The sequence below is a fragment of the Actinoplanes awajinensis subsp. mycoplanecinus genome, assembly GCF_001509495.1.
Classification (GTDB): Bacteria; Actinomycetota; Actinomycetes; order Mycobacteriales; family Micromonosporaceae; genus Actinoplanes; species Actinoplanes palleronii.
On sequence record NZ_LLZH01000280.1, the window covers coordinates 1 to 100,614 of the forward strand.

The 100,614-nt window shown below is 71.1% G+C and carries 95 protein-coding genes, 2 tRNA genes and 5 pseudogenes; 34 read left to right on the top strand and 68 right to left on the bottom strand.

What is annotated here, in order from left to right; genetic code table 11:
- The 9 genes and pseudogenes from ADL15_RS53320 to ADL15_RS28215 all read right to left on the bottom strand — a co-directional run.
- Positions 1-134: pseudogene (locus ADL15_RS53320) on the bottom strand (sulfate adenylyltransferase); the annotation flags it as partial.
- A pseudogene (gene cysD, locus ADL15_RS28180) lies at positions 134-1,032 on the bottom strand (sulfate adenylyltransferase subunit CysD). The pseudogenes ADL15_RS53320 and cysD, both read right to left, overlap by 1 nt.
- An 80-nt stretch (positions 1,033-1,112) precedes the next feature.
- A complete protein-coding gene (locus ADL15_RS28185) occupies positions 1,113-2,003 on the bottom strand; it encodes a 3'(2'),5'-bisphosphate nucleotidase CysQ (RefSeq protein ID WP_067697503.1) in 891 nt (296 codons plus the stop codon).
- A 60-nt stretch (positions 2,004-2,063) separates the two neighbouring features.
- Positions 2,064-3,860 (bottom strand): sugar transferase, encoded by a 1,797-nt coding sequence (locus tag ADL15_RS28190; RefSeq protein ID WP_067697505.1) that lies wholly within the window; start codon positions 3,858-3,860, stop codon positions 2,064-2,066.
- 135 nt (positions 3,861-3,995) lie between these two features.
- Entirely contained in the window at positions 3,996-4,598 is a 603-nt protein-coding gene (gene pth, locus ADL15_RS28195; protein WP_067697507.1) for an aminoacyl-tRNA hydrolase, read from the bottom strand.
- 94 nt (positions 4,599-4,692) lie between these two features.
- A complete protein-coding gene (locus ADL15_RS28200; RefSeq protein WP_067697509.1) occupies positions 4,693-5,322 on the bottom strand; it encodes a 50S ribosomal protein L25/general stress protein Ctc in 630 nt (209 codons plus the stop codon).
- Positions 5,323-5,707: 385 nt separating this feature from the next.
- Positions 5,708-6,688, bottom strand: a complete 981-nt coding sequence (locus tag ADL15_RS28205; RefSeq protein ID WP_067697511.1) for a ribose-phosphate diphosphokinase — start codon at positions 6,686-6,688, stop codon at positions 5,708-5,710.
- A 114-nt stretch (positions 6,689-6,802) separates the two neighbouring features.
- A complete protein-coding gene (gene glmU, locus ADL15_RS28210; RefSeq protein WP_067697662.1) occupies positions 6,803-8,245 on the bottom strand; it encodes a bifunctional UDP-N-acetylglucosamine diphosphorylase/glucosamine-1-phosphate N-acetyltransferase GlmU in 1,443 nt (480 codons plus the stop codon).
- Between the two features lie 76 nt (positions 8,246-8,321).
- A tRNA-Gln gene (locus ADL15_RS28215) sits at positions 8,322-8,392 on the bottom strand.
- 174 nt (positions 8,393-8,566) lie between these two features.
- Between ADL15_RS28215 and ADL15_RS28220 the strand changes: the two genes are divergently transcribed.
- A complete protein-coding gene (locus ADL15_RS28220; RefSeq protein WP_157441658.1) occupies positions 8,567-9,169 on the top strand; it encodes a TetR/AcrR family transcriptional regulator in 603 nt (200 codons plus the stop codon).
- A gap of 58 nt (positions 9,170-9,227) precedes the next feature.
- Here ADL15_RS28220 and ADL15_RS28225 read toward each other — a convergent pair whose 3' ends face one another.
- From ADL15_RS28225 to ADL15_RS28250, 6 genes are all read right to left on the bottom strand, one after another.
- Positions 9,228-9,689 (bottom strand): DUF4383 domain-containing protein, encoded by a 462-nt coding sequence (locus ADL15_RS28225; protein WP_067697664.1) that lies wholly within the window; start codon positions 9,687-9,689, stop codon positions 9,228-9,230.
- 79 nt (positions 9,690-9,768) lie between these two features.
- The gene (locus ADL15_RS28230; protein ID WP_067697515.1) at positions 9,769-11,571 is read right to left on the bottom strand and encodes an ABC-F family ATP-binding cassette domain-containing protein; all 1,803 of its coding nucleotides are present in this window, start codon (positions 11,569-11,571) and stop codon (positions 9,769-9,771) included.
- Positions 11,572-11,578: 7 nt separating this feature from the next.
- The gene (locus ADL15_RS28235; RefSeq protein ID WP_067697517.1) at positions 11,579-12,526 is read right to left on the bottom strand and encodes a 4-(cytidine 5'-diphospho)-2-C-methyl-D-erythritol kinase; all 948 of its coding nucleotides are present in this window, start codon (positions 12,524-12,526) and stop codon (positions 11,579-11,581) included.
- Positions 12,523-13,098, bottom strand: coding sequence for a Uma2 family endonuclease (locus ADL15_RS28240; protein WP_198171054.1), 576 nt, complete (start codon positions 13,096-13,098; stop codon positions 12,523-12,525). Before ADL15_RS28240 ends, ADL15_RS28235 begins: the two co-directional genes overlap by 4 nt.
- The gene (gene rsmA / locus ADL15_RS28245) at positions 13,095-13,982 is read right to left on the bottom strand and encodes a 16S rRNA (adenine(1518)-N(6)/adenine(1519)-N(6))-dimethyltransferase RsmA (protein ID WP_067697518.1); all 888 of its coding nucleotides are present in this window, start codon (positions 13,980-13,982) and stop codon (positions 13,095-13,097) included. The genes ADL15_RS28240 and rsmA overlap by 4 nt, the downstream gene beginning before the upstream one ends.
- A gap of 76 nt (positions 13,983-14,058) precedes the next feature.
- On the bottom strand, positions 14,059-14,976 hold the full coding sequence (locus tag ADL15_RS28250; protein WP_067697520.1) for a TatD family hydrolase: 918 nt from the start codon (positions 14,974-14,976) through the stop codon (positions 14,059-14,061).
- A gap of 69 nt (positions 14,977-15,045) precedes the next feature.
- Here ADL15_RS28250 and ADL15_RS28255 point away from each other — a divergent pair, with 69 nt between their 5' ends.
- A complete protein-coding gene (locus ADL15_RS28255) occupies positions 15,046-16,080 on the top strand; it encodes a hypothetical protein (RefSeq protein WP_067697522.1) in 1,035 nt (344 codons plus the stop codon).
- 58 nt (positions 16,081-16,138) lie between these two features.
- On the opposite strand, the gene ADL15_RS28260 is transcribed toward ADL15_RS28255, so the two are convergent.
- Both ADL15_RS28260 and metG read right to left on the bottom strand, forming a co-directional pair.
- Entirely contained in the window at positions 16,139-17,431 is a 1,293-nt protein-coding gene (locus ADL15_RS28260) for a hypothetical protein (RefSeq protein ID WP_067697524.1), read from the bottom strand.
- Positions 17,432-17,709: 278 nt separating this feature from the next.
- Positions 17,710-19,512, bottom strand: a complete 1,803-nt coding sequence (gene metG / locus ADL15_RS28265) for a methionine--tRNA ligase (RefSeq protein WP_067697526.1) — start codon at positions 19,510-19,512, stop codon at positions 17,710-17,712.
- A 120-nt stretch (positions 19,513-19,632) separates the two neighbouring features.
- Here metG and ADL15_RS28270 point away from each other — a divergent pair, with 120 nt between their 5' ends.
- On the top strand, positions 19,633-20,685 hold the full coding sequence (locus ADL15_RS28270; protein ID WP_067697528.1) for a hypothetical protein: 1,053 nt from the start codon (positions 19,633-19,635) through the stop codon (positions 20,683-20,685).
- On the opposite strand, the gene rsmI is transcribed toward ADL15_RS28270, so the two are convergent.
- A complete protein-coding gene (gene rsmI, locus ADL15_RS28275) occupies positions 20,679-21,533 on the bottom strand; it encodes a 16S rRNA (cytidine(1402)-2'-O)-methyltransferase (RefSeq protein WP_067697530.1) in 855 nt (284 codons plus the stop codon). The genes ADL15_RS28270 and rsmI overlap by 7 nt on opposite strands.
- Before the next feature lie 60 nt (positions 21,534-21,593).
- On the opposite strand from rsmI, the pseudogene ADL15_RS28280 reads away from it, so the two are divergent.
- From ADL15_RS28280 to ADL15_RS28290, 3 genes and pseudogenes are all read left to right on the top strand, one after another.
- Positions 21,594-23,175, top strand: a pseudogene (locus ADL15_RS28280) (dolichyl-phosphate-mannose--protein mannosyltransferase).
- Between the two features lie 515 nt (positions 23,176-23,690).
- Entirely contained in the window at positions 23,691-24,419 is a 729-nt protein-coding gene (locus ADL15_RS28285; RefSeq protein WP_067697532.1) for a hypothetical protein, read from the top strand.
- Positions 24,420-24,484: 65 nt separating this feature from the next.
- On the top strand, positions 24,485-26,836 hold the full coding sequence (locus ADL15_RS28290; protein WP_198171059.1) for a bifunctional polysaccharide deacetylase/glycosyltransferase family 2 protein: 2,352 nt from the start codon (positions 24,485-24,487) through the stop codon (positions 26,834-26,836).
- A gap of 140 nt (positions 26,837-26,976) precedes the next feature.
- On the opposite strand, the gene ADL15_RS28295 is transcribed toward ADL15_RS28290, so the two are convergent.
- Positions 26,977-28,221 carry a GAF domain-containing sensor histidine kinase gene (locus tag ADL15_RS28295; RefSeq protein WP_067697535.1) on the bottom strand — a complete coding sequence of 415 codons (1,245 nt, stop codon included), beginning with the start codon at positions 28,219-28,221 and terminating at the stop codon, positions 26,977-26,979.
- A 165-nt stretch (positions 28,222-28,386) separates the two neighbouring features.
- On the opposite strand from ADL15_RS28295, the gene ADL15_RS28300 reads away from it, so the two are divergent.
- Positions 28,387-28,893 carry a DUF2199 domain-containing protein gene (locus tag ADL15_RS28300; protein ID WP_083971841.1) on the top strand — a complete coding sequence of 169 codons (507 nt, stop codon included), beginning with the start codon at positions 28,387-28,389 and terminating at the stop codon, positions 28,891-28,893.
- A gap of 249 nt (positions 28,894-29,142) precedes the next feature.
- On the opposite strand, the gene ADL15_RS28305 is transcribed toward ADL15_RS28300, so the two are convergent.
- From ADL15_RS28305 to ADL15_RS28330, 6 genes are all read right to left on the bottom strand, one after another.
- Positions 29,143-29,216, bottom strand: a tRNA-Ala gene (locus ADL15_RS28305).
- Positions 29,217-29,555: 339 nt separating this feature from the next.
- Positions 29,556-30,311: a divisome protein SepX/GlpR gene (gene sepX / locus ADL15_RS28310; RefSeq protein WP_198171055.1), complete on the bottom strand. Its 756-nt coding sequence runs from the start codon at positions 30,309-30,311 to the stop codon at positions 29,556-29,558.
- A gap of 145 nt (positions 30,312-30,456) precedes the next feature.
- Positions 30,457-31,092: a GNAT family N-acetyltransferase gene (locus ADL15_RS28315; RefSeq protein WP_067697538.1), complete on the bottom strand. Its 636-nt coding sequence runs from the start codon at positions 31,090-31,092 to the stop codon at positions 30,457-30,459.
- The gene (locus tag ADL15_RS28320) at positions 31,093-32,403 is read right to left on the bottom strand and encodes a molybdopterin molybdotransferase MoeA (protein ID WP_067697540.1); all 1,311 of its coding nucleotides are present in this window, start codon (positions 32,401-32,403) and stop codon (positions 31,093-31,095) included.
- On the bottom strand, positions 32,400-33,311 hold the full coding sequence (locus tag ADL15_RS28325) for a UTP--glucose-1-phosphate uridylyltransferase (RefSeq protein WP_067697542.1): 912 nt from the start codon (positions 33,309-33,311) through the stop codon (positions 32,400-32,402). Before ADL15_RS28325 ends, ADL15_RS28320 begins: the two co-directional genes overlap by 4 nt.
- Positions 33,312-33,356: 45 nt before the next feature.
- Positions 33,357-35,384, bottom strand: coding sequence for a GGDEF domain-containing protein (locus tag ADL15_RS28330; protein ID WP_067697544.1), 2,028 nt, complete (start codon positions 35,382-35,384; stop codon positions 33,357-33,359).
- An 82-nt stretch (positions 35,385-35,466) separates the two neighbouring features.
- Between ADL15_RS28330 and ADL15_RS28335 the strand changes: the two genes are divergently transcribed.
- Both ADL15_RS28335 and ADL15_RS56550 read left to right on the top strand, forming a co-directional pair.
- Positions 35,467-36,081, top strand: coding sequence for a 5-formyltetrahydrofolate cyclo-ligase (locus tag ADL15_RS28335; protein WP_067697545.1), 615 nt, complete (start codon positions 35,467-35,469; stop codon positions 36,079-36,081).
- A 202-nt stretch (positions 36,082-36,283) separates the two neighbouring features.
- Positions 36,284-36,424, top strand: a pseudogene (locus ADL15_RS56550) (FmdB family zinc ribbon protein); the annotation flags it as partial.
- 14 nt (positions 36,425-36,438) lie between these two features.
- Here the strand turns inward: ADL15_RS56550 and ADL15_RS55695 are convergent.
- Positions 36,439-36,663 (bottom strand): hypothetical protein, encoded by a 225-nt coding sequence (locus tag ADL15_RS55695; RefSeq protein WP_067697547.1) that lies wholly within the window; start codon positions 36,661-36,663, stop codon positions 36,439-36,441.
- A 448-nt stretch (positions 36,664-37,111) separates the two neighbouring features.
- Between ADL15_RS55695 and ADL15_RS28345 the strand changes: the two genes are divergently transcribed.
- The gene (locus ADL15_RS28345) at positions 37,112-37,714 is read left to right on the top strand and encodes a hypothetical protein (protein ID WP_067697549.1); all 603 of its coding nucleotides are present in this window, start codon (positions 37,112-37,114) and stop codon (positions 37,712-37,714) included.
- A gap of 244 nt (positions 37,715-37,958) precedes the next feature.
- Here ADL15_RS28345 and ADL15_RS28350 read toward each other — a convergent pair whose 3' ends face one another.
- A complete protein-coding gene (locus tag ADL15_RS28350) occupies positions 37,959-38,138 on the bottom strand; it encodes a hypothetical protein (protein WP_067697551.1) in 180 nt (59 codons plus the stop codon).
- 64 nt (positions 38,139-38,202) lie between these two features.
- On the opposite strand from ADL15_RS28350, the gene ADL15_RS28355 reads away from it, so the two are divergent.
- The gene (locus ADL15_RS28355) at positions 38,203-38,535 is read left to right on the top strand and encodes a translation initiation factor 2 (RefSeq protein WP_232344387.1); all 333 of its coding nucleotides are present in this window, start codon (positions 38,203-38,205) and stop codon (positions 38,533-38,535) included.
- A gap of 52 nt (positions 38,536-38,587) precedes the next feature.
- On the opposite strand, the gene ADL15_RS28360 is transcribed toward ADL15_RS28355, so the two are convergent.
- Entirely contained in the window at positions 38,588-39,055 is a 468-nt protein-coding gene (locus tag ADL15_RS28360) for a DUF2231 domain-containing protein (RefSeq protein ID WP_067697554.1), read from the bottom strand.
- Positions 39,056-39,200: 145 nt separating this feature from the next.
- Between ADL15_RS28360 and ADL15_RS28365 the strand changes: the two genes are divergently transcribed.
- Positions 39,201-39,632: a Fur family transcriptional regulator gene (locus tag ADL15_RS28365; RefSeq protein ID WP_067697556.1), complete on the top strand. Its 432-nt coding sequence runs from the start codon at positions 39,201-39,203 to the stop codon at positions 39,630-39,632.
- 25 nt (positions 39,633-39,657) lie between these two features.
- Here ADL15_RS28365 and ADL15_RS28370 read toward each other — a convergent pair whose 3' ends face one another.
- The 7 genes from ADL15_RS28370 to ADL15_RS28395 form a co-directional block, all read right to left on the bottom strand.
- Positions 39,658-40,488: a RecB family exonuclease gene (locus ADL15_RS28370; protein WP_083971853.1), complete on the bottom strand. Its 831-nt coding sequence runs from the start codon at positions 40,486-40,488 to the stop codon at positions 39,658-39,660.
- Between the two features lie 90 nt (positions 40,489-40,578).
- Positions 40,579-41,196 (bottom strand): MarC family protein, encoded by a 618-nt coding sequence (locus ADL15_RS28375; RefSeq protein ID WP_067697560.1) that lies wholly within the window; start codon positions 41,194-41,196, stop codon positions 40,579-40,581.
- A 51-nt stretch (positions 41,197-41,247) separates the two neighbouring features.
- Positions 41,248-42,102 (bottom strand): PHP domain-containing protein, encoded by an 855-nt coding sequence (locus ADL15_RS28380; RefSeq protein WP_067697670.1) that lies wholly within the window; start codon positions 42,100-42,102, stop codon positions 41,248-41,250.
- On the bottom strand, positions 42,099-42,914 hold the full coding sequence (locus tag ADL15_RS28385) for a PH domain-containing protein (RefSeq protein ID WP_067697562.1): 816 nt from the start codon (positions 42,912-42,914) through the stop codon (positions 42,099-42,101). The genes ADL15_RS28380 and ADL15_RS28385 overlap by 4 nt, the downstream gene beginning before the upstream one ends.
- Before the next feature lie 9 nt (positions 42,915-42,923).
- Entirely contained in the window at positions 42,924-43,082 is a 159-nt protein-coding gene (locus ADL15_RS54495) for a hypothetical protein (RefSeq protein ID WP_198171056.1), read from the bottom strand.
- Positions 43,083-43,218: 136 nt separating this feature from the next.
- Positions 43,219-43,896, bottom strand: coding sequence for a DUF6758 family protein (locus ADL15_RS28390; protein ID WP_307872015.1), 678 nt, complete (start codon positions 43,894-43,896; stop codon positions 43,219-43,221).
- Between the two features lie 60 nt (positions 43,897-43,956).
- Complete coding sequence (locus ADL15_RS28395; RefSeq protein WP_067697566.1) at positions 43,957-44,589, bottom strand: TrmH family RNA methyltransferase; 633 nt, start codon at positions 44,587-44,589, stop codon at positions 43,957-43,959.
- Between the two features lie 495 nt (positions 44,590-45,084).
- Here ADL15_RS28395 and trxA point away from each other — a divergent pair, with 495 nt between their 5' ends.
- From trxA to ADL15_RS28410, 3 genes are all read left to right on the top strand, one after another.
- A complete protein-coding gene (trxA, locus tag ADL15_RS28400; protein ID WP_067697567.1) occupies positions 45,085-45,510 on the top strand; it encodes a thioredoxin in 426 nt (141 codons plus the stop codon).
- A gap of 131 nt (positions 45,511-45,641) precedes the next feature.
- Complete coding sequence (locus ADL15_RS28405; protein ID WP_067697569.1) at positions 45,642-47,591, top strand: intein-containing Rv2578c family radical SAM protein; 1,950 nt, start codon at positions 45,642-45,644, stop codon at positions 47,589-47,591.
- 29 nt (positions 47,592-47,620) lie between these two features.
- Positions 47,621-48,028 carry a CoA-binding protein gene (locus ADL15_RS28410; RefSeq protein ID WP_067697571.1) on the top strand — a complete coding sequence of 136 codons (408 nt, stop codon included), beginning with the start codon at positions 47,621-47,623 and terminating at the stop codon, positions 48,026-48,028.
- 79 nt (positions 48,029-48,107) lie between these two features.
- On the opposite strand, the gene ADL15_RS28415 is transcribed toward ADL15_RS28410, so the two are convergent.
- The 3 genes from ADL15_RS28415 to ADL15_RS28425 form a co-directional block, all read right to left on the bottom strand.
- Positions 48,108-49,043 carry an SDR family NAD(P)-dependent oxidoreductase gene (locus ADL15_RS28415; protein ID WP_067697572.1) on the bottom strand — a complete coding sequence of 312 codons (936 nt, stop codon included), beginning with the start codon at positions 49,041-49,043 and terminating at the stop codon, positions 48,108-48,110.
- 134 nt (positions 49,044-49,177) lie between these two features.
- The gene (locus ADL15_RS28420; protein ID WP_067697574.1) at positions 49,178-49,822 is read right to left on the bottom strand and encodes a hypothetical protein; all 645 of its coding nucleotides are present in this window, start codon (positions 49,820-49,822) and stop codon (positions 49,178-49,180) included.
- A gap of 154 nt (positions 49,823-49,976) precedes the next feature.
- A complete protein-coding gene (locus ADL15_RS28425) occupies positions 49,977-50,915 on the bottom strand; it encodes a DMT family transporter (protein ID WP_067697576.1) in 939 nt (312 codons plus the stop codon).
- A gap of 134 nt (positions 50,916-51,049) precedes the next feature.
- Here ADL15_RS28425 and ADL15_RS28430 point away from each other — a divergent pair, with 134 nt between their 5' ends.
- Together ADL15_RS28430 and ADL15_RS28435 are read left to right on the top strand one after the other, a co-directional pair.
- Positions 51,050-51,748: an HAD family hydrolase gene (locus ADL15_RS28430; RefSeq protein WP_067697577.1), complete on the top strand. Its 699-nt coding sequence runs from the start codon at positions 51,050-51,052 to the stop codon at positions 51,746-51,748.
- Between the two features lie 164 nt (positions 51,749-51,912).
- Positions 51,913-52,404 carry a hypothetical protein gene (locus ADL15_RS28435; protein ID WP_198171057.1) on the top strand — a complete coding sequence of 164 codons (492 nt, stop codon included), beginning with the start codon at positions 51,913-51,915 and terminating at the stop codon, positions 52,402-52,404.
- A gap of 30 nt (positions 52,405-52,434) precedes the next feature.
- Here ADL15_RS28435 and ADL15_RS28440 read toward each other — a convergent pair whose 3' ends face one another.
- Positions 52,435-53,310 carry a PhzF family phenazine biosynthesis protein gene (locus ADL15_RS28440; RefSeq protein WP_067697581.1) on the bottom strand — a complete coding sequence of 292 codons (876 nt, stop codon included), beginning with the start codon at positions 53,308-53,310 and terminating at the stop codon, positions 52,435-52,437.
- Between the two features lie 27 nt (positions 53,311-53,337).
- Between ADL15_RS28440 and ADL15_RS28445 the strand changes: the two genes are divergently transcribed.
- From ADL15_RS28445 to ADL15_RS28455, 3 genes are read left to right on the top strand one after another with little or no spacing between them, the layout of a single operon-like run.
- Positions 53,338-54,621, top strand: coding sequence for a magnesium transporter MgtE N-terminal domain-containing protein (locus tag ADL15_RS28445; RefSeq protein ID WP_067697583.1), 1,284 nt, complete (start codon positions 53,338-53,340; stop codon positions 54,619-54,621).
- Positions 54,618-55,142, top strand: a complete 525-nt coding sequence (locus tag ADL15_RS28450; protein ID WP_067697585.1) for a DUF1003 domain-containing protein — start codon at positions 54,618-54,620, stop codon at positions 55,140-55,142. The genes ADL15_RS28445 and ADL15_RS28450 overlap by 4 nt, the downstream gene beginning before the upstream one ends.
- A gap of 45 nt (positions 55,143-55,187) precedes the next feature.
- Positions 55,188-56,330 carry an Mrp/NBP35 family ATP-binding protein gene (locus ADL15_RS28455; protein ID WP_067697672.1) on the top strand — a complete coding sequence of 381 codons (1,143 nt, stop codon included), beginning with the start codon at positions 55,188-55,190 and terminating at the stop codon, positions 56,328-56,330.
- Between the two features lie 28 nt (positions 56,331-56,358).
- On the opposite strand, the gene ADL15_RS28460 is transcribed toward ADL15_RS28455, so the two are convergent.
- Positions 56,359-56,793, bottom strand: coding sequence for a Sec-independent protein translocase family protein (locus tag ADL15_RS28460; protein ID WP_067697587.1), 435 nt, complete (start codon positions 56,791-56,793; stop codon positions 56,359-56,361).
- Positions 56,794-56,865: 72 nt separating this feature from the next.
- Complete coding sequence (locus ADL15_RS28465) at positions 56,866-58,134, bottom strand: S1C family serine protease (protein ID WP_067697589.1); 1,269 nt, start codon at positions 58,132-58,134, stop codon at positions 56,866-56,868.
- Positions 58,135-58,387: 253 nt separating this feature from the next.
- On the opposite strand from ADL15_RS28465, the gene ADL15_RS28470 reads away from it, so the two are divergent.
- A complete protein-coding gene (locus ADL15_RS28470; protein WP_067697591.1) occupies positions 58,388-58,996 on the top strand; it encodes an O-methyltransferase in 609 nt (202 codons plus the stop codon).
- Here ADL15_RS28470 and ADL15_RS28475 read toward each other — a convergent pair.
- Together ADL15_RS28475 and ADL15_RS51830 are read right to left on the bottom strand one after the other, a co-directional pair.
- Positions 58,973-60,394, bottom strand: coding sequence for a leucyl aminopeptidase family protein (locus ADL15_RS28475; RefSeq protein ID WP_067697593.1), 1,422 nt, complete (start codon positions 60,392-60,394; stop codon positions 58,973-58,975). The genes ADL15_RS28470 and ADL15_RS28475 overlap by 24 nt on opposite strands.
- A 77-nt stretch (positions 60,395-60,471) precedes the next feature.
- Positions 60,472-60,639, bottom strand: coding sequence for a DUF3117 domain-containing protein (locus ADL15_RS51830; protein ID WP_014694782.1), 168 nt, complete (start codon positions 60,637-60,639; stop codon positions 60,472-60,474).
- Positions 60,640-60,912: 273 nt separating this feature from the next.
- On the opposite strand from ADL15_RS51830, the gene ADL15_RS28480 reads away from it, so the two are divergent.
- Complete coding sequence (locus ADL15_RS28480; RefSeq protein ID WP_067697595.1) at positions 60,913-61,698, top strand: PaaX family transcriptional regulator; 786 nt, start codon at positions 60,913-60,915, stop codon at positions 61,696-61,698.
- 27 nt (positions 61,699-61,725) lie between these two features.
- Complete coding sequence (locus ADL15_RS28485; RefSeq protein WP_067697597.1) at positions 61,726-62,514, top strand: enoyl-CoA hydratase-related protein; 789 nt, start codon at positions 61,726-61,728, stop codon at positions 62,512-62,514.
- Here the strand turns inward: ADL15_RS28485 and ADL15_RS28490 are convergent.
- Genes ADL15_RS28490 through ndhC form a run of 5 tightly spaced genes read right to left on the bottom strand, consistent with a single transcriptional unit; the run spans position 62,511 to position 65,055 of the window.
- Positions 62,511-63,023: a hypothetical protein gene (locus ADL15_RS28490; RefSeq protein WP_067697599.1), complete on the bottom strand. Its 513-nt coding sequence runs from the start codon at positions 63,021-63,023 to the stop codon at positions 62,511-62,513. The genes ADL15_RS28485 and ADL15_RS28490 overlap by 4 nt on opposite strands.
- 4 nt (positions 63,024-63,027) lie before the next feature.
- Entirely contained in the window at positions 63,028-63,606 is a 579-nt protein-coding gene (locus ADL15_RS28495) for a DNA-3-methyladenine glycosylase I (RefSeq protein ID WP_067697601.1), read from the bottom strand.
- On the bottom strand, positions 63,603-64,091 hold the full coding sequence (locus ADL15_RS28500) for an SRPBCC family protein (RefSeq protein WP_067697603.1): 489 nt from the start codon (positions 64,089-64,091) through the stop codon (positions 63,603-63,605). Before ADL15_RS28500 ends, ADL15_RS28495 begins: the two co-directional genes overlap by 4 nt.
- Positions 64,088-64,624, bottom strand: coding sequence for a DivIVA domain-containing protein (locus ADL15_RS28505; RefSeq protein WP_232344390.1), 537 nt, complete (start codon positions 64,622-64,624; stop codon positions 64,088-64,090). The genes ADL15_RS28500 and ADL15_RS28505 overlap by 4 nt, the downstream gene beginning before the upstream one ends.
- 53 nt (positions 64,625-64,677) lie before the next feature.
- A complete protein-coding gene (ndhC, locus tag ADL15_RS28510; protein ID WP_067697605.1) occupies positions 64,678-65,055 on the bottom strand; it encodes an NADH-quinone oxidoreductase subunit A in 378 nt (125 codons plus the stop codon).
- 175 nt (positions 65,056-65,230) lie between these two features.
- Between ndhC and ADL15_RS28515 the strand changes: the two genes are divergently transcribed.
- Entirely contained in the window at positions 65,231-67,084 is a 1,854-nt protein-coding gene (locus ADL15_RS28515; protein WP_067697607.1) for a 2-oxoacid:acceptor oxidoreductase subunit alpha, read from the top strand.
- A complete protein-coding gene (locus tag ADL15_RS28520; RefSeq protein ID WP_067697609.1) occupies positions 67,077-68,117 on the top strand; it encodes a 2-oxoacid:ferredoxin oxidoreductase subunit beta in 1,041 nt (346 codons plus the stop codon). Before ADL15_RS28515 ends, ADL15_RS28520 begins: the two co-directional genes overlap by 8 nt.
- 180 nt (positions 68,118-68,297) lie before the next feature.
- Here ADL15_RS28520 and ADL15_RS28525 read toward each other — a convergent pair whose 3' ends face one another.
- The 3 genes from ADL15_RS28525 to ADL15_RS51835 form a co-directional block, all read right to left on the bottom strand.
- On the bottom strand, positions 68,298-69,314 hold the full coding sequence (locus ADL15_RS28525; protein ID WP_067697611.1) for a potassium channel family protein: 1,017 nt from the start codon (positions 69,312-69,314) through the stop codon (positions 68,298-68,300).
- Between the two features lie 108 nt (positions 69,315-69,422).
- A complete protein-coding gene (locus tag ADL15_RS28530; RefSeq protein ID WP_232344391.1) occupies positions 69,423-72,002 on the bottom strand; it encodes an adenylate/guanylate cyclase domain-containing protein in 2,580 nt (859 codons plus the stop codon).
- Between the two features lie 523 nt (positions 72,003-72,525).
- The gene (locus tag ADL15_RS51835; protein ID WP_083971847.1) at positions 72,526-72,741 is read right to left on the bottom strand and encodes an FmdB family zinc ribbon protein; all 216 of its coding nucleotides are present in this window, start codon (positions 72,739-72,741) and stop codon (positions 72,526-72,528) included.
- Positions 72,742-72,820: 79 nt separating this feature from the next.
- Between ADL15_RS51835 and ADL15_RS28535 the strand changes: the two genes are divergently transcribed.
- Complete coding sequence (locus ADL15_RS28535; protein ID WP_157441656.1) at positions 72,821-74,224, top strand: murein transglycosylase; 1,404 nt, start codon at positions 72,821-72,823, stop codon at positions 74,222-74,224.
- Positions 74,225-74,331: 107 nt separating this feature from the next.
- Positions 74,332-75,348 carry a GNAT family N-acetyltransferase gene (locus ADL15_RS28540; protein ID WP_067697615.1) on the top strand — a complete coding sequence of 339 codons (1,017 nt, stop codon included), beginning with the start codon at positions 74,332-74,334 and terminating at the stop codon, positions 75,346-75,348.
- 128 nt (positions 75,349-75,476) lie between these two features.
- On the opposite strand, the gene hemB is transcribed toward ADL15_RS28540, so the two are convergent.
- The 8 genes from hemB to ADL15_RS28580 form a co-directional block, all read right to left on the bottom strand.
- Positions 75,477-76,466 carry a porphobilinogen synthase gene (gene hemB / locus ADL15_RS28545; protein ID WP_067697617.1) on the bottom strand — a complete coding sequence of 330 codons (990 nt, stop codon included), beginning with the start codon at positions 76,464-76,466 and terminating at the stop codon, positions 75,477-75,479.
- A gap of 57 nt (positions 76,467-76,523) precedes the next feature.
- A complete protein-coding gene (locus tag ADL15_RS28550) occupies positions 76,524-78,110 on the bottom strand; it encodes a bifunctional uroporphyrinogen-III C-methyltransferase/uroporphyrinogen-III synthase (protein WP_067697618.1) in 1,587 nt (528 codons plus the stop codon).
- Positions 78,107-79,069, bottom strand: coding sequence for a hydroxymethylbilane synthase (gene hemC, locus ADL15_RS28555; RefSeq protein WP_067697620.1), 963 nt, complete (start codon positions 79,067-79,069; stop codon positions 78,107-78,109). The genes ADL15_RS28550 and hemC overlap by 4 nt, the downstream gene beginning before the upstream one ends.
- Positions 79,066-80,379 carry a glutamyl-tRNA reductase gene (locus ADL15_RS28560; protein ID WP_067697622.1) on the bottom strand — a complete coding sequence of 438 codons (1,314 nt, stop codon included), beginning with the start codon at positions 80,377-80,379 and terminating at the stop codon, positions 79,066-79,068. Before ADL15_RS28560 ends, hemC begins: the two co-directional genes overlap by 4 nt.
- Positions 80,376-81,107, bottom strand: a complete 732-nt coding sequence (locus ADL15_RS28565; protein ID WP_067697628.1) for a redox-sensing transcriptional repressor Rex — start codon at positions 81,105-81,107, stop codon at positions 80,376-80,378. The genes ADL15_RS28560 and ADL15_RS28565 overlap by 4 nt, the downstream gene beginning before the upstream one ends.
- 232 nt (positions 81,108-81,339) lie before the next feature.
- The gene (locus ADL15_RS28570; protein WP_067697629.1) at positions 81,340-81,981 is read right to left on the bottom strand and encodes an HAD family hydrolase; all 642 of its coding nucleotides are present in this window, start codon (positions 81,979-81,981) and stop codon (positions 81,340-81,342) included.
- 11 nt (positions 81,982-81,992) lie between these two features.
- Positions 81,993-82,241 carry a glutaredoxin family protein gene (locus ADL15_RS28575; protein WP_067697632.1) on the bottom strand — a complete coding sequence of 83 codons (249 nt, stop codon included), beginning with the start codon at positions 82,239-82,241 and terminating at the stop codon, positions 81,993-81,995.
- Positions 82,238-83,737 carry an AMP-binding protein gene (locus ADL15_RS28580; RefSeq protein WP_067697676.1) on the bottom strand — a complete coding sequence of 500 codons (1,500 nt, stop codon included), beginning with the start codon at positions 83,735-83,737 and terminating at the stop codon, positions 82,238-82,240. Before ADL15_RS28580 ends, ADL15_RS28575 begins: the two co-directional genes overlap by 4 nt.
- 434 nt (positions 83,738-84,171) lie before the next feature.
- On the opposite strand from ADL15_RS28580, the gene ADL15_RS28585 reads away from it, so the two are divergent.
- Both ADL15_RS28585 and ADL15_RS28590 read left to right on the top strand, forming a co-directional pair.
- Positions 84,172-85,068 (top strand): ECF subfamily RNA polymerase sigma factor, BldN family, encoded by an 897-nt coding sequence (locus tag ADL15_RS28585; protein WP_083971854.1) that lies wholly within the window; start codon positions 84,172-84,174, stop codon positions 85,066-85,068.
- 133 nt (positions 85,069-85,201) lie between these two features.
- Positions 85,202-86,098 (top strand): annotated as a pseudogene (locus tag ADL15_RS28590) (DUF5667 domain-containing protein); the annotation flags it as partial.
- 421 nt (positions 86,099-86,519) lie between these two features.
- On the opposite strand, the gene ADL15_RS28595 reads toward ADL15_RS28590, so the two are convergent.
- The 5 genes from ADL15_RS28595 to ADL15_RS28610 all read right to left on the bottom strand — a co-directional run bounded on the left by ADL15_RS28595 (position 86,520) and on the right by ADL15_RS28610 (position 90,333).
- Complete coding sequence (locus ADL15_RS28595; protein WP_198171058.1) at positions 86,520-87,533, bottom strand: lysophospholipid acyltransferase family protein; 1,014 nt, start codon at positions 87,531-87,533, stop codon at positions 86,520-86,522.
- A gap of 6 nt (positions 87,534-87,539) precedes the next feature.
- Positions 87,540-88,625: an NAD-dependent epimerase/dehydratase family protein gene (locus ADL15_RS28600; protein WP_067697638.1), complete on the bottom strand. Its 1,086-nt coding sequence runs from the start codon at positions 88,623-88,625 to the stop codon at positions 87,540-87,542.
- A gap of 85 nt (positions 88,626-88,710) precedes the next feature.
- Positions 88,711-88,812 carry a 30S ribosomal protein bS22 gene (locus ADL15_RS51840; RefSeq protein WP_007465623.1) on the bottom strand — a complete coding sequence of 34 codons (102 nt, stop codon included), beginning with the start codon at positions 88,810-88,812 and terminating at the stop codon, positions 88,711-88,713.
- Positions 88,813-89,006: 194 nt separating this feature from the next.
- Complete coding sequence (locus ADL15_RS28605; RefSeq protein WP_067697641.1) at positions 89,007-89,219, bottom strand: helix-turn-helix domain-containing protein; 213 nt, start codon at positions 89,217-89,219, stop codon at positions 89,007-89,009.
- Positions 89,220-89,412: 193 nt separating this feature from the next.
- Positions 89,413-90,333, bottom strand: a complete 921-nt coding sequence (locus ADL15_RS28610; RefSeq protein WP_067697643.1) for a proline dehydrogenase family protein — start codon at positions 90,331-90,333, stop codon at positions 89,413-89,415.
- Between the two features lie 89 nt (positions 90,334-90,422).
- On the opposite strand from ADL15_RS28610, the gene ADL15_RS28615 reads away from it, so the two are divergent.
- Positions 90,423-90,968 carry a CGNR zinc finger domain-containing protein gene (locus tag ADL15_RS28615; RefSeq protein ID WP_067697645.1) on the top strand — a complete coding sequence of 182 codons (546 nt, stop codon included), beginning with the start codon at positions 90,423-90,425 and terminating at the stop codon, positions 90,966-90,968.
- Positions 90,969-91,127: 159 nt separating this feature from the next.
- On the opposite strand, the gene ADL15_RS28620 is transcribed toward ADL15_RS28615, so the two are convergent.
- The gene (locus tag ADL15_RS28620) at positions 91,128-91,937 is read right to left on the bottom strand and encodes a sugar phosphate isomerase/epimerase family protein (protein WP_067697648.1); all 810 of its coding nucleotides are present in this window, start codon (positions 91,935-91,937) and stop codon (positions 91,128-91,130) included.
- 126 nt (positions 91,938-92,063) lie between these two features.
- Here ADL15_RS28620 and ADL15_RS28625 point away from each other — a divergent pair, with 126 nt between their 5' ends.
- A complete protein-coding gene (locus ADL15_RS28625; protein ID WP_067697650.1) occupies positions 92,064-92,903 on the top strand; it encodes a hypothetical protein in 840 nt (279 codons plus the stop codon).
- An 830-nt stretch (positions 92,904-93,733) separates the two neighbouring features.
- Here the strand turns inward: ADL15_RS28625 and ADL15_RS28630 are convergent.
- A complete protein-coding gene (locus ADL15_RS28630) occupies positions 93,734-94,417 on the bottom strand; it encodes a response regulator transcription factor (RefSeq protein WP_067697652.1) in 684 nt (227 codons plus the stop codon).
- Between the two features lie 29 nt (positions 94,418-94,446).
- Positions 94,447-95,733: a sensor histidine kinase gene (locus tag ADL15_RS28635; RefSeq protein ID WP_067697654.1), complete on the bottom strand. Its 1,287-nt coding sequence runs from the start codon at positions 95,731-95,733 to the stop codon at positions 94,447-94,449.
- A 202-nt stretch (positions 95,734-95,935) separates the two neighbouring features.
- On the opposite strand from ADL15_RS28635, the gene phoU reads away from it, so the two are divergent.
- A complete protein-coding gene (gene phoU / locus ADL15_RS28640; protein ID WP_067697656.1) occupies positions 95,936-96,592 on the top strand; it encodes a phosphate signaling complex protein PhoU in 657 nt (218 codons plus the stop codon).
- Between the two features lie 74 nt (positions 96,593-96,666).
- Here the strand turns inward: phoU and ADL15_RS28645 are convergent, their stop codons facing one another.
- Positions 96,667-97,413, bottom strand: coding sequence for a phosphoglyceromutase (locus ADL15_RS28645; protein WP_067697682.1), 747 nt, complete (start codon positions 97,411-97,413; stop codon positions 96,667-96,669).
- 115 nt (positions 97,414-97,528) lie between these two features.
- Here ADL15_RS28645 and ADL15_RS28650 point away from each other — a divergent pair, with 115 nt between their 5' ends.
- A complete protein-coding gene (locus ADL15_RS28650; RefSeq protein WP_067697658.1) occupies positions 97,529-98,875 on the top strand; it encodes an MDR family MFS transporter in 1,347 nt (448 codons plus the stop codon).
- A 67-nt stretch (positions 98,876-98,942) separates the two neighbouring features.
- Positions 98,943-100,154, top strand: a complete 1,212-nt coding sequence (locus tag ADL15_RS28655; RefSeq protein WP_067697660.1) for an MFS transporter — start codon at positions 98,943-98,945, stop codon at positions 100,152-100,154.
- The last annotated feature ends 460 nt before the right edge of the window (positions 100,155-100,614 follow it).

Consider the following 100,614-nt stretch of genomic DNA (forward strand, 5'->3'; position numbering starts at 1 on the left):
ATCGTCTTCGTGTCGAACAACAACCGCCCGATGAGCGTCGACTTACCGTCGTCGACACTGCCCGCCGTCGCGAACCGCAACAGATCCATGTTCCGCGCGACAGCGGCGTCCGGCTCCAGAATCGCCTGGCTCATCAGAAGTAACCCTCTCGCTTACGGTCTTCCATCGCGGCCTCGCTGACCCGGTCGTCGCCGCGGGTCGCGCCCCGCTCGGTGATCCGGGTGGCAGCCACCTCGTCGATCACCTTGTCGACCGTGTCGGCCTCGGAGAGCACCGCGGCGGTCTGCGACGCGTCGCCGACGGTGCGGTACCGCACCCGGCGCACCTGCGAGGTCTCGCCGTCGCGCAGCTTGATGAACTCGTTGACCGCGTAGTACATCCCGTCGCGCTCGACCACCTCGCGGTCGTGCGCGTAGTAGATGCTCGGCAGCGGCACCTGCTCCTTGGCGATGTAGTGCCAGATGTCCAGCTCGGTCCAGTTGGAGAGCGGGAACACCCGGATCGACTCGCCCGGGTGGTGCCGGCCGTTGTAGAGCCCCCAGAGCTCGGGGCGCTGGTTCTTCGGGTCCCACTGGCCGAACTCGTCGCGGAAGCTGAACATCCGCTCCTTGGCCCGGGCCTTCTCCTCGTCGCGGCGGGCGCCGCCGAAGAGCGCGTCTCCACCGCGGCGAGCAGCACCGGGGTCTGGATCCGGTTGCGGGTGCCGTCCGGCAGCTCGCGCACCAGGCCGGTGTCGATCGCCTCCTGCACGCTGGCGACCACCAGGTTCAGCCCCAGCGTGGCGACCCGGTGATCCCGGTACTCCAGCACCTCGGCGAAGTTGTGCCCGGTGTCCACGTGCATCACCGGGAACGGCACCTTGCCGGGCGCGAACGCCTTCTCCGCGAGGCGGAGCATGACGATCGAGTCCTTGCCGCCGGAGAAGAGCAGCACGGGGCGCTCGAACTCGGCCATTACCTCCCGCATGACGAAGATGCTCTCCGCTTCGAGTGCATCCAGATGCGAGACGCGATAGTCCTTCGTCTGGCTCATGGGATCAGTCCCCAGACCTTTCAGGTGTCGGCGGCCGAGCTGAGCTCATCCTGCGATTTTCCACGGTCGTTGCCGAGGGGTCATTCTGTCGGAAGATGCCTGCTGATCGCAGCAAGCAACCGAGGAGCGAGATCTTTGCGACAGACGACCAGGTCAGGCAGCTTCGGATCGGCCCGGTTGTAGCTCAGCGGGGACCCGTCGATCCGGGACGCGTGCAGGCCGGTGGCCAACGCCACAGCGACCGGGGCGGCCGAGTCCCATTCGTACTGGCCGCCGGCGTGCACGTAGGCGTCCGCCTCGCCGTTGATCACCGCGGCGATCTTCACGCCGGCCGAGCCCATCGGCACCAGCTCGGCGCCCAGGTCCTCGGCGAGCGCGGTGACGAACGCGGGCGGGCGGGTCCGGCTGGCGGCGATCCGGATCGCCCCGCCGGTCGCCGACTCCAGCGGCAGCGGCGGATAGGCCGGCGGGTGGTCGGTGGCCAGCGTGGAGTGCTGGGCCGGCATCGCCACCGCGCCCGCGGACAGACAGGCCTGGTTCGTCGAATCGGCGGTCCAGAGCGCCACGTGCACCGCCCAGTCGGGGCGGCCCTCCTCGGAGAACTCCCGGGTGCCGTCCAGCGGGTCGACGATCCAGACCCGGGACGCGCTCAACCGGTCCGGCCGGACCACCTCCGCATCGCCCTCGCTCCAGGCCACCCGGGCGTGCTCGTCCTCCTCGGACAGCACCGCGTCGGCCGGCCGCCAGCGGGCCAGCTCGGCGCGGATCAGGTCGTGCGCGGCCTTGTCGCCGGCCACCTTGAGGGCCTTGCCGTCGGCGTGGCCCATCGCGGCCCGGACCCGGAGCAGCTCCTGCCCGGCCCGGTCGGCGAGCCAGCGGGCGAACGCGGCGTCGATCACCGGTGGTGCGCCACCGTCGGCGCCGTCCCGCTGCACGGCCACGCGCGCGGACGCCTTCGTCTGCTCGCCCATCGTCTCGCTCCTGTCGTCGAACCGCCCCGCTCGCCGCCGGTGAGCGGACTGAGGGCTCTATTAATACGCTCCCGACGAGCGCACCACTGCAGTCATGGTCCTCAGCAGGATGACGAGATCCAAACTGAGCGACCAGTTCTCGACATAGCGCAAGTCCAACCGAACCGCTTCTTCCCAGGACAAGTCAGACCTTCCGGAGACCTGCCACAGACCGGTCATCCCGGGCTTGACGGCCAGCCGGCGGCGGACGTCATCCGCGTACGCGGCGACCTCCGTCGGCAGCGGCGGACGCGGCCCGACCAGGGACATCCGCCCGGAGAGCACGTTCAGCAGCTGCGGGAGCTCGTCCAGCGAGAACCGGCGCAACCACTGACCGACCGGGGTGATCCGCGGGTCATCGCGGATCTTGAAGAGCACACCGTCGTGCTCGTTCAGGTGCCTCAACTCGGTCAACCGGGCCTCGGCGTCGACATACATGCTGCGGAATTTGAAGATCCGGAACATCTGCCCGTCGCGTCCCACCCGCACCTGGCGAAAGAGTACCGGGCCGCGGGACGTCAGCCGCACGCAGAGCGCCACCCCCAGCAGCACCGGGGCGAACAGCATCAGCAGCACCAGCGCGCCGACCCGATCGACGAGGTCCTTCACCAGTCGCGAGCCGCCGTGCAGCCGCGGGTGCTCGACGTGCAGCATCGGCAGCCCGTCGAACGGCCGGATCGTGGTCCGCGCCCCGGCGACGTCGATCAGCGTGCTGGCGACCACCAGGTCCACCTCGTCGCGCTCCAGCCGCCAGGCGAGCCGGCGCACCATCGCACCGTCCAGTTCGGGACAGCTCAGCACCACCACGGTGTCCGCGTCGGCCTGCTCCACCGCCGAGGCCACGTCCTCGAACGTGCCGTAGACCGGCAGGTCCAGCGGGCCGCCGCGCACGCCGACACCGTCCGCGTCCGGCGGCAGGCAGGCTCCGACCACCTCGAGGCCGTGATAGCGCTCCCGGCGCAGCTGACGGGTGATCCCGATGACCGACAACTCGTGTCCGACCACGATCACCCGGCGCAGCGCCTCGCCCCGGGCCCGGGCCAGGTGCAGCCGCTTGCGCAGCGCGAACCGCAGCACCAGCACCCCGACGACCGCGGACGGCAGCGCGGCCAGGACATAGGACCGGGCCAGGTCGAGATCGAGGGCGTACGACAGCAGCGCCACCCCGGCGATCAGCCCCACCCCGCCCCGGATCACCCGCTGGTACTCGTCGCTCCCGACGAACAGGTAGCGCCGCTCGTACGCCCGGGACACCGCCAGCACCGCCAGCAGCACCACCGGCAGCAGCGCGGACAGCAGCATGTACGCCCGGTTGTAGAGGGTCACCTCGTCGCCGAAACGCAGCCCGAACCCGGCCGCGCCGGCACCGGTCCCGGCCGCGAGATCCGCGAGCACCAGGGTCCGTACGTACCGGGTCTCCCACCGCTGCCGCCGCGACATCGCCGCGTGCCGGCCCCGGGCCCGGACGAACGGCCGGGTCGCCGGGCGTGCCGCCGCGGACCGGTTCGGCGCCGGCGACCAGTGCCGCTCACCGGCGTTGTTGCGGGCCGGATCGGCCACGCCGCGCACCGCGTGCGGCGGCCCGTTCTCCGCCCGCCGCGCCTCGGCACCGGCCGGCGCCGGGCTCACCGGCACGACCGGCACCGGGATCCGGTTGTTCCGGCCCGAGGCGGTACGCAGCGGGCGCTGCGGACCGTGGTTGGCCGGCGGATGATTGGCCGGTACGAAACCCTGCGGCGGCTCCACCGGGGTCACCGGCAGAGTCACCGTGGGTTCGGTAGACGCGTCCGTCCGGTTCTCGGACACGTCTTGCGACATTCCACGACCCCCGTCACGTCGGCGGCGCATCGAAAGCGTGCGCCTGTGGTGACCAACGGACGGACGGCTGCGGCGTCACGGTATGGCTAGGCGGACAAATCGACCCAACCGGTCACGCCATTCCGACCCGGACCATCAACTTCCGTGGTATTTGTTCTGCGCCCACTCGACACCCTCGAGCACGATCGCCTCCACCACGTCGGCGGCCCGGTCCACCAGGAAGTCCAGCTCCTTGCGCTCGGCCGAGGAGAAGTCGGAGAGCACGTAGTCAGCCGGATCCTGTCGTCCCGGGGGCCGGCCGACGCCGAAGCGCACCCGCGCGTAGTCCTTGCTCGCCAGCGACTTCGACATCGAGCGCAGCCCGTTGTGGCCGCCCTCACCGCCGCCGCTCTTCGCCCGGACCTGGCCGAACGGCACATCCAGCTCATCATGCACCGCAATCACATGCGCCACGGGCACTTTGAAGAACTGCGCCAGCGACACCACCGGCGCCCCGGACAGGTTCATGAACGTCAGCGGCTTGACCAGCACCAGCTTCGGCCCACCACTGTGCTGACCTACCCCGACGAGACGGCCCTCGCCGGCCTCGGCCTGGGCCCGCTTGGCCCGGCCCAGCTTCGTCCCGATCCGGGACGCCAGCAGATCGGCCACCATGAAGCCCACGTTGTGCCGGTTGCCGGCGTACTCCCGGCCCGGATTGCCCAGACCCACCACCAGCCACGGCGACTCGTCGCTCACCCTCAAGCCCTTCCGGATACACAACAGGGAAAGTGCCGGTCGGCACTTTCCCTGATGATCGATTTACCGCGTTACCGCGACGCAAGCGCCGAGATTACTCCGCAGTGGTGGCCGCGGCAGCAGAAGCCTCGGCGGACTCGCCCGCAGCGGCCTCGTCCTCAGCGGCGGTGGTGGTGCTCTGCGCGGCGTTGATGTACGCCAGCACGTGGTCGGCCTCGACCGCGAGCTCGACACCCTCCGGGAGCTTCAGGTCGCCGGCGGTCACCGTGGAGCCGGCTTCCTTGCCCTCCAGCGACGCCTCGATCTCGGACGGCAGGTTCAGCGCGTCGGCGATCACGGCGACCGTGGTGAACTCGTGCGTGATCAGGGTGTTCTTCGCAGCCTCGCCGGTCAGCGACACCGGGACGTCGACCTGGATCTTCTCGCCCTTCTTGACGATCAGAAGGTCGATGTGCTCGTAGGTGTCCTTGATCGGGTCACGCTGGATCGCCTTCGGCAGCGCCAGGGTGGCGGCCGCGTTGCCGACGATGTCGATGGTGAAAATCTGGTTCAGGCCGCCCTTACGGATGGCGGCGGCGAACTCGCGGGCCGGCAGCGCGATGTGCTGCGGCGCCTCGCCGTGCCCGTACAGCACGGCGGGCACGAGACCGGCCCGGCGCGTGCGGCGGGCACCACCCTTGCCGAACTCGGTGCGGGGCTCTGCGCTGATCTTTACCTCGGACACGGGGAAACTCCTGAAACTCTGGGATCGGGCTGCGTCTAAGCTGCGGCTGCGGTATTCCGGCAGTGCTTCGGTAGTGCTCGCCGACGACGCCTAAGCCGTCGCCGGCGCTGCCGGGCAAGGGGGCGCGCTGGGCACAGGCCCGGAGCACCGCGTCGATCACGGAGCCTCGAGCGGACTGCGAACCTCAGCAGACCGCGGGGCACCCTCGCCGTGGCAACCCCTCTACCCTACCTGCTGTCGGCCGGCGGACAGCAGCGGGTCCCGCCGGAACACGGCGTCCGCGAAAAATCCACCCGGGAGAAGACCAGGGGCGGGCACATCGGAAACACGCGAGAGCGCCCGCCACCGGCCACAGCCGACGGCGGACGCCCTCACCCCTCGTGATTTAGCTCAAGCCACCGAACAGGGTGGTCACCGATCCGTCGTCGAACACCTCACGGATCGCGCGCGCCAGCAGCGGCGCGATGGACAACACAGTGATCTTGTCGAGCTGCTTCTCCGGTGCCAGCGGCAACGTGTTCGTCACCACCAGCTCCGAGATCCGGCTGTTCTTCAGCCGCTCGGTCGCCGGGTCGGACAGCAGCGCGTGCGTCGACGCCACGATCACGTCCGCGGCGCCCTCGTCGAACAGGATGTCCGCGGCCTTCGCGATCGTCCCGCCGGTGTCGATCATGTCGTCGACGATCAGGCAGACCCGGCCCTCGACGTCGCCGACCACCCGGTTCGCCACCACCTGGTTCGGCTTCATCGGGTCACGCGTCTTGTGGATGAACGCCAGCGGGCACCCGCCCAGCCGGTCCGTCCACCGCTCGGCCACCCGCACCCGGCCGGAGTCCGGCGCGACCACGGTCATCGGCCGGCCGGCGAACTTGCGCTCGACGTACTCGGCCAGGATGTCCATCGCGAACAGGTGGTCCACCGGACCGTCGAAGAAGCCCTGGATCTGCGCGGTGTGCAGGTCGACCGTGAGGATCCGGTTCGCGCCCGCCGTCTTCAGCAGGTCCGCCACCAGCCGGGCCGAGATCGGCTCCCGGCCGCGGTGCTTCTTGTCCTGACGCGAGTACGGGTAGAACGGCAGCACCACGGTGATCCGCTTGGCCGACCCCCGCTTCAGCGCGTCCACCATGATCAGCGTTTCCATGACCCAGCGGTTCACCCCTTCGGTGACCGACTGGACCACGAACGCGTCGGAGCCCCGGACCGATTCTTTGAACCGGACGAAGATCTCACCGTTGGCGAACTCGTACGAGTCCGACGGGGTCGGTGCCACGCCGAGCACCTGACCGATCTCGTCAGCCAACTCGGGGAACCCCCGGCCGGTGAAGAGCATCAAACTCTTACGGTTCTCCGCGACGATGCTGCCCATCGGCTCGCTGCTCCCGTTGAATTAGGGGGTGTTGGGTTCGAGTGAAGTATCCCTGCCGGACACGTAACCGCCATGTTTCCGGGGCACTACGTGGGATGCCTCACCCCCGCTGGATCAGTCCTGCTCAGGGGTGATAATCCGGGCCCGGTCGGCGGCCTCGGCGGACACCGTCCCCGGTCGCTTCAACGCCACCCAGCCCTCGACGTTGCGCTGTTGCGCCCGCGTCACCCCGAGATTGCCCGCAGGAACATCCTTCACCACCGCGGAGCCCGCCGCCACGTAAGCGCCCGGCCCGATCTCGACCGGCGCGATCAGCACCGAGTCCGACCCGACGAAGGCCGCCTCGCCGACCACGGTCCGGCTCTTCTTCACGCCGTCGTAGTTCGCGAAGATCGTGCCGGCGCCGATGTTGGCCTTCGCGCCGATCTGCGCGTCACCCACGTACGACAGGTGCGGCACCTTCGCACCCTCGCCCAGCTCGGCGTTCTTGGTCTCGACGAACCCGCCGACCTTCGCCTTGCGGGCCAGCGTCGTCCCCGGGCGCAGGTAGGAGAACGGGCCCACCGTCGCGTCCGGGCCGATCACCGCACCGATCGCATGGGTACGCAGGACCGTCGCGCCCTCGGCCACCGACGTGTCGACGAGCGTGGAATCCGGCCCGATCACGGCGCCGGTGGCCACCGACGAGGTGCCGGAGATCTGACAGTTCTGATCCACCACCGCGTCCGGCTCCAGCGTCGCGGTCACGTCGATCCACGTGGTCGCCGGGTCGAGCAGCAGCACGCCGGCGCGCATCCAGCCGTCGTTCACCCGGTCGCGCATCAGCACCCGCAGCCGGGACAGCTCGGCGCGGTCGTTGCAGCCCAGCGTCTCGTACGCGAACTCGGCGATCTCGATCGCCACCGGCTGGCCCTGACCGGCCAGGATCGCGAAGACGTCGGTCAGATATTCCTCGCCCTGCGCGTTGTCGGTGGACAGCTTGCCCAGCGCCTCGCGCAGCAGCGCCGCGTCGAACGCGTAGATCCCCGAGTTGATCTCCCGAATCGCCAACTGCTCGGCCGACGCGTCCTTCGCCTCGACGATCCGCTCCAGGTTGCCCCCGGCGTCCCGGACGATCCGGCCCAGCCCGCCCGGCTCGGCCACCTCCGCGCTCAGCACGGTGGCCGCCGCGCCGGCCCGCTCGTGCGTGGCCAGCAGCGCCTCGACCGTCTCCGGGCGCAGCAACGGCACGTCACCGCTGAGCACCACCACGGTCCCGGTCAGCTCGGGCGCGGCGTCCAGGGCGATCCGCACCGCGTGGCCGGTGCCGTTCTGCTCGGCCTGCAGCACCGGCGTCGCGTCCGGCGCGACCTCGGACAGGAACGCGCCGACCTGGTCGGCCTTGTGCCCGACCACGACCAGGGTGCGGTCGGTCTTGATCGCCGCGGAGACGGCCAGCACGTGGCCGAGCAGGGTGCGGCCCAGCAGGGGCTGCAGAACCTTGGGCGTCGCGGACTTCATCCGCTTGCCCTCACCGGCGGCGAGGACGACGACGGTACGACTGGGGGCCTGGCTCACGCGGAACTCCAAGTTCGCAGTAGGCAATTGTCGGCAGACGATGCAGCCGAGCACGGCCCGGCCGCAGTGTGAAAAGCTCCCGGAGGAGGACTCGAACCCCCATAAACGGCACCAAAAGCCGTGGTCCTGCCATTAGACGATCCGGGACTGATTCCGGCATTTCCCTCGGGCCATGCCTACCGTGTCACATGATAGCGGGCGGCCGTCGATCTTCACTCGGGGCTGCGCGGGCGGGTCTCCTGGCAGGATGGCCCGGTGACCGAGGCGACAGATCCACCGCGTCCCCGCCGGGCCCGCCCCGAGCCCGCACCCCGGGTCCGGATGTCCGGCGCCCAGCGCCGCGAGCAGCTGATCACGACCGGCCGGCAGCTCTTCGCCGAGCGCGGTTACGACGGCACCAGCGTCGAGGAGGTCGCGGCCCGGGCGAAGGTGTCGAAGCCGGTGGTCTACGAGCACTTCGGCGGCAAGGAGGGCCTGTACGCGGTGGTCGTCGACCGCGAGGTGCGCGCCCTGCTGGACCGGATCACCGCGGCGCTGACCGCCGGCCACCCGCGGGAGCTGCTCGAGCAGGCCGCGCTGGCGCTGCTCGACTACATCGAGGAGGAGCCGCACGGCTTCCGGGTGCTGGTCCTGCAGGCGCCGGTGCTGGCGCCGGCCGGCACCTTCTCCAGCGTGATGAACGACGTGGCGCACCAGGTGGAGCACATCCTGGGCGCCGAGTTCACCAGCCGTGGCCTGGACCCGAAGTTCGCCGAGCTGTACTCGCAGGCGCTGGTCGGGATGGTGGCGCTGGTCGGGCAGTGGTGGCGGGAGGCGCGGAAGCCGAAGAAGGAGATGGTCGCCGCGCATCTGGTGAACCTGGCCTGGAACGGCCTGTCCCACCTGGAGGCCAAGCCCGGCCTGATCACCCGTAAGACGCGATGACCGCCGCGCCTCGGGGGTGAGGGCGGCGGTCGTCGGTGCGAACGATCGGGTGCGGCGATCAGGCGGCGCGGCCCTCACGGACCTGCCGCGGAGCGCCGGCCTTGCCGGGCGCGGCGACCTTGCTGTAGAGCGAGACCGCGATCAGCAGCGTGCCGACCAGGTAGATGACGATCACGGTGGAGATGCTGTGGCCGAAGAAGTTGGCGTCGGTGCGGATGGTGGCGAGCGAGTAGCTGCCGATCACCAGCAGGCCCCAGCCCACGAACTTGTCCACCTCGACGTCGACGTTGCGGCCGACGGCCGTGCCGAGCAGCACCAGACCACCGGCGACCAGCGAGACGATCGCACCGAGCAGGTTCGTGCTCTGGCCGAGGACCCGGTCGACCGGGTGACCGGTGATGCCCTCGCTCGCCGTGCCGATCAGGCCGAGGATGCCGTAGACCACCAGGTAGGCCCCGGAAGCGAAGCCCACCAGGCGGTAGATCGGCCGAAGCGGGTGATTGACCGGAATATGCGCCATGCTGTCCGTCTCCAAGGTCAGGTGTTGTCTTTCCGATTCTCGCGTATCCGCGACAAGCGGCGCAGGTACACCCCCCAGTTCAGTTTCCGGGCACCTGCTCGGCCAATTCGAGCCAGGCCAGCTCGATCTGCTCCTGCTCCTGCTTGACCGCCTTGAGCTGGGATTCCAGCTCGACCAGCTTGTCGTAGTCGCTGCCGTGCTGGGCCAGCTGCTCGTTGATCTTGGCGGCCTTCTCGGTGAGCTTGGTCATCTGCCGCTCGAGACGGGACAGGTCCTTGCGGGCCTGCCGCAACTCGGCCTGGGAGAGACCCGGCCCGGTCGCGGCCGACCCGCCGCCGGACACGTAACCGGCGTCGCCGCCCATGATCGGGGTCTGCACCCGGGCCAGATATTCGTCGATGCCGCCCGGCAGGTGCACCAGCTTGCCGTCGCCGAACATCCCGTACGCCACGTCGGTGACGCGCTCGACCAGATAGCGGTCGTGACTGGCGACCACCATGGTGCCCGGCCACGAGTCGAGCAGGTCCTCCAGCGAGGCCAGGGTGTCGGTGTCCAGGTCGTTCGTCGGTTCGTCGAGCAGCAGCACGTTCGGCTCGGTGGCCAGCAGGCGCAGCATCTGCAGCCGGCGGCGCTCACCACCGGACAGGTCGCTGACCGGCGTCCAGATCCGCTTGTCGGTGAAGCCGAACACCTCGGCGAGCTGACCGGCGGAGAGCTCCCGGTCGCCGAGCTGGACCCGCCGGGCGACCTCCTCGACCGCTTCCAGCAGGCGCAGGTGCCCGGGCAGCTCCTTGAGCTCCTGGGACAGGAACGCGGGCTTCACGGTGGAGCCGGTGATCAGGCGCCCGCCGTCCGGCTTGGTGACACCGGCCAGCAACCGCAGCAGGGTGGTCTTGCCGGCGCCGTTGGCGCCCAGGATCGCGATCCGGTCACCCGGGCCGACCTGCCAGGTCAGGTCCCGGAAGATCGGCTTGGGGCCGGCGTTCAGGGTGACCTGCTCGAGGTCGTAGACCTGCTTGCCGAGCCGGGTGGTGGCCAGCCGCTGCAGGCTGACCGTGTCACGGGCCGGCGGCACGTCGGCGATCAGCTCGTTGGCCGCGTCGATCCGGAACTTGGGCTTGGACGTCCGGGCCGGCGGGCCCCGGCGCAGCCAGGCGATCTCCTTGCGGAGCAGGTTCTGCCGGCGGGCCTCGACGGTCGCGGCGACCCGCTGCCGCTCGGCGCGGGCCAGGATCCAGGCGGCGTACCCGCCCTCGTACATGTGCACCTGCTCGTCCACGACCTCCCAGGTCGCGGTGCACACCTCGTCGAGGAACCAGCGGTCGTGGGTGACCACGACCAGCGCGCCCCGGCGGGTCACCAGGTGCTTGGCGAGCCAGTCGACACCGGCCACGTCCAGATGGTTGGTGGGCTCGTCGAGGACCAGCAGGTCGCTCTCCCGGACCAGCAGCGCGGCGAGCGCGACCCGGCGGCGTTCGCCACCGGACATCGGCCCGACCGGCGTGTCCAGGCCGAGATAGCCCATGCCGAGGCCGTCGAGGATCAGGCGGACACCGGAGTCACCGGCCCACTCGTGCTCGGCGCCCATGCCCTGCGGCAGCCAGGCGGTGCCGAGCACGACATCGCGCACGGTCGCCTCGGCGGCCAGGTTGAGTGTCTGCGGAAGGGTGGCGACCCGGAGGTCTCGGCGGTGCGTCACACGACCTGAGTCCGGCTCCTCGGATTTGGCGAGCATCCGCAGGAGGGTGGACTTGCCGGCCCCGTTCAGACCGACGATGCCCAAGCGGGCGTCGTCGTCCAAACCGAGCGAGACATCGGTGAGCAGCTGACCGGCGGCGCCGTAACCCTTGTTGACCCGGTCCAGGTTGATGATATTGGCCACGATGGCTCTAGATTACCCGCGCGCCGGGCTGCGGGCCGCGCGCGGTGACCACCGTCCGGCAGACCCCGGCCGCGGTCAGCCCCTCGGCGACCTCGTGCGCGTGCGCCGCGTCGGCCGCCAGGAAGACACACGTCGGGCCGGAACCGGAGACCAGGCCGGTGACGGCGCCCGCCTCGGTGCCGGCCTTGAGCACGTCGGCGAGCTGCGGGCGCAGCGACAGCGCGGCCGGCTGCAGGTCGTTGCCGAGGGCCGCGCCGAGCACCTCCGGGTTGCGCTGGCGCAGCGCGGACATCAGCGAGTCCGCGTTCTCCAGCGCGGGAGGCGGCCAGGAGCCGGCCCGCAGGGTGTCCAGCTCGCGGTAGACCGCCGGGGTGGAGAGCCCGCCGTCGGCGATCGCCACCACCCAGTGCCAGATGGTCGGCCGGGCCAGGATCGGGCTGACCGCCTCGCCGTGCCCGGTGCCCAGCGCGGTGCCGCCGTGCAGCAGGAACGGCACGTCCGAGCCGAGCTGCGCGCCGACCTCGGCCAGCTCGTCACGGGACATCCCGAGACCCCAGAGCAGATCGCAGGCGATCAGCGTCGCCGCGGCGTCCGCGCTGCCTCCGGCCAGGCCGCCGGCCAACGGGATCACTTTTTTCAGATGCAACCTCGCGTACGCCGGGACACGCGCGCGGGCGGCCAGCGCGCGGGCGGCCCGCATGATCAGGTTGGTCTCGTCGAGCAGCAGCTCGCCGGTGCCCTCGCCCTCCATGGTCAGCGTGAGCGTGTCGCCGTGCCGGGCGGTGATCTCGTCGAACAGGCTGATCGCGTGGTAGACGGTGTTCAGCTCGTGATAGCCGTCCATCCGCAGCGGGCCGACGCCGAGGTGCAGGTTGATCTTCGCGGGCACCCGGACCTTGACCGGGCCGATGTGCGGACGCGGCTCGTCGTCGTCCGGTCCCCAGGCCTCGGTCACGGAGTGATGTCCCGGATCGGCAGCGTGATCTCGAACGGCGCGCTCAACACCAGCTCCGTATCCGAGTCCGCGACCAACTCGTACTGCCGGTTGACGAGGTCATACGCGTAGACATGTACTGGATCCTGCTCGATTCGCCAGTAATGGGGGATCCCCGCCAAGCCATACTCCAACGGCTTCTCGAAGCGATCCCGGCGCTTCGTTCCCGGTGAGACGACCTCGACGGCGATGACCACCTGCGAAGGCAGGAAGAAGTGGTTCGACTTCTCCACCGGGGCATGCAACAGGAGAGCGTCCGGTTCGAAGCTGTCCTGCGAGCCGAGCGCGACACCGACGGCACCGCTAGCTCGGTAAGCCTTTGGAGCGTTCTGCCGGAACCACAGCCACAACAGATTCGCGGTGTCCTGATGGCCGAAGGTGGGAGAGGGAACCACAATCATGACTCCGTCGCGGAGTTCGACGCGGGGGGCGTCGTCGGGCAGGTTGAGGACGTCCTCGAGAGAGAAGTTCGCCAGACGCTGGCGGATCGGGTCGGGCGACCACATGACATGACCGGTCGGTTCCGCGGTCATGAGTCCACCTCCTCGGGCTGTGCGCCGGACGGGCTGAGCTTACCGCCGTACCCTGACGTTTTCGCCGCCGCGGCGATCGCGACGAACTCCTCCACGGTCAGCATCTCGCCGCGGACCTGCGGGCTGATCCCGGCCGCGACCAGCACGTCCTCGGCCTTACCCGGCCCGCCGGCCCACCCGGCGAGCGCGGCCCGCAGAGTCTTGCGGCGCTGCGCGAAGGCCGCGTCGATCACCCGGAACACGTCCGCCCGCTCCGCGCCGACCGGCGGCTCCCGGCGGGTGAACGCGACAAGCCCGGAGTCCACGTTGGGCACCGGCCAGAACACCGCGGGCGGCACCTTCCCGGCCGACTTGGCCTGGGCGTACCAGGCCAGCTTGACCGACGGCACGCCGTACACCTTGGAACCCGGACCGGCGACCAGCCGGTCGGCGACCTCCTTCTGCACCATCACCAGGCCGCTGCGCAGCGTCGGCAGCTCGGCGAGCAGGTGCAGGACCACCGGGACGGCCACGTTGTAGGGCAGGTTCGCGACCAGCACGGTCGGCGCCGGGTCGAACCGGGCGCCGGTGACCCGGAGCGCGTCGGCCGCGTGCACGGTGAGGTGCGCGGCGGTGACGGTCGCCGGCAGCGCGGCGGCCAGGACCGGGTCGATCTCGACGGCGTGCACGTGCCGGACCGCGGCGGCCAGGCCCAGGGTCAGCGAGCCGAGCCCGGGCCCGACCTCCAGCGCGACGTCGTCCGGGCGCAGGGCCGCGGCGGCCACGATCCGCCGGATGGTGTTCGGGTCGTGCAGGAAGTTCTGGCCGAGCTTCTTGGTCGGCGCGACGCCCAGGCGTGCGGCGAGTTCCCGGATCTCCGCCGGGCCGAGGAGTCCGTCAGCCATAGGAGCAGCCTAGGAGGCCGGTCACCGGCCGAACCCGGCGGGCACGCCCGGCCCGCGGAGCGCTCGCCGGCGGGACTCACTTCCAGGGGCCGAAGACCCGCTCGCCGGTGGCCGAGATGGTCGCGCACAGCTCGTCCACGTCGACGTCGCGGGCCGCCGCCAGGGCCCGCACGGTGATCGGGATCAGGTACGACGCGTTGGGCCGGCCGCGGTGCGGGGCCGGGGTCAGGTACGGCGCGTCGGTCTCCACCATCATCAGCTCGGGCGGGGTGATCGCGGCCGCCGCGCGCAGGTTCGCCGCGCTGCCGAAGGTGATCGTCCCGGCGAAGCTGAGGTGGTAGCCCCGGCGCACGCACTCGGCGGCGAACTCGGCGTCGCCGGAGAAGCAGTGCAGCACCACGGTGTCCGGCGCGCCCTCGTCGTCGAGGATCCGCAGCACGTCGGCGTGCGCCTCCCGGTCGTGGATGATCAGCGCCTTGCCGTGCCGCTTGGCGATCGCGATGTGCGCCCGGAAACTCGTCTCCTGCGCGGACCGGCCGTCGTCACCCGTACGAAAAGTGTCCATCCCGGTCTCGCCGACGCCCCGGACCCGCGGCTGGGCCGCGAGCGCCTCGATCTCGCGCAACGCCTCGTCGAGATCGGCGAGCCGGGGCGCCTCGTTGGGATGCAGGGCCACCGCGGCCAGCACCGCGTCGTTCCGGCCGGCCAGCTCGGCGCCCCACCGCGACGAGTCCACATCGACGCCGACCTGGATCAGCCGGTCGACACCGTTCTTGGCGGCCGCGGCGATCAGCGCCTCGACCGGGTCTCCGGTGGCGCCGCCGGGGACACCGGCCTCCTGCACGGTCAGATCGAGGTGGGTGTGGCTGTCGAAGACCGGCACGGCCAGCGGTTCCGGCGCGGGCGGGAACTCACCGGCCCGGCGGGCGGCCTTGGCCCGGCGCTTCTCGGACGGCGTCGGCGACGTGGGGGGTGTCGATGGCATGTGAGACATTCTGCACGGCACCTGTACCGGTAACCGCATGTTCATCCGATATCCACCATCGTCACTTAAGTTCCGGCCGTGACCGTGACCGGTGAGGACAGCCAGTTGGGCGCCGACCCGCTCGACCCGCCCCTGATGGCACCGTTGCGCCGCGACCTGACCTGGCAGCACGTGCAGTCGATGAGTCAGTCCGCGGTGTATCGCGACGATGCGACGATGCGCCGGATCCGGGAGACCGCGGTCGTCCGGCGCGGCACCCGGATGACCAAGATCTTGTCGCCGGCCCAGGTCGCCGGGCATCTCGGCGGCTGGCTTCCGTACGGCTTCTGCTACCGGGCCTGCGACATCGCCCACCTGACCGATCCGGAGCAGCTCAACCTGCTGCGCACCGACGGCGCGGTGGACGGCCGGGTGGCGTACGGGCTGCGCTGGCGGGCCACCGACCCGATGGACTTCGAGCTGCCCGCCGATCCCGGTCAGCCGGGACTGGCCGCGCTGCCGGCACACTCCCGGATCGGCGCGATGGTGCTGGGCACCGGGTTCACACCGAGCACCGACGAGCTGATCCCGGAGTACATCACCGCCGGGTTCGCCGACCTGCCGCTGCCGGGCAACGCCCAGCTGATCGCGTACGCGCCGGGCGGTGACGAGGTGGTGCTCTACACGTACCAGCCGGAGCAGCACGGGTGGCTGCGGCTGGCCGGGCCCCGCTGGCGCGGCCTGCTGGACGAGCTGCCCGGGGTGAGCCCGGACCGGGAGTACGTGCCGTGCACCGCGGCCGGCACCGCCCGCCTGGTCGGCACGATCGACGGCAAGGAGTACGAGGCGGTCGCCGACCCGCCCAACGAGTTCCGGGTCCGGGCGCTGACCCGCGCCGCCCGTTATTCGGTGCAGACCCTGAGCCGCCGGGCCGAGCAGGCGCTGTGGCGCGGGGTGCCGTGCTGGGTGCTGCAGCGGGACGAGACCTGGGCCCGGCTGCGGCTGCTGCGCCCGGACGTGGACGCGCTCAGCGCGACCGGGGCGCGCTGCTACGAGCGCGGGGTGTACGAGGCGTGGGCGCCGGTGGACGAGCTGGCCGACCACCACATCTCGGATCTCGCGTACCAGCTCTGAGACGCACGAAAGCGGGGCCGGATCGCTCCGGCCCCGCTTCTCGTCGTCCTACGGAAGATCAGCTACGAGTGATCTTCGCTTCGATGTACTTGTACGGGTAGGTCTGACGACCCGCCCAGTCCTCGGCGCTCGCGGCCGGCCAGAAGAGGCCCTTCTTCAGGCCCGCCGGAACCTTGAACTTCCATTTGCCGTTCGCGGAGACGGTCGCCTTCCACGAGTAGCAGACGTCGTTCCAGGTGTCGCCGTTGACCTTCTGCCACTTCTTGTTGACGTTCAGGCAGTAGTCCTGGCCGTTGCTGAAGTTCTCCAGGGAGACCCACACGACCCGGACGCCGGAGCCCTTGTCCTTCGAGGTGCCGGTGACGTACTTCCAGCTGGAGAGCTTGTTGGAGTTCTTCGGCTTGGTGACCGTGACGGTCGGCTTCCAGGAGTCCTTCTTCACGGTGACGCCGGCGCCACCGGTGAACCAGGCGCTGTAGCCGTTCGCGTTCCGGTACTTGACCTTGGCGTAGCGCTTGCCGGTGACGATCTTGCCGGTCGTGCAGTCCTTCCAGAAGTACATCTTCACGGCCTTGGCCTTACCGGTCCACTTGAACTCACCGGTGCAGTTGTCGCCGTTCTGGATCACGACGTACTGGGTGCCGGCCGGGACGGCCTTGACCGTGAGGTAGTAACGCTGGCCGTTCCAGACGCTGGTCTTGCTGTTCACCAGCTTGGTCGCGGCGTTCGACACCTTGACGGTCTTCTTGATGTCGCTGAACTTGCCGGCCTTGTCGGTGAGCCGCTCGACAAGCGTGAAGGTGCCGGGCTTGTTGTAGTTGTGCTGAACGACGGTCTGCGAGGCCGTGAGCGTGAGCAGGCCAGTGCCGTCGCCCCAGTTGACAGTCCGCTTGATCTGCGCGTCGGGGGTGACGTTGTCACTGAAGTCCGCGGAGGTCTGGGTGAACTTGACGAACTGACCGGTCCAGATCGAGGTTGCCGACAGCTTGTAGGCACCCTTCGGCGGGATCGTGTCCGGCGCCGGGGTGCTCGCGCTCGGGCTGACGCTCGGGCTCGTGGCCGGGGTGCTCGGCTCGACGGAGGTGCTGTCGCTCGGAGCGGGCTCGACGGAGGTGCTGTCGCTCGGCGCCGGCTCGGAGGAGGCGCTGTCGCTCGGCGCCGGCTCGGAGGTGACGCTGTCGCTCGGCGCCGGCTCGGCGGAAGCGGTCGGCTCGCCGCTTTCCTCGACGGCGACCGCGGCACGCACGGGAGAGCTGACGGCGAAGGCCGGCGAAGCGGCGACGGCGCCACCGGCAGCCAGCGCACCGCCGACGATGGCCGCGAGCAGCGGCCGGGCCAGACGTGGTTTCAAGGGAATTCCAGTCCTTCGAGGGGTAAGAAAACCACATGAAGGGCAATGTTGGACGATGCGGACTACGTCAGGACGTACCCGTATCGACAGAACGCCAACGTTCCCCCGTGGCAGCGATCAATGTAGCCGGTCGACACGACCGCGATCAATGCCGTTTTGATCAGCCCGCAGTGCGGTAGGGCACAACTGGCAGGAAGCCGGGGAATGGACACCCGTGCGTCAGCTCCCGGTCACGAAAAAGGCCCGGCAGAGCCGGGCCTTCTCGGTGGAACGCGGGGTCAGGAGTCGCCGCCCAGGCGGGCCAGCTCCTCCTCGACCACCGTCGGCTCGAGCTTGCGGAAGACCGGCTTCGGCGCGTTCAGCACCGTGCCGGCCACCAGTGGCACCGATTCCCAGCGGGCGCCGACCGTGTAGTCACCCATCAGCACCGGGTAACCCGGGCCGCCGTCCAGGTCGTCGACCTCGACGATCTCCGGCATCGGCGCGTGCGTGCCGACACCGCCGAGCAGCTCGTGCACCTTCTGCGCCGAGTGCGGCAGGAACGGCGTGAGCAGCGTGTTCGCGTCGCTGACCACCTGCAGGGCGACGTGCAGGACGGTGCCCTGCCGCTGTTTCTGCGACTCGTCCTTGAGCTTCCACGGCGCCTGGTCGGAGAGGTACTTGTTGGCCTCGGCGACCACCCGCATCGCCTCGCCGATCGCGGCCTTCTGCCGGTGCTTGCCGATCAGCTCGCCGACCGTGGTGAAACCGGTCCGGGCGACCTCGAGCAGCGCGAGGTCCTCCGGGGTCAGGTCGACGGCCGGCGGGATCACGCCGAAGTTCTTCGCCGCCATCGAGATCGACCGGTTGACCAGGTTGCCCCAGCCGGCCACCAGCTCGTCGTTGTTGCGCCGGACGAACTCGGCCCAGGTGAAGTCGGTGTCGTTGGACTCCGGGCCGGCCGCGGCGATGAAATACCGCAGCGCGTCGGCGTCGTAGCGCTCCAGGAAGTCGCGCACGTAGATGACCACGCGCCGGGACGAGGAGAACTTCTTGCCCTCCATCGTCAGGTACTCGCTGGAGACCACCTCGGTGGGCAGGTTCAGCTTGCCCAGCGGGCCGGGCTGGCCGCCCTTGTCGCCCTCGCCGGAGTAGCCGAGCAGCAGCGCCGGCCAGATCACCGAGTGGAAGACGATGTTGTCCTTGCCCATGAAGTAGTAGGCGGACGCGTCCTTGCCCTGCGCGTCGGCCGACCACCACTGGCGCCACGCCTCCGGGTCGCCGGTGCGCCGGGCCCACTCGATCGACGCCGAGAGGTAACCGATCACCGCGTCGAACCAGACGTAGATGCGCTTGTCGGCGCGGTCCCGCCAGCCGTCCAGCGGGATCGGCACGCCCCACTCCAGGTCACGGGTGATCGCCCGGGGCTGCAGGTCGTCGAGCAGGTTGCGGGAGAACTTCAGGACGTTGGGCCGCCAGTTCTCCCGCTGGTCGAGCCAGCCGCCGATCGCCTCGGCGAAGGCCGGCAGGTCCAGGAAGAAGTGCTCGGTCTCGACGAAGTTCGGCGTCTCGCCGTTGATCCGCGAGCGCGGGTTGACCAGCTGCTCCGGGTCGAGCTGGTTGCCGCAGTTGTCGCACTGGTCGCCGCGGGCGCCGTCGTACCCGCAGATCGGGCAGGTGCCCTCGATGTAGCGGTCCGGCAGGGTGCGGCCGGTGGACGGGGAGATCGCGCCGAGCGTGGTGCGGGCCACGATGTACCCGTTGGCGTGCAGGGCCTCGAACAGGTCCTGCACCACGGCGTAGTGGTTGCGGGTGGTGGTCCGGGTGAACAGGTCGTAGGAGAGCCCGAGACCGTGCAGGTCCTCCACGATCACCCGGTTGTACCGGTCGGCCAGCTCGCGCGGGGTGACCCCGTCGGCGTCCGCCTGGACCTGGATGGGTGTGCCGTGCTCGTCGGTGCCGGACACCATGAGCACGTCGTGGCCGGCCATCCGCATGTACCGGCTGAAGACGTCGGACGGCACCCCGAAGCCGGAAACATGACCGATGTGGCGCGGGCCGTTGGCGTAGGGCCAGGCGACCGCGGCGAGAACGTGACTCATGACGACTAAGCGTAGTGACCCGCCCCGGAGCTTGGCGAACGGATAGGCGGCCGACCGATTTGTCCCGACACGCCCGGACATTGGCGGGCCGGTCACCGAGCCGCGTAGTTCACTGGACGGGTGACCGGGAACGCGCCGCAACCAGGGGAAACGCCGACGGACAACCCGTGGGGCAAGACGGAGCCGGACGCCACGTGGTGGCACGGCCCGGCCGACCGGGACCCCACCTCGCAGGACTGGGCGGACCGGGCGGGCGACGCGGCCCGGGCGGCCGGCGCGCAGGACGTCACGCAACGGCTCACGCCACCGGCGGACCCCGCGGGCGAGCGCCTCGCCACGGCCGGCGAGCTGATGATCATCGAGCCGGGCCGGCTCGGCGAGGAGGCGGCCGCGACCACGGCGGCCGCCGTGCCGGCTGCCATGACCTCGGCGGCCGTGCCGGAGGCCGCGACACCGGCGGCCGCGCCGGAGGGGAAGGCCGGCGATCGGCCCACCGTCGTCCTGGACCCGCGGCGCCCGCCGCGCGTGCCGCTGCCGCCGCTGCCGGCCGGCGCGACCCCGGACACCGAGGCCCGGCTGGAGCGGATGGAGAACTCGCCGTTCTGGTCGACCGACGAGGCCCGGATCGCGGCCGAGGCCCGCAACGACCCGCGTCCCGGGCGGCGCCGCCGGCCACCGGCCGCCAACCCGGTCGCCGCGATGGTCTCGCTGGTCGGGCTGAGCCTGGTGGCGGCGTTCTTCGCCTGGGTCAGCGCGGAGCCGTTCTGGCTGGCCACCGGGCACGGCGACCCGGGATACGCGATCACCACCCAGTGTGACGGCACCGGGCTCACCCAGCACTGCACCGGCCGGTTCGCCACCGCTGACGGCAGTTTCACGGCCGGCCGGGTGACCCTGCTCGGCATCTCCGGCGGCGCCCGGGAGCCGGGTGCGGTCACCGGCGCCCGGATGGTCCGCGCGGGCAGCGACCAGGCCTACACCGCGCCGCCCGGGCTGCTCATGCACCTGCGCTGGGCGCTCGGCTTCCTGCTCGTGCTGATCTGCGGGTACGGGATCGCCGGCGCCACCGGTGCCCGGCGGCTGGAGTCGCCGAGGTCCCGGCGGTACGCCCTGCTGGCCAGCGTCGGCGGACCGATCCTGCTGCTGGCCGGCTTCCTGGTGGCTGCCTACTGAGCGTGCACCAGCGTGTAGACGTCCCGCTTCTTCAGGCCGTACATGTCAGCGATGGCCTGGATCGCGTCGCGCCGTGAGTCGCCGGCGGTCTCGCGCCGGGCGACCTCGGCGCGCAGCTCGTCGTCGTCCGGACGCTCGCCCGGACCGGCCGGCGCGCCGCCCACCACCACGGTGATCTCGCCGCGCGGCTCCCCCGCGGCGGCCCAGGCCGCCAGCTCGCTCAGGGTGCCGCGGCGGATCTCCTCGTACGTCTTGGTCAGCTCCCGGCAGACCGCGGCCGGCCGGTCCTCGCCGAACGTCGCGGCCAGATCCGCCAGCGCGCCGGTGATCCGGTGCGGCGCCTCGAAGAAGACCAGGGTGCGCGGCTCGGCGGCCAGCTCGCGCAGCCGGGACCGGCGGTTCGAGCCGGTCCGCGGCAGGAAGCCCTCGAACACGAACCGGTCGCTGGGCAGCCCGGACAGGGCCAGCGCGGTGGTCACCGCGCTCGGGCCGGGCGCCGCGGTCACCGGGTAGCCGGCGTCGAGCGCGGCCCGGACCAGGCGGTACCCGGGGTCGGAGACGCTCGGCATGCCGCCGTCAGTGACCACCGCGACCACCGCGCCGCCGGCCAGCGCCTCCACCAGCTCCGGGGTGCGCTTCTCGTCGTTGCCCTCGAAGTACGACACGACCCGCCCGCGCACCGTCACCCCGAGGTCCTTGGCCAGCCGGGACAGCCGCCGGGTGTCCTCGGCCGCGATCACGTCCGCGGTTTCGAGCACCTCCCGCAGCCGGGCCGAGGCGTCACCGACGTTGCCCAGTGGCGCGCCTGCCAGAACGACCCGCCCGGTACCTGCTTCTTCTCGAGACACCCGAAAAGTCCACCACACGCCCGGGCATCACTTCAAAGCCAGGCAGCCTACGATCGCGGGGTGACAACGGCGACAGCTGAGACAGACCCGACCATCGCGGAGTCCCCCGCCGAGGCGGAGTCGTCCCGTGGCGTACGCGACGTGCCCGAACTCGTCCGGCGACGCCTGTCGACGCTGGACACCCGGCTCGATCCGTACTCGTGGCTGGTGACCGCGGTGATCGTGGCGGCCGCCGCGATCCTGCGCCTGGCCGGGGTGGACAAGCCGAAGGGCTTCATCTTCGACGAGGTGTATTACCCGACCGACGCCTGGGACATGCTCCAGCACGGCGTCGAGTGGGACGAGAAGACCAACGGCCCGGCGTACGTGGTGCATCCGCCGCTGGGCAAGTGGCTGATCGCCATCGGCGAGAAGATCTTCGGCAACACCGAGCTGGGCTGGCGTTTCCCGGCCGCGATCGCCGGCACCCTGATGATCCTGATCCTGATCCGGGTCGCCTACCGGATGTTCCACTCGATCATCCTGGCCGGGATGGCCGGTCTGCTGATGAACCCTGGACGGCTTCCAGCTGGTGCTGTCGCGCACCTCGCTGCTGGACATCTTCCTCGGCCTGTTCATCCTGCTGACCTTCGCGTGCATGGTGCTCGACCGGGACCACTACCGGCGGCGCTGGCAGCGGGCCGTGGCGGAGGGCTTCGACTCCACGACCACCCACAAGATCCCGCGGATCGTGCCGTGGTGGCTGCTGGCCAGCGGCGTGATGTTCGGCCTGGCCTGCGGGGTGAAGTGGAGCGCGCTGTTCTTCGCGCCGTTCTTCGCCGGCCTGGTGGTGGCCTGGCGCTGGCAGGCCCGCCGGTCGGCCCGGGTCCGCGGCCCGTTCGTGGCCGGCATCCTCGGCGACTTCGGCTATCTCGTGCTCAGCTTCGTCCTGAGCATCGTCTTCTACCTGGCCACCTGGGCCGGCTGGTTCCTCACCGACACCGGCTACTTCCGGCACTACCGGGAGGCGAACGGGCTGAGCGAGCCGCCGATCCTGGGCGCGCTGCTGAACCTGATGCACTACCACTCCGAGGCGTACAACTTCCACAGCGGACTGACCGAGAAGCACACGTACCAGTCCTGGCCGTGGCAGTGGCTGATGCTCGGGCGGCCGGTGGCGTTCTACTGGAACGGCAACGGCAACTGCGGGGCAACCAGCTGCGCGGCCGAGATCCTGCTGCTGGGCACGCCGATCCTGTGGTGGTCGTTCCTGCCGGCGCTCGTCGCGCTGGTCTGGTTCGGCATCGCGCGGCGGGACTGGCGGGCGTACGCGATCTTCTCCGGTGCGATGGCCGGCCTGCTGCCGTGGTTCTACTTCGCGGTCAAGGACGGGCGCACGATGTTCTCGTTCTACGTGCTGCCGGCGCTGCCGTTCCTGATCCTGGCGGTGGTCTACGTGCTCGGCGCGATCATGACGCCACCGGGCGGGCTGGCCCGTGGCGCGGCCCGCAGCGACCGGCAATTGATCGGCACGGTGGTCGCCGGGACGTACGTGGTGCTGGTGGCGCTCTGTTTCGCCTATTTCTTCCCGGTCTTCGTGGGCACGACCATGCCGTACGACGACTGGTCGGTACGAATGTGGCTGGGCAGTCGCTGGATCTGAGGTGGCGTGAGATGACCGAAGCCCGGCGAATTCGCCGGGCTTCGTCTTTTTCGCAGATCACGAGGTCGCTGCCGGGACTGCACGGCGCGGGAAATAGGGCGCGCCCCGATCGACTGCCACGGGGGAAGCGGTCGATAGGGGCGCGCAAGATGCAGCTTAACGAGCATGGATGAGCCGCACAACGGGTCATCGCCACCGAATACCGTGCCGATCCCAACATCCCGGCTATTCGGACATTCAACCTATATAGTCTTTATTACGCATAACATCTCACGAATACGATTCAACTTCAGCGTCAGGAATGCGACAGCAAATCAATGTCGAATCTGGCGTAACGTATTTCGATCACGCACCGCACCGCAGCTCAGCGGAGCGTGCTCTCGCCGGGCACACATCGGCGCCATCGGGTCAATTCTTCGGCCTCATCATTTCGTCCCTTTTCAGGGGATCAGTCGGCCATCCCCCGGATGAGTGACATGTGCCAAGATCGCGATAAATGTTCCTAGGCTCGCCGCGTGACAACGCAGGAGCCCCACCACCAGAAGACCACCGAGCAGCGGACCGAAGTGATCGCGATCGCGACGCCGGCCCCGGTGTTCGTCGACTCCACCGGGCGACGGAGCCGTCTGCTCCGTCGCACGGCCCTGGCGTTCGGCATCCTCGTCGTCTCCTACGGCGGGCTGGTCAGCGTCAGCCTGGCCGGCGGCCCGGTGGCTTCCAGCGCCGTGCTGCCGTTGCCCGGCGTGGACGACGACGACAAGGCCGATCCGGTGCCACCCCGGCCGATCCCGGCGCCGGCGACGAGCCAGACGAGCACCCCGAGCAAACGACCCATCATCGAGTCGGTGAACCAGCCGGCCCGACCGGCGCAGCGGCCGGTCGCCAGGTCCGCCTCGCCGAAACCGAAGGCGACCAGCAAGGCCACCAAGACGCCGGCCGTCAAGCCGTCGGCCACCCCGGCCAAGCCGAAGCCGAGCGTCAGCTCGTCAAGGCCCACCGAGTCGACCACCACCCCGCCGGTCAGCTCCTCGCCGGAGGTGAAACCGTCCGCCTCACCGGTGGCCCCGAAGCCCCCGGCCGTCGAGCCGGTCGCGCTGCCCACGCTGGGCCAGCCGGTCGAACTGCCGTCGCTGAGCCAGCCGATCGAACTGCCCTCGCTGAGCCAGCCGGGTGACGACCCGGCCGACTCGCCCGCCCCGACCACCGCCGAACCGGAGACGCACGAGTCCGGGGAGCCGGTGTGACGAGCACCCCGACCCGGCGCACCCGGGGCCGCAGCCGGCGGCGCATCCTGCCCCGCCCCCGGGTGATGCTCGGCGCGCTGCTGCTCGGAATCTTCGTCTCGGTGCTCGTGGTGCAGGCGTACATCAACGCCGAGTTCACCGCCGACCACAAGGAGACCGAGGTCGGCGACCAGGCCGGGGTGCCACTGTCGATCCGCGGCGGAGGGCCGATCGTCAACACCACCGGCGGACAGGAGACCACCAGTCGCCTGCCGGCACGCACCATCGCGCTCACCTTCGACGACGGCCCGGACCCGATCTGGACCCCGAAGGTGCTCCAGGTGCTGAAGGAGAACGACGCGCACGGCACGTTCTTCGTGGTCGGCTCGCAGGTCGCCCGGCACCCGGAGCTGACCAAGACCATCGTCGACGACGGCAACGAGCTGGGCCTGCACACCTTCACCCACCCGAACATGCAGCTGCTCGCGCCGTGGCGGCGGCGTCTGGAGCTGTCCCAGAACCAGGTGGCGATCGCCCGGGCCACCGGCGTGCACACCAACCTGGCCCGGTTCCCGTACTCGTCGAAGACCGAGGCGATCGACGAGACCAACTGGAAGGTCGTCAAGGAGGCCGGCGCGGCCGGCTACCTGATCGTCGTCAACGACCTGGACAGCGAGGACTGGCAGCGGCCCGGCGTGGACCAGATCGTGCACAACGCGCTGCCGGCCGGCGACACCTCGGCGATCATCCTGTTCCACGACGCCGGCGGGGACCGCGCGCAGACCGTCGCGGCGCTGGCCAAGTTCATCCCGATGATGAAGGCCCGCGGCTACCGGTTCACCACCGTCACCGAGGGCCTGAACCTGGGCATCGCGGAACAGGCCGCGGACATCAAGGCCGGGCGCGGGCCGGAGAGCGCCTCGGTCATCCCGGCGCTGCCGCTCAACCCGGCCGCGGCGGCCGGCGACGAGTGGCGCGGCGCGGCGCTGATCTGGACCGTCCGGCTGGCCGACGGCCTGGTCTACCTGGTCGCCGGGCTGTTCCTGGTGGTCGGGCTGCTGACCATCGGCCGCACCGTGTTGCTGCTGGCCCTCGCCGGCCGGCACGCCCGGCAGCGCCGCAGACCGGACTGGCGCTGGGGCCCGCCGATCACCGACCCGGTGTCGGTCATCGTGCCCGCCTACAACGAGAAGGAGGGCATCGAGGCCGCCGTCCGCTCGCTGGCCGGTGGCGACTACCCGACGATCGAGGTGGTGGTGGTCGACGACGGCTCCACCGACGGCACCGCCGACATCGTGGAGGGTCTGCGCCTGCCGAACGTCCGGGTGGTCCGGGTGCCCAACGGCGGCAAGCCGAACGCGCTCAACACCGGCGTCGCGCTGGCCCGGCACGACCTGATCGTCACCGTCGACGGCGACACCATCTTCGAGGAGGACTCGATCCGGCGGCTGGTGCAGCCGTTCGGCGACCCGACGGTCGGCGCGGTGGCCGGCAACGTCAAGGTCGGCAACCGCGGCAGCCTCGTCGCCACCTGGCAGCACATCGAGTACGTGATCGGCTTCAACCTGGACCGCCGGCTCTACGAGACGCTGAACTGCATGCCGACCGTCCCCGGCGCGATCGGCGCGTTCCGCCGCGAGGCCCTGGCCAAGGTCGGCGGGGTCAGCGACGACACCCTGGCCGAGGACACCGACGTCACCATGGCGCTGTGCCGCGAGGGCTACCGGGTCGTCTACGAGGAGCACGCCAAGGCGTGGACCGAGGCGCCGACCACCCTGGAGCAGCTCTACCGCCAGCGGTACCGGTGGAGCTACGGGACCATGCAGGCGATGTGGAAGCACCGCGGGGCGGTGTTCGACAAGGGCCCGTCCGGTCGCTTCGGCCGGGTCGGCCTGCCGTTCCTCGCCCTGTTCGGGGTGGCGCTGCCGATGCTCGCCCCGGTGGTCGACATCATGCTGGTCTACGGCCTGGTCTTCTGGGAGCTCAAGGAGACCCTGATCGCCTGGCTCGGCATGCTGGCGCTGCAGATGTTCACCGCCGCGGTGGCGTTCCGCTTCGACCGGGAGCCGCTCAAGCCGCTCTGGCGCCTGCCGTTGCAGCAGTTCGCCTACCGCCAGCTGATGTACCTGGTGCTGATCCAGTCCGCGACCACCGCACTGACCGGTGGCCGGCTGCGCTGGCACAAGCTGAACCGGGCCGGGCTGACCGCGCGCCCGGACACCCCGCCCCCGCCGCCCGCACCGGCCGGCGCGGCCGTGGCGCCCCAGGTGCACGGCTGGCCGCCGGCCCCGCCGGAGGTGCCGGCGCCACGCCAGCAGGCGCGCGGGCGGGCGGTGGCGCCGCCGACCACCCCGGCGGTGCCGTCACAGGCCCACCGGGAGGATCAGGCCCACCGGGAGGACTACGACCTGCCGCACGCGGGGTCACCGCCGCGGTAGGCGCGCACAGACAAGGCCCGCATCCCCCGAACTGCAGCCGGTGGGATGCGGGCCTTTTCGCGCCCGAGCCGAGCGTCCGAACCAAGCGCTCGAACCAAGCGCTCGAACCGAGCGCTCGAGCCGAGCCCGCCCGAAAATGATCAGGCCACGGCCAGATCGTGGACCAGCTCCGTCGGGGTCAGATCCGCGTACGGGAAGACCACGTGCAACGACGTGCCGTCGCCGGGCCGGTCGGAGAGCGCCACCGTCGCGTGGTGGGCGTCCAGGATCCGTTTCGCCACGGCCAGGCCCCGGTCCGGGCCGGGTACGTCGGCCGGGTTCGCGATGGTCCCGTAGAACAGGTGCGGGAACAGGTCGGGGCGCAACCCGTCCGGCAGGTCCATGTCGTCGAGGCGTACCGCAGGGCCGGACTCCATCTCGGTGCCGACCCGGACCCGGCCGCCCTCCGGCGTGTACTTCACCGCGGCGAACAGCAGGTGGGTGAGCACCTGCTCGAGTCGTACCGGATCGGCCATGATCGGCAGCGACGGGCCGCCGGCCTGGTTCAGGATCCAGATGTGTTTGCTGGCCGCGATCGGGCGGACCGCCTCGACCGCCCGCTGGGTCACCCGGGTCAGGTCGCACTCCCGCATGTGCAGGCTGTCCCCGCCCAGCCCGGCGTCGGCCATCGTGGTCAGGTGGTCGATCAGCTCGCGGAAGCCGCGGACGTGCGCCGCCGTGGCCCGGCCGACCAGATCGGCCAGCTCGGCGTCGTGCCGCCCGGTGTCGCCCAGGTTCTCCAGGTACGACGACATCAGCCGCAGCGACGAGCGCAACTCCCCGCCGACCAGGCCGGCCAGGTCGTCCTTGCGGCGTTCCAGCTGCTGCAGCCGGGCCGTCGTGTTGGCCAGCGCGTACGCGTACCGCCGCAGCTCCAGCTGGGCGGTCACCTGCCGGGCCAGCGCGCGCAGCGACTGCTGCTGGTCCATCGCCAGCCGGCGCGGCTCGACGTCCATCACGCAGAGCGTGCCGAGCGCGAAGCCGTCGGTGGTCATCAGCGGCGCACCCGCGTAGAACCGGATGCCGTCCGCCGCGGTCACCGCCGGGTTGTCGGCGAACCGCGGGTCCTTCCGGGTGTCCGGGACCATCAGCAGGTCACGGCCGAGGATGGCGTGCGCGCAGAACGACAGGTCCCGCGTGGTCTCGGCGAAATCCGCGCCGGTCACGGCCTTGGCCCACTGCCGATCCGCGTCGATCAGGCTGACCATGGACATGGGCGTCTCACACACCGCGGCGGCCAGCGCGACGATGTCATCGAAGTCCTTCTCCGCCGGGCTGTCCAGGATGTCGAGTGAGTAGAGCGCGGCCAGCCGCTCGATCTCGTTGTCGGGCAGGAGTGCTTTCATAACGGGTCACCTCCGAGACTTGCTCAAGAGGTACCACCCAAAAGTAGCCACCCTCACATTTCGCTCAGATCCCATGAGCACCACGCTCAGATTCCACGATCATCGGGTGTGACTTCCCCGGTCTGCCGCTGATCAACTCGGCTCGCGGCCGTATGCTTCGCGGCCATGAACACCGACGAGTTCGCGTGCGGCACCTGCGGCTCGGCACACAGCGGACCCCCGCTGAGCTTCGCCGCGCAGGCCCCGGACGTCTGGCTTCCGGAGATGGCCGACATCGAAGGTTGCCTGCTCGACTCGGACCTGTGCGTGATCACCGGCGAGCGGTTCTTCATCCGCGGCCTGATCGAACTGCCCGTCTGGGACACCGGCGAAATCTTCACCTACAGCATGTGGGTCTCGCTGAGCCGCCCGAACTTCACCCGCGCGGTCGACGTCTGGGAACAGCCCGGCCGCGAGGAGGAGCCCCCGTACTTCGGCTGGCTCGCCAACGAGATCGCCGGCTACCAGCCGACCACGCTGAACCTCAAGACCAACCTGCACACCCGCCCGGTCGGCCAGCCCCCTTACATCGAGCTGGAGCCCACCGGCCACCCTCTCGCCATCGAACAGCGCGCCGGCATCTTCCGCTCCCGCGTCGAGGAGATCGCCGCGTTCCACTTCCACCACACCTGAAAACCCTTTTGGGTACGTTTACCGAGTCCCGTCCGCAGGCTACGAGCCACGTCCCGCCCGTGCCCCCGCCAGGCCGCTGCCGCTCACGACCGCCCCGCGCCCCCAGGCCCCGGCTGGCTCCCAGGGGTGCCATCGACCGGCGGAGACACCCCGGAGGGCCAGCCGCGCCCAGCAGACCCGGTCGCGGACATGAAAAAACGCCCCCGGTCCACGTTTCCGTGAACCGAAGGCGTTCCCAAGTCTTACTCGTGGAGCTGTGGGGATTTGAACCCCAGACCCCCTCGATGCGAACGAGGTGCGCTACCAGACTGCGCCACAGCCCCTAAACCAGTCCCGCGGCAGTACCTCACCTTGGGACTTCCGAAAGGCTAACAGGTCCCCCGGCACCCCCGCGAACCACCCCCGCCGGGCGTGTGAAGTTTCGGTGCGCTCCGCACCCGAAGTCCCCACACGGCGCAGCAACCTCGCGTGTGTGAAGTTCGGGTGCGGAGCTCGCCGTTACTTCACACACTCGGTTTTCGGGGGTTGACCGTGCCCACCCGCGGACGTCGCCCCGGAGGGCTTCGCGTTCGGGACGCGCCAGCGGCCTGCGAAGCCCGCAGGGGTCCCGGCGGGAGCGACGGTCCGCACCACAGCGGACGCACGACAAAAAGCTCTTGATTTCAGGCCGTGTGGTGCCGGCCGCCGGCCTCGTACGCACGCCCCCGCAACCCACCGCGGCGCCGATACGACACCGACCCTCCGTTGGCCGCCACCGGCAGGTCCGACGGCTCCCGGTCCAGTCCCATGGCCGCTCGCCGGACCGCTTCCCGCTGAGCCACCAGCCGCCGCTGGGTCTCCCGCCGCGCCGCGGCCCGCCGGGCCTGTTCCCGCCGCACCTCGGCCTGCCGCGCGGCCAGCCAGGCGGCCTCCCGGGCCTGGACCTTGCGGCGGCGCCGATCGGCGATCGCCCGGTTGCGCAGGTGCACGAGGTAGAGCCCGAGCAGGCTGCCGGTGACCGCGAACCCGATCCAGAACCCGGGTCCGACGGCCAGTACGCCGACCAGCTCGATCGCGTTGAGCAGGGCCAGCGCGGCGAACACCCGGCGGCGGCGGACCACCGCGGGAGTGCCGCGCCGGCGCGGAACCCGGCGGGGTGGACGGCGGCCGGTGACCAGGCGCAGCCGACGTGGTGGCGGGGACGCGGATTCACCCGATGGAGCGGGCAGCGTAACCGTGACCTGGCGTGCGGGGTTGATCGGTCGGCGTCCGGGCACGGTACGGCGACGGCGGTGGCGCTGGAGCACCCGCGCCGTCGACGTCGCCCGCTCCGCGGCAAGGCGCTCGGTGGCGTCGTACCGGCGTACCAGCGCCGGGGCGAGGGCGAGCAGCCCGGCCGCGGCGAGGACGGCGAGGAGCACCGAGGTCGGCACCCTCACCCCTTTCGTTCCGCCACGACAGGTCACACGTCGAGAGACCGAGCGACATGACAAGTCACTCTTTGAATGACACGACGAATGCGAGGTTACGGGCGGTAGCCGTGATATTTCGCGCGCCGCGCCGACGGCACTCGCGCGCTCAAGATCATTTAGGCGTGTGGACGCGTTTCCATCGGGTCAGCAGGCCACCCTCGGCGGCGATCTCTTCGCTGGTCATGGCGTATCCCAGGTGGTCGCGCCACCCTCCGTCGATGTGCATGTAGCGCTGGTGGTATGCCTCCTCGCGGAAGCCCAGCTTCTCCACCACCCGGCGGCTCGGCCCGTTCTCCGGCCGGATGTTCACCTCGATGCGGTGCAGTCCACCCGGCCCGAACGCGTGATCCACGGCGAGCGCCAGCGCGGTCGGGATCACCCCACGGCCGGCCACCCGGTAGTCCACCCAGTAGCCGGCGTACGCCGACGCGAACGCCCGCCGCACGATATTGCCCAGGTTCACGTGCCCTACCAGGCGTTCCCGGCCGCCCTCGCGCAGGCAGACGGCGAACGGCATGCTGTCGCCGCGCCGGGCGGCCCGCCGCATGTCCCGGTACACGAACGCGTACGCCCGGGTCGAGTTCATCTCCGCCCACGGTCCGGGCGGCGCCGACTCCCAGGGCGCCAGCCAGGCCTGATTGGCGATCCGCAGTTCGGACCAGGCGCGGGCGTCACTTCGTTTGTACGGCCGCAGCAACACCGGCCCGTCCGCCAGCACAGCGGGCCAGCCGGGGGTCGCCCCGAGCATTCATCGCCTCCGGTCGAGCAGCAACACGTCCACGGTCGAGCCGGCCGCCGCCGTGGTGACCCGCTCACCGAGCACCAGCAGTCCGTTGGCCTCGGCCAGCCCGGAGAGCGTGTACGGCCCACCGGCGAGCGGCTGCACAGTGTAACCACCGCCCCGCCGTTCCGCGACGTGTGCGGGACGGAACTCACGCAGCCCGCCGGGTGACGACACGGTCTCCAGCAGGTGCGCCTTGACGCTCGGCCGGAACACCGGTTCCGCGCCGGCCAGCAGCTGGATCGCCGGCCGGGCCAGCACCTCGAAACCGATCAGCGCGGCGCCCGGCTCGCCGGGCAGGCAGACCACCGGGACCTCCTCGCCGCCGACCGTGCCGAACCCGAGCGCGGTGCCCGGGCAGAGCGCCACGTCGGTGAACTCCACGGTCCCGCGGCCGGTGCCGGGCCGGGACAGCACCCGGCGCAGCATGTCGCCGGGTCCCTTGCCGGTCCCGCCGGTCGTGATGATCAGGTCGGCGCGCAGCGTCTGGTCCTCGAGCAGGCCGCGCAGCCCTTCCGGGTCGTCGTCACAGATCCCGATCCGGTACGCCAGCGCGCCGGCCTCCACCGCGGCCGCGGTCAGCGCGTGCGAGTTGGCGTCCACCACCTGACCGGGCTGGCTGGGCCGGCCCACGTCGACGAGTTCGTCGCCGGTGGCCACCACCACCACCCGGGGGCTGGGCCGGACCATCACGTGCCCGATCCCGGCGGCGGCGAAGGTGGCCACCATCGGCGGCGACACGTACGACCCGGCCGACGCGAGCACCTGCCCGACGGCCAGCTCCTCGCCGGCCCGGCGCACACCGGAACCGCGTTTCGGGGCGTGCAGGATCTCCACGGCGGCCATGCCCTGGTCGGTCCAGTGCACCGGGACGACCACGTCCGCCCCGATCGGCAGCGGCGCGCCGGCCGCCACCGAGAAGCAGGTGCCCGCGGTCAGCCGGACCGGACGCCAGCTGGCCGCGCCCAGGTCGCCGACCACGTTCAGCCGGACGCTGCGGGTCGAGCCGTCGGCGTGGCCGAACGCCGGGTGCGCACCGAGGCGCCCGGCGCCGGCCAGGTCCTCCCACCGGGCCGCGTACCCGTCGATCGCGGCCTGGTCGAACGCCGGGAACGGGTGCGGCGCGAACACGTCGGCCGCGAGCACGTTCCCGTGCGCCTGGGTGAGGTCGAGGTCGAGCGGAGGCAGCGCCCGCAACCTGCGCAGCACGCTGCCCAGGTACTCGGCGAGAGGCATCAGCTCGTTGGCGGCCGCCTCGGCATCGGCCGTAGCGGTCATCCCTTCTGACCACCGACGAAGTCGGTGAGCCAGGCCCGGAACTCCGCGCCCAGGTCGGCCCGCTTCACCGCGAGCTCGACCACGGTCTGCAGGTAGCCGAGCGGCTGCCCGGTGTCGTAGCGGTGACCGCGGTAGACGATGCCGTGCACCGGAGTGCCGGCCTCGAGCAGCGTGGCCATCGCGTCGGTGAGCTGGATCTCGCCGCCGCTGCCGGGCTTGGTGTCGGCGATGACGTCGAAGATCTTGGCGGGCAGGACGTACCGGCCGACCACGGCCAGGTTGCTCGGCGCCTCGCTGGGCGCCGGCTTCTCCACCAGGCCGGTCACCTCGACGACGTCCGTGCCGAGATCCGACTCGCGCACCGAGGCGATGCCGTACCGGCTGGTCTCCTCCGGCTTGACCTCGATGAACGCCAGCACGATGCCGCCGGTCCGGGCCTGCAGGTCGAGCATGTCCGGCAGCAGCGGGCTGTCCTCGTCGACGAACTCGTCGCCGAGCAGCACCGCGAACGCGTTGTCGCCGATGTGCGAGGCGGCGGTGCCGACGGCGTGCCCGAGCCCGAGCGGCTCACCCTGGCGGACCGTGTAGATGTCGGCCAGCTCGCTGGTGCGGCGGACCGCGGCGAGCCGTTCCAGGTCGCCCTTCTCCTCGAGCCGCTGCTCCACGTCGGGCCGGCGGTCGAAGTGGTCCACCATCGAGGTCTTGCCCCGCCCGGTGACGAGCAGTACGTCGGTGATGCCGGCCGCGGCCGCCTCCTCGACGATGTACTGCAGAACCGGCCGGTCCACGACCGGCAGCAGCTCCTTGGGAACGGCCTTGGTGGCCGGCAGGAAGCGCGTCGCGAGCCCGGCCGCCGGGATCACCGCTTTCACCGCGCGCTTACCGGTACCTTGCGCGTCCGTTGTCATCAGTCACCGCACCTTCGCTGGTTCGTGCCCGAGCATGCCGCGAGACTATCGGCCGGAACCGTGTCGCGGCGGCTGCGGCCCGCTCACCGCCGGGGTGGGATCGAAATTCCCCTCGGGCACTCGGGACGAAACGCTCTCCGCGAGACGATAGGTGTCGCGACCGGCGTTCTTCGCCGCGTACAACGCCTCGTCCGCGGCGTCGAGCACCTCCTGGGCGGTCGCGCCGTGCTCGGGGAAGACGGCGATGCCGATCGAGACGGTGACCGGGATCCGGTCGGTGAGGCCGGGACGCCGCGGGTCGATCTGCATCGGCCGATCCCGGACCAGCGCGCCGAGTCGCTCCGCCACGATCACCCCGCCGTACGCGTCGGTCTCCGGCAGCAGCACCACGAACTCCTCCCCGCCCTGGCGGAACGCCACGTCCACCTCCCGCAGCCCGAGCCGGATCCGCCGGGCGAACTCACCGAGCACCTGATCGCCGACCGGGTGCCCGTACGTGTCGTTCACGTCCTTGAAGTGATCGAGGTCCAGCATCAGGACGGTGAGCATCCGGCCGAACCGGTGCGCCCGCTCCACCTCCCGGCGCAGCACCTCGCGCAGATAACGGTAGTTCCACAATCCGGTGAGCGGATCGGTCAGCGACAGCCGCTGAGCCTCCTCGTGCACCCGCACGTTGTGCACCGCGACGCCGGCCTGCCCGGCGAACGTGCGGAGAGTGCGCAGGTCGGCGTCGTCGAAGGTGGGGCTGCCGAGCCGGTCGTAGAGCGCCAGCACGCCGAGCGTGCCCGGTCCGGCCTCGGCCTCGGACAGGAAAGGGTCACTCGACGGTGGCGCCGAGATCGGCACCGCGAGGTACGACTCACACGCCGGCTCCTCGGCCGACATGCCGGTGGTGCCGCGCAGCGGGGTCCCGGAGGCGACCACGGCGCCGAGCACCCCGCGCCCCGGTGCCAGCCGCCGTGCCGCGAGGTCGGCGGGCGGCAGATCCCACTCGCCGGTCAGCCCGGCGCCGCAGCGGGCCGTGAGGGTCCCGTCGGCCGGGTCGACGAGCAGCACCAGCCCGGCCCGGGCCCCGGTGGCGGTCATCGCGGTGCGCAGGATCACCGGCAGGATCCGGTCCAGGTCGTGCGTGCTGGACAGGGTGTCGCCGAGGATCGCCAGGTGCCGGCGCAGCTGGTCCCGGCTGGCGGTCAGCGCCTGCACGTAGGACTGCAGCTCCCTGGTCATCCGGTTGAACGTGCCGGCCAGCCGGCCCAGCTCGTCCGGCCGCGGGATCGGCACCCGGGTGTCCAGGTCGCCGTTCGCCACCCGGTCGGCGGCCCAGGCCAGGTCGCCGAGCGGCCGGGTGGTGGACCGCGCCAGCCAGCGCGCCGCGATCACCGCGACGATCGCGGTGAGCAGAACGATCAGCGGCAGGACCGCGTACCGGATGGTCGGCCGGGCCGGTGGCGCGCTGAGTGTGAGCGGCAGCGGCTGGCCCGGCCCGGCGCCGAGGCGGCGGGTCGACGCGCCCGGCGCCGGTGGCGCGGTTCCGGGCAAGGTGACGGTCACCCCGCCCGGCGGCGGTGGGGCGGATCCGGACAGCGTGACGGTCACCCCGCCGGCCGCGCCGAGCCGGTTCAGCAGGGCGGCGTCGACCGGCAGCGCGGCGAGCACGGTGACGTCGGCCGCGGCCGCGGAGGCGGCCAGCGCGGTGATCCGGGTGCCCCGGGGCGCGGTGCAGTCCTGCCATCCGGTGACACCGGCCGGCGGTTGTGGCGCGCGGCGGGCCAGGCTCACGACCTCCGGGCCGGTGATCCGGATATCGGCGGCGAGTCCGCGAGTGATCAGCTGGTCGGCGACACTGGACCGGGCGCTCGCCGGGACCACCGCGACCGCGTCGGCGGCCGCCTGCAGCTGTCCGCAGATCGCGCCGACGGCGGCCCGGACGGTCGTCGCGGCATGGTCGAGACGCTCGTCCGTCCGCTCACGACTGACCGCGGCGACGGTCAGCGCGACGAAGATGGACCCGAGCAGGACCGGACCGAGCACGACCACCAGGAAGGCGCTGGTGAGCCGGCCACGTAATGTCACACATCCTCCCGGGAGTGGCCCTCTTTGGAGCGATGCTGACATAGTGTGCACCGTTTGCCGCTTTTCACAAGAGGGGTGTTGCATGCCGGATTTGGCCGGTGACGCGGAAAAATCACCCCAAAACAAGATCACACTGCGCAGGCATCTGCTCACGGCGCGTCGATCACTTCCGGACGACATCCGGATCGCCGCCGCCACCCAACTTCACGATCAAACCCTCACTTTCGTACGACGATCCGCACCGGGAACCGTCGCCGCCTACGTCCCGTCAGGCTCCGAGCCGGGTGGCGCCGACCTGCCCCGCCTGTTGCGCGGCGCGCTCGCACCGGGCGGCCGCCTGCTCCTGCCGGTGCTGCTGCCCGACGACGATCTGGACTGGGCGGAGTTCACCGGCCCGCTCGCCCCCGGCCGCCGCGGCCTGAGCGAGCCCCCCGGCCCACGCCTCGGCCCCGACGCGATCCGCTCCGCGGACCTGATCCTGGTACCGGCCCTGGCGGTGTCCCGCGACGGCCTCCGGCTGGGCCGCGGCGGCGGCTCCTACGACCGCGCCCTGTCCCGCCTGCCCGACCCCGGACCGATGGTGATCGCCCTGCTGCACGACGGCGAGACCCTCGACGTGGTCCCGGCCGAGCCGCACGACCGCCCGGTCCACGGCGTCATCACCCCGAGCGGCGGCTTCTCCCCCCGCCCGGCCTGACCCACCCGCCTGGCCTGCACCATGCCCGGCCTGGCTCGCCCACACACCTGCCCGCGCGCGCCCTCGTTGCGCTCACGAGGAGTTCGTCACACCCCGCGACGGTCCTCAGACCTCGCTCGGAGTGGACGAATTGACCTCCGATGCCGCAACATTGGCACTCGGAGTTGGCGAGTGCCAGCAGCCGACAGATCCGGAGGAGCACGTGCCTACCTACCAGTACGCCTGCACCGAGTGCGGTGAGCAGCTCGAAGCCGTGCAGTCTTTCTCCGACCCGGCACTGACCGAATGCCCGAACTGTCAGGGCAAGCTCCGCAAGGTGTTCAACTCGGTCGGCATCGTGTTCAAGGGCTCCGGGTTCTACCGCAACGACTCCCGCTCCAGCAGCGTGAGCGCCGAGACCTCCGGCGCCGCCGCCGACGCCGCCCCGAAGAAGTCCGAGAAGTCGGACAGCCCGTCGAGCACCCCGTCGACGAGCAGCCCGGCCCCCGCGGCGGCCGGCAGCTCCAGCGGCAGCTCGTCCAGCTCGTCCAGCAGCAGTTCGTCGTCCTCCGGCGCGAAGACCGCCGCCGCTTCCTGATCCACCAGAAAGGGCGTGCCACTCCCGGCGCGCCCTTTCTGCATGCCTTCTTGTCGCCTCCAGCCCGCGCAAGCACCTCCGCGCCCGGCCCTCTACCCCGTGCCGCGCCTCGCCGTGCGTGCCGTGCCGTGCCGTGCGTGCCGTGCCGTGCCCGCCGTTCCGTGCATGCCGCTCCGTGCCGCCGTGCCTGCCGAGCCTGCCCTGCCCGCCGTGCCTGCCGTGCCCGCCGTGCCTGCCGTGCCCGCCGTGCCCCCAACGTGCCACGCTCCGCGCCGGGTGCCTCGGGCTCGGCTCTCGCCAGGCCCGCGCCCCGCATCACGCCATCTTGGCCCGTCCTCGCGGCGCCGCGGGGTTTTCCACAGTCCCGGCTCGTCCACAGCCCGCCCGGCGATCGCACCGGAATCCGCCTAGCTTCCTGCTCGCACATGGCAGACGACGGCGGGAGGGCAGACCATGAGCCGATCCGGCACACGCAACGAGCGCCTGGACCCGGTGCGCGGCCGCGCACCCACCCGAGGCACCCTGCTCCGGCTCACCGTGATCACAGCTCTGCTGGTCACCGCCGCCGGCCTGCTCTGGCTCCGGCCGACCACCACACCCTGCGCGACCCCGGGCCCCTCCACCTCGCCCGCCAAGGCCGCAGCAGGCAAGGCCGCAACAGACAAGGCCGCAACAGACAAGGCCGCAGCCGGCGCACACGCCATCGGCGGCACCACCCCGTCGCCGGGGCCCGCCGCCGGGCAACCCACCCCGGGCAGCCCCGTCTCGTCTCCAGGGTCCGCCGGCAAGCCGCCCGTCCCGGACGGAGCCGTCGGCGTCCCGGTGCGCCTGGCCGATCCCACCGCGCTCGCGCTGACCCACCCCGGCGACCGTGTCGACCTGCTCCGGCTCGACAACAAGGGCCGCACCACCGAGGTGGCAAATGCCGCGCTGGTCCTGGACGTCTCCGCCGACCCGCTCACCGGCGGCCTGCTGCTGGCCCTCGACCGCGACAAGGCCGCGCTCGCCGCCGACCCCTCAGGCCCGGGCTTCGCCATCCTGCTCCACCCCAGCTGACCCCGCCGCCGGGCCGCGCAGGGCCAGGCCAGGCCGGGCAGCGCCACCGCAAGGCCGCACCGCGCCACGCAAGGCCGCACCGCGCGAGACCGCACCGCGCGAGACCGCACCGCGCGAGACCGCACCGCGCGAGACCGCACCGCGCGAGACCGCGCCGCGCAAGGCCGCGCCGCGGCGCGCACACGTGGCGATGCCACCCGGCCCGGGCGTGATCACGGGCGGGTGGTGTCAGGATGTCGCGAGGTCAGCCCCAGTGCGGCGGGCGATCGGCGAGCAGCCGGTCGTCGTTGGAGGAGTCGGCCTCGCCCCATCCACGCTCGGTGTCGTCCTGAGTCTGGTCCGGAAGCAACGGAGCCTCCTCCGACTCGAAGTCCACCGCGCGCTCGGCGTCGTGATCCCGCTCGGGGCCGTCCAGGATGTCCACACCTAGAAGGGTAAGCCGACATCGCTTCGGCCGTCTTCCCCCTCCGGCTGTACCGTCGGTGAACGTGAGCTCCCCCACGAGTGGCCCGCCCGGCGACGCGTACTGGCAGCGGCCCGGCCCGGACGCCGCATCGCTCAGCCGGCCGCCCCAGGATCAGCCCGCCACACCCGAGCCGCCGGCGTACCCGGGTCCGCCGCGCACCGACCCGCCGTCGGTGCACTGGCGGCCACCGACCATCGCCACACCGCCCGAGCCGCGCCACATGCCGGGTCAGAACATGGACGCCATCGAGGAGGCGGAGGGCTCGGCGCGCACCGTGACGTTCGGGGTGGGCCTGGTCGCCGGCGCCGTCGCGCTGATCCTGATCTGCCTGCTCTGCGGCCGCGCCCTGTTCTAGGGCTCAGCACAGGAAAGAGCCGCCGGGCACAGCACGCGCCCGGCGGCTCTTTCTAGTACGTTCCCCAGACCGCCGTCGCGCCCGAGTCACCCGTCTTGAAGATGTAGTAACCGCTCCCGGCCGCCAGCGCCAGCGTCAGCACCACGAACGTCACCTGCGCGATCATCGGCAGAGCCTTCCCCCGGAAGGTCAGCGCCACCATGATCAGGCTGACCACGCCGAGGCCCAGCGCGAACCAGAGCGTCATGGTGCCGAAGTCCATGTGGTTGTCGAGGATCTCCTTGCCCTTGGGCGAGAAGGTCGAGATGCGGCTGTTGTACAGCTCGGTGCCGGACAGCTTGGCGACGAGCGTGGTGATCGGAGCTACCACGGCGAGCAGCGCGACCGCCCAGCCCAGCCGTGACCGCCACTTGGCGACGAGCGCATAGACGACCGCGCCGAGCGCGAGCAGCGGCACAAAAATCACTGCGGCGTGCAGCACGAGAATATGTACCGGCAAGCCGTTGACCTGGTCGAACACTTTTCCTCCTCGGTCCGGGGTGATCGCCAGCTTAGAGTTATGTGACGGCGCAAACATCCCCTCGGCCCCACTTACCCCGCGAATCCGATTCCGGTTCAGTCACGGACGGGTTGGGGAAACCGCCCGGCCGTGCTGTCATGGATAGATGTCCACCGGTGAGGAACTGCTGCGTACGCATGGTCTGCGCGTCACCCGCCCCCGGCTGGCGGTGCTCGGCGTGCTCAGCGGTGGCGGGCACCTCGAGGTGGACGAGATCGCCCGGCAGGTCCGTGCCCGGCTCGACTCGGTCTCCACCCAGGCGGTCTACGACGTGCTGGGTGCGCTGTCCCGGGCCGGCCTGGCCCGCCGGATCGAGCCGGCCGGCAGCCCGGCCCGTTACGAGGCCCGCACCGGCGACAATCATCATCACATCGTCTGCCGGGGCTGCGGCACGATCGCCGACGTCGACTGCACGGTCGGCGAACGCCCCTGCCTGACGCCGGCCGAGTCGCACGGATTCACCCTGGACGAGGCCGAGGTGACCTTCTGGGGCCTGTGCCCGGCCTGCCAGAGCCGCCGCACCACCGACACCGCCTGACCGCTCGGCTGGTCGTCAAGAACGGTCAGGAATCCGCGCCCAGGTGCTCCACCGCGGCCCACGGCTCCTTCCCGGTCACCCCGGCCCCCGCCGGGCAGGACTTCCGGAAGTCACACCACGCGCACAGCGACCCCGGATTGGTCGGGAACGCCTCGTCCGCGTCCCCGCCGGCGGCCACCGCCTTCTCCGCGGCCATGATGTCGGCCGCGGTCTCCTCGGCCCGGCGCACCTGCCGGGCCAGCGACTCCTCGGTGTGCTCGTGCGCCGCCACCGTCCCGGTCGGCAGGTGGTGCAGCTCGACCCGGTAGCACGGCCGGCGGAACACCCGCTGCGCCGCGTACGCGTACAGCGCCAGCGCGTGGGACCCGCGGGCGTCGTCGGCGTCCAGCCCGGTCCGCCCGGTCTTGTAGTCGACGATCACCGCCTCCGGGCCCTCCTCGCCCATCCGCCCGTCGATCCGGTCGGCGCGCCCGTTCAGCGCCAGCACCGAGGTCTTCGCGGCCACCACCCGCTCGACGCCGAGCGGCTCGTCGGCCGGGTCGAGGGTCGCCGTGTAGGTGTCCAGCCAGCCGAGCGCCCGTTTGTACGCCGCGCGCTCGAGCTCGACGTCGCGATAGCCCTCACGGACCCAGGTGCTCTTGAGCAGCTTCGGCACGGCGTCACGCTCGCGCCGCTCGACCGGCAAGGCGTACCAATTCTTCATCGCGGTGTGCACGCTGGCGCCGAGCGAATTGTGCGCCCAGGGCGGGCCCTTGGGTGGTGACGGGCGGTCGACGTAGGAATATCGGTACCGCCGGGGGCAGTCCAGGTATGCCCCGAGCTTGCTCGGGGTGCAGACGAAGAGGCGCTCGGGCATGCCGGCGAAGCCGAGTTGCTCGGGAACGGCGGCACGGTTCCTGATGGGGGGCACGGGACAATCCTGCCAGCACCCCCCGACAGAACCGTCTCAGAGCCGGGGCGCGTAAAGCTGCACGAAGGCGAAGATGGCGTCCGCGATGAGCTGGACCGCGATCGCCGCGAGCAGCAGACCGGCGATCCGGGTGAGCACCTCGATGCCGGCCGGGCGCAGCAGCCGCACGATCAGCCCGGAGAAACGCAGCACCAGCCAGACCGTGGCCATCACAGCCAGGACCGCGCCGCCCAGGATGAGGTATTCGTCGGCGCTGTGCGCCCGCTGCACGAAGAGCATGGTGGCGACGATCGCGCCCGGGCCGGCCAGCAGCGGCGTGCCGAGCGGGACCAGGGCCACGTTGCTGGTGCCGGCCGCATCGGTCGGCTCGTCGGTCTTGCCGGTGAGCAGCTGCAGCGCGACGAGCACGAGCAGCAGGCCGCCGGCCGCCTGCAGGGCCGGGAGCTGCACGTGCAGGTAGTCGAGCAGGGTCTGCCCGGCCACCGCGAAGCCGATGATCACACCGAGGGCGAGCAGCACGGCCTGGGTGCCGGCCCGGTTGCGGGCCTTCGCCGGCATGGCGCCGGTGAGTGCGAGGAACACCGGGACCATGCCGGGGGGATCGACGATCACCAGCAGAGTCACGAAGAACTCGCCGAACAGCTTCAGATTCACCCGATCAAGGTAGGTGTCCGGGCTGCTCCGCGCAGGCTGGTGCGTCGATAGTCACCCGAGCACGGGCACACCGGTGGCCGCGGCGACGATTTTGTCGTACACCTCGGGTGCCGTGACGAACGCGCCGAGCTGGACCGTCTTGTGCGTACCGTGAAAGTCGGAGGATCCGGTGACCACCAGGCCGAGCCGGTCCGCCAGCGCCCGGATCTCTTCCCGCTCCGTGGGGGAATGATCCTCGTGGTCGGCTTCCAGTCCGAAAAGGCCCACATCGGCCAGCGCCACGATCAACTCGTCCGGAACCACCCGCCCACGCTTGGTCGCCCGCGGATGCGCGAAGACCGGCACCCCACCGGCCGCACGCACCGCCGCCACCGCCTCAAAAACATCAAGATCCGCTTTTGGTACGAAGTACCGCGCGCCCAGCCACCTCGACGCGAACGCCTCGGTCACGCTGGTGACCAGTCCGGCCCGGATCAGCGCCTGCGCGATGTGCGGACGCCCGACCGAGCCACCGGCGGCGTACCCGTACACCTCGGCCCAGGTGATCGGCACGCCGTCGGCCCGCAGTTTCTCCACGATCTTCTCGCCGCGCTGCTCCCGGTCCACGCGCAGTCGTCGCATCGACTCGGCCAGCGCGGGCTCCGCCGGATCGAACAGGTACGCCAGCAGGTGCAGCGAGATCGACGGCTCCGCCCCGTGCCAGCGGCAGGACAGCTCGGCACCGCGGACCAGGCGCAGACCGTCCGGCCGCGCGGCGGCGGCGTCGGCCCAGCCACCCGTGGTGTCGTGGTCGGTGATCGCCATGACCTCGAGCCCGGCTTCGGCGCCGGCCCGGACCAGATCGGCCGGGGCCAGCGTGCCGTCGCTGGCGGTGGAGTGGCAGTGCAGATCGATCCGGCTGCTCAGGCGTCGTCTCCCTCGTCGTCCTTGCCCAGCCGGGCCTCGACCGCCTGCGGCTCGTACATCTCCTCGACCACGCGGAGATACAACTCGTTCGGGTTGGGCAGGTGTTTGACCTCGCGCAGCGCCTGGTCCTGACCGGCCGACTCCAGCACGAACGTGCCGTAGCTGAGCATCCGGCCGAGGGCGGACTGCTCGTACTTCATGTCGGTGACCCGGAGCAGCGGCATCATCGCCACCTTGCGGGTGACGATGCCGTTGACCACCATCACCCGTTTGTTGGTCAGGATGAAGCGGTCGAAATACCAGTCGAAGACCTTCCAGGCGACCCAGCTGATCACGCCGAGCCAGATCAGCACGGCGACGGTGACCATACCGTCCACACCCTGCTTGGTCAGGAAGCCGGCCAGGTAGCCGAGCAGCAGCGTGGCGCCGGCTCCGACACTCAGCGGCAGCGACAGGTGGATCCAGTGCCGTTTCCACTCACCGCGATAGCGCTCGGTGGGGAACAGGTAGCGGGCGACCAGGGTGGTCGGCTCGTCCTCGAGGGGGAGGAAGCGGCGCGGACCACCGGAGCGGTCGAGCCCTTCCAGCTCCTCCTCGGTGAAGATCGGAGCCTCGTACTGCTCGGGATCCTCGTAGTCGTCGGCACGCCGTGCACCCTGGGTGAACCGGGCATCGTCCGGATAGGTCTCGGCTCGTGTCCGACCAGGATCAGTGTCGTCCATGGCCGGGTCCTGAAACCGGAAGTCCTCATCGTCGTCCCGAGAGCGCCGGGCGCCCTCGCCTCGCGGGTCGCGCGGCTCACCAGGATCCATAGAGAGATGCTATGCGACGAGGGAGGTGAAGAAGGTGCCGAAGCCTCGTGCGATGTCCGCGATCGTGCCTCCGAGTGACTCGAAGACAGCGGCGGCAGATCTCGGGTTGAAGGCGATAAAGAAGATCAAGAACGCAATACCAAGCCAGGTGAGAACCTTCTTGATCATGGCGGACCTTCTCCTCTGAGGCGGGTGACTAACAGCGCCGCGGCAGTACTGACGGTATCAGCTTCGTCGCTTCGTGTGAACAAAGTGCCCAGATCGCCGATTGCGGCGGGCGGGTGTTTCACCCTCGGACGAGGGATCACACACGACCGTGCAGATAGGGCGAGGGCGCCCCGAACACCAACTCGGGCGGCACTCCCTCGGAGAGGTCGTGCAGGACGACATGCTCCGCGAGGAGATAGCCCGCGCTTGCCGGCCACGCTACCGCATAGAGCCAGATTCCTTTGGCCTCACTCACGTACGCGCTTCGATCTTCCGGTGACTTGACACACCAGAGTGGAGTCGGGTGACCGCCCACTTTGATCTTCGCGTGCGGGCCGCTCCCGGCACCCCGCGCCGAGAGCGACTCGGAGAGCAGATAGCCCGGGTCGATGCCGGCGATGCCGGCGAACCGGTTGCCGAGACCGACACCCGGCTGCTCGGCGATGAAGACCAGATCGGCCGGACCACCGCCGAGCGGCTCCGGGCCGCTGCAGGCGACCGTGGTGGCCCGCACCCCGGATCGGTCGTCGCCGGCCCAGCCCACCCCGGTGACGGTCCACCCGGGCGGCAACGGCCAGGGAGCCCAGAGCGGCATCCGCTCCGCGCCGGCCGACGCCGATTCCCGCAGCACCGTGCCGACGATCTCCGCGCTGATGTGCTCGGCAACGTGGAAAGGCGGAACGTCGCCACAGTCGTCGCAGCGCCAGTTGCTGTGCATCAGGTCCGGCTTGCGGACCTGACCAGCACATCTGGGGCAACTCACAGTGACACCCACACTCCATACCGTGCGGGTCCCGGCAGCCGCCGTCAAGCGGATCGGCAGAACCGCCAAAGGTCAAGAGGGCGGCGGCCCGGCGTGCGCCCGGATCCAGGCGTGCATCGCGATCCCGCTGGCCACTCCGGCGTTGATCGACCGGGTGGAGCCGTACTGGGCGATCGAGAACAGCTGCGAGCAGGCACCGCGTGCCGCGTCGGAGAGGCCCGGCCCCTCCTGCCCGAAGAGCAGCACACAGCGCCGGGGCAACGTGACGGTCTCCATCGGCCGCGAGCCGGGCAGGTTGTCGATGCCGATCACCGGGATCCCGGCGCCGGCCGCCCAGCCCACGAACTCCTCGATCGTCGGGTGGTGCCGGACGTGCTGGTAGCGATCGGTGACCATGGCGCCGCGGCGGTTCCACTTGCGCAGGCCCACGATGTGCACCTCGGCGGCGAGGAACGCGTTGGCGTTGCGGACCACCGTGCCGATGTTCAGGTCGTGCTGCCAGTTCTCGATCGCGACGTGGAATTCGTGACGCCTGGTGTCCAGGTCGGCGATCACCGCGTCGCGGCTCCAGTACCGGTAGCGGTCCACCACGTTGCGCCGGTCACCGAGTTCCAGCAGCTCGGGGTCGTAGCGGTCGCCGGCCGGTCGCTCGCCCGGCCAGGGGCCCACGCCGACCTCGGTGGATTCGTCCTCGCCCACGGTCATGGGGCGTTAGGCTACTCATCCGGCTGCCCGGGGCCATGGTCACCCGGCGCGCGGCACGGGATCCCGCGGAATGTCCCCGAAACGACAGGGGACGCAATGAGCGGCGGGGCCCTCCCCGGCACCCGCCGCCCACGCTCTGTTGGGACAGATTTTGCCTTACCGTCCGTATCCATGTGAAGGACTTTCAGATGTGACCCAGGTCACATTTAACTTTGTTAACCATTACTTTTGTCGCTTGGTCTCGTTCCCATGGGGGATGCGCCGCCTGGGCAAATACCCCAGATGGCGTGATCATGGATAGATCCCCCGGCAGGTCCGTGTCGGCAAAATGACACCGGTCGCCTACTATCAGTTACGATATTGACTCTCAGGTCGCTGAAGACCGTCTCGCGCCGAAGGTGCCGTAGGACACGTGTCGCGGCCCCAGGAGCGGGAATGGTGAACAGGTACCCGGAGTTTCACCCGACGAAAGCGATTCCCGCAGACGGAGGCATCATGGCGACAGTTGCGCTGACCGCAGCGAACTTCGACGAGGTCACCAGCAAGGACGGCATCGTCCTGGTGGACTTCTGGGCCAGCTGGTGCGGGCCCTGTGTGCGTTTCGCGCCGACCTACGAGCGTTCCTCGGAGAAGCACTCGGCGATCACCTTCGGCAAGGTGGACACCGAGGCCGAGCAGGCTCTGGCGGCCAAGTTCGACATCCGGTCAATCCCGACGATCATGGCGATCCGCGACGGCATCGTGGTGTTCGCGCAGCCTGGCGCGCTCCCCGAGTCGGCTCTGGAGAGCCTCATCGAGAAGGTCGAGCAACTCGACATGACCGAGGTGCGCGATCAGGTCGCGGCGCACAAGAAGACGCACGACACCAAGGCACCGAGCACCGAGGAGCCCGCCCGCGCCACCAGTGGCGCGACGAGCTGACCAGCTGAAACAAAGGCCCGCAGACCGGTTCCGGTCCGCGGGCCTTTTGCTGTCCGCCGCCGTACGCCGTCCGTGTCCGCGGTCGGCGGAAGCGGTGGACAGCGACTCGTACGTGTGTTCGAATATCCGCCATGCGATGGTCTCACCTGTCGGCTCCGACCGGCGACGGCGCGCTCCCGGACGGGGCGGCGGCAACGGCTCCTCCCCTGCCGCTGGCGCTGCCCGGCGCGACCGTGCGCACCTTCGACACCCCCGGGTTCGCCGGCATGACGTTCTACGAGATCCGCGCCAAGTCGCTGATCAACCGGGTGCCCGGCGCCTCCCGCGTGCCGTTCGAGTGGACCGTGAACCCCTATCGCGGCTGCTCCCACGCCTGCACGTACTGCCTGTCCGGTGACACCCCGATCCTGCTCGCCGACGGGTCCACCCGGCCGCTCGCCGAGATCCGCCCGGGCGACTCGGTGCTGGGCACGATGGGCGCCGGCCCGCACCGGCGGTATGTGCCGACCACCGTGCTCGACCACTGGGCCACCAGCAAGCCGGCGTTCCGGGTCACCCTGGCCGACGGCACCCGGCTGGTCTCCAGCGGCGATCACCGGTTCCTCACCGACCGCGGGTGGCGGCACGTCAGCCCGAGCCGGCCGCACCAGCCGGCCCTCGCGATCGGCGACCTGATGTCCGGGGTGGGCCGGTTCGCCGACCCGCCCAAGGAGTCCCCCGACTACCAGGCCGGTTTCCTCTGCGGCCTGCTCCGCGGGGACGCCGCCGGCCGGATCGGCCGCGAGGGCGACTCCTGGATCCGCGCCGACGGCTATCTGCACGACGTCTCCCTGCCGGAGGCGCTGCGCTGGCCCGAGCTGCCCTCCGGCGACTGGTTCCGGGGCTTCCTGGCCGGCGCGTTCGGCGCGGTCGGGCGCTGCGAGCGGCTCGCCGTCGTCTTCGAGAGCCCCGACCGGATCTACCTCCGCTGGATCACCGAGGCGCTCACCCACCTGGGCCTGACCAGCCGGACCCCGGCCCGCAGCCGGTCCGGCCGGTCCGGCGGGGCGGATGCCGGCCGGGTGGAGACCGGGCGCGACCTCTGGTCGGCGCTGCGCTTCCGGCACCTCACCGGCGTGCTGGACGCCCCGCTCGACGCGTCCGGTGTCGGGGTCCGCGGCGACCGCCGGCTCACCGTCGTCGACATCGAGGACCTCGGCCTCACCCTGCCGCTCTTCGACATCTCCACCGGCACCGGCGACTTCATCGCCGACGGCGTGGTCAGCCACAACTGCTTCGCCCGCAGCACCCACCAATACCTCGACCTCGACGCCGGCCGCGACTTCGACACCCGCATCGTGGTGAAGGTGAACGCCGGCGAGCTGATCCGCCGCGAGCTCGCCGAGCCCCGCTGGTCCGGCGCCCCGATCGCGATGGGCACCAACGTCGACGTCTACCAGCGCGCCGAGGGCCGCTACCGGCTGATGCCGGAGATCCTGGCCGCGTTGCGCGACCACGCCAACCCGTTCTCGATCCTCACCAAGGGCACGCTGATCCTGCGCGACCTGGAGCTGCTCCGGCAGGCCGCCGAGGTGACCCGGGTCAGCCTGGCCTTCTCGATCGGCTTCCTGGACGAGCAGGTGTGGCGCTCCGCCGAGCCGGGCACGCCCAGCCCCGGCCGCCGGCTCGACGCCGTCCGCCGGCTGACCGACGCCGGTTTCGCGGTCGGCGTCCTGCTGGCCCCGATCCTGCCCGGGCTGACCGATTCCGAGGAGTCGCTCGACGCGACGGTCGCCGCCGTCGCCGCGGCCGGTGCCACGAGCGTCACCCCGATCCCGCTGCACCTGCGCCCCGGCGCCCGGGAGTGGTATGCGTCCTGGCTGGCCCGGGAGTATCCGCGTCTCGTCCCCCGGCATCGCGAGCTGTTCGCCGGCGGCGCCTATTCACCGCGGCGCTATCAGGACGAGCTCGCCGCCCGGGTCCGGATGGCCGCCCGGCGCCACGGCCTGCACCGCCCCACGCCGGCCGAGTTCCGCACCCTGCCCGACCCGGCCGGGCCCGCACCGGCCGCACCCCGCGCCGACCAGCTCACGCTGCTGTGACCCCACCCGCGCCTGGCTAGAGTCGGTGTATGCGTACTGCTCAGCAGATCCTGGCCGAGGCGAACGTGATCGCGGTGGTCGGCGCGTCACGGGATCCGTTCAAGCCCGCGCACGCGGTGCCGTTGCAGATGCTGCGACACGGCTGGCGGATCATCCCGGTCAATCCGTACGTCGATGAGGTCTTCGGGGTGAAGACGGTCCCGACCCTGGCGGACCTGGCGGAGCCGGTCGACCTGGTGGACGTCTTCCGTCCGTCGCGGGAGGCGGCCGAGGTGGTGCGCCAGGCGGTGGCGATCGGGGCGCCCGCGGTGTGGCTGCAGAGCGGCATCTTCTCGGCCGAGGCCCGGAAGATCGCCGAGGAGGCCGGCATCGACTACGTCGAGGACAGCTGCCTCGCCGTGGAACGCGCCCGCGGCAACCTCACCAAGAACACCTGACGCTGACCGAAGCGTGCGCGTGACCGGGAGCGGTCAGGCCGGGCCCGTCGGAGCGGCCCCGGCCTGAGACCGGCACGGATCAGCGGAACTGGGCCTCGCGCACGCTGTTCCCGCCGTCCACGACAAGCATCTGCCCGGTGATGTAGGACGCGGCCGGCGAGCAGAGGAACGCCACCGCCGCCGCGACCTCGTCCGGCGTGCCGGGGCGACCGATCGGCGTGCCCAGGCCCTGCTTGATCTCGGTCACCGTCGAGGCCGCCGTGTAGATCGTCCCCGGCGCCACGCAGTTCACGTTGACCCCGTCGGCGACCAGTTCCATCGCCAGCGCCCGGGTCAGCCCGACCACGCCGGCCTTGGCCGCCGCGTAGGCCGCCTCGGTGGGCAGCGCGTTCACCGGGCCGGCGGTGGCCGCGAGGTTCACGACCCGGCCCCAGCCGCGCTCCGACATGCCGCCGATGAACGCCCGGCTGCACAGGAACGCCGTGCTCAGGTTCCGATCGATTTCGGCCTTCCACTCGTCCAGGGTCAGCTGGGCGACCGGGCGGAGCACCTCCGGGCTGGCCCGGCTCGCCAGGCCGGCGTTGTTCACCAGCACCTCGACGTCGCCGAGCTGGTCGATGATCGCGTCGGCCAGCGCGCCCACCTCGGCCTCATCGGTCAGGTCGGCGACGAAGCCGGTGACACCCAGCTCGGAGGCGCGGTCGTGGATCCGGCGGGTGGTGGACACGATCGCCACCCGGGCGCCGAGGTCACGCAGTCGGCGCGCGGTCGCGTACCCGATACCGTCCGGGCTTCCCGCGCCGGTCACCAGCGCGACCTTCCCATCCAAACGCATGGTCACCGCAGCCTCCGCACTCGCTTCCTCGAACTCCGCCTCGACCACCTCGGCCGTGATCTCGACCGGCCGGTCCGGATCACTGCCAGGCACGCCGGACCGTGGTGGCCGGCTGTCAGCCGGACGGGTGGCGTCACGCCGCGAGGGGCTGCCGCCGGTGGAACGGGCGTCGAAGACCATGCGGCGATCCTGCCCGCTCCCGGAGGCGGGGGCAAACATCTGCGTCACCGTGGCGTAATCGGCGGCCCGCCGCCGCGGAACGCCGCACCGGCGGCCCGCGACTCACCGAGCCGATTTTCCGGCACGCCGGTAATTCAGCGACCCGGTTCCGGAGAATTGATCCGTGTGCTGGTCAGCGGGGTGACCGGACCCTCCTCGACGAAGACCAGCGGCGCCTCGTCGCCGTAGTGCGCGGGCAGTGCGACGCGGGCCAGATCCACGTCCCGGGTGCCGATCTCGACCCCGGCGCCGTCATGACGACTCCCCACGGTGACGATCCGCACTCCACGGGCGGACCAGTACGCCAGGTCGGCGACCACCCGATCGTGCCACTCGCCGAGTTCGGTGACGGCGTGCGCGGCGTCCCGTACGACGATGCAGTTGTTGCCGGCGGTCTGCCGCAGGAAATCGTCGAACCCGGCCGCGGCGGACGGCACGCGATAGACGATCGCCCGTACCCGAAGCTGATCCACCTCGAGCCCGGCGAAGCTGGCGGCGAACCGCGTCCGCCCGGCCTGTTCGATCTGTTCCATCGCCGCGCGCAGCGGCGCCGGCGTGACCGGCATCCGGACCCCGCCGACCTCGGTGTGCTCCGGTGCCCGGCTGAACTCGCAGCCGGCCGTCCGCCACCCACCGACCCGGCCGCTCGCCTCCGCCTCGCCGGCGCTGTCCGGTTCCGCACATCCGCCGATCATGAGCAGTCCGACGAGGAGCAGCCGGCTGAGCCGTACCCGATGCATCGCATCTCCCCTCAATACCGTGCCCGCTCGAACCTCGCCACTCGTGCAACGACGCGGCCGGGTTCCCCAGTGACGGCTCAGATGTCAGCAAAACCCCGCAAAAACGACAGCCGTCACCGTTTCCCCAAACCCCAACCCTTCGGGGTACGGATGATCAGGTCGGCAGCGACTCCCGCACCCGGGCGGCCCGGGTGGAACGCGCCGCGCCGACGATGACCACCGCCACGCCGGCCAGCAGCAGCGACAGCCCCGGCAGGGTGCCCGGGCGCGGGACCTGACCCAGCCAGAGCCAGGCGAGCAGCGCGGCGCCCGGCACCTCGAGCAGGATCAGGACGCTGACCGTGGTCGCCGAGGTGTGCTGCAGCGCGTAGTTGAACATCGAGTGGCCGAGCAGCTGCGCACCGGCCACCAGCCCGAGGATCGCGGCCCAGGCCTGCGGCGGATACCCGGTCAGGTCGACACCCCCGGCCAGGCAGACGACGAGCAGCAGCACGGCGCACACGCCGTAACAGATCCAGGTGTACGTCGTGGTGCTCAACGCCACCCGGGCCTGCTCGCCGAGCGCCGTGTAGACCGCCGCGAAGATCGCGCCGAGCACGGCCAGCGCGTCGGCCAGCACGGCCTGCCCGGACACCCCGACGTCGGCGCCGGTCGCCCAGGCCGCACCGGCCACCGCCAGCACGATGCCGACCCAGCCGGCCGCCGACGGGCGCCGCCCCTGCCACGCCGCGATCAGGCCCTGCCACACCGGCTGGGTGGCGACCAGCGCGGTCGAGGTGGCCACCGTGCCGAGCTGCACGCTCGGCATCCACGTACCGAAGTGCGCGGCCAGCGCCACCCCGGCGAGCAACGCGAACATCCCGGCCCGGCGGCGCGAACCGCGGATCGTGTCACGCACCTCGGCCCGGCGCGGGCCGAGCGCGACCGGGGTGAGCGCCACCGACGCCAGCCCGTTGCGCCAGAACGCGACAGCCAGCGCCGGCGCCGCCGCGAACGCGATCAGCGGCGCCGACGAGGAGACCGCGCAGACCGCCACTGCCAGCGCCAACACCGTGAGCGGGGCGATCGGTTGCCCTGATGAGCGCATATTCATCACCGGCCGTCGCTTCTTGCACAGCCCAGCAGGGGTGTTTGCCACTGTCGGTTGGCGGACAGTGACGGAATCGCTACAGTCACCGACGGCCCCATGGCCATTTTCATCCCTCGATGCCCCGGAGGCCGATTTCCATGCCCGCATACCGCGCGGTGGTATTCGACTTCTTCGGCACCCTGACCCGCTCGGTGCAGCGCGGTCCTCAGCACGCGGCCATCGCCCGGGCGCTCGGCGCCGACCCGGAGACGATGGTCGGCGTCCTGGATCGCACGTTCCGGGCCCGGGCCTGCGGCCGGTACGGCTCGGCCGAGGCCACCCTGCGCTTCGTCATCGAGCAGTCCGGCGGCCGGCCCCGTCCCGGCGCCATCCGGGCGGCCATGCCGGCCCGCGTCGACGCGCTCCGCGCCGACACCCGGCTCCGCGCCGACGCGGTCAGCGCGCTCACCGCGATCCGCGACCGCGGTGTGCGCACGGCACTGATCAGCGACTGCACCCACGAGCTACCCGCCTTCCTGCCCGGGCTCCCGGTGGCGCCGTTGCTGGACGCCCAGATCTTCTCCGTCGAGCTGGGCGTCTGCAAGCCGGACCCCCGGATCTACCTGGCCGCCTGCGAGCGGCTCGACGTCCACCCGGAGGAGTGCCTGTACGTCGGCGACGGCGGCAGCCACGAACTGACCGGCGCGGCCGCGGTCGGCATGACCCCGGTCCGGCTGGCCGCCCTGGACCTCGCCGATCACCTTGTCTTCGACGCCGACACCACGTTCACGGGCCGCACCGTCCGCTCCCTGACCGAGGTCCTGACCCTGCTAGACCACGCCCCCGCCCTGGTCTAACCCCGCCCAACCACCTGCGTGGGGACTTTGGGTGCGCAGCGCACCGCAACTTCACACACAACGCCGCGCAACCACCAGCGTGGGGAGTTTGAGTGTGGAGGGCGCTGGAACTTCGCACGTGAGCTTGGTGCTGCTTCAGCGTGGGAGCGTGGGAGGATGGCGCGGTGACGGGTGTGCTGGACGAGGCGATCAAGAAGGCGGCGATCGCCTGGATCTCGACGGGTGACGGCCCCGCCTACGCCCTGTGGTGCATGCCGGTCGAGCTGTCCCTCGCCGTGATCACCGGTCCCGGCGAGCAGTACGCCCCGGGCCTCGCCGACGCGAAAACGGCGACCGTCCGGCTCCGCGGCGACCACGGCGGCCTGATCGTGTCGACCGAGGCCACGGTGACCCGGCTCGACCCGCAGGGCCCGGAGTGGGCGGAACTCGCCCCGCAACTCGCCGGCAAACGGCTGAACGCCTCCGGCACCGCCGCCGAGGTGGCCGCCCGCTGGGCCGTCGCGGACTGTGCGCTGCTCGTCATCGCCCCGGCGGTGGACACCCTGGTCGCCGCGCCGGACCTGCCCGCCGAGTCGGCCGCCGCACCGCCCCGGGAAACCCCGGCCCGGGTGGCCACCCGCAAACCGTTCCGCCTGCACAAAGTCGTCCGGCGCTGACCTGACGCCGATCAGCCGGCCGGAAGGCGATCAGCCGATGAACGGGGGAACCGCGATCTTCCCCGTCGCCACCGGAAAGACGTGCCCGCTCACCGTCGCCCCGGTCGCCACGCCCCCGGCCGCGCTCACCGTGCAGCTCAACAGCGACGGCCGCTTCATCTCCAGGCCCTGATGCACCCGGTACGACGACAGACCGTCCCCCGGCAGCCACCCCGCACCGACCAGCCACACCCCGAGCCCGAGCGCCGCCGATCCGGTGGCCGGGTCCTCCCACACCGCGTCACCGGGTACGAACACCCGCGCGTGCGCCTCCCCGCTCTCCCACGAGAACACGGTCAGCCCGGTCACCCCGAGCCGGGCCGCTGCCGGCACGTCCAAGTGGACCCCGGCCAGCGCGGATCGTCGTACCGGAAGAAACGTCCAGTCCAGCCCGCAGCCCGCCTCGCGCGGAACAGCGGACGGTGACCCGGCGAACGCCGAGGCAGGCAGGCCGGCGATCTCCAGCAGGCCGGCCGGGTCGATCGGGTCGCCGAGCCGGGGAGCGGCGCCGGTGAGCGTGGCCGCGCCCGCGGCGGTCACGTCGAGCGGCAGCAGCCCCGCGCCGCACTCCTGCACCACCCGTCCGGGTGCGAACCGGCCCTGCCGCATCAGCGTCACCGCGGTGCCGACGCTGGGATGGCCGGCGAACGGCAGCTCGGCCGAGGCCGTGAAGATCCGGATCCGGTACGTCGCGCCGGGCTCGGTCGGTGGCAGCACGAACGTGGTCTCGGCCAGGTTGAACTCCCGGGCCAGCGTCTGCATCTGATCGGTGGCCAGATGCTCGGCTCCGAACACCACCGCGAGCGGATTGCCGGCGAACGGCCGATCCGTGAACACGTCGACTATCTCGTAGGCCACGGTGGACATGTCCGGACCCTAACCTAATCTGGGGCTGTGACCATGGGGACGAGGGTTTATCTGGCCCGCTTGGCCGGCCTGCCGGTGTTCGACCCCAACGGAGACCGGGTGGGGCGGGTCCGCGACGCGGTCGTCCGGCTGCGCACCACGAACCGCCCGCCACAGATCGTCGGCCTGGTGGCGGAGATGGCGCTGCGCCGGCGCATCTTCCTGCCCGTCGGCCGGATCACCAGCATGGATTCCGAGGCGGTCGTGCTGGCCAGCGGCGCGCTGAACCTGCGCCGCTTCGAGAAGCGGCCGAACGAGCTGCTGGCGCTGGAGGACCTGCTGGACCGCCGGGTCACCGTGGTGCCGGAGCAGGAGGGCGGCGAGGAGAACGACGCCGTCGTGGTCGACATCGGCATGGACCTGAACCGCAACACCGAGTGGATGGTCACCCGGGTGGCGGTCCGCGCGCACACCGGCCGGCTGGCCCGGCGCGGCCACATCTACCAGGTGGAGTACAACCGGGTCCGCGGCCTGGTCGGCCCGACCGACACGCAGGGCACCTCGAACCTGATCGCGCTGCTGGAGCAGATGCGCCCGGCCGACATGGCGAACGCGCTGCAGGACCTGCCGGACGCCCGCCGCAACGAGGTGGCCGCCGCGCTGGACGACCGCCGGCTCGCCGACGTGCTGGAGGAGCTGCCCGAGCACGACCAGGTGGAGATCCTGATCCAGCTGGACCGGGAGCGGGCCGCCGACGTGCTCGAACGGATGGACCCGGACGACGCGGCGGACCTGCTCGCCGAGCTGCCGAAGACCGAGCAGATCGTGCTGCTGGACCTGATGGAGCCGGAGGAGGCCGCACCGGTACGCCAGCTGATGAGCTACCGCCCCGGCACCGCGGGCAGCGTGATGACCTCGGAGCCGGTGATCCTCACCCCGGACGCGACGGTCGCCGAGGCGCTGGCCCGGATCCGTGAGCCGGAGCTGTCCCCGGTGGTGGCCGCGCAGGTGTTCGTGGCCCGGGCGCCGAGCGACACCCCGACCGGGAAGTACCTCGGGATGGTGCACTTCCAGCGGCTGCTCCGGGAACCGCCGTCCACCATCGTGGGCGGCCTGGTGGACAGCGGGATCGAGCCGCTGCGACCGCACCTCACCCTGCACGAGATCACCCGGCGGATGGCGACGTACGACCTGGTCGCCATGCCGGTGGTCGACGGCACGCACCGGCTGCTCGGCGCGGTCACGGTGGACGACGTGCTGGACCACTCGTTGCCGCGTGACTGGCGGGACCGGGACGCCGACGCCCACGAGGACGAGGATCTCGAGCCATGAGCGAGGCACGGCGGGACCGTTTGGACCAGCCGCGGGAGCCGGGGCGGGTCCGGCTGCCGAAGTTCGATCCGGAGGCGTTCGGCCGGTGGTCGGAGGGCATCGCCCGGTACATGGGCACGGCGAAGTTCATCGTCTACATGACCGTGGTGATCGGCGCCTGGTTCGCGTGGAACACGATGGCGCCGGACCGGATGCGGTTCGACCCGTACACGTTCACGTTCCTGACGCTGGTGCTGTCGTTGCAGGCGTCGTACGCCGCCCCGCTGATCCTGCTGGCGCAGAACCGGCAGGCCGACCGGGACCGCCTGATCATGGAAGAGGATCGACGCCGGGCGGCGATGCAGAAGGCCGAGACGGAATACCTGGCCCGCGAGATCGCGGCGCTGCGGATCGCTCTCGGTGAGGTCACCACCAGGGATTTCCTGCGCAACGAGCTCGTCCGGCTGGCCGATGAACTGGACGAGGCGGCGCATCGGCGGGAGAAGCGGGCGCGTATGGAGTGGGAAGAGGACCACCCCTGACCTCGGCCCCTGACCTCGATATCGCCTCGACGTAGCATGGGCGTCATGTCCGCACCAGCCGCAACTCTCGAGGACGCGATCCAGGCTGCTCTGGCGACCGTCGACGACCCTGAGATCCGCCGCCCGATCACCGACCTCGGCATGGTCAAGGGCTTCACCGTCAGCGATGGCCTGGTCCGGGTCGATCTGCTGCTCACCGTCGCCGGCTGCCCCCTGCGGGACAAGCTGACGAACGACATCACCGCCGCGGTCACCAAGGTCCCCGGGATCACCACCGTGGAGATCGACTTCGGGGTGATGACCGAGGAACAGCGCAAGGCGCTGCAGACCACGTTGCGCGGTGGCGGCACGGAGGAGCCGGTCATCCCGTTCGCCCAGCCCGGCTCCCGGACCAGGGTGTACGCAGTGGCCAGCGGCAAGGGCGGGGTCGGCAAGTCGAGCGTCACGGTGAACCTGGCCGCCGCGCTCGCCAAGCGGGGCCTGTCGGTCGGCGTGGTCGACGCGGACATCTACGGCCACTCGGTGCCGCGGATGCTCGGCGTGGACAGCAGGCCCACCCGGGTCGAAGACATGATCATGCCGCCGCAGGCACACGGCGTGAAGGTGATCTCGATCGGCATGTTCACCTCCGGCAACGCCGCGGTGGTGTGGCGCGGCCCGATGCTGCACCGCGCGCTGCAGCAGTTCCTCGCCGACGTCTACTGGGGCGACCTGGACGTGCTGCTGCTCGACCTGCCGCCGGGCACCGGTGACGTCGCCATCTCGCTGGCCCAGCTGCTGCCGAACGCGGAGATCCTGGTGGTCACCACGCCGCAGATGGCGGCCGCCGAGGTGGCCGAGCGGGCCGGCGCGATCGCGCTGCAGACCCACCAGCGCCTGGTCGGCGTCGTGGAGAACATGTCCTGGCTGGAGCTGCCGGACGGTTCCCGGATGGAGGTCTTCGGCGCCGGTGGCGGCGAGACCGTCGCCGCGTCGCTGACCAAGACGGTCGGTGCGCGGGTGCCGCTGCTCGGGCAGATCCCGCTGGACACCCGGGTCCGGGAGGCCGGTGACGCCGGCACCCCGATCGTGCTGGCCGAGCCGGAGTCGCCGGCCGCGAAGGCACTCGACGCCATCGCCGATCAGCTGGCGATCCGCCGCGAGTCCCTGGTCGGCAAGCCCCTGGGCCTGCTGGTCAATACTAAGTAACCGGCTCCGCTTCGCTCCGCAGCAATTCTTACGTAGCGTCGAGGTCGAAGCGCTGCGCCGGTCGGGGAGTCTCGACCGGCGCGGTGTTTTGCACCGCCGGGGCGCTGGCGCCCTTGAGACCCGAGGCCCTGATGCCGGCGGCGGTCTCGTTCAGCTCGCTCTTGACCCCGTTCAGGTCCTGCTTCACGTCGTCGAAGAGGCTCTGCAGCGGCTTGCGGATCGCCTGCTCGTCATCCTCGCTGAGCAGGTGCTTGCGGATGAACGCCTTCGGGTGCAGGTCCTCGAGCTGGATGTCGGTGCCCAGCTCCTTGCTCAGGTCCGTGGTCGCGTTCTGCGCCATCGCCCGCAGGCCGCGCAGCATCCGGAGCCCATCCCCGATGACCTTGGGCAGGCGTTCCCCGAAGATCAGCAGCGCGAGCAGGAGCAGCGCGCCGATCTCCCACCAGTTCAGATTCTCGAACACGAGTGGCCCTCCTGAAGCGTCCGGGAGCCAGCGTACGCACGGAGTCTGTGCCCGGACACCCCACCCGGTTCGTTAGTTCGTCACCGCGGCCAGCGTCACCGAGGCGGACTGGGTCTTGGTACCCCGGCGGTACTCCACCGCGACCACCGCGCCGGGGGCGTGCTTGCGGACCAGAGCGATCAGATCGGTGCCGTCCTGGAGCGGGTGCCCGTCCAGCTTGGTGAGCACGTCACCGGCCTTCAGACCGGCTGCGGCGGCCGGGCCGGCCGGTTCCACCGAGCGCAGCTTCGCGCCGCCGGTGCCGGTGCCGCCGCCACTGACCTCGGCGCCGATCACGGTCCGGCGGGCCTTGCCGGTGTCGATGATGTCCTGGGCGATCCGCTTGGCCTGGTTGACCGGGATGGCGAAGGCGAGACCGATGTTGCCGGCCTCGGTCTCGGTGCCGCCCACCGAGCGGATCACCGAGTTCACCCCGATCACCTGACCGGCCGCGTTCACCAGCGGGCCACCGGAGTTGCCCTGGTTGACCGCGGCGTCGGTCTGGATGGCCGCGTAGTAGCGGGTGGTGCCGCCGGACTCGCCGGCCTCGATGGTGCGGTCCAGGGCGCTGACGATCCCGTACGTCACGGTGTTCTCCAGCGCGAGCGGTGAACCGAAAGCGAGCACTGAGTCACCGACCGCGATGGCGTCCGAGTCGCCGAGCTCCACCGGGGGCAGCCCGGACTTTGCGACTTTGATCACGGCGATGTCCGATTCCGGCGCCCGCCCGACCAGCTTCGCCGACGCGGTGGAGCCGTCGCTGAAGGAGACCGACATGGTCTCGCCGGCGCCGTCCACGACGTGATCGTTGGTGATCACGTAACCGTCCGCGGAGACCACGAAGCCGGAACCGATCGCGCCGGTCACGTGCACCGTGACGACGCTGGGCTGGACCCGCTCGGCCACGCCGGCCAGCGAATCCGGTGCCCGGTTGACCGACTGCGGCGCCTCCTGGCCGGACGCGCCGAGGGTGGTGCCACCACCGGTGACATACCCCCCGCGGACCGCGAAGACAAACCCGAGGGTGCCACCGATACCGCCGGCCAGCAGGGCGGTGACCAGGCAGATCAAAAGAATCGGAGTGTACGACCGGCGCGGCGCGTCCGGGTCCGGGATCGGATCCAGGGCCGGCCCGCCGGTGGGCGCGGGTGGAGGCAGCACGACCGCGGACGGAGCCTGCGGGTCACGCCAGGGATCGTTCAACGCGTCGGTCCACCAGGGCGACCCGTACGGCGGCTGCTGCTGCCCGCCGGGCACAGAAGACGCCATGGGTGGCCGGCGCCAGTTCCCGCCGTCGGTCACGTGGGGCCTCCAGTCATCGTTCGCCCGGCTCCGTGTCCAGGATGACACGGATCCGTGGCACCGTGCCGTCCAGCCGTGACCCGGGAGTCCCTACTGGGCTGTTTATCCATCGACAGCACCGTGCATCACGGGTAGTCATCGCTCTACTCTCTTATCCGATGTGCGTGGTTGTACCGCGACATCGCCCCTTGCCGCACGGAGGTTCGTCATCATCGGTCCCGCCCGCTCCTTCGGTCAGACCCCGGGCCACTCCATGCCGTTCGCCGAGACCTACGCGACCGAGGACCCGATCCTGCAGACCGCCCGTTCGCTCGCGCACGAGCTCGGCCTGCCCTGCATCTCGCCCGGCGCCGGCTCGGTGCTGTGCCTGCTGGCCGCGGCGGGCAACGCCAAGGCGGTGGTCGAGATCGGCACCGGCACCGGGGTGAGCGGCATCTGGCTGCTCCGCGGCATGCGCCCGGACGGGGTGCTCACCACCATCGACGTCGAGCACGAGCATCAGCGGATCGCCCGCCGGGTGTTCGTCGAGGCCGGTTTCGCGCCGGGCCGGACCCGGATCATCAGCGGCCGCTCCCTGGACGTGCTGCCCCGGCTGGCCGACGGCGCGTACGACCTGATCTTCGTGGACGCGGACACCACCGAGTTCGCCGCGTGCACCGAGGCGGCGCTGCGGCTGCTGCGCCCGGGCGGCGTGCTGATCGTGAACGGGGTGCACGCCGGCGGCCGGATCAACGACCCGGCCGCCCGTGACGTGGACACCCTGACGATCCGCGAGACGGTGAAGGCGATCCGCGAGTCCGAGGACTGGACTCCCGCCGTCATCTCCTCGGGCGCCGGGTTACTGGCCGCCGTCAAGCGCTGAGAGATAGCGGATCAGGGTGCGGGCGCCCCAGCCGGTGGCGCCCTTGGTCAGCTCGAGGTCGTGGTCGGCGGCCCAGGCCGGCGCGGACATGTCCAGATGCGCCCAGGACGCCACGTCGCCCATGAAGTCGCGCAGGTAGAGCGCGGCGACCAGGGAGTGCACCTGGGTCGGTGAGCTGTGCCGGTCGGCGATGTCGCTGCGCAGGTACTCGACGTAGTCGCCGGGCAGCGGTAGCCGCCACATCCCCTCGCCGGCCGCCTTGCCCGCGGTCTCCAGCCGGCCGGCCAGCGCGTCGTCCGGGCTGTACAGCGCGGCGGTGCGCTTGCCCAGCGCGACGGCGTTCGCACCGGTCAGGGTGGCCAGCACGATCATCGTGTCGGGCGCCAGCCGGTCGGTGGCGTAGTTGAGCGCGTCGGCGAGCACCAGCCGGCCCTCGGCGTCCGAGTTGGTGGTCTCGCTGGTGGTGCCGTCGTAGTGCCGGATCAGGTCGCCGGGCCGGAACGCCGCCGCACCGATCGCGTTCTCGGCGAGCGGCAGCAGCGCGGTCACCCGGACCGGCAGCTCCAGCTCGGCGGCGGCGAGCGTGGCGGCGAGGACCGCGGCCGCACCGCCCATGTCCTTCTTCATCAGCCACATCGACTCGCGCGGCTTGATCGAGATGCCGCCGGTGTCGAAGGTGATGCCCTTGCCGACCAGCACCACGTGCCGCGGGGAGGCCACCGACGGCGGCGTCCAGGACAGCTCGACGAAGCGGGGCGGTGTCACCGAGGCGCCACCGACCGCCCGCAGGCCGCCGAACCGGGCCAGCTCGTCACCGGCCAGCACGGTCACCGACAGGCCGGCGATCCCGTCCGCGGCGGCGACCACCTGGTCGGCGAACCACTCCGGGTTCTTCGTCGAGGGTGGCGTGTTGGTCAGGTCGCGGGCCAGCCAGGTGGCGGTCGCGGTGGCGCGGGCCAGGGCCAGGCTCCGGTCGTACCGGAAAGGGGTGGCAGTGACCAGCTCCACCTGCCCGGACCGGGGGGCGAGCGGCGCGTCGCGATAGCGATAGCCGCCCATCCAGAGGCCTTCGGCGAGGCCGCGCAGCGCGGCCTCGGACAGATCGGACGGCAGCCGGACCTGAGCCGTCTCGTCGTCGGTGAGCGACCGGACGATCGCGGCGCCGGCGGCACGCCAGCCGGCCTCGTCGCGGTCCCCGGCACCGGCCAGCAGAACGCGGCCCGGACGGCGCAACGGGCGGGGCAGGACGGTGATCTCACCGGCCTTCTCGGCGCCGGGCGTGACCGCCGTCAGCGCGGCCGCCTCGGCGCCCACATCGCCTGGTGGCAGGTCGTCGCCGACCGGTATCACCCAGGTGCGGGAGTCGTCGAGCTCGGCAGTCAACCGGATAGCAAACACGGGAGGATGACCTTTCCGTAAGACGTGGAAAGCCCGCCGGTACGGGCGGTACCGTACCGGCGGGCTCGCGTGAAACGTCAGCCGGCGATCGACTTCAACGCGTCACCCAGCGCGCTGGCCTCGTCCGGGGTCATCTCCACGACGAGACGGCCACCACCCTCCAGCGGGACGCGCATGACGATGCCACGCCCCTCCTTGGTGACCTCCAGCGGACCATCGCCCGTCCGCGGCTTCATCGCCGCCATCTTGTCTCCCCTCAGACCTACGTCAGGGTCGGTGGGTTACCCCACAGCCACTTGCTCCTGGAATGCCAGCAGCCTCGTCACGTGCTCAGCCCCACATGACGCGGTGCTCGTTTCCGACCGGCGGCCGTACAGGCCGTTTCACGTCCTCACGCAATGCGGCCCACCGTGCCGATCAAACATTTTCCCTGATGAACACCGGCGAACCCAAACCCAGCCCGGGCGGATGTGACAGCATCTAGCATATCGCCTTTCTGGCTGTCACAATGTGCGGTCATGCAGGCGCGGTCCGCTCTCTTCGACCTGTACGGCGACTACCTGCGAACCCGGGGCTCCCGGGCACCGGTCGCCGCCCTCGTCCGGCTGCTCGCTCCGCTGGACATCGCGGCCCCCGCAGTGCGTACCGCGGTGTCGCGAATGGTGCGACAGGGCTGGTTACACCCCCTGCGGATGGCCTCCGGCGCCGGCTATCTGCTCACACCGAAGGCGGCCCGGCGACTGGACGAGGCGTCCGCCCGGGTGTACCGAACCGGCCGCGGCGGCTGGGACGGGCGCTTCGATCTGATCCTGATCCGTGACCAACCGCTGACCCGCCGGGACGCCGAACGGCTCACTTTTCTCGGCTACGCGACGCTCGGTGACCAGGTCTGGGTCGCGCCCCGCGCGTCGGACGAGGTGGAAACCGTGCTCCAGGAGGCCCAGGCCGGGTACGAACGGTTCAGCGCCGCGCACACCGCCGGTTCCGCCGGAGCCGCCGCGATCGTCGGCAAGGCCTGGGACCTGGACCGGATCGGGCGGTCGTACCGGGAGTTCGAGGAGGAATTGCGGCCGGTCGTGAAGGCGGTCACCGCACGCAGTTCGGACGAGGAGGCGTACGCCGCCCGGTTCCGCCTGGTGCACGCGTGGCGCTCGTTCCTGTTCCACGACCCGCAGCTGCCCACCGCACTGCTGCCGCCGGGCTGGCCGGGCATCCGCGCGGCCGCGTTCTTCGACAAGCACGCCACCCGGCTGCGGCCGGCCGCCGATCGCTACGTGGAACGCTGCCTGCACCCGGGTCGATAGAAGCGCTCATGTGGGATTCTCAACCCCATGACCGACGTCCTCCTCGTCGACCGCACTGACGCGGTCGTCACACTGACCCTGAACCGCCCCGACGCGATGAACTCGTTCACCGTGGACCTCAAGGAAGCCCTCCGGGACACCCTGGCCGAGCTCGAGACGGACCGGTCCTGCCGGGCGATCGTGCTGGCCGGCGCCGGTGGGGCGTTCTGCGGCGGGCAGGATCTGCGCGAGCACGCGGAACTGCTGGGCAAGGGCGCCACCGACCTGGACACCGTCCGGGTGCACTACAACCCGATCGCCCAGCGGCTGTCCAGCATGCCGAAGCCGGTGGTCGCGGCGGTGCGCGGGATGGCGGCCGGCGCGGGCGCGTCGCTGGCCATGCTCGCCGACTTCCGGATCGGCGGGCCGAAGACGTCGTTCCTGATGGCGTTCGCGAACGTCGCGCTGGCCGGCGACAGCGGGATCTCCTGGTCGCTGCCGCGGATCGTCGGGCACGCCCGCGCGGTCGAGCTGCTGCTGCTGGCCGAGCCGGTGCGCGCCCAGCGGGCGTACGAGATCGGCCTGCTCACCCGGCTGCTCGAGGACGACGAGCAGGTGCTGCCGGTGGCTCAGGAGCTGGCCGCGCGGCTGGCGGCCGGCCCGACCGTGGCGTACGGCGCGATCAAGCGGGAGCTGTCGATCGGTGACGCCGGCACGCTCTCCGACGCGCTCGCCGCCGAGGCGCAGGCCCAGGCGATCTGCGGGGCCACCGCGGACCACAAGAACGCGGTCGAGGCCTTCGTCAACAAGCGCAAGCCGGTCTACGAGGGCCGCTAGTCCTCGTCCTCGTCGTCTTCCTCGGGGTCCTGGTTCGCCTCGACCCCGAGGACGAACGCCTGCATCGCCAGCTCGTCACCGGACGGCCAGACGTAGGTCGGCAGCTCCCGGGGGCCCAGCTCGTTCACGTGTGACCAGAACTGCCGGACCGCCTCGGCCGGGCCGGTCGCCTCGATCGGCATCGCGACGCTGACCAGCCAGCTCCGCTTCGGCTGCGCCCGGGAGAGCCGGTCGGCGTAGCGCCGGAAGTCGGCCTCGGCAACCGGGCCGCCGGTCGCGGCGGGGAACGGGATCGGCTCGTCGAAGGCCCGTCGCTGGTACGCCAGCGCGAGGTACTCGCCGGCCTTCTCCACCCGGGCCAGCCCCACCACGTTCCCGTCGGCGATCAGCAGGGCCTCGTCACCGGCGGCCGCGCCGGCCGGGCCGCCCCGCACCACCACGACGTCCTGCTGGAACAACCGTTCCGTCGCCCACTGCTCCGAATCAATGATCACCGACCACTGCGCCATGTCCCTATCCCATCACGGGGACCCAGCAGCCGATCAGGTGGTCGTCGACCATGCCGGTGGCCTGCATCAACGCGTACGCGGTGGTGGGGCCGACGAACTTCAGGCCGCGCTTCTTGAGCGTCTTGGCCAACGCGGTGGACTCGGCCGTGATCGCCGGGACTGCGCCGCGGCCGGCCGGGCGCGGCCGCTTCTCCGGCGCGAACGACCAGAGCAGCTCGGTCAGCTCACCCGGGGCCAGCTCGGCGGCCACCCGCGCGTTGTGCAGCGCGGCATCGACCTTCATCCGGTTCCGGACGATGCCCTCGTCGGCCATCAGCCGGGCCACGTCGGCCTCGGTGTACGCCGCGACCTTGGCGATCGAGAAGTCGTCGAACGCGGCCCGGAACGCCGGGCGCTTGCGCAGGATGGTGATCCAGGACAGGCCGGACTGGAACGCCTCCAGGGTGAGCCGCTCGAAGAGCGCGTCGTCACCGCGGACCGGCCGGCCCCACTCGGTGTCGTGGTACGCCGCGTACTCCGGTGAGCTGCCGCCCCAGAAGCAGCGGGCCCGCCCGTCGTCGCCGATCGCGAGATCCGCGGTCACGGCAGGCGGCCCTGCTCGATCAGCCGGCCGAACTTCTTCAGCGCCCCGGTGAAACCCAGCTTGGAGCCGGGCCAGAGCACCGGCCAGGCGATCTTGCCGACCGGGCCGGGTGGCAGGTGGAACCACTCGTGCAGGACGACCTGGGTGCGGTCACCGGACATCGCCGTGCAGCGCATCGAGCCCGGGCCGCGCAGCACCTTGCCGCAGTGCACGACGCGGACCTCGTACGGTGCGTTGACCTTGACGACGCGCAGCTCGTCGCGGAGCACCGCCGGGCCGAGCGTGGTGACCGCCTCGACCAGGCTGCCCTCGCCGCCGTCGCCCTCGACCACCCGGACCCGGGTGAACGGGATCCACTCGGACTGCTTCTCCCAGTTCAGGAACGCGGCGAAGACCTTCGCCGCCGGGGCGTTCACGATCACCGTGGCGGTGAACTCCCCGGATCCCGGTGCTGCGGCGTCGTCGGCTGGGCCGCCGGCGCTCATCGGCTCTCCGCCGGCTCCTCGTCGGCGGCCGGCGGGGTGACCGGCGGGACCGCGGCCACTTCCACCGCGGGGCCTTCCGGGTCCTTCTCGTCCACATCCTTGTCCGGAGCGACCGGCGCCTGGTCCGGAGCGACCGGCTCGGGCGCGGACTCGGCGGCGGCGGCGACAGCGGGGGCGACAGCGGCCTCCCGGGCGGCACGCAGGCCGTCGGCGTCCTCGAGCCGACCCTCACGCAACGCCGTCACCTCGGCCTCCAGCACGCCGATCAGTTCACCCTTGTAGCCGATGTCGTACGCCGCGCGCTGCAACGCCTGATCGACCTGGGACATCCGGTACCCGCGCCAGGCGGTGTCGAACCTGGTCCGGGAGATGTCGTCCTCGCCCAGCGGGCGGTCACCGGGCAGCGGCACCGACTGACCGTCCGGCTCGACCGGGGTGAGCCCGGAGTCGCCTCCGCTCAGGAGAACGGTCACGCCGAAGACGATCGTCCCGACGACCAGTGCGACGACAATGAAGAGCAGAAGCTGACTCATGCGCACGATGTTGACATGTCGGCTTTCCGTAGGCGAGTCCGCCACCCGTCCTGTCAGGTCCAGCCGAGGATCTTCTTACGCCACGCATAGAGGATTCCCAGCGCGAGCACCGCCACGAAGACGCCCATCTCGGCGATCGCCGCGCCGCCGAAGCCGGGCCGGTCGAAGATGATCGCCCACGGGAAGAGGAAAACGGCTTCCACCGCAAAAAGCACATAAAGGTACGCATAGACGTAGTACCGGATCTGCGCCTGTGCCCAGTCACCGCCGACCGGGTCGATGCCGCTCTCGTACGGGATCCGCTTGCCGGCGGGCTCGGCCGGACGCGCCGGGCGCAGCAGACGGTTCGCCCCGAAGGCGGCCACGAACAGCAGAACCCCGGCGGCGAGGACGAGCCCGAGGAGCGCGTAGGAGCCCAGATATCCGTCCACGATCGTGCAGCCTACCCAAGACCACTAGCTGCCGGGAGCACCGGCTGGCTACTGTGGGCAACGGTCCGCGCCCGCTTCCGTAAGGGGTGGCGAAGTAGGCTGGGAGTGACGACACGCGGGCTAGCGCATCGACGTTCGTACACAAAATCGGCCCGCGCTCTTTGGAGGTTGAAACGTGGCCCCTCCCGCGAAGCGAGTCGAGCAGCTGGACCGCGTGGTGATCAGATTCGCCGGCGACTCGGGCGATGGCATGCAGCTCACCGGTGATCGGTTCACCTCGGAGACCGCTCAGCTCGGCAACGACATCTCGACGTTGCCGAACTTCCCCGCTGAGATCCGCGCACCCGCCGGGACCCTGCCGGGGGTCTCCAGTTTCCAGGTCCACTTCGCCGACTACGACATCCTGACCCCGGGCGACGCGCCGAACGTGCTGGTCGCGATGAACCCGGCCGCCCTCAAGGCCAACGTGTCGGACCTGCCACCGGGCGCCGACATCATCGTCAACACCGACGAGTTCACCAAGCGCAGCCTGGCCAAGGTCGGCTACCCGGCCGATCCGCTGCACGACGGCTCGCTGGCCGAATACTCCGTGCACCCGGTCGCGCTGACCTCGATGACGGTCGGCGCGCTGGCCGGGCTCGGCATCGCCAAGAAGGACGCCGAGCGCGCCAAGAACATGTTCGCGCTCGGCCTGCTGAGCTGGATGTATTCCCGCCCGTTCGCGTCAACCCTGCGGTTCCTGGAGCGCAAGTTCGCCAAGCGGCCGGAGCTGGTCGAGGCGAACAAGACCGCGTTCCAGGCCGGGTGGAACTACGGCGAGACCACCGAGGCGTTCTCGGTGCGGTACGAGATCAAGCCGGCCAAGATGCGCCCGGGGACGTACCGGAACATCACCGGCAACCAGGCGCTCTCGCTCGGGCTGGTGGCCGCCGCGGTGCGGTCCGGGCTGCCGCTCTTCCTCGGGGCGTACCCGATCACGCCGGCCTCGGACATCCTGCACGAGCTGTCCAAGCACAAGCGGTTCGGCGTCACCACGATGCAGGCCGAGGACGAGATCGCGGCGATCGGTGCGGCGCTGGGCGCGTCGTACGGCGGGGCGCTCGGCGTGACCACCACGTCCGGTCCCGGTGTGGCGCTCAAGGGCGAGACCATCTCCCTGGCGATCGCGCTCGAGCTGCCGCTGGTCGTCGTCGACGTGCAGCGGGCCGGCCCGTCGACCGGCATGCCGACCAAGACCGAGCAGGCCGACCTGAACATGGCGCTGTACGGCCGGCACGGCGAGGCGCCGCTCGCGGTGATCGCCCCGAGGTCACCGTCGGACTGCTTCCACGCCGCGTTGGAGGCGGCGCGGATCGCTCTGACCTACCGGACGCCGGTCATCCTGCTCTCCGACAACTACGTGGCCAACGGCTCCGAGCCGTGGCTGCTGCCGTCGGTCGACGAGCTGCCCGACCTGTCCGTCGAGTTCACCACCGCCCCGAACGCCGAGGACGGCAAGTTCCTGCCCTACCTGCGCGACCCGGAGACGATGGCGCGGCCGTGGGCGGTTCCCGGCACGCCGGGCCTGGAGCACCGGATCGGCGGGCTGGAGAAGGCCGACAAGACCGGTGACATCTCCTACGACCCGGACAACCACGAGTTCATGGTCCGCACCCGGGCCGCCCGGATCGAGGCGATCCAGGTGCCCGACGTGGACGTGGAGGACCCGTCGGAAGCCGCCCGGGTCCTGGTGCTGGGCTGGGGCTCCACCTACGGCCCGATCGGGGCGGCGTGCCGGGCGTTGCGGCAGCGCGGGCTGACGATCGCGCAGGCGCACCTGCGGCACCTCTCGCCGCTGCCCGCCAACCTCGGCGAGGTGCTGAGCGGTTACGACCGGGTGGTCATCCCGGAGATGAACCTCGGTCAGCTCGCCCACGTGATCCGGGCTCGGTATCTGATCGACGCGGTGCCCTTCAACCAGGTCAGCGGCCTGCCGTTCACCGCGGCGACGCTGGAGAACATGCTGGAGGACGTGGTCAAGAATGGTTAGCCCACCACTGAGCCGATCGACCCTGGCTCTGACGCCGCTGACGATGAAGGACTTCAAGTCCGACCAGGAGGTCCGCTGGTGCCCGGGCTGCGGTGACTACGCGATCCTGGCCGCGGTGCAGAGCTTCATGCCGGAGCTGGGCATCCCCCGGGAGAACATCGTCTTCGTCTCCGGCATCGGCTGCTCGTCGCGCTTCCCGTACTACATGAACACCTACGGGCTGCACTCGATCCACGGCCGTGCCCCGGCGATCGCCACCGGCCTCTCGGCGTCCCGCCCGGACCTGAGCGTCTGGGTGGTCACCGGCGACGGCGACGCGCTCTCGATCGGCGGCAACCACCTGATCCACGCGCTGCGCCGCAACGTCAACCTGAAGATCCTGCTGTTCAACAACCGGATCTACGGCCTGACCAAGGGGCAGTACTCGCCGACGTCCGAGCTCGGCAAGATCACCAAGTCGACGCCGGCCGGTTCGGCGGACTCGCCGTTCAACCCGCTCTCGCTCGCGCTGGGCGCCGAGGCGACGTTCGTGGCCCGCACGATCGACTCGGACCGCAAGCACCTGCAGTCGGTGCTGCGCGCCGCGGCCGAGCATGAGGGTTCGGCGTTCGTCGAGATCTACCAGAACTGCAACATCTTCAACGACGGCGCGTTCGACCTGATCAAGGACGCCGAGTCGCGGGACGCGCACCTGATCCGCCTGGAGCAGGGCCGGCCGATCACGTTCGGCGCCGACGACCGGTTCTCGGTGGTGCACCCGGAGGGCAGTTTCGGCCTGCAGGTGCAGGAGGGCGGCGCCGCGATCGTGCACGACGCCACTGTCGACGACCCGGCCTACGCGTTCGCCCTGAGCCGGCTCTCCGGCTCGGACCTGAGCACCACCCCGATCGGGGTGTTCCGCAACGTGCGGCGCCCGTCCTACGACGAGCTCGTCCACAAACAGCTGCTCGACGCGCAGGCACAGGCCACCGGCACCCCGGAGGAGATGCTCAACGATCTCCTGAACTCCGGCGACACCTGGACCATCCCCTAGGCGCAGGATTCCGGCCGGCTCTCAGGGGTGCCTCCGCGTCGCGGAGGCACCCCTGAGAGCCAGCCAAGCACCGCAAGTCGCGACGCGGTCCGGGCCGGGCACGGTCTCGCGGCGGCCTCACGGGCGGCGCCGTGGCTCGTAGCCTACGGACGGGACCCGGTATTCGTACCGAATAAGGGTTTAGACAGAGACCCCGGTCGGCGCTGACTCGTCGTCGCGGATGTAGACGAGCAGGTCGCCGGTCTCGATGGTGACCTCGGCCGTGCCGCCGAGCGGCAGCACCTTGCCCCGCCGGATCAGCGCGACCACCAGGGTCTGCAGCTGGCGCGGGTTGCGGCCGACCTCGGCGCGTTCCGCGGAGCGCATCGCCAGCGCCATCCCCTGACCCGGGGTGAGCAGGTCCTCGACCACGTCGATCAGCGGCGGCGCGGTGGTGGTCAGGCCCAGCAGGCGACCGGCCGTGGACGACGAGACGATCACGTGGTGCGCGCCGCTCTGCTTGAGCAGCGCCGCGTTCTCCTGCTCACGGACCGACGCGATGATCCGCACCTGGCCGGCGGTCAGCTGCCGCACGGTCAGGGTGATCAGCACGGACGCCTCGTCCTGGTCGGTCGCGATGATCACCGACTTGCAGTTCTTCACGTCCGCCTCGAGCAGCACCGCCGAGCGGGTGGCGTTGCCCTCGATCACCACCAGGCCGTTCGCGGTGGCCTGCCGGACCGCGGCCTCCCGGTTCTCCACGATCACGATCCGCGACTTGACGTACCCGGTCTCGAGCAACGCGTCGACCGCCGCCCGGCCCTTGGTGCCGTAGCCGCAAATGATCACGTGGTCTTTCAACTTGGACCTCCACCGGCTGATCCGGAGCCCTCGGCGGTACTGGTCGGTCAGCACTTCCAGGGTGGTGCCGACCAGGATGATCAGGAAGAGCACCCGGGCGGGCGTGATGAACAGAACGTTGATCAGACGCGCGCCCTGGGTGGCCGGGGTGATGTCGCCGTATCCGGTGGTGGAGAGCGAGACGACCGCGTAGTAGAAGCAGTCGAGCAGCGTCAGCCCGTCGCCGTTGACGTCCCGGTAGCCGCCGCGATCCAGATAGACGACCGTCACCGCGCTCAGCACCAGGGTGAACGCCATCGCCAACCGGACAGCGAGGGCTCGCAATGGTCCTTGTCGGACCAGCGGTAGGTGAATCATGGAACCGCCTGCACGGAAGACACCCTAACGGCCGATGTGATGGTCACGCCCGGTGGACATCAGATCAGTACCCGGCCGGATCCGCACCATCAGGCCAGCCAGTACCCGCTATCGGGCGATCTGGGCGAACCGGGCCGCGCCGTCCTCCAGATCGGGATGCTCCACTGCCAGCGCCATCGCCACGATCCGGTCGAAGCCCAGGTTCGCGCCGTCGGCGTAGGCCGCGTCGAACGCGGCGTCACCGAGCGCGAGCCGCAACGCGGTCTGCTGCGCAGACCAGAAAGCGCCGAACGATGCGGTACGCCGGGCCCCGCGCGCCGCCTCCGCCCCGCCGAACAGCACGGTCGCGCTCGTCGGGTCCCCGCCCAGCGCGCACCGCACCGCGATGGCCGCCACCGCGTCGGCGGCCGCACCCCGGAACCCGTGCCGCAGCCTCGAACGCAGCGCCACCACCAGATGATCGTGCGCGGCCACCAGGTCACCGCGGCGCAGCGCGACCATGCCGAGCAGCCAGTCCACCGCCCGCCGGCCACGGTCCTCGGGACGGCCGGCCTCCAGCTGACGGGCCGCGCCGAGCAGCTCGGCCGCCTCGGTCAGCGCGTCCCGGCGCCAGAACAGCTCGGCCAGCGCCAGCACCGCGGGCAGCGCCTCGGTGGCCACCCCGGCCCGTTCGGCCTGGGCGATCACCGACCGGCAGGACCGCTCGGTGGCCTCGTCGGCGCGCTCGTCCAGCCGGACCCGTTTGCCGCCCAGCGCCCGGACCAGCAGGGCCGGGTCACTGGCCCGCCGGGCCGCCCGCTCGGCGCGGTGCAGGAAGTCGTCCCGCTCGTCCCGGTCGTCGGTCAGGTCGGCGTGGATCAGGTACGCCTGGGCCAGCTCGGCCGGGTCCGCGTCCGGGCCGAGCCGCTCGTAGAGCCGGGCCAGCAGGTTCCGGCCCTCGCCGGCCCCGCCGTGCTCACGCCACCACGGGTTCAGCGCGCCGGCCAGCCGCAGCCCGGAGCGCACGTCGCCACCCGCGGACGCCCAGCGCAGCGCGGTCTGCCACTCCGCGACGTACGGCCCCAGGTCGGTCAGCGACAGGGTCCGCAGCTGCCCGTCGGTGTCCACCGCGACGGTCGTCAGCGTCTCCAGCGACCAGGCCAGGTGCCGGTCCCGGACGGCCTGCTCGTCACCGGCGGTCGCGAGCCGGCGCAGTGCGTACGCCCGCACCAGCCCGGACATCCGGTACCGCGGCCCCGGCACCACCTCGATCAGCGACTTGTCGGCCAGCTCGGAGAGCGCGCTGAGCGCCCCCTCGCCGCACCAGTCGACGGTGGCCAGGTCGACCGGCCCGGCGAAGACCGCGAGCCGGCGCAGCAGCTCGGCGGCCCGGCTGCCCAGGCTGCGGTACGACCACTCCAGGTTGTTGCGCAGGCTGTCGTGCCGGCCCTCGCCGCAGGCGTCGTTGTCCAGCGCGCCGAGCGGGTCGTCCAGCCGCCGGGCCAGCAGGTCGGCCGGCATCAGCCGCAGCCGGCCGGCGGCCAGCTCGATGGCGAGCGGCGAGCCCTCCAGGCGCGCGGCCAGCTCGGCCAGCTGCTCGTCGTCCCCGCCGTCCCGCCCGCCACGCGCTGCCGCGGCCCGGTCCCGCAGCAGCGCGAACGCGTCGGCCGGCGCCATCGGCGGGATCCGCCACACGGTCTCCCCGGCCAGCCCGAGCGGGGCCCGCCCGGTGGCCAGCACGTCCAGCCGGCGGCAGCGGGCCAGCAGCCGGTGGGCCAGCGCCGCGGTCAGCCCCGGCGCGGCGTCGCAGGTCTGCAGGATGACCAGCATCCGTCGTTCGGCGCACTCCTCGACCAGGGTCTCGATCGCCGGCCGCCCCGGTTCCGGCCGCAGGCCGAGGGCCGCGGCGAGGGCGGTGGGCAGGCCGCCTGCCGCGCTGACCGCATCGATCGACCAGACCCCACCGGGGTACGCCTTGAGCACCTGCTCACCCGCCGCGAGACTGAGCCGGGTCTTGCCGGAGCCGCCCGGCCCCACCACGCTGACCAGCCGATGATGACTGACCAGCTCGGTCAGCTCGGCGATCTCGGCCTGCCGCCCGACGAACGAGCTGTGCTCGGCCGGCAGGTTGTGCCGGGGCGCCTCGGCGGTCCGCGGTCGCGGGAAGTCCCGTTCCAGGTCCGGCGCGAGCACCTGGTAGAGCTGCTCGTCGTCGTCGAAGCCGCGCAGCCGGAACGCGCCGAGGGCGAGCAGGTCCACGGTGGCCAGCGTCGCCGCCGCCACCCCGCCGGCGGGCCCGGCCGAGGCGTACGTGGCGGTCACCGCCAGCGCGGTCGCCGCCGAGCAGAGCACCTGGCCGCCGTGTGCCGCGGCGGACACCCGGGCCGCCCGGTGCACCTCGGCGCTGGCGTACTCGGTGCCGATCGGGGTGGCCCGGCCGGTGTGCAGTCCCATCCGGACCTTCGGGACGGCGTCGGCGCGCGGCCAGTCGTGCGAGGCGAGCCTCCGCTGAGCCTCCACACAGGCGGCCACGGCGGCGTCGGCGTCGGCGAACGCCACGAAAAAGGAGTCACCCTCGGTGAGGAGCTCGACACCACCGAAGTCACTCAGCGCAGCACGTAACACTGAGCGATGTGCGTTCAGCACATCACGATAGGTGTCACCGAGCATCCGGGCCAGTCGTGTCGAGCCCTCTATGTCAGTGAACATAAAGGTCACGAGGCCACTGGGTAGCTCGAGCCGTCTCGACACGGTGGAACCTCCGCCCCTTTCGAGAAGTCGCGACTCATGGTGCCGTACCGCAGAGTCACCGCCCATCGTAGAAACGGACGGTAACCATCTGCCCGCCATGGCCGACCCCTTACGGAGGACATCACCGAAGAGTGGGATCGACATCGGCATACGGGACTACGCGTGTCGTAACGAAAGAGATCGAACGCGGAAACGAGGCGGGCGGGCAAAACCGCCGGGCTGTCCGGGTGTACCCGTACGTGGTGTCCCACCCCCTGGGAAATCGGCCCTGAGCTGGGCGGATTTGCCTGCAACGGGTGGAGGGCCGGGCACTGAGGGTGAGAATGGACAGGTGGTTGGCCACCAATGTCGACGCACGACCGGATCGCGCATTTTTGCGTAAGGAGTGGCGCAGATCACTTCTTGGTGAGGCCCGTTCGGGGTCAGCCGAGCGCCCCCACGGCCCGGACGACCCCGTTCGAACCGGGGAGCGGCGGCCGGGTCAGCAGCCGCAGCCGCCGCCGCAGCACCCTCCTACGCCGCCGCCGGACGGCGCCGGAGCGGATCCACCTCGGCCGGTGACGGCGACTGTGGACAGCAGCTTGACGGTGTCGTCGTGGCCCTGCGGGCAGGCGGCCGGAGCGGCGGCCTCCCGCATCGGGCGGCTGACCTCGAAGGTGGCTCCGCAAGCGCGGCAGCGGTAGTCATAGCGCGGCATCGGACCAGCGTAGGGCCCCTTTGCCCAGCGCGCTCCGGCGACCTACCTAGCGGGCTCGCCGCCCGGTAGGGTCGAGCCCGTGGCGGAGGAGCGGAAGATCCCAGCAGGGCGGCCGGAGTTGCGTGCGGCGGCGCCGCATCAGGGTGGCCCGCTGGGCAGTTCCGGTGCGGCCCCGGTCGAGGGTTCCGTGCCGGACAAGTCCGTCGCGCCGGACAAAACCGTTTCACCGGCCTCGCCGGGCGCCACCGAAGGTAAGGCCCTCGCCGCTGAAGACAAGGCCGCCACCGACGGCGCGGCCGCTCCCCCTGAAGGCAAGGCCTCCGCCGACGGCGCGGCCGCCGCCCCTGAGGGCAAGGCCACAACGGACAAGCCCGCTGACTCGGCCGCGCCCGCGCCCGCCGAGGCCGAGGCCGAGCCCGCGCCCGCGCCCGCGCCCGCGCCCGCCAAGACTGCCCCTCTGCTCGTGCCCGCCAAGACCGCGACGCCGAACGTGCCGGCCAAGAAGAGCCTGGTCCGGCGCTCGCTGACCCTCGCCGGCCGGGGCGGCCGCGGCGTGCTGGCCTGGTCGAAACGACCCAGCGGCCGGGTGATCCTGCCCAGCGTCGTGGTCGTCACCCTGGTCGGGCTCGGCGGCGCCGCGGGCGTCTACCTGGTCCCCCGCGCCCTGGAGGCCGCACCCACCCTGAGCGCCACCCCCACCTTCGGCGCCGGCGCGGCCGCTCCCGCCCCGTCCGCGAGCGACCCGTACGCGTTCCCGGCCGGCGGCTTCCCCACCGGGTTTCCGACCGGCTTCCCGACCGGCCCGGTGGCCACCGGCGCGGTCCCGGGCTACACGGTTCCACCGGCCACCGTGCCCGGCGGCGTGTTTCCGACCGCCACCGGCGGCGTGAGCGTGACCCGCCCGGCCGAGGCCCTCGCCTCCTGGGCGCAGGCGGCCGGCACCAAGGTCGGCATCCCGGTGGTCGCGGTCCAGGCGTACGGGTACGCCGAGCTGGTGACCGCGCAGACCGTCCCGACCTGCCACCTGAACTGGACCACGCTCGCCGCGATCGGCAAGGTGGCCTCCGGGCACGGCAGCGCGAACGGCGCGGTCCTCGGCGTCGACGGGCTGGTCCAGCCGGCCATCTACGGCCTGCCGCTGGACGGCCAGGGCGGCCGGATGCTGGTCAAGGACACCGACCAGGGGCTGCTCGACCAGGACGCCACCTACGACCGCGAGGTCGGCCCGATGAAACTGATCCCGAGCGCCTGGCAGGCGAACGCGGTGGACGCCGACCGGAACGGCACCCCGGAGATCAACGACATCGACGACGCCGCGCTGGCCGCCGCCACCGCGCTCTGCAAGGACGCCAAGGGCAGCGTCCGTGACCTGTCCCGGGCCGACTCCTGGTGGGACGCGGTGCTGAGCTACAGCGCGCTCCGCACGTCGGCGCAGAAGGTCTTCGAGGCCGCCAACGACTACGGCGCCCGCAGCCGCGCCTGATCCGTACCGGCCGAAACCGCCCAGCAGCCGCGACGCTCGGTGAGTGTGTGCGTACTTTTGCGTGGTCAGCACTTCCCTGAAGGTCCGTTAAACGGCACGATGTACGAGTGAGGGTGCGCGAATGGGATCCCCGCTCCGCGTCCGCGGCTGAGATCCACTCCTTGGTGGAGACGGTCAACGCGGTGCTGGCGGCTGATCTCCCCGACGATCCACCCTGGCGCGACGTCCAGGTCCGGGACTATCTCGCCGAGACGATGCCGGGTGAACGCCGGATCTGCTGGGTCGCCGAGGACGATCGGCTCCCGGACGGGGAGAGCCAGATCTACGCCTTGGTCAGCATCCTGCTGCTGGGCGACATCGGCGTGCTCGAGATACTCGTCGAACCGCACCTGCGCCGCCGGGGACTCGGCCGCGAGCTGCTGGCCGTCGCCGCGCGCCGGGCGTACCTCGAAGGGTTTTCCTCGATCGGGGTGGAAGCGATCGGCGGCACCCCCGCCATCGGGTTCTACGAGGCGCTCGGCTTCGAGCGGGAGTATGTGGAGACCCGCAGTGTCCTGAGTCTGGACACCGTCGACTGGGCGTCGCTGACCACGATGGCCGGCGGGATCAGCAGCGGCTACCGGGTGGAGTACCACCCGGGCGGCCCGCCCGCCGCGCTCCTGGAGGCCTACGCCCATGCCAAGGCGCAGGCGCAGACCGACGACGACGATCTCGAGCTGACGCCGCGCTCCTCCGACCCGGAACGCCTCCGGGAGTCGCTGGAGACGCTGCACCGGCGGGGCCTGAAGCCGTACATCGTGCTGGCCATCCACGAGGCGACCGGCGCCGTCGCCGGGCTGACCGAGGTGGTCGTCCCGGCGCAGCATCCGGAGCGCGCCGACCAGTACGACACGATCGTCGTCCGCGAGCACCGCGGCTACGGCATCGACCGGGCGATCAAGGCCCGGATGCTGTTCGAGCTGCGCAGCGCCGAGCCCGGCCTGGGCCAGGTGCAGACGTGGAACGCGCAGCACAACGAGTCGATGCTGAAGGTCAACGCCGAGCTGGGCTACCAGTCCGACCGCGACTGGTTCGAATACATCGCCGACGTCGGGCAGTTGGTCCAGCGACTCGCCCCCAGCTAACTGGCTCCGCTTCGCTCCGCGGCAAAACGCCTTTTAAGCCGGTGACTTGGCAGCTGATTTCCCGCCGCCCGCAAACCCCGCGGGCGTCGGGAAATCAGTTGCCAAGTCACCGGCGGCGTTTTGCGAATTTAGTAGCGGGTGCGGAGGAGATTGGCGGCCTCGAGGGCCCAGTAGGTGAGGGTGATCTGGGCGCCGGCTCGTTTGATCGAGGTGAGGGACTCCAGGATGGCCCGTTCGCGGTCGATCCAGCCGTTCGCGGCGGCCGCCTCGATCATCGAGTACTCGCCGGAGACCTGGTAGGCGGCGACCGGGACGGTCACCCGGTCGCGGACCGCGGCGATCACGTCCAGGTACGGCAGGGCCGGCTTGACCATCACCATGTCCGCGCCCTCGGCCACGTCCAGGTCCACCTCGCGCAGCGCCTCCCGCAGGTTCGGCGGGTCCTGCTGGTACTGCCGACGGTCACCCTGCAGCGTCGACTCGACGGCCTCGCGGAACGGGCCGTAGAACGCGCCCGCGTACTTCACCGCGTAGGCGAGCACCCCGACGTCCTGATGCCCCGCCCGGTCGAGGGCCTTGCGGATCACGCCGATCTGGCCGTCCATCATCCCGGACGGGCCGACCACGTGCGCCCCGGCCACGGCCTGGGCCACCGCCATCTCGGCGTACACGTGCAGGGTCGCGTCGTTGTCCACCGAACCGTCCGAGGCCAGCACGCCGCAGTGCCCGTGCGAGGTGAACTCGTCGAGGCAGAGGTCGCCCATCACCACCGTCGCGTCGCCGACCTCGGCGATCACGTCCCGCAGGCCGACGTTGAGGATGCCGTCCGGGTCGAGGCCGGCCGAGCCGGTCTCGTCCTTGTTGGCGTCCTCCGGCACACCGAAGAGCATCAGGCCGCCGATACCGGCACTGACCGCCTCGTGCGCGACCTTGCGGAGTGATTCACGGCTGTGCTGCACCACGCCGGGCATCGAGCCGATCGGGCGCGGCTCGGTCAGCCCTTCCTTGACGAAGAGCGGCAGGATCAGCTCGGCCGGTGAGAGGCGGGTCTCCTCGACCAGCCGGCGGATGGCCGGGGTGCGCCGCAGCCGGCGCGGGCGGATGTCGGGGAAAGACATCGGGTGCTCCTCAACGGAAAACGCGCCGGGGGAGGAAACCCCCGGCGCGCAGTCGGATCAGCGGAAACGAAGAGCCGTGGGGCCCTGCACCTTGGAGCCACGACGCTGCTTGGCGGGCATCGCCGCCAGCTTCTCGCGCAGCTCCAGGGCGTACTCGGCGAGCGCCTCGACCAGGTCCGGCACCGAGGCGTCCTGCGGCTGGGTGTCCACCCGCAGACCGAACTCGATCGCGGTCTCGGCGGTCTTCGGGCCGATCACCGCGACGACCGTGCGGGCGTGCGGCTTGCCGGCGATGCCGACCAGGTTGCGAACGGTCGAGGACGAGGTGAAGAGCACCGCGTCGAAGCCACCCGACTTGATCGCGTCACGGATCTCGGCCGGCGGCGGCGCGGCCCGCACCGTCCGGTACGCGGTCACGTCGTCCACCTCCCAGCCCCGCTCGATCAGGCCGGCCGCGAGGGTCTCGGTGGCGATGTCGGCGCGCGGCAGCAGCACCCGGCCGACCGGGTCGAGGATCTCGTCGTGCGGCGAGAACTCGGCCAGCAGGCCCTCGCTGGACTGCTCGCCGGCCGGGATCAGCTCGGGCTGGATACCGAACGCGCGGACCGCCTCGGCGGTGGCCTCACCGATGCAGGCGATCTTCACACCACCGAAGTGGCGAGCGTCCAGGCCGTGCTCGGCGAACTTCTCCCAGACTGCGCGAACCGCGTTCACCGAGGTGAAGACGACCCAGGCATACCGGCCGTCGACGAGGCCCTTGACCGCGCGCTCCATCTGCGCCGGGGTGCGCGGCGGCTCGACCGCGATGGTCGGCACCTCGCACGGGATGGCGCCGTAGGCCCGCAGCCGCGCGCTCATCGCACCGGCCTGCTCCTTGGTCCGCGGGACCAGCACCTTCCAGCCGTACAGCGGGCGGTTCTCCCACCAGCTCAGGGCGTCGCGCTCGCCGACCTCGGCGCCGACGGTCAGCACGACCCGGCCGGTGAAGCCGAGCGCCGCCGCGACGAAGCTGTCCACCGTCGAGGTCGTCGTGTACTGGGTCTCCCCGGTGCCGTCGCCGGTCACGCCGACCGGCACGCCCGGCTCGACACCTGCCGCGAGCAGCCCGTCCCGGACCGCGGCGAGGTCACCGGCATCCACCGCGACCGCGAACGAGCCCTTCTGGGCCGCACCGGCCAGCGCGTCGAAGTCCAGGGTGGTGACGTCGTCGACGTCGGCGGCGATCCGGACGCCGGGCAGCGGCACACCCGCGTACGCGGCCACGCCCTCGGCCTGCCCGATACCCGGGATCACCTCGAAGTGCACGGCGGTCCGGGCGACCGCCTGCACCTCCTTGACCACCGAGTCGTGGCCGAACGGGTCGCCGGCCACGAGGTGGACGGCGGCCAGGCCGGACTTGGCCGCGGAGAGCAGCACCTTGGCGACGTCGCCGGGGGCGCCCTCGGCCGGGCTGAACTGTGCGTCCTCTTTCGCGTCCGCGCGTACCGCGGCCAGCAGCGACTCGGGGACGCCGCGGTCGTAGACCACCTGGTCGGCATCGGTCAGCGCGCTGTAGGCGCGGCGGGTCAGCAGCTCCGGGTCGCCGGGTCCGGCGCCGATGAACGCGATGCGTCCGGCTGGCTTGCGGGCGGTGCGGGTGGTCATTCTGTGCTCCCCATCAGGGTATCGGCGCCGGCGTCGAGGAGGTCGGCGGCGAGTGCCTTGCCGATCTCCGCCGCGCTGGCGGGCGTTCCGGTGCGCGACAGCCGGATGGCTCGAACCCCATCCGGGCTGATCACCGCACCGCGCAGGTGAATCATCTCCTCGCCAGGCCCGTCCCCGAAGGTCGAGCCGGCATGCCCACCCCGCACGAGGCGGGCATAGGCGGCGACCGGGGCGGCACACCCGGCCTCCAACGTGGCCAGCAATGCCCGTTCCGCCAGCACGGCGGAGCGGGTCGGTGCGTGGTCGAGCGCAGCCAGCGTCTCGACCAGGTCCGCGTCGCCGGCCCGGCACTCGACCGCCAGCGCACCCTGTGCAGGGGCGGGCAGCATGAGCATCGGGTCCAGCGTCTCGGTGATCTCGGCGGTCCGGCCCAGGCGGGCCAGTCCGGCATGGGCGAGCACGACCGCGTCGAGGTCGGCCCGAGGGCCGAGCACGCGGGCGATGCGGGTGTCGACGTTCCCGCGGATCGGCGTGACCTGCAACTCCAGCCCGAGCGACCGCAGCTGCGCGATCCGCCGGACCGCGCCGGTGCCGATCAGCGCGCCGGGCGCCAGGTCGGCGAGGGTCTTGCCGTCCCGCGCCACCAGCGCGTCCCGCGGGTCCTCCCGGCGGGGCACCGCGCCGATGTGCAGGCGTGGGTGCTCGGTGGTCGGCAGGTCCTTGTACGAGTGCACGGCGATGTCGATCTCACCGGCCAGCAGCGCGTCACGCAGCGCGGAGACGAACACCCCGACGCCGAGCTCGGCCACCGGCGCGGACGAGGTGTCGCCGCGCGTGACGATCCGGACCAGCTCGACCGGACGGCCGGTGGCCGTGGTCAGCTCGTCGGCGACCGTCTGCGACTGGGTGAGCGCCAGCGCGCTCCCCCGGGTACCGAGGCGCAACGGTGTGGTCGTCACGCTCTGCCTCCGATCTCGGGTACCGCGTCAGCGTGGGTGGCGTGCGGGACGTCCAGGTCGAACAACTCGCGGAGCAGGGTGGCGTACTGGTCCCCGCCCGGCTCGGCGGCCAGCTGCCGCACCCGCACGGTCGGCGAGTGCAGGATCTGCTGGACGACCCGGTGCAGGGTACGGGAAACGTCGGCCCGCTGCTCCTCGCTGAATTCCGGGTGCCGGGTCAGCAGTTTGCGCATCTCGGCGGAGACCACGTCCTCGGCCCGGTTCCGCAGCGCGGCCACCGTCGGCGCGATCTCGGCGCCACGCATCCAGCCGAGGAAGTTGTCCACCTCGCCGGCCACGATCTGCTCGACCGCGGCGGTCTCGGCCACGGCCGGCAGCGCGCGCCGGCTGGCGGCCAGCGTGTCGATGTCGATCACGGCGAGGCCGGGCAGCCCGGCGGCCTCCGGAGCGACGTCCCGGGGCACCGCGAGGTCCAGCACCACCAGCGGCGTCACCGAGGTACGGGCGGCCAGAGCGGCGGTCAGCCGCTCACGGGTCAGCACCGGCGTGGTGGACGCGGTCGCGGTGACCACGATGTCCACCTCGCTGAGCGCCGTGGCCAGGTCGTCGAAGGGCACCGCGACAGCGCCGTACGCCTCGGCCAGCCGGTCGGCACGTTCCGCGCTGCGGTTGGTGATCCGCAGCGGGCCGACACCGGTCCGGGTGAGCGTGGCGACCGACAGCGAGCCCATCGCGCCGGCCCCGATGACCAGCGCGGGACGGCCGGTGAGGTCTCCGCCGAGGTGCTCGGCGGCCACCTCCAGCGCGGCCGAGACGACGCTCTGCCCGGCCTTGTCGATGCCGGTCTCGGAGTGCGCCCGTTTGCCGACCCGCAGCGTCTGCTGCATCAGCTCGTGCAGCAGCCGGCCGGCCGAGTCGGCCTCGGTCGCCGAGTGGTACGCGTCCCGCAGCTGCCCGAGGATCTGCGCCTCGCCGACGACCATCGAGTCGAGGCCGGCCGAGACCCGGAACGAGTGCCGGACCGCCGCCTCGCCGTAGTGCACGTAGAGGTGGCCGGCCAGGTCGGTGGCCGGGATGCCGGAGTGCTGGGCGAACACGTTGCAGATGTCACCCAGGCCGCCGTGGAAACCGGTGACCGAGGCGTACACCTCGACACGGTTGCAGGTGGCGACGAGGACGGCCTCGTTCACGTACGGCTGGGCGACGAGTTTCTGGAGCATCTCCGGGACCTGGGCCTCGGGGATGGTGAGCCGTTCCAGTACGGCGACGTCGGCGGTGCGGTAGGACGCACCGATGCTGAGCAGATTCACGACCCGACTGCCTCCTGGTCGTCATGCCGTCCGCCGGGAAGGGCGGTCAGCGACGCCTTGCGGTGTTCATGGAACGAGAGGATCTGCAGCTCGATGGCGAGATCCACCTTGCGCACGTCGACGTTCGGCGGGACCGACAGCACACAGGGCGCGAAGTTCAGGATGCTTGTCACACCGACCGCGACCAGCAGGTCGGCGACCGCCTGGGCGGAGGTGGGCGGGGTGGCGATCACGCCGATCGCGAGCGTCTCCTCGGCGGCGACCCGGGCCAGGTCGTCGATGTGCCGCACGGCCATCCCGTTTATCACCTCGCCGACCTTCTTGCGGTCGGCGTCGAAGAGCGCGACGACCCGGAAGCCGCGGCTGGCGAAACCGGCGTACCCGGCCAGCGCGTGTCCCAGATTGCCGACTCCGACCACGCAGACCGCGCGGTTCTTGTCCAGGCCCAGGATGTACTCGACCTGGTCGACGAGCAGGGCGATGTCGTAGCCGACGCCGCGGGTGCCGTACGACCCGAGATGCGAGAGATCCTTGCGGAGTTTCGCGGAGTTGACCCCGGCTGCGGCGGCCAGACCCTCGCTGGATACCGTTTCTGCGCCGGCCTCGGCCAGATGGTGCAGGGCGCGAAGGTATTCGGGCAGCCGAGCGATCGTCGCCTCCGGAAGATCCGGGAAGGCGGGGACGCCACCGGCTTCGCCGGACGTGCTTCCGTGACGGTGCTGGCTCATCTGACTCCGTGCCGACGAGGCGAAACTGCGGTGAGCCCGATCTGAGCGATACCGGTGCCACCCTCGTGGGGCGGCTGTGGTAGCGGGGCTCGTCGGAGTCACAGAGTAGGCGCTTGTGAAGGCGTGCACAAATCGCGATCTTGTCGGGACAATTGGACAGGATCGACCCGGCTGTGATAGCCGAGCCGACCCGTCGAGTATTACCGGTGATGGACCGCCAGGGCCACCTGACTCAGAGTGACAGGGCCAGGTTCACCGCTTCCAGCAGTGTGTCGGCGACCGGACGGCCGGATTCCCGCAGGCGCACCGGGTGGGTGAAGCCCCCGGTGTAGAGCACCGAGGCGGCGCCCACCGCGTCCGCGGCGTAGGCGTCGTCGAGCGAGTCACCGATCAGCACCACCTGGTCGCCGGGCACGCCCAGGCCCTCCAGGTGCCGGGCCAGGTGACCGGCTTTCAGGTCGCCGCCCACCTCGGTGCGCAGCCCGTCGACCCGGGTGAAGACCCCGGCCAGGCCGTAGGTGTCCACGGCCGGCACCAGCTCGCTGTGGAACCACATGGAGAGCAGCGACTGCGTGCCGGGCCAGCTCTTGATCGCGGTCATCGCGTCGGCGGCCAGGGTGATGTCGGTGAGCCCCAGCCGGTACGCGTCGTGGAAGATCCGGTCCAGCCGGCCGAACTCCTCCTCGTTCACCGCCCGGCCGAGCATCTCCGCGTAGAACTCGGCGACCGGCCGGCGGAACGTACGCCGGTGTTCGTCCGCGTCCACGGCCCGCGCGCCGAGCGAGGCGAACGCCTCGTTCGTCGACGACACCACCAGGTGCAGATCGTCGAGAAGGGTTCCGTTCCAGTCCCAGACCAGGTGTGTAGCTGTCACGCTCGCAGAAACTACAGGTGCGGTTCCCCTGGTTGTCGAGCCAAATCCCGCAGAAGCCGGGCCTCTTCCACCCGCCAGTAGCCGTGCTCCTTGCCGTCCAGCAGCACCACCGGCACCCGGTCGTCGTAGTCGCGCTGCAGCTCGACCGACGAGTCCACGTCCACCCGGGTCCAGTCGCCGGGCGCGATCCGGTCCAGGGCCTGCTCGGCCACCTCGCACAGGTGGCAGCCGTCCCGGCTGATCAGGGTGATGCGACTCAAGACAGCTCCCTCTTCCGGATCTTGCCGCTCAGCGACCGGGGCAGCGCGGCGACCAGCTCGATGGTCGGCAGCTTGAACCGGGCCAGCCGGGCGGCACAGTGCACCTGCAACTCGGTGGTCGACGGCGCGGGCTCGCCGACCGCCACCACGTAGGCGTGCGGCCGCTGCCCGGCGTCCCGGTCCGGCCGGGCCACCACCGCCGACTCGGCCACCCGCGGATGTGCGTCCAGCACCCGCTCGATCTCGGCGGGGTAGACGTTGAACCCGTTCACCAGGATCAGCTCGCCGATCCGGTCGACGAGGATCAGGTCGCCCTCGCCGTCCGCGTACGCGATGTCGCCGGTCGCCCACCAGCCGTCGGAGTCCGGGCCGTCGCGGCCGTCCGGCCAGTAGCCGGCGAACAGGTTCGGGCCGCGCACCACGATCTCGCCCGGGTCGGTCCCGGCCGAGGCGGCCGGGGCGAGGTCCAGCTCGGCGAGATCTTCCTCGGGCGAGGCCGTGCCGTCCCGCCACAGGTCAAACCCGTTTTTGGTACGCAGGGAGAGCTCGACCCCGGGCAGTGGCCGTCCGATCGAGCCGGTCTTGCCGCGATCACTGACCGCGGTCGTGGTCAGCACCGGGGCGCACTCGGTCAGGCCGTACCCGATCAGGATCGTCGTGCCGGTGGCGGCCCGGAAGCGCGCCGCGGTCGCCTGGTCCAGCGGCGCCGCGCCGCACACCGCGGTCCGCAGCCCGACCAGCGCCTCGCCCGCAGCGGGCAACCGGGACCAGGCCTGGTACATCCCGGGCACGCCGACCACGACGGTCACGCCGCGCTCGGCGATCAGGTCGAGAGTGGCCGCCGGGTCGAACCTGTCGACGAGCACCCCGGTCGCCGCGTGGTGCGCCACGCTGCCCAGCCCGGTGTTCAGCCCGTACGCGTGGAAGAACGGCACGGCCAGCAGCACCACGTCGTCCGGGCCGATCACCGGCGGCTCGATCCGGTCGAGCTGCTCGTGGTTCGCCGCCAGCGCGGCGTGGGTGAGCATGGCGGCCTTGGGCCGGCCGCTGGTGCCGGACGTGTAGAGCAGCACCGCGAGGTCACCGGCGGCGACCGCGGGAAGGTCGGCCGCGGCCGCCCCGTCGAACTCCGGTGCGACGCACAACGCCGTCAGACCCAAACGGACTTGGTCTGTTTGTCCGATGACGATCAGCGCGCAGCCGGCGTCGGTGATCGCGTGCCGCACCTCGTCGGCGGTGTAGCCCGGGTTGATCGGCACCGCGACCCGACCGGCCCGCAACGTGCCGAACCAGGTCACCACGAAGTCAACGGTATTGCCGAGCACGGATGCGACCCGGTCGCCGGGCGCTGTCCGGGCGGCCACGAACCGGGCCGCCACGGTGACCTTCGCATCAAGGTCCGCCCAGGTCAGCACGGTGTCACCGGCGATGAGCGCGGCGGCGTCCGGACGGCGGGCCGCGGCGTGCGCGACGGGATCGGGGGCGGGTTCCTCCACGAACGCCGAGTCTGGCACAAACCGCGCCCCGCCGGGATAGCGGACAGCCGGTCCGTTGCCTCCGGCCCCGGATCAGACAGGGTGACCTTGACACAGGATGCCGAGTTCGGACGGATTCGCGGCTTTGCGCGCAGCGCACATGGTGTGCGACTCCCCGTGTCCGAACCCGGTGATACTTCCGGTCTGTGTAACAGACTCCACACGATTGGGTGAGGTCACCGGCGATTTCCGCGGGTTACCCCACCCCTTTTGTATGCGAGTGACCACCCTCATCCCGAGGAGGCCGCTGTGCCACACAAACGACGGAACCACCGTGAATCCCTGTCTGGCGGGACGGATTCATGGTCGCCGCAGGCCCGCCGGGTTGAGGAGGCGCAGTGACTCATGTGTACGCCGGAGACCCGTACCACCGCGACGGGCTCGCCGGGAGACATGTGCTCACCGACGGTTTGAACGCCATTCGCGAGTCGGTCGACGGAGTCATCGCCAACACCATCCGAGGGGACGGCCCGAAGCGCACCGGTAACCGACGACCGATCAACAACTCGCCCTCGGTGCCGGCACCCGGCACCAACGGCAAGTTCGGTGGCAACCGGGTCGGCCCGCCACGGCCGCCGTCCCAGCCGACCGCCGGGCAGCGTTCGAACCTGCCCGAGACCGAAACCGTCGGCGGTGAGCACACCGTCGTCCTGCCCACCCAGAGCAAGACCGGGCCGCCGACCGAGACCGAGCCACCCAAGTATCCGGCCCGTCCGGCGCCGGGCGACGCGGCGGCGGCGGTGTGGGCACTCGTCGAACGGGCCCAGGCCGGCGAGACCGAGGCGTTCGGGCTGATCTACGACCGGTACGTGGACACCGTCTTCCGGTTCGTCTACTTCCGGGTCGGCAACCGGCAGCTGGCCGAGGACCTGACCTCGGACACCTTCCTGCGTGCCCTCAAACGCATCGGCAGCTTCACCTGGCAGGGCCGTGACCTGGGCGCCTGGCTGGTCACCATCGCTCGCAACCTGGTCGCCGACCACTTCAAGTCGGGCCGGTACCGCCTCGAGGTGACCACCGGCGACGTGCTGGACGCCGACCGCGAGGACCGCGGGCCGGAGGGCAGCCCGGAATCCGCGGTGGTCGACCACATCACCAACGTCGCGCTGCTGACCGCGGTCAAACAGCTCAACCCGGAACAGCAGGAGTGCATCGTGCTGCGCTTCCTGCAGGGCTTCTCGGTCGCCGAGACCGCGCAGACCATGGGTAAGAACGAGGGCGCCATCAAGGCACTGCAGTACCGGGCGGTGCGCGCGCTCAACCGGCTCCTGCCGGAAGGATTCCAGTCTTGATCGGGCGCGCTCAGATGTCGATCTCCGATACCCGATGGTCCCTCCCGGCACCCGTAACCGGACCCGCGTGTCGCGCGTTTGTCCGGATGCGACCTACGGCTGTCAATCGTGCCCCGGTCGCCGACGCCGGCACATGCGCCGGCGGGACACTCACGAGCGAGGGGAGGTGCCCACGGTGAACATCCCTTTTCTGGATCGCCGGAGCGCCGAGCGCTTCGCGGAGCTGGTCGACGATCCCGGTGGCGTAGGTCGGCACCACAGTCGTGGTCACGCCGATGAGGGGCTGACCGAACTGGTGGCCCTCGGCCACCGACTCGGCGCCACCCGGCCCGCCGGACAGGTCGACACCGAGTTCCGTGTCGGGCTGCGCGCCATGCTGGTCGCCACCGCCGAGCGGGACGGCATCGGCCGGACCGCCGTCGAGGCGGAACCCGAGCAGATCGCCGAGCTTCCGCACCACGGACGGCGGGCCCTCTTCGGCCGCCGGATCCGGACCCGGGGCGCGATCGTGCTCGGCGTGGCCGCCGGCGCGATGGCCGTCTCCGGAATCTCCGCGGCGAGCGAGAACGCCACGCCCGGCGACGCGCTGTACGGCGTCAAGCGCTCCACCGAGCGGGCCCAGCTGGCGATCGCCGGCTCGGACGCCAGCCGCGGGCAACTGTCACTGGACTTCGCCCGCAACCGGCTGAACGAGGCGACCTCGATGGCCGGTGACGCACCGGACTTCCGGGACGTGCTGGACGACATGGACGCGGACACCCGCAAGGGCGTCAAACTGATCACCACGTCGGCGGTGTCCCGTAAGGACATCAGTCAGCTGACCACGCTGGACACTTTCGTGACCGACCAGCGCACCACGTTCGCACCGGCGATGCCGAAGCTCTCCCCGGCCAACCGGGAACGGGCGATGACCTCGCTGGGGCTGCTCGAGGACGTGACTCAGCGGGCCGAACAGCTGCGCAAGGGCCTGGGCTGCGACAAGCTCGACCCGGCCGGCAGCGACCAGCTCGGACCGAAGCTGCACGGCTGCGGCGGCGGCGCCGAACCGGCCGACAAGACGCCGTCGACGTCGACGCACTCCGGCAGCGGCACCAAGTCGAACAAGCAGAACAACCCGGACGCGACGCCGAGCAAGTCGGTGCGTACCGGTGCGGCGGTCGACCCGAGCAGCAGCGCGGGGGTGACCGTGCCGGGTACCCGGGTCACCTCGGCGCCGGGCACGAAGGCCTCGACCTCCGCGACCATCACCCCGGACGATCCGTACGACGTCGCCCCGACGACCGACAGTGTCGACGAGACGGGCGAGGAAGACGGAGTCCTGGGCGGGTTGCTGGGCGATTTGTTCTAGTTCGTCAATATATGAACGTGGCGAGGGGCGGTGCCGGAGAAATCCGGGGCCGCCCCTCAAGCGTCACTATAGGACGGTTGGTGCCTACCTGTCACCGCAGCTGTCAGCGCGCGAACGGGTCCGGGCGCTTCTGCAGCAGCTCGTGCAGGCTGGCCTGGATCGTCTCGCGCACCTGGTCGGCCAGGTTGTAGACGACCAGCGGGTCGTCGGCGTACTCGGTGAGGTGCGCGGTCGGGATCGGCGGGCAGAACTGGATCAGCCACTTGCTGGGCAGCGGGATCAGGCCCAGCGGCCCCAGCCAGGGGAAGGTCGGGGTGACCGGGAAGTACGGCACCCCGAGCAACCGGGCCAGCGGCTTCAGGTCGGCCAGGATCGGGTAGATCTCCTCGGCGCCGACGATGGCGACCGGGATGATCGGCGTACCGGTGCGCAGGGCCGCGGACACGAACCCGCCACGGCCGAAGCGCTGGAGTTTGTACCGCTCGGAGAACTTCTTACCGATCCCCTTGAAGCCCTCCGGGAACACGCCGACCAGCTGGTTGTTGGTCATCAGCCGTTCGGCGTCCGGGTTGCAGGCCACCGTGGCGCCGGCCGCGCGGGCCAGCTCGCTCATCCCCGGAACCCGGAAGACCAGGTCGGCGCCGAGCAGGCGGAGATGCCGCCGGCTCGGGTGGTTGTCGTGCAGCGCCACGGTCAGCATCAGCGCGTCCAGTGCGACGGTGCCGGAGTGGTTGCCGACCACCAGGCCGCCGCTCTCGGCCGGGACGTTCTCGATCCCGAACACCTCGGTGCGGAACCAGTCCCGGTAGAGCACCCGCAGCATCGGGTGCAGCACCGCGGCGGTCAGCTCCGGGTCGAAGCCGAACTCGTCCACCTCGTACGCGCCGGCCAGCCGGCGACGCAGGAACGCGAGCCCGTCGGCGACCCGGCGGTCCCACAGGTCCAGGCCGGTCGGCGCCGGCTCGGCACTCGCCACGGCGGGCTCCTCGACGACGGGCTCCGGCGCGGGCTTCTCCGGGATGGGCCGGCGGCCGTTCAGCTTCTTCGGCGGGGACGGCTCGGGCAGCCGGAAATCGGCGTGCCCGGGCAGCATGTCGCGGTATTCATCCTGGCTCACGAGCGATCACGCCCTTGACTTGGCAGGGTGGGCCGGGTCGCCTTCGGCCGCGGCGCGCACTCGCCGGATGCCGTCCAGGATCGCGTGCTCAGCAGCGGCGAGGCGGTCGGCGGTGAGCGAGGATCCGGCCGCGTGCGCCTGGATGAACTCCTCGAACGCGGTGGCGGTGCTGCGCGGGGTGAAGCCGAACTCCCGGATCAGCCGGGAGGTGTCGACCACCCGGCCGTGCACGAAGAGGTCGATCTGGTCCAGGCCGATCTGCTCGACGCCCAGATAGCGGGCGAGGGAGGCGGCGGTGGACAGCCCGCTCTCGGGCAGCGGCACGGCAACGCGGCCGGCCCGGCGGACCGCCTGGGACAGCATCAGTACGCCGGAACCGGCGACGTTGAAGGTGCCCGGATGATTCTCGGTCACCGAACGGTGCAGGACTTCCAGGGCGTCGTCCACGTGCACGAACTGCAGGCGGGCGTCGCGGCCGAGCACGGTGGGCACCACCGGCTGGGCGAAGTATCGGGTCAGCGACGTCTCGGCGGACGAGCTGATCATCGGGGCGAAGCGGAGCACGGTGGCGGCCACTTCGGGACGACGGCGGCGGAAACCGCGGACGTACCCCTCGATGTCGAGGATGTCCCGGGCGAACGGGCCGCGCGGCACCGCCCGCGGCTCGGTGTCCTCGGTGAAGACCGCGGGGTCACGGAACGACGCGCCGTACGCCGCCGTGGACGAGCGCACCACCAGCTTGCGCAGTTTCGGCGCGCCCTGTGCGGCAGCCAGCACCTGCATGGTGCCGATGACGTTCTGTTCCTTCATCCCGCTCCGGCCGCCGTGCTCCGCGTCGGGCACGCTGGTCACCGCGAGGTGCACCAGCGCCTCGGCGCCGAGATCCGCGATGGCCTCGGTGGCCGCGCGCGCGTCGGCCCGGATCCGCTCCACACCGTCCAGCAGGCCGAGCAGGCGTGCCGGTGGGTCATGCGGATCCAGACCGACGACACGGTCGATCCGGGGATCTGCGGCGAGGCGGGCAGCCACCCGAGCGCCGAGATAACGGCTGACTCCGGTGACCACGACAACGCTGGGCGATGAGGTCACCACGAGCGCACCTTTCGATGCTGAGCCTCGGAACCAGAACCAGTGAGGCAAGTAACGACGTCAGCCGGGTGATCCACCCGGCCGGTCGTCACTTGCCCAGACGGCGACGCTGGACGCGGGTCTTGCGCAGCAGCTTGCGGTGCTTCTTCTTCGCCATACGCTTGCGGCGCTTCTTGACCACGGAGCCCATACGAAAGCCTCTCGAACCATGTTTGGGTGGAACCGGCGGCCACGACAGCACACCGGAACCGATCTGGACGGCGCCCGGAGCGGCGCCAACTGCTAGGCGGCACACACGTAAATTCCGGGAGCCAACCTGTCCAGCCTACCGGCACGCTCCGGGAGGACCAACACGACCCCGGCCACCCAAGCCCCCGAGGAGCCTCAGGCGGTCTGCGAGAACGCGCCGCGGAGGTAAGCGTGCACCGCGTGCTCGGGCACCCGGAACGAGCGTCCGACCCGGACGGCGGTGAGGTCACCGCCGTGCACGAGCCGGTAGACGGTCATCTTGGAGACCCGCATCAGGGTGGCCACCTCGGCCACGGTCAGGAACCGTACCTCCGAGAGGCGTTCCTCGGTCTGGGCTGGACCCGTCATCTCGTCGCACCGATCCTTTCCGCAGGCATGTGCCGCCCCGGCGCCGGAAGGCCCTGGAAGTGGTCGAGGCGACGAACGTGCGTGTCATCAGAACCGTATCGATACGGCTGTGACCAGGGCGTTGCGTTCCGTAATTTGCCCACAAAAAGTCAAGTGCGACACGCCAGATCCGTGTCCGATTAGACCGAAAGAGTCACTTACGAGAAGAAAGGGCCTGCGCGAGGAGGGTGACCTTGCCTGGTCGCTCGGCGAGACGGCGCATCAGGTAGCCGTACCACTGGGTCCCGTACGGCAGGTACACCCGCACCGCGTGGCCGCCGGCCGCCAGTCGCGCCTGCTCCTCCTGGCGGACGCCGTAGAGGAGCTGGAACTCGTACTCCCCGGTGGAGCGGTCGAACCAGCGCGCCCGGTCCTCGGCGATCGCGATCAGCCGCGGGTCGTGGGTGGCCACCATCGGATAGCCCTCACCGGACATCAGGATGTTCAGGCATCGCACGTACGACTTGTCGACGTCCAGCGCGGACTGGTAGGCCACCGACTCCGGTTCGGCGTACGCACCCTTGCAGAGCCGCACCCGAGACCCGGCGGTGGACAGCTCCCGGCAGTCCCCCTCGGTACGCCGCAGGTACGCCTGCAGCACTGCACCGGTCGCCGGGAAGTCCCGTCGCAGCTCGAGCAGCGTCTCCAGGGTCGCGTCGGTGGTGCTGTGGTCCTCGGCGTCCAGGGTCACCGTGGTGCCCGCGTCGGCCGCCGCGGCACAGATCGCGCGGGCGTTCTCGTACGCCATCTTCTCGTCGATCCGCTGGCCCAGGGCCGAGAGTTTGACGCTGACCTCGGCCGCCGGCGTCAGACCGGCGTGACGCAGGCGGCCCAGCAGCGCGACGTACTCGTCGCGGACGGCCTGTGCCTGCGCGGTCGTCTCGGTGCCCTCCCCCAGGTGGACCAGGCTGACGGCGAGCCCGTCGTCGGCCAGCTCCCGGGCGACCCGCAACGCCTCCTCGCCGTCGTCGCCGGCGACGAAGCGCCGGACGATCCCCAAGCTGGCGGGCGCTGACTCGACCAATCGCTCCAGCCGGGCGGAGCCGGCCGCGGCGAAGAACAGGGAACGGAGCATGCGCCGAGCGTAACCGCACCGCCCGGCCCCGGCCCGGCAGTGCGGTCGAGGAATCGCACCTCGCGGCCGGTTGCGGCTACCGTGGTCGGGTGAACTTCGATGCGTACGCCCGGACGGCGGTAGACCTCGTCAACGCCGGCCTGGACGATCTCGCCGGGCTGCGAGCCCTGTTCTCCACCGATCTGGACTACATGCGCGACCAGGTCGTGGAGAAGGACCTCGCGGTCTTCCGGCGGGCGCAACGCCGCCTGCGCGAGGTCTTCGAGTACGGCACGGCCGGCCGTGACGGCGACGCGGTGCGCGAGCTGAACTCACTCCTCGAGGCGTACCCGGTGCAGCCACGCATCTCCGGCCACGACGCCAGCGACTGGCACATGCACGTCACCAGCCGCGGCTCCTCGGTGAGCGCGGAATACCTGGCCGGCGCGGTCTGGGGCCTGGCCGTCTGGCTCTGCGAGTACGGCAGCGCCCGGTTCGGCATCTGCGCCGACGAGCGCTGCGGCAACGTCTACCTGGACACGTCGTCGAACAACTGCCGCCGGTTCTGCTCGGAACGCTGCGCGACCCGCTCGCACGTGGCCGCGCACCGCGCCCGCAAGCGCGCGGCCGCGGCGCCCGACCTCACGCCCGCCTGATCCACAGGCCGGGGCCGTCCACAGCCCCGAACCACCGCCCGCCGCTTTCCCGCCAGACTGTCCAGCGGGGGCTCCCCCAGGGAGGGCGGGCTTGTGCGCGGCGGGCTTCGTTGCGCGGCAGGCTTCGTTGCGCGGCGGGCTTTTGTCCGCGGGCGTTCCTCAGGCCGAGGTGGCCGCCCCGGCCGGTGCCAGGTGCCGGCGGGCGAACTCCAGCGCCTCGCGCAGGTCCGCCTCGCGCACCGCCCGGCTCGCGGCCTTCCGGGTGTTGATCTCCAGCGCGACCGACCCGGTGAACCCCCGCCCGGCCAACGACCGCAGCAGCTCGGCGCAGGGCTGGTTGCCGCGGCCCGGCACCAGGTGCTCGTCGCGGCCCTCGCCGGTGCCGTCACCCAGGTGCACGTGCTTGAGCGCGGCGCCCATCCGGTCGGCCATCTCCAGCGAGTCGATCCGGGACGCGGCGCAGTGCGACAGATCAAGCGTGTACGCGTCGAAGCCGGTCTCGGTCGGATCCCAGCCCGGCGTGTACGGCACGAACCAGCGCCCGGCCATCTTGACCGGGAACATGTTCTCGATCGCGAAGCTCAGGCCGGGGTGCCGCTCCTGGACCTTGGCCAGGCCGGCGGCGAAATTCTTGGCATAGTCACGCTGCCAGGTGAACGGTGGGTGCACCACGACGGTCGGCGCGCCCAGCGACTCGGCGAGCTGGGCCGCGCGGTTGAGGCGCTCCCACGGGTCGGAGCTCCACACCCGCTGGGTCACCAGCAGGCAGGGAGCGTGCACCGACAAAACCGGCACACCGTAGTGATCGGCCAGGCCCTTGAGGGCGCCGGCATCCTGGCTGACAGCATCGGTCCAGACCATGACCTCGAGTCCGTCGTAGCCCACCGTGGCCGCCATCTCGAACGCGGCCGCCGTCGGCTCGGGGAAGACCGAGGAGCTGGAGAGAAGCACGGGAACGCGGGAACTCACGCCCTCCAGCCTAACCACGTCAGTCGCGGCCGGATATATCCGCTCCAAACGGTCGTCATCCCAGCGGGCCACGCCGCAGCCCCGCTTGACCGGCAGTCGTCGGCCCGCGCGCGTAGGCTGACCGGGATGAACCGCACGCAACGCCCCGTGGAAGTCTCGCTCGACTTCCCTCGGGAATGGATCGAGTTCCTCGACCCCGCCGACGAGCAGCATCTGGTCCGCGCCGACCTGACCTGGCTGCTCTCCCGCTGGACCTGCGTGTTCGGCTCGGCCTGCCGCGGCATCCTGCCCAACCGTGCCGAGGACGGCTGCTGCTCGCACGGCGCGTTCTTCACCGACGCCGACGACGAGACCCGGGTGAAGGCGGCGGTCACCAAGCTCACCCCGGAGACCTGGCAGCACCACCGGCGCGGGTTCCGGAACTGGACCGAGATGGACACCGTGGACGGCACCAAGCCGGCCCGGCGCACTGCCACCCAATCGAGTGACGGCCCGTGCGTGTTCCTGAACGACGCGACGTTCGCCGGCGGGGGCGGCTGCGCGCTGCACGCCCAGGCGCTGCGCGACGGGGCACACCCGCTGGAGTACAAACCGGACGTCTGCTGGCAGTTGCCGGTCCGCCGGGAGCAGGACTGGGTCACCCGGCCGGACGGCGTGAAGCTGCTGCAGTCCACGGTGACCGAGTTCGACCGGCGCGGCTGGGGCCCGGGCGGGCACGACCTCGCCTGGTGGTGCACGTCGTCCCCGGACGCCCACGTGGGCACCGAGGCGATGTACCTGTCCTACGCCCCGGAGCTGACCGCGTTGATCGGCGAGGCGGCGTACCGGAAACTCGCCGAGCTCTGCGCCGCCCGCCTGGCCTCCGGCCTGATCGCCATCCACCCGGCCACCGCCGCCGCGCAAGCGGCCGCGACCCGGAAAAAACGAGGCGGCCGCGAGCCCGCTTCCCCACCCGCCACCGCCTGACACCCGACCAGGTCGAATCGGACCACGTGCTCAGACAGGCGCCGCTGCTCGTTCAACCGCCTGCACTGCCAACCAACCCCATAGGGTACGAATACCGAGAGGCCCGCCGCAGGCTACAAGCCACGCGCTGCTCCGATCCCGCGCGCCACCGCGCTCCCTTCCGGCCCTGCCGCGCTTCCCGACCGCACAAACCTTGCGCGAAACCGCGATCATTTCCGGCCACCGCCGCGCTTCCCGACCGCGTGGGGCTGGGGTGGGCAGCCAGGCGGCGGAGGCGGCGGGTCACGGCTCGTCGCGCCGCTCACCGCCCACAGCCAGGCGCGACCGTCTAAAACGCGACGCCCCGAGTCCCGGCACGACATCAGCGCGCGTCACGACCCCCGGCTGGTCGTCAGGGGTGCCTCAGCGACCTCGAGACACCCCTGAACACCAGCCACGCGAGTCCGGCTGGTGCTGACGGCTGCCTCAGCGACCTCGAGGCAGCCGTCAGCACCAGCCGGGGTGCCGCACGCCGGCTCGAGAGACGGACATTGCGGACTTACCGTCGTACCATGGGCTCGGAGCGCGCCGGAATGCTCGCGCCGGACCATAGACCGGGACCGGCCGCCCATCTGCTGGGACGGCCGTGCCCGGCCGGGGGTGGCGACCGGCGCAGCGGACCGTGACCCCACGCGGCCGCCGCCTGGCAAGCCAACGCAGCCACCCCGCCGCCCGGCCAACAAACCCCGGCGACCCAATTCAGGACGGACAGTAATAGAGCACCCACGCCGGGAAACCTCCGGCGCGCGCCGCAGAGATCTGACCCCAGCCCGCCGAGCGAAGCGGGGCCATCAGGGCTCGAACTTGTAGCCCAGACCACGCACCGTGACGATGTAGCGCGGCGCGCTCGGCTCCGGTTCGACCTTGGAGCGCAGGCGCTTGACGTGCACGTCGAGGGTCTTGGTGTCACCGACGTAGTCGGCGCCCCAGACCCGGTCGATCAGCTGGCCGCGGGTCAGCACCCGGCCGGCGTTGCGCAGCAGCAGCTCGAGCAGCTCGAACTCCTTCAGCGGCAACTGCACGCCGGCGCCGTCGACCGTCACCACGTGCCGCTCGACGTCCATCCGGACCGGTCCGGCCGCCAGCGTCGGCGTGCTCACCTCGGCGGCCTCACCGCCCTGGCGACGCAGCACGGCGCGGATCCGGGCGACGAGTTCGCGCGGCGAGTACGGCTTGGTGACGTAGTCGTCGGCACCGATCTCCAGGCCGACCACCTTGTCGATCTCGCTGTCCCGGGCGGTGACCATGATGATCGGGACAGCTGATCGCTGCCGGAGCTGGCGGCACACTTCGGTGCCGGACATCTCGGGCAACATGAGGTCGAGCAGCACGATGTCGGCACCGGTCCGGTCGAACTGCGTGAGCGCCGAGGTTCCGGTCGCTGCGACCGACACCTCGAAGCCCTCCTTCCGCAGCATGTACGACAGGGCGTCGGAGAACGACTCCTCGTCCTCGACCACGAGCACGCGGGCCAATGTGGTTCCTTCCGTCGTCGGTGGCCGGGTCAACGCCCGGCCACACCGGACTCGATCTCAGTTGCCGTCGATGACGGCGAGGGGGATTCCGGAGGGCGCGCCGGTAGGCGCAAGGTGAACGTAGAACCGTCGCCGAGGGCGCTGGTCACGTCCACCCGACCACCGTGATTGGTGGCGATGTGCTTGACGATGGCGAGGCCGAGTCCGGTCCCGCCGGTCGCCCGGGACCGGGCTTGATCGGCTCGGTAGAACCGTTCGAAGACCCGCTCCACGTCCTGTGGCGAGATGCCGATGCCCTGGTCCTCAACATCGATCTCGATCCATTCATTCTCCTGCCGGACGGTCACTTCGACCTTGGTGTCCGGCCCGGAGTAGGCGATGGCGTTCTCCACCAGGTTCGTCACCGCGGTGGCGAACTGGCTGTCACTTCCGTACGCCATCAGGCCCTTCGGCCCGGTGTGCACGACCTCGATGCCCTTGGCCGAGGACGTCGTCCTGGTCCGGTCGAGCACCTCGGCGATCACCCAGTCCAGGGCGACCGGCTCCGGGCTGGGCAGCGGCTCGGCGCCCTGCAGCCGGGTCAGCTCGAGCAGCTCGCTCACCAGCCGGCCCATCCGGGCCGACTCGTGGTGGATCCGCTCGGCGAACCGGCGGGCGGCCATCAGGTCCTCGGACTGCGCCTCGGGCACCGACTCGGGCAGCTGGGTCGCGTCCAGCAGTGCCTCGGCGAGCAGCTGGAGCGCGCCGATCGGGGTCTTCAGCTCGTGGCTGACGTTGGCCACGAAGTCCCGCCGGACCCGGGCCAGCCGGTGCGACTCGGTCACGTCGGCCGCCTCGACGGCGACATGCGTCGAGTTCAGCGCGACGGCGCGCAGGTGCAGACCGAGCGGTGCCTGCGCGCCGCCGGCCCGTCCCCGAGGAAGATCAAGTTCAACCTCCCGGCGTACGCCGGTGCGCCGGACCTGGCCGGCCAGCGTGCGAAGGATGGGGTGCGCCGCGATGGTGCCGGGGGCACCGCCGGAGCGCAGCAGGCCCATCGCCCGCGCGGCCGGGTTGACCAGTACCGGGTAGTCGTCCGCGTCGAGCACGACCACGCCGACCCGCAGCGAGTCGAGGCTCTTGCGGCCGAGCCCCTTGAGTCCGTGTTTGCCTGCCGGGCGGTCGTCGTCCGGTTCGATGGCAGCTCTCCCCTCCGGCGGACCGGCCACTGCCACGTCCCCCGGCGCCGGCCGGCGGAAACGGGCGATGACCAGCCCAGCACCGACACCGACGGCGAGCGCGGCTGAAACCAAGCCGACGGCGTATACCCATTCCACGCTGCGATCGTAGGGTCATTGTTTACCTGGGCCATAGGGCCAAAGCGGCAAATCCGGCACGCGTCGAATAATGTTCACCACCAGGTCTGGCGTCGTTCACCAGCGTTCATGTTGAGGAAGCCCCGCCGACCTAGCGTGAGCTGCACACACCCCTGGCCGTGCCCGAGTCGCGGGACGGCCCCGACAATCGGGACTGTAAAACATGCGCGAGGAGTTCCAGGCCGATCTCACCGAGGTGAGCCGCCTGCTGGTGACCATGGCAGAGTCGGTGCGCGGCGCGCTGCGCAAGGCAACGACCGCGCTGCTGACCGCCGATCTGGAGGCGGCCGAGTCCGTCATCCAGCGCGACACCGAGGTCGACACCCTGCGCCAGCAGGTCGAGACGAAGGTCGCCGACATCATCGTCCGGCAGGCGCCGGTCGCCAGTGACCTGCGCCGGGCCATCACCGCCCTGCACATCTCCGCCGACCTCGAGCGGATGGGCGACCTGGCCGAGCACGTGGCCAAGACCGCCGCCCGCCGGCACCCGTCCCCGGCCGTGCCGGCCGAGCTGCGCCCGGTCTTCAAGGGAATGGCCGAGGTCGCCGACCAGATGGCCGAGAAGATCACCAACGTGCTCGTCCACCCGGACGCCGGCCTCGCCGGTGAGCTGGAGAAGGACGACGACGCGATCGACGACCTGGAGCGTCAACTCTTCAAGATCATGCTGGCCGACGACTGGCCGTACGGCGCGGAGACCGCGATCGACGGCGCGCTGCTGGGCCGGTTCTACGAGCGCTACGCCGACCACGCCGTGAACATCAGCGAGCACACCATCTACCTGATCACCGGGGAACCGGCCTCGGCTCAGCAGGACTGACCGCAGGGGGAACGGGAGGGCCGGGTCACCACGGGGGGTGACCCGGCCCTCCTACGTTCCATCGCTCTCTACGGTCAGCGGCCCTGGTTGGCGACCGCGGCGGCGGCCTCCTTGGCGGCCTGCGGGTCCAGGTACGTCCCGCCCGCGGTGATCGGACGCAGGTTCTCGTCCAGGTCGTAGCGCAGCGGGATGCCGGTCGGGATGTTCAGCTTGGCGATCGCGTCGTCGGAGATCCCGTCCAGGTGCTTGACGATCGCGCGCAACGAGTTGCCGTGCGCGGCGACCAGCACGGTCTTGCCGGCCTGCAGGTCCGGGACGATCGCGTCGTACCAGTACGGCAGGGCCCGGTCCAGCACGTCCTTCAGGCACTCGGCCTTCGGCTTGATCTCCGGCGGCAGCGCGGCGTACCGCGGGTCCGCGGCCTGGGAGAACTCCGAGTCGTCCTCGATCGGCGGCGGCGGTACGTCGTACGAGCGGCGCCAGAGCATGAACTGCTCCTCGCCGTACTGCTCCAGCGTCTGCTTCTTGTCCTTGCCCTGCAGAGCGCCGTAGTGCCGCTCGTTGAGGCGCCACGAGCGCTTCACCGGGATCCAGTGCCGGTCGGTCAGGTGCAGAGCGATCTCGCTGGTCCGGATCGCACGACGCAACAGGCTGGTGTGCACGACGTCGGGCAGCACGTTCTGTTCCTTGAGCAGCTCCCCGCCGCGCCGGGCCTCGTCCTCACCCTTGGCGTCCAGGTCCACGTCGACCCAGCCGGTGAAGAGGTTCTTGGCGTTCCACTCGCTGTTGCCGTGCCGCAACAGCACCAGGGTTCCAGTCATGACCCACATCTTCCTCCAGCTCCCGGCACGCGTCCGGGCGGGTGGAAACTCGATTGCGTGATCCCTTAGGTTGTAAGGGATCAGAACGGGTTTCACTGCTTACGGGGAGGCATACGTGCGGGGTTGGTTACGGCAAGCCGCGGGTGGACTGCCGCGGCAGTTCTGGTTCCTCTGGACCGGCACCCTGATCAACCGCGTCGGCTCGTTCGTGGTGCTCTTCCTGAGCATCTACCTCACCGGCGAGCGGCACCTCACGCAGAGCCAGGCCGGTCTGGTCCTCGGCCTCTACGGTGTCGGCGGCGCGATCGGCACGATGACCGGCGGGGTGCTGGCCGACCGCTGGGGCCGGCGGCCGACGATGCTCGTCGCCCAGTTCGGCGCGGCCGCGCTGATGCTGACCCTCGGGTTCGCGCACTCGTACACCCAGATCCTCGTCGCCACCGGCGTGCTCGGGATGTTCGCCGAGGCGGTCCGGCCGGCGTTCTCGGCCATGATGGTCGACGTCGTGCCGGAGAAGGACCGGGTCCGGGCGTTCTCGCTGAACTACTGGGCGATCAACCTGGGCTTCGCGCTCGCCGCGATCGCCGCGGGCCAGGCCGCGCAGGCCGATTACTTCCTGCTCTTCGCGGTCGACGCGGCCACCACGCTGGCCACCGCGACGATCACGCTGATCTTCCTGGCCGAGACCCGGCCGGCCCGGCCACCGGTCACCGCCGGCACGGCGCCCGCGCCCACCGGCGGCATGCTGACCGGTCTGCGGGACCGGGTCTTCGTCGTCTACCTGGTGCTCAACCTGCTGACCGTGCTGGTGTTCCTGCAGCACCTGTCGACGCTGCCGATCGCGATGCTCGCCGACGGATTCTCGGCGGCCACCTACGGCTGGGTGATCGCGGTGAACGGCATCCTGATCGTCGTCGGTCAGCTGTTCGTGCCCCGGCTGATCGAGGGCCGCCGCAGCGACCGGGTGCTGGCCGGCGCCGCGCTGATCGTCGGGATCGGGTTCGGGCTGGTCGCGTTCGCGCACTCCGCCTGGGTCTACGCGCTGACCGTGGTGATCTGGACGCTCGGCGAGATGCTCCAGTCGCCCAGCAACGCGGCGACCGTCGCGGCACTGTCGCCGGCCTCGCTGCGCGGGCGGTACCAGGGGCTCAACTCGCTGTCCTGGTCGATCGGGTCCTCGCTGGCGCCGATCCTCGGCGGGCTGACCCTGCAGGGGTTCGGGCCGGCCGCGCTGTGGCTGGGCTGTTTCGGTCTCTGCGCCCTTGCGGGCGCCGGCCACCTGCTGGCCGGTCCGGCCCGGGAGCGACGTGCGGCTTCCCAGCGTACGAAAGAGATCGCCCACCTGGCGCCCCCGCCGCCGTTGCCGGCCGGCGACCTCGACCCGGCCGTCGCCGCAGCCGCCGCACCCCCGCCGGACGATCGCACCCCGGCCGCAGCCTCGCGCCGGGACGCCGCGGAGTGACCCGGTTTCGCGCTCCCGCCCCTCCCCGCTACGGTTAGGAAAGTTTTCAGTAGTGGGGGGTGGGCGCGTGCGGGGGTGGCTGCGCGGAGCGGTCGGTGGACTGCCGCCGGTGTACTGGTACCTCTGGGCCGGGCTGCTGATCAACCGGGTCGGCGGGTTCGCGGTGCTCTACCTGTCGCTCTACCTGACCGCCGAACGCGGTGCCGGAGCGGCGCTCGCCGGGCTGATCGTCGGGACCTACGGGATCGGCGGGGTGGTCGGGACCCTGCTCGGCGGGGTGCTCACCGACCGGTGGGGACGCCGCCCGACCCTGCTCGCGTCCCACCTAGCCTGCACCGCGGTGCTGGTGGCGCTGGCGCTCAGCTCGCCGCTGCCGGTGATCGCCGGGCTGTGCCTGCTGCTCGGGCTGACCCAGGCGATGCCCGGACCGGCCTTCGTCGCCGCGATCACCGACGTGGTGCCCGCGGGCCATCGGCTGCGGGCGTTCAACCTGCAGTTCTGGGCGTTCAACCTGGGCACCGCGGGGGCGTCGCTGCTGGCCGGGGTGCTGGCGCGGTGGAGCTATCCCGGACTGTTCCTGATCGACGCGGCCAGCACGCTGCTCACCGCACTGGTGATCGCCTGGAAGGTGCCGGAGACGCTCGGCTCCACGGTGCGGTCCGGGTCGTCCGTGGGTGGCCTGCGTACCGTCCTCGCCGACCGGATCTTCCTGGCCTTCGTCGGGCTGACCGTGCTGCAGGCGCTGCTGACCAGCCAGACGAACACGATCGTGCCGCTCGCCATGCACGACGACGGGCTCGGGCCGGGCGACTACGGCCTGGTGACCGCGCTCGGCGGGGCGCTGATCGTTCTCGGGCAGCTGTTCGTGCCCGCGGTGATCGACCGGCGGCGCAAGGACCGGGTGCTGGCGCTGTCGATGGTGGTGATGGCGGGTGGGTTCGCGGTGCTGACCGTGGCCGGCAGCCTGCCGGTGTACCTGCTCGCCGCGGCGATCTGGACGGTCGGCGGGATGCTGGCCGCCCCACCGAACGCGGCGATCAACTCGGAGCTGGCGCCGGCGCTGCTGCGCGGGCGGTACCAGGCGGTCTTCTATCTGAGCTTCCCGCTGGCGTCGTTCGTGGCGCCGGCGCTGGGCGGCGCCGGGCTGGAGTACTTCGGCTCGGCGCACTGGATGATCGTGGCCGCGGTCGGGGCGGTGGGCGCGGGCCTGCACCTGGCCGCCGGCCCGGCCCGCGACCGCCGGGCAGCCGCAGCAACCCCCCACGCCACGGTGGGCTGAGGATGCGTGGGGACTTTCGGTGCGGAGCGCACCCCAACTCCCCACACAAGCACCACCCACCACAAGCGTGGGGACTTTCGGTGCGGAGCGCACCCCAACTCCCCACACAAGCACCACCCACCACGAACGTGGGGACTTTCGGTGCGGAGCGCACCCCAACTCCCCACACAAGCACCACCCACCACAAACGTGGGGACTTTCGGTGCGGAGCGCACCCCAACTCCCCACACAAGCACCACCCACCACGAGCGTGGGGACTTTCGGTGCGGAGCGCACCCCAACTCTCCACACAAGCACCACCTACCACGAGCGTGGGGAATTTCGGTGGGGAGGGCGGGGGACAAGGCCACGCCTACGGGGTTTGGGGTGAGCGGGACCACCCACGGGCAATGAAGGGTGCGGCGATCGGTGTGGACGCGCCAGCGGCCAGATCGCCGTGCCCGGCCCCCGCGGGAGCGGC

Bases quoted from the DNA above. Each gene is read 5' to 3' on its own strand.
- ADL15_RS28295 (WP_067697535.1), bottom strand. From the start codon at position 28,221: ATGAAAGCACTCCTGCCCGACAACGAGATCGAGCGGCTGGCCGCGCTC.
- ADL15_RS28440 (WP_067697581.1), bottom strand. From the start codon at position 53,310: ATGTCCACCGTGGCCTACGAGATAGTCGACGTGTTCACGGATCGGCCG.
- ADL15_RS28625 (WP_067697650.1), top strand. From the start codon at position 92,064: ATGAACCGCACGCAACGCCCCGTGGAAGTCTCGCTCGACTTCCCTCGG.
- ADL15_RS28485 (WP_067697597.1), top strand. From the start codon at position 61,726: ATGACCGACGTCCTCCTCGTCGACCGCACTGACGCGGTCGTCACACTG.
- ADL15_RS28395 (WP_067697566.1), bottom strand. From the start codon at position 44,589: ATGACCGTGGGCGAGGACGAATCCACCGAGGTCGGCGTGGGCCCCTGG.
- ADL15_RS51840 (WP_007465623.1), bottom strand. From the start codon at position 88,812: ATGGGCTCCGTGGTCAAGAAGCGCCGCAAGCGTATGGCGAAGAAGAAG.
- ADL15_RS28520 (WP_067697609.1), top strand. From the start codon at position 67,077: ATGGTTAGCCCACCACTGAGCCGATCGACCCTGGCTCTGACGCCGCTG.
- ADL15_RS28240 (WP_198171054.1), bottom strand. From the start codon at position 13,098: ATGACCGCGGAACCGACCGGTCATGTCATGTGGTCGCCCGACCCGATC.
- ADL15_RS28565 (WP_067697628.1), bottom strand. From the start codon at position 81,107: ATGAGCCAGCACCGTCACGGAAGCACGTCCGGCGAAGCCGGTGGCGTC.
- ADL15_RS28410 (WP_067697571.1), top strand. From the start codon at position 47,621: ATGCGTACTGCTCAGCAGATCCTGGCCGAGGCGAACGTGATCGCGGTG.
- ADL15_RS28610 (WP_067697643.1), bottom strand. From the start codon at position 90,333: ATGCTCCGTTCCCTGTTCTTCGCCGCGGCCGGCTCCGCCCGGCTGGAG.
- ADL15_RS28325 (WP_067697542.1), bottom strand. From the start codon at position 33,311: ATGACAACGGACGCGCAAGGTACCGGTAAGCGCGCGGTGAAAGCGGTG.
- metG (WP_067697526.1), bottom strand. From the start codon at position 19,512: ATGAGTCACGTTCTCGCCGCGGTCGCCTGGCCCTACGCCAACGGCCCG.
- ADL15_RS28225 (WP_067697664.1), bottom strand. From the start codon at position 9,689: ATGGCGCATATTCCGGTCAATCACCCGCTTCGGCCGATCTACCGCCTG.
- ADL15_RS28315 (WP_067697538.1), bottom strand. From the start codon at position 31,092: ATGCTCGGGGCGACCCCCGGCTGGCCCGCTGTGCTGGCGGACGGGCCG.
- ADL15_RS28415 (WP_067697572.1), bottom strand. From the start codon at position 49,043: ATGGTCTTCGACGCCCGTTCCACCGGCGGCAGCCCCTCGCGGCGTGAC.
- ADL15_RS28365 (WP_067697556.1), top strand. From the start codon at position 39,201: ATGTCCACCGGTGAGGAACTGCTGCGTACGCATGGTCTGCGCGTCACC.
- ADL15_RS28605 (WP_067697641.1), bottom strand. From the start codon at position 89,219: ATGACGGGTCCAGCCCAGACCGAGGAACGCCTCTCGGAGGTACGGTTC.
- ADL15_RS28250 (WP_067697520.1), bottom strand. From the start codon at position 14,976: ATGTCTCACATGCCATCGACACCCCCCACGTCGCCGACGCCGTCCGAG.
- ADL15_RS28385 (WP_067697562.1), bottom strand. From the start codon at position 42,914: ATGGATCCTGGTGAGCCGCGCGACCCGCGAGGCGAGGGCGCCCGGCGC.
- ADL15_RS28425 (WP_067697576.1), bottom strand. From the start codon at position 50,915: ATGAATATGCGCTCATCAGGGCAACCGATCGCCCCGCTCACGGTGTTG.
- ADL15_RS28470 (WP_067697591.1), top strand. From the start codon at position 58,388: ATGCCGTTCGCCGAGACCTACGCGACCGAGGACCCGATCCTGCAGACC.
- ADL15_RS28220 (WP_157441658.1), top strand. From the start codon at position 8,567: ATGTCCGGCGCCCAGCGCCGCGAGCAGCTGATCACGACCGGCCGGCAG.
- ADL15_RS28530 (WP_232344391.1), bottom strand. From the start codon at position 72,002: ATGTTCACTGACATAGAGGGCTCGACACGACTGGCCCGGATGCTCGGT.
- ADL15_RS28645 (WP_067697682.1), bottom strand. From the start codon at position 97,413: ATGACTGGAACCCTGGTGCTGTTGCGGCACGGCAACAGCGAGTGGAAC.
- hemB (WP_067697617.1), bottom strand. From the start codon at position 76,466: ATGTCTTTCCCCGACATCCGCCCGCGCCGGCTGCGGCGCACCCCGGCC.
- ADL15_RS28185 (WP_067697503.1), bottom strand. From the start codon at position 2,003: ATGGGCGAGCAGACGAAGGCGTCCGCGCGCGTGGCCGTGCAGCGGGAC.
- ADL15_RS28370 (WP_083971853.1), bottom strand. From the start codon at position 40,488: ATGCCCGAGCGCCTCTTCGTCTGCACCCCGAGCAAGCTCGGGGCATAC.
- ADL15_RS28450 (WP_067697585.1), top strand. From the start codon at position 54,618: ATGAGCGAGGCACGGCGGGACCGTTTGGACCAGCCGCGGGAGCCGGGG.
- phoU (WP_067697656.1), top strand. From the start codon at position 95,936: ATGCGCGAGGAGTTCCAGGCCGATCTCACCGAGGTGAGCCGCCTGCTG.
- ADL15_RS28430 (WP_067697577.1), top strand. From the start codon at position 51,050: ATGCCCGCATACCGCGCGGTGGTATTCGACTTCTTCGGCACCCTGACC.
- ADL15_RS28500 (WP_067697603.1), bottom strand. From the start codon at position 64,091: ATGAGCGCCGGCGGCCCAGCCGACGACGCCGCAGCACCGGGATCCGGG.
- ADL15_RS28335 (WP_067697545.1), top strand. From the start codon at position 35,467: ATGCCGGATTTGGCCGGTGACGCGGAAAAATCACCCCAAAACAAGATC.
- ADL15_RS28405 (WP_067697569.1), top strand. From the start codon at position 45,642: ATGCGATGGTCTCACCTGTCGGCTCCGACCGGCGACGGCGCGCTCCCG.
- ADL15_RS28300 (WP_083971841.1), top strand. From the start codon at position 28,387: ATGAACACCGACGAGTTCGCGTGCGGCACCTGCGGCTCGGCACACAGC.
- ADL15_RS54495 (WP_198171056.1), bottom strand. From the start codon at position 43,082: ATGATCAAGAAGGTTCTCACCTGGCTTGGTATTGCGTTCTTGATCTTC.
- ADL15_RS28205 (WP_067697511.1), bottom strand. From the start codon at position 6,688: ATGGGCAGCATCGTCGCGGAGAACCGTAAGAGTTTGATGCTCTTCACC.
- ADL15_RS28420 (WP_067697574.1), bottom strand. From the start codon at position 49,822: ATGCATCGGGTACGGCTCAGCCGGCTGCTCCTCGTCGGACTGCTCATG.
- ADL15_RS28525 (WP_067697611.1), bottom strand. From the start codon at position 69,314: ATGATTCACCTACCGCTGGTCCGACAAGGACCATTGCGAGCCCTCGCT.
- ADL15_RS28490 (WP_067697599.1), bottom strand. From the start codon at position 63,023: ATGGCGCAGTGGTCGGTGATCATTGATTCGGAGCAGTGGGCGACGGAA.
- ADL15_RS28345 (WP_067697549.1), top strand. From the start codon at position 37,112: ATGAGCCGATCCGGCACACGCAACGAGCGCCTGGACCCGGTGCGCGGC.
- trxA (WP_067697567.1), top strand. From the start codon at position 45,085: ATGGCGACAGTTGCGCTGACCGCAGCGAACTTCGACGAGGTCACCAGC.
- ADL15_RS28190 (WP_067697505.1), bottom strand. From the start codon at position 3,860: ATGTCGCAAGACGTGTCCGAGAACCGGACGGACGCGTCTACCGAACCC.
- ADL15_RS28320 (WP_067697540.1), bottom strand. From the start codon at position 32,403: ATGACCGCTACGGCCGATGCCGAGGCGGCCGCCAACGAGCTGATGCCT.
- ADL15_RS51830 (WP_014694782.1), bottom strand. From the start codon at position 60,639: ATGGCGGCGATGAAGCCGCGGACGGGCGATGGTCCGCTGGAGGTCACC.
- ADL15_RS28290 (WP_198171059.1), top strand. From the start codon at position 24,485: ATGCTCGGCGCGCTGCTGCTCGGAATCTTCGTCTCGGTGCTCGTGGTG.
- ADL15_RS28550 (WP_067697618.1), bottom strand. From the start codon at position 78,110: ATGACCACCCGCACCGCCCGCAAGCCAGCCGGACGCATCGCGTTCATC.
- ADL15_RS51835 (WP_083971847.1), bottom strand. From the start codon at position 72,741: ATGCCGCGCTATGACTACCGCTGCCGCGCTTGCGGAGCCACCTTCGAG.
- ADL15_RS28480 (WP_067697595.1), top strand. From the start codon at position 60,913: ATGCAGGCGCGGTCCGCTCTCTTCGACCTGTACGGCGACTACCTGCGA.
- ADL15_RS28505 (WP_232344390.1), bottom strand. From the start codon at position 64,624: ATGAGTCAGCTTCTGCTCTTCATTGTCGTCGCACTGGTCGTCGGGACG.
- rsmA (WP_067697518.1), bottom strand. From the start codon at position 13,982: ATGGCTGACGGACTCCTCGGCCCGGCGGAGATCCGGGAACTCGCCGCA.
- ADL15_RS28455 (WP_067697672.1), top strand. From the start codon at position 55,188: ATGTCCGCACCAGCCGCAACTCTCGAGGACGCGATCCAGGCTGCTCTG.